Raw genomic sequence first — 85,285 nt, 5'->3', positions numbered from 1 at the left:
CTGAGACATAAAGTGCCCTGAATAAACGTCGGATCGCCAGCCCGCGGCCTGCCGATGGCGCGGCTCACTGCAATGTCCGCAACAGGCCAGAACCTGCCACAGCCCCGTTCCGCCCCAGCCCGCATGTCCGGCTCAAAACCGGCCTCTGACGGTCTCGCATCCAGGATGCAGGGCTCATGCCCCATACACCGCTTTCGTCGGGTATCTTGTGTCAGGTGGCAAACACTGGAGCGCGCCGCGTTCGACCGCAGTCACGCGGGCACGCTCAAACTGCCTGGTTCCGCACGTTCAAGGAGCTCAAAAGCGGGTCCCGCTTTTGAGCAACATGCTCTAGCCGAGCGCGTCCTCGGTGCCTGCGTCCTCTTCGGTGTCGTCGGCGCGGTCGGCGATCCACGCGACCGAGACCACCTCCTCGCCCTTGCCGGTGTCGAACACCCGCACGCCGCCCGCGCTGCGCGAGCGGAAGGAAATACCCATCACAGGCACGCGGATCGATTGCCCGCGCGAGGTGGCGAGCATGATCTGGTCTTCCGCGCTCACCGGGAAGGACGCCACGACCGGACCGCCGCGCATGGCGCGGTCGATGGCCGCCACGCCCATGCCGCCGCGCCCGCGCACGGGGTAGTCGTGGCTCGATGACAGCTTGCCGGTGCCGCGCGCGGTGATCGTCAGGATCAGGTTCTCGGCGGCCTGCATCTCGGAAAAACGGGTGGCGTCAATCGCCGCCCCGGCATCGCCCTCGTCCTCGCCCGTTTCGTCATCGGGGGCCCCGGCCGCGGCGCGGCGCATCTTGAGATAGGCGGCGCGCTGGTCCGCCGTGGCCTCGAAATGGCGGATCACGGACATCGACACGACGCGGTCCTCGCCCATCAGGCGGATGCCGCGCACACCGGTGGATTTGCGGCCCTTGAAGACGCGCACATCGGTGACGGGAAAGCGGATCGCGCGACCGGAATCGGTGACCAGCATCACGTCGTCATCGGGGGTGCAGATGCGCGCGTTGACCATCTCGACGCCCTCGGGCAGGTCCATCGCGATCTTGCCGTTGCGTTTCACGTTGGTGAAATCCGACAGCGCGTTGCGCCGCACGTCGCCCGCCGAGGTGGCGAACACGATTTGCAGGCCGTCCCACTCCTCCTCGGTGCGGTCCACCGGCATGATCGCGGCGATCGAGACGCCGGTGGGGATCGGCAGGATGTTGACGATCGCCTTGCCGCGCGAGGTGCGCTGCCCGAGCGGCAGGCGCCATGTCTTCAGCTTGTAGACCATGCCGTCGGTGGTGAAGACCAGAAGCGGCGTGTGGGTGTTGGCGACAAACAGCGAGGTGACCACGTCCTCGTCCTTGGTGGACATGCTGCTGAGGCCCTTGCCGCCACGCTTCTGGGCGCGGAAATCGGTCAGCGCGGTGCGTTTGACATAGCCGCCCTGGGTGACGGTGACGACCATGTCCTCGCGCTCGATGAGGTCCTCGTCCTCCATGTCGCCGGACCAGTCGACGATCTCGGTGCGGCGGGGCACGGCGAATTGCTCGCGCACCTCGCGCAGCTCGTCCGAGATGATCCGCATGATCCGCTCGCGCGAGGCGAGGATGGCGAGGTAATCCTTGATCTTGCCGGCAAGCTCCTGAAGCTCGTCTGTGACCTCGCGCACGCCGAGCTGCGTCAGGCGTTGCAGGCGCAGGTCGAGGATGGCGCGGGCCTGCGTCTCGGAGAGGTTGTAGGTGCCGTCCTCGTTGGCGCGGTGGCTGGGATCGTCGATCAGCGCGATGTATTCGAGGATGTCGCCGGCGGGCCAGCGCCGCTCCATCAGCTTGTGCCGCGCCTCGGCGGCGTCGGCGGAGGCGCGGATGGTGGCCACCACCTCGTCCACGTTGCTGACGGCGACGGCGAGACCGCAGAGCACATGCGCCCGCTCGCGCGCGCGGCGCAGGTCATGGGCGGTGCGGCGTGCGACCACCTCTTCGCGGAACTGCACGAAGAGCGACAGGAAGCGGTGCAGGGTCAACTGTTCGGGCTTGCCGCCGTTCAATGCCAGCATGTTGCAGCCGAACGAGGTCTGCATCGGCGTGAAGCGGAACAATTGGTTGAGCACCACATCCGGTGTTGCGTCGCGCTTGAGTTCGACCACCACGCGCACGCCGTTGCGGTCGCTTTCGTCCTGCACATGGGCGATGCCCTCGATGCGCTTTTCGCGGGCGGCCTCGGCGATCTTTTCGATCATGCTGGCCTTGTTGACCTGGTAGGGCACCTCGTCGATGACGATGGCGTAACGGTCCTTGCGCAGTTCCTCGGTGCGGGTGCGCGCGCGGATGATGACGCTGCCGCGCCCCTCCAGATACGCCTTGCGCGCGCCCGACCGGCCAAGCATCAGCCCGCCGGTGGGAAAATCCGGGCCGGGGACGTAGCGGATCAGATCCTCGGTCCCGAGATCGGGGTTGTCGATCAGCGCCAGCGTCGCGTCCACCACCTCGCCCAGATTGTGCGGCGGAATGTTGGTGGCCATGCCGACGGCGATGCCGCCCGCGCCGTTGACCAGCATGTTGGGAAAGCGCGCGGGCAGGACGGTGGGCTCGCGGTCCTTGCCGTCGTAATTGTCCTGGAAATCGACAGTCTCTTTCTCGATATCGGCCAGCAGGAAGGATGCGGGCTTGTCCATGCGCACTTCGGTATAGCGCATGGCCGCCGCGTTATCGCCGTCCATCGAGCCGAAATTGCCCTGACCGTCCAGGAGCGGCAGGGACATCGAGAAATCCTGTGCCATGCGCACCAGCGCATCGTAGATCGCGCTGTCGCCGTGCGGGTGATACTTGCCCATGACGTCGCCCACGGCGCGGGCGGACTTGCGATACGGCTTGTCGTGGGTATTGCCGCCCTCGTGCATGGCGTAGAGGATGCGCCGGTGCACAGGTTTCAGGCCGTCGCGCAGATCGGGGATCGCGCGGCTGACGATCACGCTCATCGCGTAATCGAGATAGGAGGTCTTCATCTCGTGCGTGATCGAGACCTGCGGGCCGCCGGGCGCGGGCGCTGTTTCGTCAGGATTTTCAGGGGGTTGAGGCGTATCGCTCACGTTTTTGACCGTCCTGTGACATGCGCAAGATATTGTTGGAGCATCTATATCAGAGCCATGATGTGGGGTGCAATGGGGCAGGAACCGGGCGAGTGGCAGCCGTCGATCACGAGTGATAACATATTGTTTTTATTGAAAAGTAATTCCCCCGTGGCAAACTGGTCCCGTCAGGCAGTGACAGGAGCAGAGACATGGAGATGACCGAGACGGAAATGATGCTGAAGGGTTATGGGCTGACCACGGCGGAATTCTTCTACCGGATGCCCGATTATCGGAATGTGCTCAACAGCTACCTGTGGCAGGAGTACGATCTTGCCCCCGATCACCCGAAACTGTTCGAATTCATCGAGTTCTGGCAGCGCGAGATCGACGGGCCGTTGCATTCGGTGCGCTTCAGCCACCGCAAGCTGATCGCGCCGGGGGAATGGCGCAACGTCACCGGCGAATTCACGCTGCATTGAGGGGCCGGGTCGGGGGCCGGGTTGGGGGCCAGCCCCCAAACCCCCGGAGTATTTTGCCCAAGAAGAAGGTATGAAGAAGGTATCAGGAGTGCGCGGGCGGGCGGCTGCGGGCAATTAGCTGTTGAAATCGGGGGGGTGTCCTGCTGTTACTGCGCGTCAGCCCGCAACCCCGGTGAGGACGACACCCGCCCATGAGCCCCGACCAGATATTCGTCCTGCTCCTGCTGCTCGGGGTCTTCCTGTGTTTTTTCAAGGAGCTGTTCCCGCCCTCGGTGACGGCGCTCGGCGCGTCGGCGGTGCTGCTGGCCACCGGCATCATCGAGACCGAGGCGTTCCTGGGCGTGTTCGGCTCGGAGGCGCCGATCACCATCGCCATGATGTTCGTCATCTCCGCGGCGCTGGAGCGCACCGGTGTGCTCGAGATCATCGGCGGATGGCTGCGCAAGCAGGCGCAGGGCAGCTACCTGCGGGCGCTGTTCCTGATGATGGCGGCGACGATGACGGCCTCGGCCTTCATGAACAACACGCCGGTGGTGATCCTGCTCGCGCCGGTGATGATCTCGGTGGGCGCGTCGATGGGGGTGAGTTCCTCGCGGTTGCTCATCCCGCTGAGCTATGCCGCGATCTTTGGCGGCACGCTGACGCTGGTGGGCACCTCGACCAACATCCTGATGAGCGGGGTGGCGCGCGATGCCGGGCAGCCGGCGCTGACCATGTTCGAGATGACGCTGCCGGGGCTGGTGCTGGCCACGGTGGGGGTGATCTACATGGCGTTTGCCGGGCGGTTCCTGCTGCCCGACCGGGTCTCGCTGGCGGGGATGATGGGGCAGGAGGGCAAGCGCAAGTTCCTCGCCCGGCTGCTGATTCCGCACGAGTCGCGCTATATCGGCAAGAAGCTGGAGGATTTGCCGTTCAACCGCGCCGGGGCGCGCGTCCTCGACGTGGTGCGCGGCGAGGTGTCGATGCGCCGCCACCTGCGCGAGCTGGTTCTGGAATCCGGTGACCGGGTGGTGATCAAGACCGACACGGGCGAAATCCTGGGGCTGAAGGAAAACGGCGAGATCGAGTTCCGCGGCATGGATGACAGCGGCTTCGAGCCGGTCACCGCCGAGCGCACGGTGACGATGGAGGCCAGCGTCGGGCCCCATTCGCACCTGCGGGGGCGGCCCATCAAGGATCTCAAGCTGCGCCGCAAATACGGCGTCTACCTGATGGCTGTCCACCGGCAGGAGCAGAACATCAGCCGCGACCTGCCCGAGGTGCGGCTGCAATTCGCCGACACGGTACTGCTGGAAGGGCCGCCCGAGGGGCTGCGGCGGCTGATGGAGGATGGCGGCATCGTCAACCTCACCGAGCCCGCCGACCAGGCGATGCGCCGCTCCAAGGCGCCCATCGCCATCGCCACCATCGTGGCGGTCATGTTCCTCGCCGCGCTGGGCGTCATGCCCATCGCCGGGCTCGCCGTGATCGGCGCCGTGGTGGTGATGGTGACGGGGTGTGTCGAGGCGGACGAGGCGTTCGACGCCATCGACTGGCCGATCCTGTTCCTGATCTTCGGGATGCTGGGCATGAGTCTGGGGTTACAGGAGACCGGTGCCGCCAAGCTGATCGTCGAGAACATGGTGGGGCTGATGCAGGGCCTGGGGCCGCTGGCGGTGCTGGCGGCGGTCTATGTGCTGACCAACCTGCTGACCGAGATGGTGACCAACAACGCCGTGGCGATCCTCGTCGGGCCCATCGTGATCGCGCTGGCCATCGAGCTGGGTTATGATCCGCGCCCGTTCATCATCGCGGTGATGTTCGCCGCCTCGGCGAGTTTCGCCACACCCATCGGCTATCAGACCAACACCTTCGTCTATGGCGCGGGGGGCTACAAGTTCCGCGACTTCCTGGTGGTGGGCCTGCCGCTCAACCTGCTTTACGCGGTGGTGGCGGTGCTGGTGATCCCGCTGTTCTTTCCGTTCTGAGGAGCGCGCGCGATGATGCCCTCGCCGGTGCCGCTGAGCCGTGACCTGGTCCTTGTGGGGGGCGGGCATGCCCACGCGCTGGTGTTGCGCATGTGGGGGATGGAGCCGCTGCCCGGCGCGCGGTTGACGGTGATCGATCCGAACCCGGTGGCCCCCTATTCGGGGATGCTGCCGGGGATGGTGGCGGGGCATTACCGGCAGCGCGACCTGGAGATCGACCTGGTGCGGCTGGCGCGGTTCGCGGGCGCGCGGCTGATCGTGGGCGCGGCCTGCGGGATCGATGCGGGCGCGCGGCGGATCACGCTGGGGGACGGGCGCGAGATCGGCTATGACGTGGCCTCGGTGGATGTGGGCGTGCACGCGCGGATGCCGGGCCTGCCGGGCTTTGCCGAGCATGGGCTGGCGGTGAAGCCGTTGGGCCCGTTCGCCGCGCGCTGGGAGGCGTTCGTGGCCGAGGTGGCGGCGGGGCGAGAGGCCCCCGGGGCGGCGGTGATCGGCGGCGGCATTGCCGGGGTCGAGGTGGCGCTGGCGATGGCGCACCGGCTGCGGCAGGCGGCCGGCCGGGCGGATGTGAGCCTGATCGAGCGCGCGCCGCAGATCGCGCCCGGGGGACCGGTGCTGCGCCCGCGGCTGATGCGCGCGCTGGCCGATATGGGCGTGCGCGTCCGCACCGGCGCGCGGGTGGCGGAGGTGCGGTCGGATGCGGTGCTGCTTGAGGGGGGCGAGGCGGTGCCCGCGCGGCTGACCGTCGGCGCGGCCGGGGCGCGGGCGCATGAGTGGCTGGCGCAAACCGGCCTGCCGGTGACGCAGGACGGCTTTGTGCGCGTCGCAGCCGACATGCGGGTGGAGGGGCAGGACGCGCTTTTCGCCGTGGGCGACTGCGCGCATCTCGGCCATGCGCCGCGGCCCAAGGCCGGTGTCTTTGCCGTGCGTGTGGCCCCGGTGCTGCGCGACAACCTGCGTGCGGTGCTTTGTGGCGGGCAGACGCGGGCGTTCCGGCCGCAGCGCGACTATCTCAAGCTGGTATCGCTGGGCGAGCGGCGGGCGGTGGCCGAGAAGCTGGGGATCGCCTTTTCCGGGCGGCTGCTGTGGCGCTGGAAGGACCGGATCGACCGCGCCTTCATGGACAAGTTCGACCCGTTGCCGCAGATGCGCGCGGAGCCGCTGCCGCGCCTGCGCGCGCTGTCCGGGGAGGTGGACGACGAGCCGATGTGCGGCGGGTGCGGGGCCAAGGTGGCACCCGAGGTGCTGCGCGGTGCCATCGCCGGGCCGGGCGACGACGCCGCCGTGATCGAGACGGGGGGGGTGCGTCAGGTGCTGAGCACCGATCACCTTCGCGCGTTCACCGAAGATCACGGGCTGATGGCGCGGATCGCGGCGCTGCACGCGCTGGGCGATATCTGGGCGATGGGGGCGCGGCCGCAGGCGGCGCTGGTGTCGGTGACGCTGCCGCGCATGAGCGAGGCATTGCAGGCGCGCAGCATGACCGAGATCATGGCGGGTGCGCGCGCGGCGCTGGCGCCCGCCGGGGCGCAGATTGTCGGCGGCCATTCGAGCATGGGGGCGGAGGCGAGCATCGGGTTCGCCCTGACCGGGATCGTCGAGGGGGAGGCGATCACGCTCGCGGGTGGGCGCCCGGGCGATGCGCTGATCCTGACGCGGCCGATCGGGTCCGGCACGCTGCTGGCCGCCGATATGCGGGGAGTGGCCGAGGGCCGCGACATCGTGGCGCTGTTCAATCGGCTGGTGGAGCCGCAGGGGGATGCGGCGGCACTCCTGTCGGGGGCGCATGCGATGACCGACGTCACCGGGTTCGGGCTGGCCGGGCACCTGCGCAATATGTGCCGCGAGTCCGGCGTGGCGGCGTGGATCGACCCGGAGGCGGTGCCGCCGATGCCGGGGGCGGAGGCGCTGGCCGCGCGCGGCCTGCGTTCGACCATCTGGGCGGCCAACCGCCGCGCGGCGCCGGTGGCGGGGCTGGGCGAGGGGGGGCGCGCGGCGCTCATGCACGATCCGCAGACGGCGGGGGGACTGCTGGCCGCAGTGGCGGCGGGCGAGGCCGATGCGCTGGTGGCGCGACTGCGGGAGGCCGGTCACGGGGCTGCGCGGATCGGCGGGATCGAGGACGGGGTGCCGGGTGCGGTGCGCTGTGGGGCGGTGGCGGGATGAGGTGCGCCGCTTTTGGCCTGGAGGGGACATTGCAGTGAGCCGCGCCATCGCATGTCCGCGGGCAGGCGATCTGACGGTTCTTCAGTGCACTTTATGTCTGCTTTCCCGCAAAACATGCAATCGGCGCGCTGGCTGAGCCACATCGCCTGTCCGTCACGCCAAAGGCGTGCCGACTGTATCGGCGCACCTTTGGTGCGACGGGGCGGACATGCGATGGCGCGGCGGCCTTCGGCCTTGATTCCGCGCCGGAGACAAGCACCCAACGACCGCAACAGGCCATTCGCACCGTCCTGGTCGCCCGTCGCCCCGCCTGCTAGAAATCCCCGCCCGCGCCTTGCTGCCACGGTTTCACGAGGTTGCCGAAGCGGGTGAACTGGTCCTCGAAACTCAGCTCGATCGTGCCGATGGGGCCGTGGCGCTGCTTGCCGATGATGACCTCGGCCTTGCCGGTGAGGCGGCTCATCGCCTCCTGCCACTCGGCCATCTTGTCGAGCTCGTGGTCGCCCGGCTTCTCGCGTTCCTTGTAATAGACCTCGCGGAACACGAACATCACCACGTCGGCGTCCTGCTCGATCGAGCCCGACTCGCGCAGGTCCGACAGTTGCGGGCGCTTGTCCTCGCGGCTCTCCACCTGGCGCGAGAGCTGCGACAGGGCGAGCACGGGGATGTCGAGCTCCTTGGCGATGGCCTTGAGGCCCATGGAAATCTCGCCGATCTCCTGCACGCGGTTGTCGGCGGTGCCGCGCACGAGCTGGAGGTAGTCCACGATCAGCAGGTCGAGCCCGTGGGTGCGCTTTAGCCGGCGGGCGCGCGCCGCGAGTTGCGAGATCGGGATGGCGGCGGTGTCGTCGATGAAGAGCGGACAGGATTCGAGATCCTTGGCCGCGTCGACGAAGCGGCGGAATTCGCCCTCGTCCATATCGCCGCGGCGGATCTTGTGCGAGGGGATTTCCGAGGCCTCCGACAGGATGCGGCTGGCCAGTTGCTCGGCCGACATTTCGAGCGAGAAGAAGCCCACCACGCCGCCATCCACCGCGCCCTGCGTGCCGTCGGGCAGGGTGCCGCGGCGGAACGCGCGGGCGATGTTGAAGGCGATGTTGGTGGCGAGCGAGGTCTTGCCCATCGACGGCCGCCCGGCGAGGATCAAGAGGTCCGAGCGGTGCAGGCCGCCGAGCTTGGTGTCCATGTCGTCGAGCCCGGTGGCAAGCCCGGCAAGCCCGCCGTCGCGCTGATACGCGGCGTTGGCCACGTCCACGGCGTCCTTGACCGCCCGAAGGAAGCTCTGGAAGCCGGTGTCGGACTTGCCCTGTTCGGCCAGGTTGTAGAGCTTCTGCTCGGCCTCGACGATCTGGTCGCCCGGCTCGCTGCCGATCTCGACGCGGGCCGCACGGGCGGCGATGTCGTGGCCCAATCCGATCAGCTCGCGGCGGATGGCGAGATCGTAGATCATCTGCGCGTAGTCGCGCGCGGCATAGGTCGAGATCGCCGCGCCCGCGAGATTCACGAGATAGGCCGGGCCGCCGAGTTCCCTGAGCCCCTCGTCGTCCTCGAGAAAGGCGCGCAGTGTCACCGGCGAGGCCAGCGCGTTGCGCGTGATCCGCGCCGCCGCGGTTTCGAAGACGCGGGCATGGACGGGGTCGTAGAAATGCTGCGGCCCGATGATGGCCGCCACGCGGTCGTAGATATCATTGTTGGTCAGGATCGCGCCGAGAAGCTGCTGCTCGGCCTCGATGGAGTGGGGCACACTGTCGGCGGCCTCGATCCCGGCCCCGGTCGGGTTAAAGACGCTGACCTCGTTCATGCCGATGCTGACCTCGTGTTTCCTGATTTGCGCCCTTGCCGGGTTCTACGCCAAAGCCCGCGCGCGCGCCACATGGACAAGGCTGTGGACGGAGGCGTGGATAACCGGATCGACGCCCCGCCCGCGCGATGCCCGGCCCCGTATCCTGCGTCGGCGTGTGCCGACCCTACCACATCTGGACGCGGTTTTCGATTCGATGGGCGGGTTATCCACCGTTTTCCGGGATGGATTTATTTCTTGTTGTCTTGCTGCCACTTACGCGGATCGCGCAGGAAACCCTCGACCTGATCGAGCGTGGCGGTATCGAACGCGCCTTGCGCGCGCGCCTCTGCCAGCACGTCCCACCACGTGCAGAGGTGGTGCAGCGCGACGCCGTGATCGCCGAGCGTGCGCTCGGTCTCGGGGAAGATGCCGTAGTAGAAGATCACGCCCGTATGCGCGCAGGTGGCCCCCGTTTCGCGGATGGCATCGACGAAGCTGAGTTTCGAGCCGCCATCGGTGGTGAGGTCTTCGACCAGCAGCACGCGCTGCCCCTCGGTCATCGCGCCTTCGATGCGGGCACCCCGCCCGTAGCCCTTGGGTTTCTTGCGCACATAGGTCATCGGCAGGGCCATGCGCTCGGCCACGAACGCGGCAAAGGGAATGCCCGCCGTCTCGCCGCCCGCGATATTGTCGAACGCCTCGAACCCTGCCTCGCGCATCACGGTGACGGTGAGGAAATCCATCAGGGTGCTGCGGATGCGCGGGTAGCTGATCAGTTTGCGGCAGTCGATATAGGTGGGCGAGGGCAGGCCGGAGGCGAGTATGAAGGGCGTGTCCGCGTTGAAATGCACCGCGCCGATTTCGAGCAGCATCCGGGCGGTGAGGCGGGCGATTTCGTCCTTGGGCGGGTAGGTGGCGGGGATCATGGCGTGGTCCTTGGGTCTGGCGGTGCGCCGAAGAGATGCGATGCCTCCGGCGGGGATATTTCGGGCAAGATGAAGATCAGTCCACCCGCCAATGCAGGGGAAAGCCGGGGTCGAACACGGTGACGGGGCCGTCGCCGGTGTCGATCCTGGGCGGGTAGGCGACCGGGTCGCCCCTGGTCAGGGTCATGTGAGCCTCGTTGGGCGGCAGGCCGTAGAAGGCGGGCCCGTGAAGCGAGGTGAAGCCCTCGAGCCTTTTCAGGGCGTTTTCTTCCTCGAAGACATGGGCGAGAATCGACATGGTGTTGGGCGCGGTGAAGCAGCCCGCGCAGCCGCAGGCGCTTTCCTTCAGGGGGTCGATATGCGGTGCGCTGTCGGTGCCGAGGAAAAAGCGCGCGTCGCCCGAGGTGGCGGCCGCGCGCAGGGCAAGGCGGTGCGTCTCGCGCTTGGCCACGGGCAGGCAGTAGTAATGCGGCCTGATCCCGCCGACGAGGATATGGTTGCGGTTGATCACGAGGTGATGGGTGGTGATCGTGGCGGCGAGGTCGCGATCCTGCGAGGTGACATAGTCCACGGCATCGGAGGTGGTCACATGCTCCATCACCACGCGCAGCCCCGGCGTAGCGCGGCGGACGGGGTCGAGCACGCGGTCGATGAACGCGGCCTCGCGGTCGAAGATGTCCACCTCCGGGTCGGTCACCTCGCCATGCACGCAGAGCGGCAGGCCGATCTCGGCCATTTTGTCCAGCACGCCGCGCACGCGGTCGAAATCGCGCACGCCGGAGGCGGAATTGGTGGTGGCACCCGCCGGGTAGAGCTTGACCGCCGAGATGAGGCCCGACGCATGGGCGGCGGTAACGTCGTCCGGGTCGGTCTCTTCGGTCAGGTAGAGCGTCATCAGCGGGGTGAAATCCATCCCCCCGGGCAGGGCGGCCATGATCCGGTCGCGATAGGCGCGGGCGTCAGCGGAGGTGACCACCGGTGGCACGAGGTTGGGCATGACGATGGCGCGGGCAAAGTGACGGGCACTTTGCGGCAGAACGGCGTCGAGCATCGCGCCGTCGCGCAGGTGCAGGTGCCAGTCATCGGGGCGGCGGATGGTGAGGCTCTCGGTCATGGCCAGAGCGCATACACAATCGCGTCCGGCTGCGCCAGTGCTAGCCGTCCTGCACGTCGAGCCGGGCGCGCGCCTTGCTCAGCGCGTTGCGGTAGCGCGGGCCGCCGCGTTTGCGCGCCAGCACGTTCTCGCAGAAGAGCACGGTGAGTGCGTCGCGCTGCTCGCCTGCCAGCCGGCGCAGCAGCGCGAACAGGTAGCCCTGTTCGTCGCGGCGCTTGCGCCAGAGCTGCGCGAGGCTACGGCGGGTGAGCCTGCCCGCGCTGAGCTGTGCCAGCATGCGCTGCAGCAGGCCCATCTGCGCCAGCGTCTCCTCGATGGAATAGCCGAGATGGCGGGTGCGGAAGCGCAACACGTTGGCGCGGTTGAACAGCGCCGAGTGCATCGCGTCGAACTCGACCTCGGGGTCGTAGAGCAGCACGGCCGTGTCGGCGGCGTCGAGCATGTCGGGCGCGTAGCCGTAGCGGTCGGTGAACGAGGTGCGGCGCATGGCAAGGTAGCGGTCGTCCCACTCGGCGACGCGCGGGTCGAGCGTGGCCTGCGGGCGCAGCATCAGCACCTTTGCGCCCGGTGCCGCCACCGAGAACGCGGCGGCGGCGTAGCCGCAGGCCCCCGCGCCGTAGAAGATCACCTGCTCGAACTCGTCGAAGAAGCCGTCGTCGATCAGCCGGTCGAAATAGCCGTAGACGCGGGCGTCGCGGAACCAGGTGTCGCCGCGGCTCAGAAGGCACATATGCGACCAGCCGAGCGCGTCGAGCATCGTCCAGCCGAACGGCTGGCCCTTGTCGGAGATGTCCTCGATCCGGTCGAAGTTTTCGAAGGTGACGAGCAGCACCGGCTTGCGTTCGCAGAACAGCGCCGCGTGGTTCGCACCCAGTGGCTGCATGTAGCCGTCATCGCCCACCGCCGCCTCGGCGCGGTCGAGCCAGCCCTGCCAGTCCTGCCCCAGGAGATCGGCACCGGTGATGTCGCTGTTGTCCTGCATCCGCTTCGACCTTGTCTGTCACTCACTGCCCCGTGGCGGGTCTGCGGCCCGCTTCGAGCCTGGAAAATGCTGGTGGATTGGGGCGAAACTTGGGAAAATCCGCGGGCTTTCTGCGCGGTTGTCCGCGCGTGCGCGCCCTTGACCGCCCGGGCCGCACCATGCAGTCCTGTGGGGCGTGAGACAGTCGGAGGTCAGGCCAGGTGAACATCCCCCCATCCATCGGCGCGGTGCAGGACATGCTGGCGGCGCAGAACTACATCTGCGGGCGCGCGCTCGGCACGGTGACCTATCTCGCGCTCACCCTTGGCCGGCCGCTGTTCCTCGAGGGCGAGGCGGGCACCGGCAAGACCGAGATCGCCAAGGCCATCGCCGCCGGGCTCGGGCGGCGGCTCATTCGGTTGCAATGCTACGAGGGGCTGGATGCGGCGAGCGCTGTCTATGAATGGAATTTCGCCGAACAGATGATCGCCATCCGCACCGCCGAGGCGGCGGGCGGCGTGGATCGCGGGCATCTCAAGGATGAGCTTTTCACCGAGGAATACCTCGTCGAGCGCCCGCTCCTGCAGGCGATGCGCCCGCAATCGGGCGGTGCGCCGGTGCTGCTGATCGACGAGATCGACCGCACCGACGAGCCCTTCGAGGCGTTCCTGCTGGAGGCGCTCTCGGATTTTCAGGTGACGATCCCGGAGCTGGGCACGATCCACGCCCCCGAGCCGCCGATCGTGATCCTGACCTCGAACCGCACCCGCGAGGTGCATGACGCCTTGAAGCGGCGCTGTCTCTATCACTGGGTGGATTACCCCACGTTCGAGCGCGAGATCGAGATATTGCAGGCCCGCGCGCCCGAGGCGGCAGAACAGCTCAGCCGCGAGGTGGTGGCTTTCGTTCAGGCCCTGCGCACCGAGGATCTGTTCAAGAAACCGGGCGTGGCCGAGACCATCGACTGGGCCAAATGCCTGCTGGCGCTCGATGTGATCAGCCTCAGCCCCGAGGTGATCGCCGACACGCTGGGCGCGATCCTGAAATATCAGGACGACATCGCCCGCATGCAGGGCTCCGAGGCCAAGCGCATTCTCGACGAGGTGCGCAGCACGCTGGCACCCGCCTGATGTTTCTTTTTGGTCGAAATACTCCGGGGGTGTGGGGGCAGCGCCCCCACGGGATGCGATGACCGAATATGCCCCGCTCGATCTGCCCGACGACCCCAAGCTGACCCATAACATCACCCATTTCGCGCGGGCGCTGCGGGCGTCGGGGCTGCCCATCGGGCCGGGGCGGGTGATCGACGCGGTGCGCGCGGTGGCCGCCGCCGGGTTCAGCAGCCGCGAGGATTTCTTTTACACGCTGCGCGCGTGCCTCGTGACGCGGCCCGAGCATCTGGCGGTCTTTGCGCAGGTGTTTCGCCTCTACTGGCGCGATCCGCGCTATGTGGAGCACATGATGGCGATGATGCTGCCCGCCATCCGGGGCGTGCAGGAGGATCGCAGCGCGCAGGCCGCCGAGAAGCGCGCGGCGGAGGCGCTGCTTGACGGTGTGGCGCGCGACGCGCCCGAGATCGAGGAGCACGAGGGCGACGAGGTGCAGATCGACATCGACGCCTCGGCCACGATGTCGGGCGAGGAGCGGCTGCGCAAACTCGATTTCGAGCAGATGAGCAATGCGGAAATGGCCGAGGCCAAGCGCATGCTGGCGCGGCTCAGGCTGCCGGTCAAACCCTTCGCCTCGCGCCGGGGCATGGCGAGCCCGCAGGGCGCGCGGCTCGACATGCGGCGCAGCTTGCGCGGGGCGCTGCGCCACGGTGGCGAGATGCGGCGCATTCACCGCAAGAAACCGCGCGAGCGCTGGCCCAATCTGGTGGTGCTTTGCGATATCTCCGGCTCGATGAGCCAATATAGCCGGATGGTCCTGCATTTTCTCCATGCTGTCGCCAATCAGAAGGGGGCGGGCTGGGCGCGGGTGCATGCCTTTACCTTTGGCACGCAACTGACCAATATCACCCGGCAACTGGCGACGCGGGATGTGGATGCGGCGCTTGCCGCCGCCGGCAAACAGGCGCAGGATTGGGAGGGTGGCACGCGCATCGGCGCGTCGCTACACGCGTTCAACCGCGACTGGTCGCGCCGGGTGATGGGGCAGGGCGCGGTGGTCCTGCTGATCACCGACGGTCTGGACCGCGACGCGCCTGAGGCGCTGAGCCACGAGATGGAACGCCTGCACCTGTCGTCGCGGCGGCTTATCTGGCTCAACCCGCTGCTGCGGTGGGAGGGGTTTGCGCCCAAGGCGCAAGGCATCCGCGCGATGCTGCCGCATGTGGACGCGTTTCGCGCGGGCCATTCCATCGCCACGCTGGAGGATCTGGCCGAGGCGATCTCGCGCCGCGACGACGATGGCGAAAAGGCGCGGCTGATGGCGGCGTTGCAGGGGGGATGAAGATGGACCGCTTCGACGACATACCCGAGACCGCGCTCGCGTGGCACCGGGCGGGCAAGCGGGCGGCGCTGGCCACGGTGGTCGAGACCTGGGGCAGCGCGCCGCGCCGGGTGGGCAGTCAACTGGCGGTTTCCGGCGAGGGCGAGATCGCGGGCTCGGTCTCGGGCGGTTGTGTCGAGGGGGCGGTGGTCGCCGAGGCGCTCGACGCCATTGAGGAGGGCCGTCCGGTGATGCTGGAATATGGCGTCAGCGACGGCGATGCCTTTGCCGTGGGCCTCGCCTGTGGCGGCACGATCCGGGTGCTGGTGGAGCCGGTGGGATCGGTCATGCCCGAGGATCTGCTGGCGGATCTGGTGCTGGCGCGGGAGGCGCGCGTGCCGGTGGCCTATGTGACCGGGCCGACGGGCCGCAGGCTGGAGCGAGATGGACATGAGGGCCGCTTTCGGATGGACCGTTCGGGGTTCGAGGAGGATGGCGAGACCTTCGTGGCCATCCACAACCCGCCGCTGCGCCTGATCGTGGTGGGGGCGGTGCATATCGCGCAAGCCCTCGTGCCGATGGCCCGGATCGCGGGCTATGATCCGATCCTGATCGACCCGCGTGAAAGCTTTGCCTCGGAGGCGCGGTTTCCCGGCGAGACGGTGTTGCAGGACTGGCCCGACGAGGGGCTGCGGGCCCTGGGCCTCGATCTGCGCACGGGGCTTGTGCTGCTGACGCATGATCCCAAGCTGGACGATGCCGCACTGACCGAGGCGCTGCGCTCGCAGGTGTTCTATATCGGTGCGTTGGGGTCCACCCGGACGCATGCCAGGCGGGTGGAACGGCTGACCGGGGCCGGGTTTTCCGAGGCGGAAATCGGGCGCATTCACGGGCCCATCGGCCTTGATATCGGGGCGGCGGGGCCGTCGGAGATCGCGGTGAGCATCCTGGCCGAGATGACCCGTGTGCTGAGGAAAGGCGCATGAAATTCGGACCCGTGCCGCTGGCCGGGGCGGAGGGCGCGATTCTGGCACATTCCGAGCGTGTGGCGACGGGGCGGTTGCGCAAGGGAGCTGTGCTGGGGCCGGACGAGATCGCGGCGCTGGCAGAGGCGGGCTATGACTGCGTGACGGTCGCGCGGCTGGAGGCGGGGGATCTGCATGAGGATGCCGCGGCGCAAGCCCTGGCCCGCGCGCTTCATGACGGGGCGGCCGGGGTCGGGTTGGGCCAGCCCTTCACCGGCAGGGTGAACCTGACGGCGGAGCGGCCCGGCGTGGTCTGCCTCGACGCGGCTGCGATCAACGCCGCCAATGCGGTGCATCCGATGATCACCGTGGCCACCGTGCCCGACCACCACCAGATCCGCGCGGGCGGCATGATCGCGACGATCAAGATCATCGCCTATGGTGTGCCGGGCGTGGCGGTGGAGGCCGCAGCAGAGGCCGCGCGCGGCGCGGTGCGGCTGGCCACGGCGTGCTTTGCCACGGTCAGCCTGATCGTGACCGATGTGCCCGGCGGGCCGGGGACCAAGGGCGTGGAGGCGATCACGGCGCGGGTCGCGGGCCTTGGCATGGAGATGGCCGGGACGGTGACGTGCCCCCATGAAGAGGAGGCGCTGGCGCAGGCCATTGCCGAGGCGGAGGGCGAGATCGTGCTGATCCTCACCGCCTCGGCCACGTCGGACCCCTATGATACCGCCCCGCAGGCGCTGCGCCTTGCCGGCGGTCAGGTGGAGCGGTTCGGCATGCCGGTCGATCCGGGCAATATGCTGTTTCTGGGCGATTTACATGGTCGTCCGGTGATCGGCCTGCCGGGCTCGGCGCGCAGTCCGGTGCTGCACGGGGCCGACTGGGTGCTGGCGCGGGTGGCCTGCGGGCTGCCCTGCGGTGCCGCCGAGATCGCGGCGATGGGCGTGGGCGGGCTGCTCAAGGAAATCCCGACGCGCCCGCAGCCGCGGCGCGGCCCGCGTGGCTGAGGCACAAGAAACCGGGTTCTCAAGCGGCGGGAGGCATGCTTTAGTCGCAGTGGACAGTCAGACATACGCGACTAGTGACTGAGTGGAAGCGACATATAATCGAACCGGGAGGAGCCAATGCCAGAGGTCAAGATGACCGTGAACGGCAAGCCAGCGTCGGGCCAGATCGAGGGCCGCACGCTTCTTGTCGATTTCCTGAGAGAGACCCTGAACCTGACGGGCACCCATGTGGGCTGTGATACCAGCCAGTGCGGGGCCTGCGTGGTACATGTGGATGGCAAGGCGGTGAAAGCCTGCACCATGTTCGCCGCCGAGGCCGAGGGCATGGAGGTGAAGACCATCGAGGGGATGGCCGAGCCCGACGGCACCATGCATCCCGTCCAGGCCGCGTTCCAGGATCATCACGGGTTGCAATGCGGGTTCTGCACGCCGGGCATGGTGATGTCGGCGGCGGCGCTTCTGGCCGAGAACCCGACGCCCACGGAGGCGGAGGTGCGCGACTATCTCGAGGGCAATATCTGCCGCTGCACCGGCTATCACAACATCGTGAAGGCGATCATGGCGGCGAGCGGTCAGGATGTGAGCCGGGTCGCGGCGGAGTAAGCGGACAAGAGGGGGCGCTGCCCCCGCGCCTGTGGCGCTGCCCCGGAGTATTTCGGGAAAGATGAACGCGCGGCGGGTGTGTTGGGGGAGACCCCGGACGATTCAGGGAGGTCAAGACATGCCAAAGGACGGAGGCATCGGTGCCAGCAGCAAGCGGCGCGAGGACGTGCGGTTTCTGACCGGCACGGGCAATTATACCGACGACATCAACCTGCGCGGGCAGGGCTATGTGCATTTCCTGCGCTCGGACGTGGCGCATGGGCGGCTGATATCGGTCGATACCAGTGCCGCCGAGGCCATGCCCGGCGTGCTCCGGGTATTCACCGGCAAGGATTTCGAAGGCATCGGCGGGCTGCCCTGCGGCTGGCAGGTGACCGACCGGCACGGCGAGGTGATGCAGGAGCCGGGGCATCCGGTGCTGGCGCAGGGCAAGGTGCGCCATGTCGGCGATCCGATTGCCGCCGTGGTGGCCGAAACCCGCGAACAGGCGCGCGATGCCGCCGAGGCGATCGAGCTCGATATCGAGGAACTGCCCGCCGTCGTGGACATGAAGGCGGCGCTGGAGGATGGCGCGCCGAAGGTGCATGACGATCTGACCTCGAACCTCTGCTATGACTGGGGGTTCGTCGAGGAAAACAAGGCGGCGGTGGACGAGGCGTTCGAGACCGCCGCGCATGTCACGTCGCTGGAACTGGTCAATAACCGGCTGGTTGCCAACCCGATGGAGCCGCGTGTCGCCGTGGGCGACTTCAATCGCTCGACCGGCGATCACACGCTTTATACCACGAGCCAGAACCCGCATGTGATCCGGCTGCTGATGGGCGCCTTTGTGCTGGGCATCCCCGAGCACAAGCTGCGCGTGGTGGCCCCGGATGTGGGTGGCGGCTTCGGTTCCAAGATCTTTCATTATGCCGAAGAGGCGTTCTGCACCTTCGCCGCCAAGGCGCTCAATCGCCCGGTGAAATGGACCTGCTCGCGCTCCGAGGCGTTCATGACCGATGCGCATGGCCGCGACCACGTGACCAGGATCGAATTGGCGCTGGACAAGGAGAACAATTTCACCGCGCTGCGTACCGACACGCATGCCAATATGGGCGCGTATCTGAGCACCTTTGCGCCCTCGGTGCCGACCTGGCTGCATGGCACGCTGATGGCCGGGAACTACAAGACGCCGCTGATATACGTGAACGTCAAGGCGGTCTTTACCAACACCGTGCCGGTCGATGCCTATCGCGGTGCGGGGCGGCCCGAGGCCACGTTCCAGCTCGAGCGCGTGATCGACAAGGCGGCGCGCGAGTTGGGGGTCGATCCGATCGCTCTGCGTCGGCAAAACTTCATCACCGAGTTTCCCTATGCCACGCCGGTGGCGGTGGAATATGACACTGGCGACTATCACGCCACGATGGACAAGCTGGAAGAGATCGCGGATTTCAAGGGTTTTGCCGCGCGCCGCAAGGAGAGCGAGGCCAAGGGCCGCCTGCGCGGTCTGGGCATCAACTGCTATATCGAAGCCTGCGGCATCGCGCCGTCGCACCTTGTCGGGCAGTTGGGGGCGCGCGCGGGCCTCTATGAGAGCGCGACGGTGCGGGTAAATGCCACCGGCGGCCTCGTGGTGATGACCGGCTCGCATTCCCACGGGCAGGGGCACGAGACGTCCTTTGCGCAGGTGGTGGCCGAGATGATCGGCATCGACGCCGATCAGGTCGAGATCGTGCATGGCGACACCGCCAACACACCGATGGGCATGGGCACCTACGGCTCGCGCTCCATCGCCGTGGGCGGCTCTGCCATGGTGCGCGCGACCGAGAAGATCATCAACAAGGCGCGCAAGATCGCGGCCCATCTGATGGAGGCGAGCGAGGCCGATATCGAGCTCAAGGACGGGCAGTTCAGCGTCGCGGGCACGGACAAGTCGGTGGCCTGGGGTGATGTCACGCTGGCCGCCTACGTGCCGCATAACTATCCGCTGGAAGATATCGAGCCGGGGCTGGAGGAGACGGCGTTCTATGATCCGGCCAACTTCACCTACCCGGCGGGGGCCTATGCCTGCGAGGTGGAGGTCGATCCCGACACCGGCCGCGTCACCATCGAGCGGTTTGCCGCCGCCGACGATTTCGGCAATGTCATCAACCCGATGATCGTCTCGGGGCAGGTGCATGGCGGGATCGGTCAGGGCATCGGGCAGGCGCTGCTGGAAGGCTGTGCCTATGACGAGAACGGCCAGCTTCTGACCGGCAGCTACATGGATTACGCCATGCCGCGTGCCGATGATGTGCCGTTCTACCAGGTCGATCATTCCTGCCAGACGCCCTGCACGCACAATCCCCTGGGCGTCAAGGGCTGCGGCGAGGCGGGGGCCATCGGTAGCCCGCCCTCGGTTGTGAACGCGGTGATCGACGCGCTGCAAAGCGCGGGCAAGGATGTCACCCATATCGACATGCCGCTGTCGCCCTCGCGGGTGTGGCAGGCGATGCAGGGCTGAGGGAGGACAAGGACATGTATGCATTCGAGATAAACCGGCCCAAGACGCTGGCCGATGCGGTCACCGCGCTGGGGGCGGAGGAGGCGCAGGCGCTGGGCGGCGGCCAGACGCTCATCCCCGCGCTCAAGGCACGGCTGGCGGCGCCCGCGCGGCTTGTGGCGCTGTCGGGGGTGGCCGAGATCAGGGGCATCTGCACCGCCGACGACGGCGCGCTGTGCATTGGCGGGGGCACCACCCATGCTGACGTGGCCGCAGGCGCGGGGGCCTACCCGGCGCTGGCCGCGCTCGCCGCCAATATCGGCGATCCGGCGGTGCGCAACCGCGGCACCATCGGCGGCAGCCTCGCCAACAACGACCCCTCCGCCTGCTACCCGGCGGCGGTGCTGGGCTCGGGGGCGACGGTGGTGACCACAAACCGGCAGATCGCGGCGGATGATTTCTTCGAGGGGATGTTCACCACCACGCTCGAAGATGGCGAGATCATCACCGAGGTGCGCTTTCCGGTGCCGGAGAAGGCGGCCTACCAGAAGTTCGAGCAGCCCGCCTCGCGCTTTGCGCTGGTGGGGGTGTTCGTGGCGAAATACGCCGATGGCGTGCGCGTGGCGGTCACCGGCGCGTCGGAGGACGGCGTGTTCCGCTGGTCCGAGGCCGAGGCGGCGCTGTCGTCGGATTTCTCCGCTGGTGCCGTGGAGGGGCTGAGCCTGTCGGGCGACGGCATGATCTCCGACCTGCACGGCTCGGGCGATTACCGCGCGCATCTGGCGGGCGTGATGACGCGCCGGGCGGTGGCGGCGGCGGGCTGAGCCCGGCCGCCGATCGCGGAGAGGGCCGCGCCGGGGTGCCGGGCGCGGCCCTTTCGGTGCCTACCTTGCTGTCGGCTCCAGCACCGTCACCCCGACCGCAGCGGCGCGCGCCAGCCCTGCGTCGAGCGACATCGGGATGTATTCGCCGCGCCGCCAGAGCTGGGCGAGATCGTCGTAATGGCGGCTGAGGAAATGGCCGGACTGACCGGTGGAGGTGATGAACACGCTGCTGTCGGGATCGGCGAAATCGTAGACGCCGCGATAGCCCGCCCCGTGGACGTTGTGAAACGGGTCCGGCCCCGCGCCGCCCCGCGTGCGCCCGCGCATCAGCGTGTTGTCACCGCCCGAGGTGGACTGGCGGATGTTGACGAAATAGCGCAAGAGCGGCACCTCGCCCAGCACCTGGTGGTCCTGCGTGGCCTGGTGGGCGTCGCCCCAGCGCAGGCTTTCGAGCGAGCGGCCGTAGCGCTCGGATATCCAGATCAGCGCGTCGTCGAGGGCCATGCGCGCGATGTCGGTGCAGGTCTCGCGCGCGGCGGATTGGCGGATGTCGCACCATTCCGAGGCGCCGTCCACGTCGCGGAACACCCGCTCGATGAACACCGGCTCGGGGTGGTCGAATTTGCGCGCCAGCGGCCCGAGATCGTCCTCGATCAGCCGCGCCATCAGCGCCCGCACCCACGCGGCATAGATCAGCGGCTCGGGCAGGTGCTCGTTCATCTCGCCGTTCCAGTCGGCGAGCAGTTCCAGCGCGCGCTGGCGCAGGCGCTCGGGTGTGCCCTCGGGGGCCGCCTCGCCGGTAAACCACAGATCCGCCCCGATGAGCGGCAGCAGCGAGCGCGCGGTAAAGCTCACCGTGTCGAGCTGCGCCTCGATGAAGCTGTCGCGCGTGTGCACCTCGCGCCGCTGCATGAGCTGACGCCAGCGATGGATGCGCTGCGTGTCGCCCCAGTGATGGCTGACATGCATGGGAAAGGGGCGGTCCACGATCTTGTTGTTGGTGTTGCCGAGGATGCCGCCCGTGGGATCGACGAACTCGGGATTGGCGGTGGCGGGCAGCATCCCCTGCCACCGGTTCTCGGGGATCCAGCCGCGCGAGGGCATGCGGCCTTCGCTTTCGTGGCGGGCGTGGCGGCGTGGCATGGCCCCAATGAGCCGCAGCGCGATGCCGGACTCGTCGGCGAGGGTGAGGTTCTGCGCGGGCGCGACGAAGAGTTGGGTGCTCTCCAGCGCCTCCTCGACCGACCCCGCGCGCATCAGCCGCATGGCGGCGGTCATTGTCGTGTCCTCGCGCGATAGCGCCGTCCACCCCACGGCGGCGACATGCCCTTGCGGCGTCACTTCGCCGAGGTCGTAGTGGCTGCCGGGCAGGACCGGGCCGTTGCCGGTCCAGCGCAGCGTGAGGGTGACGGGATCTGCATCCTTGACCTCGACGATCGAGCGCACGGTGCGGAACGGTTTCCAGCCCTCGGGCGTCAGGTACTGGTTCGGGTCATCAGGGTTGAGCCGCTCGATGAACACGTCCTGATCGTCGAGATAGGACGAGGTCAGCCCCCAGCCCAGCCGCGCGTTGCGCCCGGTGAGGATTGCGGGGATGCCGGGGATGGTGCCGCCGATCACCCCGCCGGTTTCCAGCTCCAGCCGCGCGAGATACCAGATGCCCGGCGCGGAAAAGCCCAGGTGCGGGTCATTCGCCAGCAAGGTGCCGCCCGAGGCCGCGCGCCCGGGCGCGGCGGCCCAGGCATTGGACGCCCCGGCGAAGGCGCGCGCCTTGAAGGGCGAGAGCGGGTGGCCTGTGGGGCCCGCGTCCCCGGCGCTGGCAAATTGCGCGCCGGGGAACAGCGCGGCATAATCCGGCAGCGCCGCGATTCCGCCGCCAGGCGCGTCGGGCAGGATATCGGCGAGACGCGTCTCGTTGTCGAGAGCGAGCGAGGTGCGGGCGCGCAGAACTTCCTCGCCCAGATGCCCCGACAACTGCACCGCCATCAGCTTGATCAGCGCGATGGAATCGGCGGGCTGCCAGGGGGCGACGGGGGCGTTGAACAGGAACTGCTCGGGCGCGCCGCGCCCCAGCGCCTCGCGGTTGATTTCCGTGAGCCGCGCGTTGACCCCGTCGGAATAGGCCTTGAGCGCGGCCAGCGTCGCGGCATCCTGCGCGGCGACCGAGGCGCGCGCGAGGTTATAGAGGTCAAACCGGCGCAGCGTGGTGTCGATCCTGACGGTGCGGGCCCCGAACACCTCCGACAGCCGCCCCTGCGCGGTGCGGCGCATCATCGTCATCTGCCAGAGCCGGTCCTGGGCATGGGCATAGCCGAGGCCGAAGAAGGTGTCGGCGTCGCTCGCCCCGAAGACATGCGGCACGTTGGCATTGTCGCGGACGATCTCGACCGGGGCGGACAGCCCCTCGACCGTGAGCCGCTTGTCGTAATCCGGCAGCGACCGCGCGAGCAGAACGTAGGCGATCAGCACCGCCACCAACGCCAGCGCCGCCAGCCCGCCCGCGGCCCGCAACAGCCATTTCAGGATCACCCGCATGGGCGGCACCTTTCCGAGTTTGGGCTTGCATCCCCGCCGGGGATAGTCAGAAATCCGGGGCGAGACAATGGCAACGCGACAGGACAGGAGGAGAGAGATATGGCCAGACTGGCATTTCTGGGACTGGGCGTCATGGGCTATCCGATGGCAGGGCACCTGTCGGCGGCGGGGCACGACGTCTGCGTCTACAACCGCACCGCGTCGAAGGCCGAAAAATGGGTGGCGCAGCATGGCGGGCGGTCCGCGCCCACCCCGCGCGAAGCGGCGCAGGGGGCCGGGTTCGTGATGGCCTGCGTCGGCAATGATGACGATCTGCGCAGTGTGTGCCTGGGCGAGGACGGCGCCTTCGCCGGCATGGACACGGGCGCGATATTCGTCGATCACACCACCGTGTCCGCCAAGGTGACCCGCGAGCTTTACGAGGCCGCGCAGGCGGGCGGTTTTGGCTTCGTCGATGCGCCGGTTTCCGGCGGGCAGGCGGGGGCCGAGAACGGGCAGCTCTCGATCATGTGCGGCGGCGACGAAGGCGCGTATGCCGCCGCCGAGCCGGTGATGCAGGTCTATGCCAAGCTCTGCCGCCGCATCGGCGAGAGCGGTGCCGGCCAGATGACCAAGATGGCCAATCAGATCGCCATCGCGGGGCTGGTGCAGGGGCTCTCGGAGGCGCTGCACTTTGCCGAGTCCGCCGGGCTTGACGGGCGCGCGGTGGTCGAGGTGATCAGCCAGGGCGCGGCCGGATCGTGGCAGATGTCGAACCGCTACGAGACCATGCTCGATGACAAGTGGAACCATGGCTTCGCGGTGGACTGGATGCGCAAGGATCTGGGCATCTGCCTCGACACCGCCGACGAGGTGGGGGCCAGCCTGCCGGTCACCGCGCTGGTCGATCAGTTCTACAAGGACGTGCAGAAGATGGGCGGCGGGCGCTGGGACACATCCAGCCTGCTCGCGCGTCTGCGCAAGTTGGGCTGAGACCCGGCCGCGGTCAGGCGATCCCCCGGTCGCCTGACAGCCATTTGCGCGTGTCGATGAGGTCGAAAACCAGCGACACCGCATCGACCGCCAGCAGGATCAGCAGGTAGGCGCGATAGGGCGCGGCGATGTCCTGCGCCAGCAGCCAGAGGATCAGCGCCAGCATCGGCGTCCAGATCAGGGCATGCGGCAGGGCCATCGCCTTGGAGAATCCGCGCTCGGCAAGCATCAGGACGCCGTTCACCAGCATCGCCCCCACCGCCATCGCCGCGAGCCATCCGCCCGCGGGCTGCGCCACGTAACCCAGCGACGCGGCGTTCACCGGCACGAGGATCACCGACACCCAAAGCTGCACCCAGAGCGGCAGTCGGCGGTAGCTGTGCCATATCTCGCGGATCATGAGCGCCTCCTCATGGTTTCTGCTTGGTAAAAATACTCAAGGCGCGCCGCCGGAGCCAGCGCCTACGCCGCGCGGGGGCGCATCGCCAGCCAGATGAGCGCGCCGCCCGCCAGCGTCAGGAATGGCACCATCGCCACGTTGACGGCGGTCCAGCCCGCCTCGGGTGTGCCGCCGGAGCAATTCATCAGCCCGCCCGACGCGAGCGAGGCGAAGGTCACGCCGCCGAACACGATCAGGTCGTTCATTCCCTGCACGCGGCCCCGCTCATGCGGTTCGTGCTCGCCCGCGAGCATGGCCGTGGCCCCGATGAAGCCGAAATTCCACCCCAGTCCCAGCAGGACCAGCGCGACGAAGAAATTCTCGAGTCCCACCCCCGAGAGCGCCACCACCCCTGCCCCCGCGAGGATGACGAGGCCCGTCGCCACGATCCGTTCGACCCCGAATCGCGCGATCAGGTGGCCGGTAAAGAACGACGGGATATACATCGCCAGCACATGCGCCGATACGATGTCGGCGGCGTCGCCGGGGGTAAAGCCGCAGCCCACCACGGCAAGCGGTGTCGAGGTCATCACCAGGTTCATCAGCGAATAGGCCACCGTCGCGCAGATCACCGCCACGGCGATGCGGGGGGTGCGCAGCAGCTCAATCCGCGAGCGCCCGCGCGGCGCGTCATGGGCCGGGACCGGCGGCCGGGGGATGTCGAGCAGGAAGAACAGCAGACACCCCAGCAGGTTGACCGCGATCACCGCGAAATAGGTGCCGAGAAAGGGGATCACCATGCTCATGGAGGTGAGCTTGACGAGTTGCGGCCCGACGATGGCGCTCAGGAGACCGCCGGCCATCACGTAGGAGATCGCCTTGGGGCGGAACGCGTCGCTTGCCGTGTCGGAGGCGGCGAAGCGGTAGAAGCCCTGCGCAGACATGTAGGTGCCGGTGAGGAAACTGCCCAGCAGGAACACCGGGAACGAGGCGGTATAGAGCCCCCACGCGCCGACCGCGCCTCCCATCGCGCCGAAGAGTGCACCGAGCAAGAAGCCCGGGCGCCGCCCGAAACGCTGCATCACATGCGCCATCGGCGTGGCCGAGAGCATCGAGCCCAGCACGATGAGCGAGATGGGCAGCGTCGCGAAACAGGGGTTGGACGCGAGCGACTGCCCGGCCAGGCCCCCCACCACGAAGATCATCGGCAATTGCGCGCCAAGCACCGCTTGCGCACCGACCAGCACCATCACGTTGCGGCGGGCACGGCTGTCGTCTCGGGAGAGGGCGGCGTCGGTCATGCACGCAGTGCTAGACCCGCCGGGGGACGGGCGCAAGAGGGGGTGCGCTCAGCCCTGCTGCGGGCGCACGTGGTGGAAATCGCCGCTGAGATAGGTGAGCGGCTTTTCCCCCGCCACCGCCAGCGCGCGGACCGCGCCGATGCAGATGGCGTGGGTGTTGTGCAGCACGTGTTCGGTCAGCGTGCAGGAAAAACTCGTGGCGCGTGGCAACAGCGGACCGTGCGGCCCGGCGGTGACATCGAGGTCGTGGAACCGGTCGGCGGGGTTGTCGGGCGAAGGCCCGGCAAAGGCGCGGGCGACGTCCGCCGCGTCCTCGGGCAGGACGTTGACGCAGAAGGCGCGGTTTTCCAGCACCGTCTGCGCGATCCGGCTATCGGCGCGCAGGCACACCAGCACCGAGGGCGGATCGGCCGAGAGCGAGGTGAAGGCACTGACGGTGGCGCCCGCGCGCCCTGCCGCGCCGTCGGTGGTGACCACGGTGACGGTTGCCGCGACCTGTCGCATGGCGGCAAGGAAAGCCTCGCGTTCCACGATGGCACCGGTCACTGTCACGAGGCTCTCCCTGTCGCGTGTCGGGAATGGGTAGCGGTGAAACATGGCCCGGTAAAGGCCCTGTCGCGTCGCCGTCAGGTAGCGCGGGCCCGTGCGCTTGCCAAGTGGCGGAGCGGCACACCGGCAGAAATTGTCGCGCGGCGGAGGCGATGCCCCCGCCGCGCGCGGTCCCGTCCCGGGAGGCGGGCGGTCGCTATTGCGTGATGATCTCCGGCCCCATGAAGGTGTTGGGCAGGAATGTCGATATCCACGGAATATAGGTGACCATGATCAGGAACACGAAGAGCACGGCGAGGAAGGGCAGCGCGGCGCGCACCACCGCCATCATCGGCATCCCCGCCACGCCCGAGGTGACGAAGAGATTGAGCCCCACCGGCGGCGTGATCATCCCGATCTCCATGTTCACCACCATGATGATACCGAGGTGAATGGGGTCGATCCCCAGCTCGATGGCGATCGGAAAGACCAGGGGTGCCACGATCACCAGCAAGCCGCTCGGCTCCATGAACTGTCCGCCGATCAGAAGGATCACGTTGACCACGACGAGGAACATCACCGGCCCGAACCCTGCCGAGAGCATGGCGCTGGCGATGGATTGCGGGATCTGCTCGTCGGTCAGCACGTGCTTGAGGATCAGCGCGTTGGCGATGACGAACAGCAGCATCACCGTCAGCTTGCCCGCCTCGAAGAGCGTGCGCCGCGTGTCGGCGTGAAAGAACGCGGTCACCAGCGCCTGCGGTTTGCGCAGCAGCGACGTGTTGCGCGCGTCGCCGCCGGTGGCCAATGGCCCCATGTCCTTGTAGACGAAGCAGGCGATGAAGAAGGCGTAGACGGCGGCCACCGCCGCGGCCTCGGTCGGCGTGAAGATGCCGCCATAGATGCCGCCCAGGATGATGACGATCAGGAACAATCCCCAGGCCGCGTCGCGCCCCGAGGCAAATATCTCGGCCCAGCCCTGCCACTCGCCCTTGGGCATGTTGCGCAGGCGCGCCATGATATAGATCGTCGTCATCAGCATCCCGCCGGCCACAAGGCCCGGGATGACGCCCGCGAGGAACATCCGCCCCACCGACACGTCGACGGCCGCGGCATAGACCACCATCACGATCGAGGGTGGGATGAGGATGCCGAGCGTGCCCGCGTTGGCGATCACCCCGGCGGCGAAATCGCGGGTATAGCCCACCTGACGCATCCCCGCGATGACGATCGAGCCGATGGCCACCACCGTCGCGGGCGACGAGCCCGACAGCGCGGCGAACAACATGCAGGCGAACACGCCCGCGATGGCAAGCCCGCCATGCAGGTGGCCGACACAGGCGATGGAGAAACGGATGATCCGTTGCGCCACGCCCCCCGTCGTCATGAAGCTCGAGGCCAGCACGAAGAACGGGATCGCAAGCAGCGTGAAATGCCCCTCGAACGCGGAAAAAAGGGTCTGCGCAACCGAGGCGAGCGAGGAATCGGAGAACCACAGCAGGAACAGTGTCGAGCTGAGCCCCAGCGAGATGGCAATGGGCAGGCCGATCAGCAGCAGGCCGATCACCATGAAGAAGAGAAGTGCGACTTCCATCAGTCCTGTCCCCCGTGTTGCGCGCGGACGGTCTCGAGATCATCCTCGACCTCGTGGCTGGCAACCAGCCGGTCACTGTGGCCCTGCCAGATGGCGACCGCCGCCTGCGCGAAGCGCAGCGTCAGCAGCAGCATCGACAACGGCAACACGACATACGGGACGGCGCGCGGGATTTTCTCGTAGCTTTCGCCGTAATTGAGCATGTCCTCGAGAAAGCGCAGCGGCGCGATCATGGGGATGTCCTGAACCTCGTACCAGCCCTGTCCGCGCGCGCCCCAGTCGAGCCCGGTGGGGAACACGCGCCCGGTGGTGGGCGGCAATTCGGCAAACACCGACCAGTAATCCCACGCCCCCTTGAGCAGCAGCAGCGAGAATATCAGGCACAGGGACACCGAGACGAGCGCGAGCATACGGCGCACCGGCGCCGAGACGAGGTTTATCACCACGTCCACCCCGAGATGGGCGTTTTTCTTGACCGCGTAGGATGCGCCGAGAAGGACCAGCCAGCCGAACATGAACACGGTCAGTTCCAGCGCCCATAGGATATTCGAGTTGAACAGGTAGCGTGCGACGACATTGGCGAAGGTCACCATCGTCATCAGGCCGAGAAGGGCGGCGATCAGCGTCTCCTCGAGCCGGTCCATCATGCTGTGACGGGTCTGCATTTTCCCCTCCTCCCCGGGAGTGCTTGCAAAAAGGGCGGGCCAATCGCTGTCGGCCCGCCCCGGCAGGCTGCGCTCAGGCGCAGCATGCATGCTTACATGCTGGCGTTGATCGCCTGGGCCGCGTCGATGTTCTCCTCGCCGACATCACCCTTGAACTGTTCCCAGACCGGCTTCATCGTCTCGACCCACTTGGCGCGCTGCTCGGTCGTGAGCTGCCGCACCTCGCCGCCGGCGTCGATGATCGCCTGCTTGGCCTCCTGATTGACCTTGGCGGACTCGCTGTTGCGCGTGGTCGTCACCTCGTCAAGGATCGTGAGGAACTGCTCGCGCACATCCGCATCAAGGCCGTTGAGCCAATCGATATTGGTCACCACAAGGTAGTCGATGATGCCGTGATTGGTCTCGGTGATGCCGTCCTGCACCTCGAAGAACTTCTTGCCGTAGATGTTGGACCAGGTGTTCTCCTGTCCGTCCACGACGCCCTGCTGCAGCGCGCCGTAGACCTCGGAAAAGGCCATCTTCTGCGGGCTGCCGCCGATCGCCTCCATCTGTGCCACGAGCACGTCCGAGGATTGCACGCGGAACTTGAGGCCCTCGGCATCCGACGGCTCGATCAGCGGCACGTTGGCCGACATCTGCTTCATGCCGTTGTGCCAGTAGGCCAGCCCCTGCAGGCCACGGCGCTGCATGGAATCGAGCAGCGCCTGACCGTTGTCAGATGCCTGGAACGCGTCCACGGCGTTGATGTCCTTGAACATGAAGGGAAGGTCGAAGAGGCGGAATTTCTTGGTGAACTTCTCGAATTTCGAGAGGCTCGGCGCAGCGAGTTGCACGTCGCCCTGAAGCATCGCCTCGAGCACCTTGTTGTCGTTGTACAGCGTGGAGTTGGGGAACACCTCCATGCACATGGTGCCGTCCATCTCCTCGTTCACGCGCTTTTCGAGCAGCGAGGCGGCGATGCCCTTGGGGTGCTTGTCGGTGTTGGTCACGTGGCTGAACTTGACGACGATCTCGCCGTCGTCGCAGGCGGCCATCGCGGTGGTCGCGCCCGCGGTCAGGGCCAGTGCCGACACGGCAGCGGTCAGGAATTTCATCTCGGGTCTCCTCCCATGAATTCGGTGGTCTTTCACAGCGCCGTTGCGGCGCGGTGCGCATATGGTGGGAGAAACGGAGGCGGCGCTCAAGGCTTTGTGCAGTTTCCGGGCGCGGTGCCCGTTTTTGTCGCGTGTTCAGATTGTTACGCCCGATAATTGCATGGCGGGCTTGCGCTTGCAGCATGGCTTGTGCGGGTTTCCGCACGGGATGACAGGCCATTGTGCGGATTCTCGCACAGTTGAGCCGGGCGGTCAGCGGCGGTAGTCCTCGGGGCGAATCCCGTAGCGCGCCAGCTTGTCGTAGAATGTCTTGCGCGGCAGCTTTAGCGCCTCTGCGGCCTGCGCCGCGCGGCCGTTCTGCCGCCCCAGCGCGGCGATCAGCAAGGAGCGCTCGACGCGTGCCAACTGTTCCGTGAGGCCCAGCTCGGCCACCGCGGCGCTGCTGTCGGGCATCCCCAGCACGAAACGCATCGCCGCAGACATGAGCGAGCGGGCATTGCCCGGCCAGTCCTGTGCCATCAGTGCGGCAAGGTGATCGGGGCCGATTTCCGGCACCGCGAGTCCCGCCTGCTCGGCGGCCTGTGCGACGTAGTGGCGGAACAGCACGGGGATATCCTCGGGCCGCTCCGACAGCGCCGGGATACGCACGCGCAGCACTTCGAGCCGGTAATAGAGATCGGCGTTGAACCGTCCCTCGGCTGCGGCCTGTGCCAGATCTGCGGTGCTGCCCGCGACGAGCCGCGCCTCGCCGCCGGGGTCGAGCCGGTCGAGAAGGGCGTATTGGCTCTCGGTGGGCAGCGTCATCACCTCGTCGAGAAACAGGGTGCCGCCCGCGGCCTGCGCCCAGGCGGTCCCGAGCGTGTCGGGGCCGAGCCCGGCCGCCGCGCGCTTGACGAACGGCCCGCCCGCGCCGGGCGACATGAGGTGGATGACCTCGGCCACCTTGGACACGCCCGCACCGGGCGGGCCGGTGACCAGCACCTCGGTGCCCGCGCGCGCCGCCTGTCGCACGGTGTGGCGCAGCGCCTCGGCCAGTTCGGAGGTGCCGAAGATCATCCGGGCCGCCGGGTCGCCCGTCTCGAGCTGCGCCTTGAGGCGGCGGTTCTCCAGCACGAGGCGGCGGGTGTTGAGCGCGCGGTCGATCACCGCGACGAGCTGATCCGGCGCGCACGGCTTTTCAAGAAAGTCGAAGGCGCCCGCACCCATCGCCTTGACGGCCATCGGGATGTCGCCCTCGCCGGTCAGCAGGATCACCGGCAGCTCGGGGTCGATCCCGTGAGCGTGGTCGAGCAGGTGAAACCCGTCGCGCCCCGGCATCCGGATATCCGACAGGATCACGCCGGGAAACCCGGTGGCGATATGGTCCTTGGCCTCGATGAAGGAACCGGTGACGCGCACCGTGCATTCGGCCAGCTCCAGCGTCTGCGCCAGCGCCTCGCGCACCGGGCGGTCGTCGTCCACCACCAGCACCTCGCGCGTCATGCCGCGTTCTCCGTCTCGTCGCGCCACGGGTCGAGCTCGATGATGAATTCCGCACCGCTCCCGGTGTTGGCCCCGGTGATGCGCCCGCCGAAGCTCTGGACAAGGCCGTAGGAGATCGACAGGCCCAGCCCCATGCCCTCGCCGCCCACGTCCTTGGTGGTGTAGAACGGGTCGAATATCTTGTCGGGCTCCTCGATGCCGGGGCCGGTGTCGCGCAGGCGCAGCCGTACGTGCGCACCATCCTCCAGCGAGATTGCGATGCGGCGTTCGGGGCTCTCGCGCATGGCGTCGGCGGCGTTGGTCATGAGGTTGACCAGCACCTGCCCCAGCCGCACTTCGCCGCCGTGGACGAAAACCGCCTGCGACGGGGGCGTCCAGTCGACGGCAATGTTGTCGCGGCGCAGCCGCTCGGTCGTCATTTCCAGCGCGGCCTCGACCACGGCGCAGATATCGACGCGGCCCATCGGTTCGTTTTCGTTGCGCACGAAGGCGCGCAGGTTGCGGATGATGCGGCTCATGCGGTGGGCCATCTCGTCGATACGCGCGAGGTTCTCGGCGGCGCGGTCGGGGGCGTCGCGGCGCATGAAGGCGGCGGCGTTGCTTGTGAACTGACGGATCGCCATGAGCGGCTGGTTGAGCTCATGGCTGATGCCCGCGCTCATCTTGCCCAGCGCGCTGAGCTTGCCGGCCTGCACCAGCTCGGCCTGTGCGTGGCGAAGGGCGGCCTCGGCCTCTTGCCGTTCGCCGATCTCGCGCTGGAGCTCGCGGTTGGTGCGGCTGAGCGTCTCGGTACGCTCGGCCACGCGGCGCTCGAGATCGGCATTGGCAGCGGCCAGCGCGCGGCGGCGCTCCTGCGCCAGCAGCAGCAGCATCCCGAAGAACAGAAACAAGCCCGCCACCGCACCTGCCTGAAGCGTGGCCAGGCGGCGGGCGGGGGCGGTATCGACGAGCGCCGCGCCGGTCATGCCGATGCGCGGCACGTCCTGCGCCACGCGCAGCGCCTGCCGCGGCAGGTAGCTGCCGAGGTCGATATGCCATATCTCGTGCGGTCCGCCCGCGGCTTGCTCCAGAGGGATGGGCGGGCCGCCCGGCGGGACGAGCTGCGACCGCGCCGATGCCTTGCGCCAACCCAGCAGCTCCGAGCGGTTGGACAGGAACACCGTGCCCGCGTCATCGACGAGGAACACCGCCGTACTCATGCCGCGCCAGCCGAATTCCATCCGCTCTGCCGCCGCGACCGAGATCACCGCGCCGGAGACGCGGCCATCGGGGCCGAAGGTCGGCGCGGCGAATTCGAACACCCGACCGCCAAGCGCGGGCGCGGTGGCGCGTGCGGTGCCGAGCGCGCCGTCCATCGCGCGCCCGAACACCGCCGTGCCGGTGAAGGTCCGGCCCGGCGCATCGGTACCCGCCAGCACGCGGCCCGAGGTGTCGGTGTAATAGAGAGCCGCCGCCCCGGTGCGGTCGGCGGCGGCGGTGAGCAGGCGCTCGGCGCGGGCGCGGGCGCGCGGCCCGGACGGCCCGGTAAGGGTGACCAGCGTCGGATGATCGGCCAGCGTCACCACCTGGTCGCGGTAGCGCTGAAGGTCGGCCACCAGCCCGCTCACCACCAGCGAAAGATCGGCCTCGCCGCGTTGAGCGAGATCGTCGAGCGCCTGCCGGTGGCCATAGTGCCAGACCGTCCCGGTGACCGCCGTCGATACCAGCAGGAACGGGATAACGAGAAGAAAACGGGGGGCGGAGCGCAGCATGGTGCACAGTCTACCCTGCCATCCGCGCCGATGGCCAGTGCCGGGCGTCTCAGGCGTGCCCGGCATCCGACGAAAGCGTCAGCGACGAGATGCCGAGGCGGGCCAGCGCGCCCTCCCATTTGCCGGTGTCCTCGCTGCTGAAGACGAGGTCGGCATCGGCCTCGCAGGTCAGCCAGCCGTTCGCGGCCAGCTCCGACTCGAGCTGATCGGGGCCCCATCCGGCATAGCCCAGCGCCAGGATCGCGCGGCTCGGCCCACGGCCCTGCGCCAGGTCCTCGAGAATGTCGAGCGTCGCAGTCATGCCGAATCCCTGCGCCACGTTGAGTGTCGCGATGTCCGAGCTGTAGCCGTCATCGTGCAGTACGAAGCCGCGGCCATGCTCGACCGGGCCGCCGAAATGTACCGGCATGTCGGGCATGTCGGGCCCGGGCTCGATCGACAGGTGGTCCAGCAGGTCGCGCATCCGCAAATCCTGCGCGGGCTTGTTGACGATCAGGCCCATCGCGCCCTCGGCGCTGTGGGCGCAGAGGTAGACGACCGCGTGGGCAAAGCGTGGATCGCCCATGCCGGGCATCGCGATGAGAATCTTGCCGGTCAGATCGACCGGCGCGGGGGACGGGTCGGGGGAACTCATGCCATGAGAATGGGGAGGCGGGCCGGGCTGTGCAAGCGGTGTGTTGACGCGCGTGCAGGAATTCTCGCCTGTTTGTGAGTTGGCATCCGGCGCGAAATGGCCCATGTCAGCGCCATGTTCGCACGATATCTCCTTCCGCTCCTCATTCTCGCGATGTCATTTGCCGCGCCTTTGACCACGCCAGTCCAGGCGCGCGCATTGCAGGACATGGTCGCGGTCAGCATCCTGCCGGGATGGCGCATGGCGGACGGCTCGCACATGGCGGCGCTGCGCTTCGAGCTGGCCCCGGGGTGGAAGACCTACTGGCGTGCACCGGGCGAGGCGGGGATTCCGCCGCGCTTCGACTGGCGCGGGTCGCGTAATCTCGGCAAGGTCGACGTGCTCTGGCCCACCCCGCAGCAGACCACCACCAACGGGCTGCGGACCATCGGCTATGTGCATGATCTCATCCTGCCGGTGCGCATCACGCCTGAGCAGGCAAACCGGCCCGTCACGCTTGCCGCCGAACTCGAGATCGGGGTGTGCAGCAATATCTGCGTGCCGGTGGAGACCCGGGTGCGCCTCGACCTGCCGCGCAGCGGCGGTGAGCTCGATCCCCGGATCGCGGCGGCGCTGGCGGCGCGGCCCTACACCGCCGCCGAGGCCGGCGTTGGCGACGTGGACTGCCGCGTCGCGCCGGTCGCGGGCGGCGGGATGTCCCTCGCCGTCGAGATCGAGGTGGCGCAGATGGGCGCGCAGGAGATGGTCATCGTCGAGAGCGGCGACCCGGAGCTATGGGTGGCGCAGCCCGAGATGCGCCGCGAGGGGGGGCGCATACGGGCCCGCACGGAGATCCACCATATCGACGGGCGCGGCTTCGTGCTCGACCGCAGCGCGCTGCGCTTTACCGTGCTGAGCACCGGCGACGCCGTCGATATCCGCGGCTGTACCGGGCGCTGAGCCCGGGCCGTGCCCGCGCGGATCAGCCCCGGCGGCGCACCGTCCCGGTATCGGGCAGCGAGATGTTGGCCACCTGCTCGGCGATCGGGTCGTTGACCAGCGGGTGCGCACGGGCGCGGAAGGCATCCGGGTCGCGCACGCGCTGCCAGCGGTCGCCCGCGTAGACCTCCAGCGCCGAGAACCCGGCCTTGTAGCCCATCTTGTCGCTGCCCGGCACCCAGTATCCCAGGTAGACATAGGGCAGCCCGCTCTCGCGCGCGATCTCGACATGGTCGAGGATCAGGTGGGTCCCGAGCGATGCCCTGGGCATGTCCGGTTCGAAGAACGAATAGACCATACTGACCCCGTCATCGAGGATGTCGGTGAGGCTGGTGGCCACGAGCGCGCCGGTCTCGGGGTCGATATATTCCACCACCCGGGTGCGGATCGGCGTCTCCTCGATCATCGCCGCGAATTCGAACGTGTCCATGTCGGCCATGCCGCCGCTGGCGTGGCGGCTCTCGAGATAGCGGCGGAAGAGGGCGTATTGCTCCTCTGTGGCCCAGGGCGAGGCGATCTGCCGTTCCAGGTGGGCGTTGCGCCGCGCGACGCGCCGCTGCGTGCGCGAGGGCGTGAAATCCGCCACGTCGATCCGCGCCGACAGGCACGCCGCGCAATCGGCGCAGGACGGGCGGTAGAGCACGTTCTGCGACCGGCGAAAGCCCTGCTTGGACAGCCCGTCATTGAGCCGCTGCGCCCCTTCGCCCTGGAGCGCGGTGAAGAGCTTTCGTTCCATCCGGCCCGGCAGATAAGGGCAGGGCTGCGGTGCCGTCACATAGAATTGGGGCGCTATGGGAAGCGTGTGTCGCATGCGGGTGTCCAATTGTATTCAACCCGACGTTAACAACGAAACCCGGCTCCGCCAAGCGGAACGTCACCGCGCTGTCACATGGCGGCGCGGCGGTTGAGGGCGACGGTGCCGAGGACCAGATCGCTCAGCCCCTCTCCGCGCGGGCGTGTCAGCATCAGCACGATCGAGGCCACCTGCAACAGCGGCAGCGCAAAGGAGATCGTGAGCCCCAGCGTGTGCGCGACGGCGAGACCGAGATCGAAGCGGCGGCCATCGGCGGTGCGGAATTCGATGGCGGCGAGGCGCATCCCCCAGGTGGCCGAGCCGCGTGCGATGGTCACGACGCGGTAGGCAAACCCGATCACCGCCATCAGGAGCGGGAAGAAAAAAAGCCCGGTAAAGGCGGTGAAGGGCACCACCAGAAGGCTCAGCACGACGATCACGAGGGTGTCTACGACGAACGCCAAAAGCCGCTTGGCCGGGACATCGGCGTAGAATTCGGGCTGTGTGTCGGGGTCGGGCAGAGCCCATGTATCGTGCATCATGATGCGCTATAGCTTGGCGATGGGGCCGTCGATTGCAAGGGGTCAGGCGGTGAAATCCGCGGCCTGCGCGCCGGAAATCTCCAGGAGTTTCCGGGGCGCGATGGCGAACAGGTGGCGCGGCGTGCCCGCCGCCGCCCAGACCTGTTCGAATGTCAGCAAGTGCGGATCGAAGAAGGCGCGCGGCGGTGTCAGGTGGCCCACGGGCGACACGCCGCCGATGGCAAAGCCGGTCTGCGCGCGGATGAGCGCGGCGTCGGCGCGGCCAAGGGGCACGCCCGCCACGGCGCTGGCGGCGGCGGGATCGACCTGCATGACCCCGGAGGTGACAAACAGGATCGCCGCGCCGCCGGCCTCGTCGCGGAACATGATCGACTTGGCGATCTGCGCGACGTCGCAGCCCACGAGGTCCGCAGCCATCTGCGCGGTGGTGGCATTGCCGGTCTCGACCGGCGCGATGTCCAGCCCCGCCGCCGAAAGGGCGCGGCGCACTCGGGCGACACTTTTGCTCATCTGTATCCTGTCGGTATAGCGTCGGTATAGCGTCAGTGTTTCACGCCGCCCGCCCATTGACCAGACCCGCCGCGCCTGTATCACTCGCGCGCATGACCCTCGCAGATCGCCTCAGCCGCTGCCCGCGCCCCTACGCCCCCGACGAGGGGGCCGAGGCGCTGCGCCACGCGCCGGACCTGAGCGGCGCGGTGGCGGATCTGGTTTCCGGGGCGGCGGGGTGCAGCCCGTTCCTGAAATCGCTGGTGGAGGCCGAGGGCGCGTGGCTGACCGGCGCGGTGGACGCCCCCGAGGCGGCGCTGGAGGCGATCCATCACGAGCTTCGCGAGACCGCCCCCGACCGGCTTGGCCCGGACCTGCGCCGCGCCAAGCGGCGGGTGGCGCTGCTGACCGGGCTGGCGGATCTGGGCGGTGCGTGGTCGCTGGACGAGGTGACCGGGCACCTCACCGATTTCGCCGATCTTGCCTGCGACCTGGCGCTGCGCGCCGCCCTCGGCGCGGAGGCCCGGCGCGGCAAGCTGCCCGGGATGAACGAGGCGGACATCGCCACCGGCGCGGGCATGGTCGTGTTCGCGATGGGCAAGATGGGCGCGCGCGAGCTCAATTACAGTTCGGATATCGACCTCATCTGCCTGTTCGACGAGACCCGCTTTGACCGCGACGATTTCCACGAGGCGCGCGCCAGCCTCGTGCGCGCCACGCGCAGGATGTCGGCCATGCTCAACGACCGCACCGCAGAGGGCTATGTCTTTCGCACCGATCTGCGGCTGCGCCCCGATCCCGGCGTCACGCCCGTCTGCATGGCGATGGCGGCGGCGGAGACCTATTACGAGAGCCTCGGACGCACATGGGAGCGCGCGGCCTGGATCAAGGCGCGGCCCTGCGCGGGCGACGCGGAGGCCGGGGCGCGGTTCATTGCCACGCTCAGGCCCTTTGTCTGGCGCAAGCACCTGGATTTCGCGGCGATCGAGGACGCGCACAACATGCGGCTGGCGATTCGCGCGCACAAGGGGCTGGGCGGCGCGTTCTGCCTAGAGGGTCACAACGTCAAGCTGGGGCGCGGCGGCATCCGCGAGATCGAGTTCTTCACGCAGACCCGGCAGCTTATCGCCGGCGGGCGTGACCCGGAGTTGCGGGTGCGCGGCACGGTCGAGGGGCTGGCGCGGCTGGCCAGGAAGGGCTGGGTGCCGCAGGAGGCGGCGGAGACGCTCACCGGGAATTACCGCTTTCACCGGGAGCTGGAGCACCGCGTGCAGATGCTGCGCGACGCGCAGACCCACCTGCTGCCCAATTCGGCCGCCGAATTCGACCGGCTTGCCGCCTTCATGGGGCGCGAGACCGAGGAGTTGCGGGACGAGATCGCGCGCCGTGTGGCGACGGTGGATGACCTGATCGAGGGGTTCTTTCGGCAGGAGGCGCCGGGCGGTGACGCGGCGGATGTGCCGGAGACGGCGTTCGACGAGGAGGTGATCGCGCGCTGGCATGGCTACCCGGCGCTGCGGTCCGAGCGCGCGCAGCAGATTTTCGCGCGGCTGCGCCCGGAGATCCTCGCCCGTCTCGCCCGCGCCGCAAACCCCGAGGAGGCGCTGCTGGCGTTCGACGGATTCCTGCGGGGGCTGCCCGCCGGGGTGCAGGTGTTCGCGCTGTTCGAGGCCAATCCGCAGCTTATCGACCTGCTGGTGGATATCGTCGGCACGGCGCCGTCGCTGGCGCAATACCTGTCGCGCAACGCGGGCGTGTTCGACGCGGTGATCGCCGGCGACTTCTTTGCGCCGTGGCCAGGGCGCGCGGCGCTGGAAGCGGCGCTGGCCGAGCGGCTGGAGGCCGAGCCGGATTACGAGCGCGCGCTCGACCTCGCCCGGCGCTGGCACAAGGAATGGCATTTCCGCGTAGGGGTGCATCACCTGCGCGGTCTGGTCGAGGCGGGCGATGCGGGCAGGCAGTATGCCGATCTTGCCGGCGCCGTGATCGGTGCGCTCTGGCCCCGCGTGGTGGCGCAGTTCGCCCGGCGGCACGGGGCCCCGCCGGGGCGCGGCGCGGCGGTGATCGGCATGGGCTCGCTGGGCGCGGGGCGGCTGCACGCGCGGTCGGACCTCGATCTGATCGTGATCTACGATGCGGGCGATGCCGAGGGCTCGGACGGCAAGCGCCCTCTCTCCGTGAGGCCCTATTATGCGCGGCTGACGCAGGCGCTCATCACCGCGCTGACCGCGCCGATGGCAGAGGGGCGGCTCTACGAGGTGGACATGCGCCTGCGTCCGTCGGGCAACCAGGGGCCGGTGGCGACAAGCTGGCCGAGTTTCCGAAGCTATCAGGCCGACGAGGCCTGGACATGGGAGCACCTGGCGCTGACGCGGGCGCGGGTGATCGCGGGCGAGGCGGGGCTGGCGGAGGATATCGAGGCGTTCCGCACCGCGCTCATTTCCGACAAGGCCGCGTGCGATCCGGTGCGGCAGGCGGTGGCCGGGATGCGCGCGCGTGTGGCCGGGGCCAAGCCGCCCGAAGGCGCGTGGGATGTCAAGCTGGGGCCGGGACGATTGCTGGATCTGGAACTGGTGGCGCAGGCGGGCAACCTGCTGGCGGCGCAGGGCGCGCGCGATGCGGTCTCGGGGCTGCGCGGGGCTGTCGCTTCCGGGTGGCTGGATGCCGCGGGCGGCGCAGCGCTCGAGGCTGCTTATGGGCTTTGCTCGGCCTTGCAGATGGCGGCGCGTCTGTTCGGCGACGGCCCGCTCGATCCAGAGCGGATCGGCCGCGCGGGGGCGGCCTTCGTGCTGCGCGAAACCGGGGAGGAGAGCGTGGAGATGCTCGCGCATCGGCTTGAACGGACATGCGACGAGGCAGCGCGCGTGATCGACGCGGCGCTTGGCACGGGCGCGGAGGGCCGGGGATGAGCCGCGGCGATGCGCTCGATCCCAAGGGCCTCATCCGCGAGGCATACCGGATCGACGGGATCGGTGAGGGCGAATGCCGGTCGATCTTTCTCGACTGGGCGCTGTCGCTGCCCGACGGGCAGGAGGTGGGCGCGGCCCTCGAAGCGTTGGTGGAGCGTTACGCGGCGGACTCGCCCGACCATCCGATGACGTCGGTTCTGCGCGCGGGGCTCGCACAGGCAGAGCGCCCGCGCCGCCGTGGCGGATGGCGCGGGCGCAAGCGGGACTGAGCGCGTCCGTGCCCCCGAAATACGCCGCATTTGTCCAAGATTGGCCGTAATCGGAGGGCAAACCAAGGGCCGTCAAAGAGGTTTTGGACACGGAGACGATCATGCGCCTTGTCGGACTTGCCGCCGCACTGATGCTTGGCCTCGGCCTTTCGGCCTGCGCCAGCGTCGAGACCGCCACGAGAAACGCCCCGCTCGAGGCATTCGCGCTGCAACCCGCCGCGGTGCCGTTCGACGTAAGGGACGTGCGCGTGACCGTACCGCGCAGCCTGCGGGTGTCGGAGGCCAACCGCTACCTGCCCGGCGGCGATATCGTCTGGCGCGAGGACCCGCCCGGCGACCGCCACGCGCAGGTGGCGGCGATCCTCGAAGACGGGTTCGAACGGGGCGTGGACGCGCTGCCCGAAGGCGCGGAGGCGGTGGTGCTCGACGTCGAGCTGTCGAAGTTTCACGCGCTGAGCGAGAAGGCGCGCTATACCGTCGGCGGGGTGCACGCGATCCAGTTCACCTACACGCTGCGCGATCCCGGAACCGGCGCGGCGCTCACCGAACCGAAATTCGTCAAGGCGGATTTCAAGGCGTTCGGCGGGCAGAAGGCGATCGCGGCCGAACGGCGGGGCCTCACGCAAAAGGTGCGCATCACCGATCACCTGGCCCGCGTCATCCGCGACGAGCTGGGACCCGAGCACGGCTATCGCGTGCAGGCGACGGGCCTGATCGGCGTGCTCAACCAACTCTGATCTTTCCGGGCCACGCGAAACGGCTTAAGGGGGCGGCATGACAGCGCCCCCTTATCCCATGATCCGCCTGCGCCCCAAGGCCAATGCCCGCGCCATCCGGCACGGCGCGCCGTGGATCTTCGACAACGAGATCGTCACCGACCGGCGCACCCGCGCGCTGCCGCCCGGCAGCATCGCGGTGCTGGAGGATGAGGCGCGCGCGCCGCTGGGCCTCGTGGCCGTCAACCCCGCCTCGCGGATCATGGCGCGGGTGCTGGATCGCGACGCCGGCGCGCGGATCGACGGCGCGTGGATCGCGGCGCGGCTGGCGCGCGCCCACGAGATGCGCGCACGGCTGTTCGATGCGCCCTTCTACCGGCTTGTCCATGCCGAGGCCGATGGCCTGCCGGGCGTGGTGATCGACCGGTTCGGCGAGATCGCGGTGATCCAGCCCAACGCCGCCTGGGCCGAGGTGCTGCTGCCGGAGATCGGGCAGGCGGTGCAGGAGGTGACCGGCGTGACCTGCGTGCTCAAGAACGCCTCGGGGCGGGCGCGGGTGCTGGAGGGGCTGGATGAGGGCAGCGCCGTTCTGGCGGGGCAGGCACCTGACGCCCCGGTGCCGGTGCCGATGAACGGGGCCACATACATGGCCGATCTGACCGGCGGGCAGAAGACCGGGATATTCTATGACCAGCGGCCCAACCACGCCTTTGCCGCGCGGCTGGCGGATGGCGCGCGGGTGCTTGACGTGTTTTCGCATGTCGGCGGATTCGCACTTGCCGCGCTGGCGGGGGGCGCGGCGCGGGCGCTGGCGGTGGACGGCTCGGCCCCGGCGCTCGATCTGGCGCGCGCGGGGGCGGAGCGGACGGGCGTGGCAGCGCGGTTCGAGGCGCGGCGGGGCGATGCGTTCGCGGTGATGGAGGCGCTGGCCGGGGAGGGCGCGCAATTCGACCTGGTGATCTGCGACCCGCCCGCCTTTGCGCCGACGAAGCAGGCGCTGGACAAGGGGCTGCGCGCCTATGAGAGGGTGGCGCGGCTGGCCGCCGGGCTGGTGGTGCCGGGCGGCTATCTGGGCCTGTGCTCGTGCTCGCACGCCGCCGATCTGGGGCGGTTCCGCACCGCCTGCACGCGCGGCATCGGGCGGGCGGGGCGCGAGGGCGCGCTGATCCACACCGGCTTTGCCGGGCCGGACCATCCGCAGCACCCGAATCTGGCCGAGAGCGGCTATCTCAAGGCGCTGTTCTACCGGCTGTGAGGGTGCTTCTGGATACCTGCGTGATCTATCCCACGGTGATGCGCGAGATGATCCTCGGCGTGGCCTGGGCGGGGGCGTTCGCGCCGCTCTGGTCGGAGCGTATCATCGGCGAATGGCTGCACGCGGCGGCGAAACTGGGCGCCGATGCGCAGGCGCAGGCGGCGGGCGAGGCGGCGCTGATGGCGGCGCGCTGGCCGGAGGCAAGTGTCGCCTGGAAGCCGTCGCTGGAGGCGCGGCTGTGGCTGCCCGATCCGGCCGACACCCACGTTCTGGCCGCCGCGATCGCCGGGTCGGCGGACGGTATCCTGACGCTCAACGCCCGCGATTTCCCGCGTGGCGTGCTGGCTGAGGAGGGGCTGTGGCGGGCCGATCCGGATGGGTTCCTGCACGGCATCTGGACGGCACAGCCGGGGCTGGTGGCGGAGGTGGCGGGTGGTGTTCTGGCCAAGGCGCGGCACCTGTCGCAGGGGGATTGGGAGATGCGCCCGCTGCTGAAGAAGGCGCGGCTGCCGCGACTGGCCAAGGCGTTGTCGAAGGGGTGAGGGGGTGGCCTGGAGGGGACGTTCGCCACCCACCCCGCGCGGAATCAAGGCGTGCTTGCACGCCGCCGCGCGAGCGGTCATGCCAGAGGCATGCCTCCGGCATGACCCGCCCCCCGGGCGCGCGCTTTTATACGCCTCAAGTTATTGATAACGCGGGAGTATATGGCACCATAAAGCGCGCCGTTTCATCGTTGGAACGCCCACCCGCGGTCGGGCCCTCGCGCGGCTCACCCAATGTCCCCTCAAGGCCAGAACCACCCCAACCCCAGAACATGCCCAATCCCGCCCTCAGCGCACCAGCGCCTTCATCCCCGCGTCCAGCCCTTCGAGCGTCATCGGCACCATCCGGTCGTCGAAGATCTCGCGGATCATGCCGATGGAATGGGTATAGTCCCATTCGCGGCGGGGCACCGGGTTGATCCACAGGTGGTCGGGCCATTGCGTGCGGGCGCGGTCGAGCCAGACCTGCCCCGCTTCGGCGTTCCAGTGCTCGTTCGCCCCGCCCGGATAGGCGATCTCGTAGGGCGACATGCTGGCATCGCCCACGAAGATGCACTTGTAATCCGGCCCGTAGGTGTTGAGCACCTCCCATGTCGGGGTCTGCGCGTTCCAGCGCCGGGCGTTGTCGCGCCACACACCCTCGTAGAGGCAGTTGTGGAAATAGTAGTATTCGAGATGCTTGAACTCGGCGCGCGCGGCCGAGAACAGTTCTTCCACCACCCTGATATGCGGGTCCATCGAGCCGCCCACGTCGAGAAACAGCAGCACCTTGACGGCATTGCGCCGCTCGGGCCGCGTCCTGACGTCGAGATAGCCATGCTCGGCGGTGGAGCGGATGGTGCCGTCGAGGTCAAGCTCTTCCTGTGCCCCGTCGCGCGCCCATTGCCGCAGGCGTTTCAGCGCCACCTTGATGTTGCGGGTGCCCAATTCGACGCTGTCGTCGAGATTGCGGAATTCGCGCTTGTCCCAGACCTTGACGGCGCGGCGGTGGCGGCTTTCGTCCTGGCCGATGCGCACGCCCTCGGGGTTGTAGCCATAGGCCCCGAAGGGCGAGGTGCCCGCGGTGCCGATCCATTTTGAGCCGCCCTGATGGCGGCCCTGCTGCTCGTCGAGCCGCTCCCTGAGTGTCTCCATCAGCTTGTCGAAACCGCCGAGCGCCTCGATTTCGGCCTTTTCCTCGGCGCTGAGGTGCTTTTCGGCCATCTTTTCCAGCCAGTCGGCGGGCAGGTCCACGGCGTCGAGCACCGCGTCGGTGCTGATATTTTCCAGCCCCGAAAAGCTGCTGGCGAAGGCGCGGTCGAAGCGGTCTATGTGGCGCTCGTCCTTCAACATCGCGCTGCGGGCTAGGTAGTAGAAACCTTCGATATCGTAGGTGACGAGCCCCGCGCGCACCGCCTCGAGAAAGGTCAGGTATTCGCGCAAGCTGACCGGCACGCCGCCCGCCCTGAGGGTTTCGAAGAAGGGCAGGAACATCGCCGCCTCACACCGAGGCGCGGTGCAGGATCAGCGTGAGGAACAGCCCGGCAAGCGCGAAGATCAGGCCATAGACAAAGGCATAGAGCAGGATGTCGGCCAGCTTGCCCTTGCGCCGCCATGCCAGCACGCCGCCGCCCGCTGCCCCAAGTATCGCGCCGATAATGACGATCATCGCCTATCCGTCCGGTCCCCTGAGAGGGCTGAGCGCCCCCACTTCGCGGAGCCTGGCCTGTACGGCCCGATCCGCGCCGTAGCCGTAGCGCGCCCAGCCCAGACTGTCCAGCCTCACGGCCTGCGCCTCGGCCACGCGGTTCTCGAGTTCGAGCGCCTCGGCGCGGAGCATCTTGAGCGTGGCGACGAGCGCGGCGTTCTCGAACCGTTCGGCCACGGCGACTTGCGGTTCCAGCACCCCGAGCGCCGCCGCACCATCGCCGAGGGCGATGGCGTGGCTGGCAAGCTGCGCGGCCACGTAGGCGCGGTGCAGCCCGGTGCCGGGCACCGTGCGGTAGAAGCGGTCGGCCATCATGAACTGCGCGCGGGCGAAGGCCGGGTCCTCGACCTGCGCGAGACGGCCGAGCGCGAAATGGCTGAAGGCGCGGCGGTGGTCGGTCCAGCCCTCCGCCCGCGCGATTCGCATGGCGTCGCGCGCGGCGGCGCGGCGCCGGGAGGCGCGCGTGCCGGGGCCGAGCGCGGTCTGGATCGCCTCGATCCAGGCGCGCGGCGTCGGCCCGGCAAAGCGCGGCGCGATCCGGTCGCCCGCGGGGTTGAGGCGGCTGAGGATCGCGGGCAGGCGTCGTTCCACCTCGCGCCGCGTCATGCCGGCGCGCAACTCGGGTGCATAATAGGCCCGCAGGATCAGCATGTCGAAGCCGGTGAGCACGGCATGCACGTTGTCGTCGTTGAACACGCTGTCCGACAGCCGGTAGAGGTCGTTGAGCGGCCCGAGCGCCTGCGCCAGTTCCTCGTGCAGGCAATCGCGGGTTTCCTGCGGGCTGGCATCGTTGGGCACGAAGACCGCGATCTTCTCGCGCCGGGTGATGCGCGTCCAGTCGGTGGTGCGGGTGCCGCGGGCGCGGCGGTATCCGGCGAGGCTGTCCACGTTGGGCACGACGAAACACGCCGCGCTCGGCAGGTTGCGGCGGATGTCGTCGCGGCTCACCGCCTCGATGGTGATGTTGGCCGCGCCGATGCCGCCGCCGACGCGGCGGATGTCGATCCTGGCCTCGCTGCGCAGCCGTTGGATGACGCGGTCGAGATCGGCCATCAGCGTGGCGGGCGCATCGCCGGTCACGCGCACCGAGATGGGCCCCTCGAAGCGCGAGAACCGCTCGAGCGCGCGCCCCGATTCCATCTGGAACGCGAGATCGACGAAATCGCGCATGATATCGCGGTTGGCGCGTTGCGGCGGCAACGGGCTGGGGGCCGAAAACGCCTTCATCGGGGGCAGTGTGCTCTCGTGCGGGGGGGCCGCGCGCGAGGCGGTGTCCGGCTGGCGGGCAGCCGGGGCGCAGGCACCGAGGATCAGGCAGAAGGGCAGGACGGCTCGGCGCATGGCTCTCTCGAATTGAAAATCCCCGGTGGTCGCCCACAGTCGATGAGACAGGGAAATCGCCGCACTTCCTGTTGCGGACATGGAACCGCCGAGGTTTTACTGTGGCACAGGCCCCGGCGCGGTTCAAGCGCACCGCCCGGCACCCGTGTTTCCCGATCCGGCGAGGGCGCGGGGGTGCCGCGGGCCGTCACTCCACCAGCAGCCGGGCCTCGTGGCGCTTGAGCGAGCGGCGCGCGGCCTGGTAGGCCTCGATGCCCGCGCTCTCCCGCAGTTCGGGGAACAGGGTGAAGATTTCCTCGCGCGTGGCGTCGCCCATCGCGTCGAGCACCTGCTCGCCGGGCTGGAAGCTCTCGGTCCAGGCCCCGTCGGAGAGCACCACCTCGTGGCGGTCGCACATGAAGTGGATATAGGTGGTGCCGGTGGCGCGGATCTCGTCGATGCCCTCCATGCCGGTGAGGTGCCGCGCCGCCGCCAACACCTCGCGCTCGCCGAAATAGAGCGCGGCGCGCTCGGAGGTGAGCAGCAGGCGGTGCTGCGGGCTGACCGTCATGTCGCGCTCGGGCAGGCCGCGGCCAAGCGCACCGGCGCGGATCAGCACGGGCCGCAGGTGGGGCGCGGCGATCAGGTCCGCCGTGCCCAGCACCCGCGCGCCCGTCCAGCGGATTTCCTGCAAGCCGTTGTCGCGGGTGATGACGCGATCGCCCGTGCGCAGATCCTCGACCGCCACCTCGCCGCGCGGTGTCGCGATCCGCGTGCCGGGGGTGAAGCAGGGGACGATGTTCTCGATCTCGGAATAGCTCAGCGTGCCGGTGACGCTGCCGCCCGGGCTGTCGAGGAAATTGATCGTGCCGCTGGTGGAATTGCCATCCGGGTCGGTGGTCTCGCCCACCGTCACGAACGGCCCGAGGCCGCTGAGGTCCAGCGTGTCGAAATCATCGCCGCCGCTGCCGCCATCGACGATATCGCCATCCGCATCCGCGACCGATCCGACGATGAACGTGTCGCGGTCATCGCCGCCGGACAGGCTGTCGGCCCCGGCCCCGCCGGTGATCGTGTCATTGCCGTCACCGCCCTGGATCGTGTCGGCATCCGCGCCGCCGAACACCTCGTCATCGTCGATGCCCGCGTCGATCGAATCGGCACCGTCGCCGCCGTGGATGGTGTCGTCGTCATCCTGGCCGAAGATGGTGTCGTTGCCGTCGCCGCCGAAGATCAGGTCGCGGCCATTGTCGGGCACCGGATCATCGGGGCCGGACGGGTTGTCATCGGGGATGTTGAGACTGTCGGGGAAGGACGGGTCGAGCCCGCCGTAGATCAGGTCGTCGCCGTCATTGCCCTCGATGGTGTCGGAGCCTTCGCCGCCGATGATCGTGTCATCGCCCGCGCCGCCCGCGACCGCGTCCGCGTCGATCCCGGCGTTGATGGAATCCGCGCCCGCGCCGCCGTCGATGGTGTCGGCGTCATCACCGGTGAGGATGGTGTCGTTGCCATCACCGCCGGACACGAGATCGCGGTCGTCGTCGGGGGTCGGGTCCGGCGGAAACAGCCCCGGAAAGCCGAGATCGGGCAGCGGCGCGCCGGACAGGGGCGTGCCGGTGTCGATGAAGTCACCGCCCGCGCCGCCATCCACGGTGTCGCTGCCGCTGCCGCCGAAGATGGTGTCGCCGCCGTTGCCGCCGGTGATGTCGTCATCGCCGCCGAGACCGTGGATCAGGTCGTCGCCGGTGCCGCCGTCGATCACGTCGTCGCCGTCTTCGGCGGTTTCGGGCAGGTCCGATACGGCCTCGAAATGGGCGTTGTCGAAACCGGTGCCCGAGCTGCCGGGATCGACCGTGACCACGACATCGTTGAAGTCCCCGTCGCCCAGACCGGCCCGGTCCTCGAATCCCAGCGTGACCTCGCCGTCGCCGCCCTGCGCGATGCCGGAGGTATGCACCAGCCCGTCGCTGTTGAGCCCGACATTGTCGCCGTAGCCCGAGGAGAGGAACGTGCCCTCGGGGCTGACGATCCCGACGCCCACCTCGGCGCCGGGCGCGGCGCTGTAGGTAAAGGTCTCGCCGACCGAGTCCGTGGCGTTTGCGGTCAGCGTGCGGATGTTGCTGATCTCGCCGGTTTCGCGGTCGATCGTGTAGGCGAACACCTCGTTCGTGAAACCGGCACTGGTCTGGTCGATGGTGATCCGCACCGGGCCCACCGCGGCATCGCCCGAGATGGTGTCATTCCCGCTTCCGCCGTCGATGGAATCGTCGTCCGCCCCGCCGATCAGCGAGTCATCGCCGCCCTCGCCGAAGATCGCGTCGTCGCCGTCGCCGCCGAGCAGGGTGTCGTCGCCCGCCCCTCCGGTATCCGCGAGCGGCGCGTCGAAATACACGTCGGAGACCCAGATGCCGGAATTGGCGCTGCCTTCGCTGTGGTCGATCTCGATCCGCGAGACCGGCCCGTCGATCTGGACGTGCACGGAGAAATCCGGCTCGTCGGTGTCGTCGAATGTGCCGACATCCGCGGTGGTCACGGTGTTGGCGTCGACCGTGTCCAGTTCGCTGCCGGGCGTCAGGGTGACGGCGATCTCGTTGTCATCCGCGTCAAAGGCGCGCACCGTGACCGTGCCCGACCCGTCGATGTCGTTGATGCGGAAATCGACATCCTCCACCGGTGCCGAAAAGCCGAGCTCATAGCCGGTTTGCCCGTTGCTCGTGCCGGACAGATCGCTGAGCAGGCCGCTCTCGTCGTCGATCGATTCGTCGCCGCTGTCGATGCCGCCGACGAACTGCGTTTGATCCGAGAACGTGTGGCTGATCGCCGGGGACGACTCGCTGGTCACCCGGAAGCTGACGTCGACATTGCCGGTGTTCTGCGTGAAGTCGGAGAGCGGGTCGCCATTGTCCACGACGCCATCGCCCGAGTCGTCATCGTCGTCTCCCGATGCCGGTGCCTTGTCCCACTCGAAGCTCTCGCGCACGACCGCGCCGCCATCGAAGGTGCCGTCCGGCGCTTTGGAATCGCCGAAGATGACATCGTCGCCCGCCTCGCCATCGACCGAGTCGTTGCCGGACCCGCCATAGACGATGTCGTTGCCCTCGCCCGAGCGCACGGTATCGTCGCCGCCGCCGGCATCGACCACGTCATCATCGGAGCCGTCGGGCGCATCGTTGTTGTCGATCCGGTCGTCTTCGGGATCGCCGGTATAGGCGAGGTCGATCTCGTTGGCGGTGTTGTCGCCATCGACGATGCCGTCGATGCCCACTGGCACGCCGCTGCCCGAGGTGATGCCGATCTGCTCGTAGTGGTGCAGTTTCAACTCGAAGTCGTCGGACCCGTCGCCATCGAGATCCATCTTGAAGTCGATATGACCGACATCGCTCTTGCCGTCGCCATCCGGGTCGGGCGCGAAAAAGCCGCCTGAGCCGTCGGCCACGTAGCCTGCATCGAGCACTTCCTGTTCGAACGCCGCGCGTTCCGCATCGGTCATCCATCCCAGATCGAGGCTGATCCCGTCGGTCGGGATGACGTTGTCGTGGCCGCCATTGCCGTCGAATTCCAGCTTTTCGAGCTTTTCGAGCTCGTCGCGGTCCAGCGTGCCGATCATGGTCACGTCACGACCGTCCTCGGACGCTTCGAGCTTGCCGATGATCACATCGTCACCAGTGGTGATCGCGGAACCGGAGGCATCCTTGAGATCGAATTCGGTCTCATGGCCGATGTAGCCGTCGGCGATCGAGATATTGGGGTGGAGGTCGTTGTGCCCCTTGATGTCTATCTTGATGTCCTTGTCGTGGGTCGGGCTGTCGTTCAGTTCGATATTGAAATCGACTGGCGAGGACGCGCCATCCGCGGCTTCGAACCTGACATCGCCCTCGACGCCAGGGCCGATAATGAACGTATCGCCCGCATTTACCGTATACGTACCCGCAGAGGTGATCGTGATGACGGCCATTTGTCTTCTCCACTTCTCGGGAACGGCCGGGGCGACCATATGTTCCGTCGTTCAACGCACCTGCCCCGAACTGTTCATGACGTCGCAGGAACAAGACGACCGTCGAACCCGCGAATGTGGAGGAGATAGCCCATCGCCACGGTCGTGCCGTGTGCATTGACATCCGGCCCGACGACCGGATGACAGGCGCTCACGCCTCCGGATGCGCGACGGATCGCGCAGCGGATCAGAGCGGTCGCCCCCGTGACCTATGAACATGACCCCCCAGTCAGGCTGTCGATGTTTTACGCCAGTGCGGCCCCGTGCCCAAGAAGAATCTTGTCAGGAATGTGCCCGGATTGCCGGGCGCTGCCCGATTTCCGCCATTATTGCCCTCCCCGCGCCATGATTGTCCGGCGGATTGTTTCGCGAAACCGATCTGCGAATGGCGTTCTGCGCGCGAAAAATACTGTATCGACAGGGGCGGAGCCCGAATCCCGGTGCGATCGGGACGCGATTGTTTCCGAGGTCCGGCCATGCGACGTTTTCGCGACTGCCCGGCGTGATGCGGAGTCGATGACTCGGCTTGTCGTTCGGGAAGCGTGGTCAATTCCGATATTGGCGGGCAATTGTTGCGTCATCGACGCCAATCAATTCGACATGGCGCCGATTCGCGGCGCAGTGTCATCACGTTCGCGTCATGCCCCTCCCCGCGCCTCGGCGCGCGCCCGCGCCGCGGCGCTGTCGGCCTCTCCCAGCCCCATCGCGTCGCGTGCAAGGTCGAGTACGGCGACCTCCTCGGGCGCGCAATCGCCGTCGGACAGCACCACCTCCCACAGCGCCTCGAGCGCCGCCGCGCGCGCGTCGATGCTGACGCGGTCGCGAATCATGTGGCCGAACCGGTCGGTGCCGGGCGCGGCGCGTTCGAGACGCTCGCAGGTCGCGCGCATCCGCGCCGCCTCGACCGGTCCGATGCCGTTCAGGGCGGCGAGCAGACGGTCGATCCGCTTGATCTCGGCCAGCGCATAGTCGCGGTCGGACTTGGCGATGCGCACCATGAGCGCGCCCAGAGCGAGCCGCTCGTCAGGCTCGGGCAGGGGGGCCGTTTTCGGCGCGGAGAGCGCGTGGAGGATGCGGGCCAACATAAGGTGAGCTTAACGGGACGCGCCGCCCGGACCAAAGCGGAAATCGACCGGGGACACCGCGCCGTGAACACTGTGTTCACGCGTCGTGACCTCTTGCCGCATCGTTGCCACGTTTGTTTCAAAGAAATCCCCTGATGCGGCCAGAGTCTGGACCGGACTCTTGATTTCACGGGACGACATAAATGACAGGACCATCGCCGACCGGCGCTCAGGGCGCGGACAAAACATCCGGGTCCGGCGCGCTGGACCGTCTGTCGGGCGATGCGCTGGCCGCCGCGCTTGCCGCGACGGACTGGTCGGAGGCCCCCCTTGCGGGGCTGGGGCGGGCGATGGCGCGCCGCGATCTCGACCTTGCGACCGCGCTGTGCGTGTTCTTTCGCGGCGCGCCGGAGCGGTTCAATTACCTGCCCAAGCCGGATGTCCCGGACCGGCTTCGCCCGGTCGCGCGCCAGCTCGACAATATCTGCCTGCGCATCAACAGCGGCTTTTACCTGCCCGCGCCGGGCGCGCGGTTGGCCTGCCGGGCCCCGCTTGACCGCTGGCTCGGCTATCAGCGTGCCGACCGGCACGAGGGGCGATGCGGCCGCTGGGTGCTGGACGAGGCGCGGCTCGCACCGCTGTTCGACACCGCATGGTGTCAGGCCCCGCCCGCGCCGCACCCCGAGCGGGAGATGCAAAGCCTCTGGCGCGCGGTTCTGGCCCCGTTTTTCGGGATGCGGGCGCCGCGCGCCTTTGGACGCCCGCGAAAGTGACCGGTGCGCCGCCCCCCTTGATCTGGGGGCGGGAAATCCCCCCTACCCAAAACCTTGCGGCTGTCCTATAGTGCCTGTGGATATCCGGGCGGCAGACCCACGATCCGAGAGGCAGAGACAAGAAGGGGGACGGGGGATGCGCTGTCCGTTTTGCGGAAATATCGACACGCAGGTCAAGGATTCGCGCCCCGCGGAAGAGCATGTCTCGATCCGCAGACGCCGGTTCTGCCCGGGCTGCGGCGGGCGGTTCACCACCTATGAGCGCGTGCAGTTGCGCGACCTCGTGGTGATCAAGACCAACGGGCGGCGCGAGGATTTCGACCGCGACAAGCTCGAACGCTCGATCCGCATCGCCATGCAGAAACGCCCGATCGAGCCCGAGCGCGTCGAACAGATGATCTCGGGCATCGTACGCAGGCTCGAGAGCATGGGCGATACCGACATTCCCTCCAAGACCATCGGCGAGATCGTGATGGAGACGCTCGCCCGGATCGACACGGTGGCCTATGTCCGCTTTGCCAGCGTCTACAAGAATTTCCAGGCCGCCGACGATTTCGACCGGTTCGTGAGCGAACTGCGCCCCGACGAGGCCGCGCAGGCCCCGGCGCAAGACTGACCGCGTGCCCGAGCCGGACGCCCGTTTCATGGCGCTGGCCCTGTCACTCGGGCGGCGGGGGATGGGGCGATGCGCACCCAATCCGGCGGTGGGCTGCGTCATCACGCGTGCGGGCCGGATCGTCGGACGCGGAGTGACGGGGGCGGGCGGTCGGCCCCATGCCGAGACGATCGCGCTGGCGCAGGCGGGCAAGGCCGCGCGTGGCGCCACCGCCTATGTCACGCTGGAGCCCTGCGCGCATCACGGCGTCACCCCGCCCTGCACCGGGGCGCTGATCGCGGCGGGGGTGGCGCGGGTGGTCGCCCCCTTCGACGACACCGATCCGCGCGTGGCCGGGCAGGGCTTTGCCGCGCTGCGCGCCGCCGGGATCGAGGTCACGACCGGCGTCCTGGCCGACGCGGCGGCGCGTGATCACGCGGGGTTCCTGCTGCGCAATGCCGAAGGGCGGCCCCGTGTGACGCTCAAGCTTGCGGCGAGCTTTGACGGGCGGATCGCCACCGCCTCGGGGCACAGCCGGTGGATCACCGGCGCGCAGGCGCGGCGCGCGGTGCACGCCATGCGCGCGCGCCACGACGCGGTGATGGTGGGGGCGGGCACGGCGCGCGCCGACGATCCTGTGCTCACGGTGCGCGGCATGGGCGCGCGATATCAGCCGGTGCGCGTGGTGGTGTCGCGCAGGCTCGATCTGCCGCTGACCTCCCGGATGGCGCAGAGCGCCGGCGAGGTGCCGCTTTGGCTGTGCCACGGCGACGGGATCGAGCCGGCGCTTGCCGCCGCCTGGCAGGGGCTGGGCGCGCGGCTGCTGCCCTGCGCGGTGGTGGCGGGGCAGGTTGAGCCGGGCACGGTGCTGCGCGCGCTGGGCGCGGCTGGGCTCACCCGGGTGCTGTGCGAGGGCGGCGGCGCGCTGGCCGCGTCGCTGATCGGCGCGGGGCTCGTTGACGAGCTGGTGGGTTTCACCGCCGGGCTCGCCATCGGTGCCGAGGGCCTGCCCGGGCTGGGCGCGCTGGGCCTGTCGCGGCTCGACGAGGCGCCGCGGTTCGATCTGGTCGAGACCCGGCCCCTGGGCGGCGACGTCATGCACCGCTGGGTGCGGGCCGGGTAGCGCGGCGCGGGCATCCGCCCCCGCCAGGGCACCGGTCGCGTGACCGGGCTTTGGCACGGCAAAGACCTGCCACGGGAACATGCCCCGGGTCCGCCTCGGATCCACCTGCCGTTGACGCTGCCCCCGGCAATCGATTGAGAATGGAACAATTTCAGGGAAATGGCAGCCCGTAGGGGAATCGAACCCCTCTTTCCAGGTTGAAAACCTGGCGTCCTAACCGATAGACGAACGGGCCGTGCTTGGCGTCACGGGTGAGTATGAAAAACCGCTGCGTTGCGCAAGAGGTATTTCGCAAAAAAATCCGGTGGTGACAGAGGAAAAACCGGTGCGGCTCAGCCTGCGGGCGCGGCATCCTCGAGCCGGAGCTGCACGCTCTGCCGCCCGCCCCAATGGTTGATGTCGAGTCGTCCGGCGAGGTGAAAGCGCGCGCCGCCATGCGCCAGCAGGGCAGGGCCCAGCGGGCCGTCGAATGCGCCGAAAGCGATGCCGTCGAGCCGACCGCCCAGCCCGTCGTCGAGCCGCAGCTTCAGGTGAGTCTCGCCCACCGCGCGGGCATGGCCGATGGCGCAGTCGGGAAACACGAAGCGCGGCCCCGGCGCGCCTGCGCCGAACGGTCCCGCCGCCTCCAGCCGCTCGACGAGATCCGGCGTCGCGGCCCCGGGCATGAGCACGCCGTCGAGCCGCAGGTCGGCCGGGCCGGACGTGCCCGCGCCCTGCCGCGCCAGCAGCTCCGACAGCCGCGCCATCGCCGCCTCCAGCCGGTCGCGCGCTACGGTGAGCCCCGCGGCCATCCTGTGCCCGCCGCCCTTGAGCAAGAGCCCCTCGCGCGCCAGCCGCTGCACCGCCGCGCCGAGATCCACCCCCGAGACCGATCGGCCGGAGCCCTTGCCCTCGGCCCCGTCCAGCCCGATCACCACGGCGGGACGGTTGGTCAGCTCCTTGAGGCGGCTCGCGACGATGCCCACGACGCCCGGGTGCCAGCCCTCGCCCGCGGCCCAGACCAGCGGTGCCTCGACGCCCCGCGTTTCGGCCTGCGCCAGCGCCGCGCCGCGCACCGCGGCCTCGATCTCGCGGCGCTCCTCGTTGAGCCGCTCCAGCCGCTCGGCCAGCGCGCACGCCTCGGCCGAATCCTGCGTCGCCAGCAGCCGTGCACCCAGATCGGCCTGCCCGACACGGCCCCCGGCGTTGATCCGTGGCCCCAGAACGAAGCCGAGGTGATAGGCGGCGGGCGGCCGGTCGAGCCGCACGGCATCGCCGAGCGCCACAAGCCCGGGGCGCGCGCGCCGGGCCATCACCGTCAACCCCTGCCGCACGAACGCGCGGTTGACGCCCTTGAGCGGCGCGACATCGGCCACCGTCGCCAGCGCCACGAGGTCGAGCAGCGCCATCAGGTCGGGGCCTTGCCCGCCACCCTCGCGCAGGTGCCGGCCGGCTTCGACCAGCACGAGGAACACCACCGCCGCGGCGCACAGATGCGCCAGATCGCCGCTCTCGTCCTGCCGGTTGGGGTTGACCACGGCGAGCGCGGGCGGCAGCGTTTCGGCCCCGAGGTGGTGGTCGAGGACCACCACGTCCGTTCCGTCTGCCGCGGCCAGCGCGTCATGGCTCAGCGTTCCGCAATCCACGCAGATGATGAGGTCATGATCGGCGGCCAGTGCGGTCATCGCGGGCGCGTTGGGGCCGTATCCCTCGTCGATGCGGTCGGGGATGTAGAGCGTGGGGGACGGGGCCTGCATCCGCCGCAGCCAGTCGATCAGCAGCGCCGCCGAGGCGCCGCCATCGACATCGTAATCGGCAAAGATCGCGATCCTCTCGCGCCCGCGCACCGCCGCCAGCAGCCGCGCCGCCGCCGTCTGCATGTCGCGCAGGCTCCGCGGGTCGGGGAGCAGGTCGCGCAGGGTGGGGCTCAGATATCCCTCGGCCGCGTCCGGCGCGACCCCGAGCCGTGCCAGCACCGCGCACAGCGCCGGCGGCAGGCCGGTCTCCTGCGCCATCGCCTCTGCGTGGCGCGCGACCTGCGGCCCCGGTCCGATCCAGCGCCGCCCCGTAAGGGATGCCTCGATGTCGAGAAACGCGCCCCCCGTCATGGAGCAGTATCGAGCAGCTCTTCGACGTCCACGGCACGGGCGAATTCGCCGTGCAGGTGCGACACCGCGCTGTCGTGGATCGCCTGCGCGTCCATCGGGGCGGTCCCGACCTTCCACCCCGTATCGGCGTTGGTGGCGAAGGCGGCGCAGGCGTCATGCGCGAGCGTCACGTCAAAGCCCAGATTGGCCGCCATGCGCACCGTGGTCGAGACGCAATGCGGCGTGGTCAGCCCGCAGATCACCAGTGCGCCCAGACCGGCCTCGTGCAGATGCGCCTCGAGCGCGGTGCCGATGAAGGTACTGTTGACGCGTTTCCCGAACACGGGTTCGCCGTCCTGCGGCCCGAGGCCCGGCTTGAACGCGGTTCCGCCCGTTTCCGGGGTCAGCGGGCTTCCCTGTTCGCGGGACAGGTGTCGCACATGGATCACGGGCGCGCGGGCACCGCGCCAATGTCCGGGTAGCCGGGCCGCCCGCGCCTCGGCTTGCGGGTTGTTGCGGGCACCCCAGCCCGGCGCGTCAAAGCCGCTCTGAAAGTCGATCAGCAGAAGGGCGGCACGCATCATCGCGCGCTCAATCCCGCTTGTTGCGATAGACCATGCGCCGCACCGACCCGGTGCGCGAGCGCATCAGCACCGTCTCGGTCTCGACGAAGCCGGGCCGCCGGTGCACGCCCCTGAGGATCGAGCCGTCGGTGACGCCGGTGGCGGCGAAGATGACCTGATCGGTCACCATCTCGTCGCGGGTATAGACGCGGTCGAAATCGGTGATTCCGGCCTTTTGAGCGCGCCCGCGCTCGTCGTCGTTGCGAAACACGAGCCGTCCCCACATCTGCCCGCCCATGCACTTGAGCGCCGCCGCCGCCAGCACCCCCTCGGGCGCGCCGCCGGTGCCCATGTACATGTCGATGCCGGTGCGCTCGGATTCCGCGCAGTGGATCACGCCCGCGACGTCGCCGTCGGTGATGAGATGCACCGCCGCGCCGGTACCGCGCAACTCGGCGATCATGTCCTCGTGGCGAGGGCGTTCGAGCACGCAGACCGTGATCTCGGAGGGGCGGCAGCCGCGCGCGGCTGCCAGCGCCTCGACCCGTTCGCGCGGCGACATGGCGAGCGATACCACGCCCTCGGGGTATCCCGGCCCGACGGCGAGCTTGTCCATGTAGGTGTCGGGCGCGTGCAGCAGCGTGCCGCGCGGGGCCATGGCGATCACGGTGAGGGCATTGGGCATCGCCTTTGCGGTCAGCGTCGTGCCTTCCAGCGGGTCGAGCGCGATATCGACGCCGGGACCGTCGCCGGTGCCGACCTCTTCGCCGATGAACAGCATCGGTGCCTCGTCGCGCTCGCCCTCGCCGATGACCACCACGCCCTTCATGACCAGCATGTTGAGCTGTTCGCGCATGGCGTTGACGGCGGCCTGGTCGGCGGCCTTCTCGTCGCCGCGGCCGATCAGGTCCGCGCAGGCCAGGGCCGCCTGTTCGGCCACACGCGCCAGCCCGAGCGAGAGCATGCGGTCATTGAAAGCGATTTCGGAGGTCATGGGGCGGTCCTTGGTCAATGAACTTTGGCAACAGTAGTCAGGGCGGAGCACGCGCACAAGCGGCGGCTCAGACCGCCTCGATGCGGAGCGCGACCGGGTCGGCGGCCAGCACGTCGAGCCGGGATATGCCGGTGAGCGCGGTGTCGAGCGCGTCGCGGTTGGTCTTGTGGGTGACGATCAGCACCGGCGCGGTGCTGTCGTCGTGGTGATACTGGCGCATCCGGTCGATCGAGACGCCCGCCTCGCCCAGGCAGGTGGCCACCCTGGCCAGCGCGCCGGGCTTGTCGCGCAGCGCCATGCGCAGGTAGTAGGGCGCGGGTGTGGCGGTGCCCGCGCGGGTGCAGTTTCCGAGGCGTCCGGCGGGCTGCCCGAAGGTCGAGATCCGCGCACCGCGCGCGATGTCGAGCACGTCCCCCATGACCGCGCTCGCCGTCGGCCCCATGCCCGCGCCGGGGCCGCGCAGCACGATCTGTTCGACCTGGTCGCCTTCCAGCACCACCATGTTGGTGCCGCCTTCCAGTTGTCCCAGCGGGCTTTGTGCCGGGACGAGGCAGGGCGACATGCGCTGTTCCAGCCCCCGCCCGGTCATCTGCGCGACGCCCAGCAGCTTGATCCGGTAGCCCATGTCGGCGGCATGGCGGATGTCGTCGAGGGTGATGTCCTGGATACCCTCCAGCGTCACCCCGTCGAAATCCACCCGGCAGCCGAAGGCGATGGACGCGAGCAGCGCCAGCTTGTGGCCCGCGTCGATGCCGCCCACGTCGAGATTGGGATCGGCCTCCAGAAAGCCCAGCTTGTCGGCTTCCTCGAAGAGCGCGTTGTAGCCCTGGCCCGTGGTCTCCATCCGCGTCAGGATATAGTTGCAGGTGCCGTTCATCACCCCCATCACGCGGGTGATCTCGTTGGCCGCAAGCCCCTCGGTCAGCGCCTTGACCACCGGGATGCCGCCGGCCACCGCCGCCTCGAAACGGATCACGCAGCCCGCCTCCTCGGCGGCCAGCGCCAGCGCCTGCCCGTGATGGGCGAGCATCGCCTTGTTGGCGGTGACCACGTCCTTGCCGGCGGCGATGGCGGCCTCGGTCGCGGCCTTGGCGGGCCCGTCCGAGCCGCCCATCAGCTCGACGAACACGTCCACGTCGTCGCGCCGCGCCAGCGCCACCGGGTCATCCTCCCACGCGTAGCCCGACAGGCTGACGCCGCGGTCGCGGTCACGGGTGCGCGCCGAGACGGCGCTGATGGTGATCGGGCGCCCGGCGCGGCGGGCGAGGAGTTCGGCCTTCTGGCGAACGATGCGCACCACGCCGGTGCCGACTGTGCCAAGCCCGGCAATGCCGAGACGCAGGGGGGGGCTCATGGAGGTCTCCGATACTCAAGGACGCGGGGTTTGCGGCGCGATGTAACCGGTTCGCCCGGGGCTTGCAACGCGCCTCACTCCGCCACGCCCCGGCGCATGCGGGTTTCGGTGTCGGGGTCGATGACCGGGCCGCTCAGGCGGTCGGCGCGGGCGCGCAGGCGGGCGGCGCGGCTGCCGATGGTCTCGGCGGGCGAGGGGGCGGCGGTGTCGGACGGACCGGGGGGCAGGTCGGGCGGTACCTGCGCGGCGATGCGCTCTGCCGGGACCAGGTCGGGGTAGGGCGCGGCGGCACCCGAGGCGACGAGATCGGGGGCCACCGGGTAGGGCTCGGTACAGGCGGCGAGCGCGATCATCGCGGCAAGACAGGCGGGCAGGGGGCGCATCACGGCCTCGTGGCTAACGGACACCCTTTCTTGCCATTCCGGGGGGGCGGGGGCAAGCGGGGCCTTGATCTGAACGGATGTTCAGATAAACCTGTCGCATGGCACGAACCCAGGGATCGCATTCCGGCATCACCGGCCCAAGGGTGCGCGAGGCGGCGCTGCACCTCTTCGCGCAGCACGGCTATGCTGCTGTTTCCATGCGAAAAATCGCATCCGAGGTCGGGGTGCAGGCGGGCGCGCTCTACAATTACACGCCCGACAAGCAGACCCTGCTCTTTGACCTCATGCGCACCCACATGGAGGAGTTGCTGGCCGCCTGGGATGCCGCCGCACCGCCGACCGGGGCGGGCGCGCCGACCGCGCTGGAGGCGTTCACCCGGTTCCACATCCGGTTCAACACCCGCCGCGCCGACGCGGTCTTTGTCTCTTACATGGAGCTGCGCAACCTGGAGCCGGAAAACTTCAGTATTATCGAGGGGTTACGCCGCGATTACGAAACCAGGGCCGAGGCGATCCTGCGCCGGGGCGTGGCCGAGGGCCGCTTTGCCGTGGCCGAACCGCGGATCGCGGCGATGGCGCTGATCGCCATGCTGACGGGGGTCAACACCTGGTTCCGCGAGCGCGGACGGCTGTCGCTGGCCGAGGTCGAGACGGTGTATTGGGACATGGTCCGCCGGATGGTGGCGAATCAGGGTTAACGCACGGAAAAGGCGGAAAAACCGCTGTCGGTATCGCGTCGGTATCCTGTCGGTATCGCGGCGGTGCCGGGCGCGGCGCTGCGCGGGGTTAACGGGGCGCGCGGTGAGGGGGACGTCATTCCCCGGTTTGACCGGAGGATCCGTTGGCGGGGAGATCCTCGGGTCGGGCCCGAGGATGACGGGGCGAGAGGAGGGCGCGGCGCGCAGGGGTCAGTCGTCGGGGAGGGCTTTGAGGCGGCGCTGCGTCTCGGCGATATGTGGATGATCCAACGGCAGGGCGGCGCGGAAGATGGCCAGCGCCTGTTCCAGCATTGCGCGGCCCTCGATTGGGCGTCCGGTCTGCCCCAGCAGCCTGCCAAGGTTGCCAAGTCTTATGGCATATTCCGGATGCCCCCCGCCGATTGTTGCGAGGTCGATCTCCTGCGCTTCGCGGTAGAGCGCCTCGGCCTCTTCGTACCGCCATTGCGTCTCCACCACGGCTGCGAGGTTATTGAGGTGGGTGGCATAATTCGGATGCCCCTCGCCGATGGTTGCGCGGTCGAGCTCCACTGCCTCGCGGCAGAGCGCCTCGGCCTCCACATACCGCCCCTGCACCCGCACTACGTCCGCGAGGTTGGTGAGGCGGATGGCATAGGCCGGATGCTCCTTGCCAATCGTCGTAAGACCGATTTTCAGTGCCACGCGGTAGAGTCTCTCGGCCTCTTCAAAATGCCCCTGCGCCTGTATAACGTGCGCGAGGTTGTTGAGGCGGGTGGCATATCCCGGATGCCCCTCGCCGATTGTCGCGTGGTCGATCTCCAGCGCCGTGCAGTAGAGTCTCTCGGCCTCTTCATATCGCCCTTGCGCCTGCACCAAGCCCGCGAGGTTGTTGAGTTGAGTGGCATATTCGGCGCTATCATCGCCATGTTCTGACTTGGCCCAGTCAACCAGTTGTTCTTGGACTGAGATCGCCTCCGCCCCCTTGGCGAGCCGCCATGTCATGCGTGCGTAGGCCGTTAGGTGATCAAAGGTCTCATGCAATTCACTGGCGCGCTTGTAGTGGGTGTAGGCGTCGTGCCAGCGGACCTCGGCCTCAGCCACCTCGCCGCGGCCATGGGCGGCGCGGGCGGTTTCCTGAACGGCCAGTTCGTTGCGGGCCTCGATCTCGGCGAAGATGTCGTCGGCGAGGGAGTAGTCGCCCTGTTCCAGCGCCGCCTTGGCCCGCGCGATGCGGTCGCCGCCGATATGGTTGGCCTCGCGGTCGAGGAGCCGCTCAAGGTCGGCGATGCGTTTGCGGGCTTCGGCGAGGGATTTTTCCGGGTTGACGATCTGGGATTCGAGTTCGGCGATGCGGGCGCGAAGCTGGGCCTTCTCGGCGTCGTCGGCCTCGGCCAGTTCCTGTTCGAGATCGGCCTTGAGTTCGCGGCGCACACGGATGAATTCGGGGGTCGTGAGGGCGGGGCCATCCCTGGCCTGCGGTGGTTTGATTTGGTCGATGGTCTCGGGGGCGAGTTGGGTGGGCTTGTCGCGTTTGAAGGGCCATTTGGCCCAGCCAATTACAACGGCCAAAGCCGCTATGATTGCCGTAAGCGGGATGACCCAAGCCGCCTCGGCGACCAGCCACTCCTTTACGGCAATCCACAATTCCAACATCACCGACCCGCCCGATTACCCTCAACCCCACAATACCCGTTTGAGGCGATACGGGAAGGGGTGCAGCCCCCGCGCGGAATCGAGGCGTGCTTGCACGCCGCCGCGCATCGGTCATGCCGGAGGCATGCTTTCAGCATGACCCGCCCCCCCGGCCCGGCGATATGATTGCCATCAACGCGCCGCTCGGGTCTTTTTCGGAATTGGTTGGAATAAAGCAAGGTAGCACGACCGTTGGATCGCCGCGCCGCGGCCCGCCGATGCGCGGCTTGCCCGACCGTCCCTTTCGGGCCTGAAACGCCCCCTACCGCAATTTCAGCGTCGCCAGCCCGATCATCGCGAGGATCAGCGCAATGATCCAGAAGCGGATGACGATCTGCGGCTCGGCCCAGCCCTTCTTCTCGTAATGGTGGTGGATGGGGCCATGAGGAAGACGCGCTTGCCGGTGCGCTTGAAATAGATCACCTGCACGATCACCGAGAGTGCCTCGGCCAGGAACAGCCCACCAACGATGGCCAGCACCAGCTCGTGCTTGGTGGCCACCGTGACCGCGCCCGGCGCGCCGCCCAAATCCACCGGTTGATCCGGCAAAACCGTGCCCCGCCCGTCGCGTCACGACTGTGACCTTGCCCGGCACACGCAAGACGGGGCGGGGGCGAGAGGGGCGGTCCGGCTCAGCCCCGCTGCGCGGCGCGCGCCGCGATGGCCTGTCCCGCCGCGTGGCCCGACGCCCAGGCCCACTGGAAATTGTAGCCGCCCAGCCAGCCGGTCACGTCCACCGCCTCGCCGATGGCATAGAGCCCCGGCAGATGGCGCGATTCCATCGTGGCGGAGCTGAGCCCGGCGGTGTCGATGCCGCCCAGCATCACCTCGGCGGTGCGGTAGCCCTCGCTGCCCGTCGGTTTGAGACGCCAGTCGCGCAGGGCCCCGACGATCTGCCCAAGCCGCGCGTCGGACTGATCGGCGAGGTTGCCCGAGAGGTCGAGCGCGGGCGCGAGGTTGGTCACGAGCCGCGCGGGCAGGTGCTGCGACAGCGCGGTGGTGAAGTTGCGCCGGCCGTGGCGCTGCCGTTCGGCGCGCAGATCGTCGTAGAGCGTGCCGCCGGGGTCCAGATCGAGCGCGATCCCGTCCCCCTCGCGCCAGTAGGACGAGATTTGCAGGATCGCCGGGCCCGACAGCCCGCGATGGGTAAAGAGCGCCGCCTCCTCGAACGCGGCCCCGCCGCAGGACGCGCGCACCGGCAGGGCGGTGCCCGAGAGGGCCGCGAAGGGCGCGTCGGAAAAGGTGAGCGGCACCAGCGCGGGGCGCGTTTCGGTCAGCGCGTGCCCGAAGCGTTGGGCGATGTCGCAGGCCATCCCCGTCGCGCCCATCCCGGGGATCGACTTGCCCCCGGTGGCCAGCACGAGGTTGCGGGCGGTGATGGCCTGCTGCGCGCCCTCGCGTTCGAGCGTGGCATGGAAGCGGTCGCCGTCATGGGAGAGGTCGGCGAGTTGCGTCGAGAGCCACAGCTCTGCCCCCGCGCGGCGCATCTCGTCCACGAGCATCCCGACGATCTGCGTGGAGCGCCCGTCGCAAAACAACTGCCCAAGCGTCTTTTCGTGCCAGGCGATGCCGTGCCGCCCGACGAGGTCGATGACATCCCATTGCGTATAGCGCGCCAGCGCCGATTTGCAGAAATGCGGGTTGCGCGACAGGAAATTTTCCGGTGCGGTGTGGAGGTTGGTGAAATTGCACCGCCCGCCGCCGGAGATGCGGATCTTCTCGCCCGGGGCGCGTGCGTGGTCGATGACGAGCGTGCGCCCGCCGGAATGGGCGGCACACATCATGCCCGCCGCGCCGGCCCCGAGGATGAGCGTGTCGACCGCCTGTGTCATGGCGGGCCTCAGACGCGAAAACCCGCGCAAAGGCAAGGGGGTTCTCTCTGGTCTCGGGCGGCGATTCCGGCTAGAGTGTTGCGCAGACCCCGCAAAGGGGCGCGGATATCGAGGCGGCAGGCAGATGACGGAAATGGTCTATGGGGCGGTGCCCCTGCGGGACGAGGATCCCGTTCTCCCGAAATGGTGGCGCACGATCGACCGCTGGTCGTTCTTTTCGGTGCTGATGCTGTTTGCCATCGGCATCCTGCTGGGGCTGGCGGCCTCGGTGCCGCTGGCCGAGGACAACGGCTTTGCGCCGTTCCACTACGTGCAGCGTCAGATGGTGTTCGGCGGGGTCGCGCTGATGGCGATGATGGCGGTGTCGATGATGCGCCCCGAGACGGTGCGGCGGCTGGCCGTTCTGGGCTTTCTCGCCGCATTGGCGGCGGTGATGCTGCTGCCGCTGTTCGGCACCGGTTTCGGCAAGGGGGCGGTGCGCTGGTACAGCCTCGGTTTTGCGTCGGTGCAACCCTCGGAATTTCTCAAGCCGACCTTTGTCGTGGCGGCGGCGTGGATGATCGCCGCGAGCCGGGAGGCCGGCGGCCCGCCGGGGCGGCTGTGGTCGTTCGGGCTGCTGATGGTGATCCTCGGCTTTCTCGCCATGCAGCCCGATTTCGGGCAGGCGGCGCTGGTGCTGTTCGGCTGGGGGGTCGTGTGGTTCGTCAGCGGCGCGCCGGTGATGCTGCTGATTGCGATGGCGGCGGCGGTGGTGGCCGCGGGCAGCCTGGCCTATTCCCATTCCGAGCATTTCGCCCGCCGCATCGACGGCTTTCTCAGCGCCGAGGTCGATCCGACCACGCAGATCGGGTTTGCCACCAACGCGATCCGCGAGGGCGGCTTTTTCGGTGTCGGCGTCGGCGAGGGGCAGGTGAAGTGGAGCCTGCCGGACGCGCATACCGATTTCATCATCGCCGTGGCGGCGGAGGAATACGGGCTGGTCCTGGTGCTGACGATCATCGCGCTTTACGCGATCATCGTGCTACGGTCGTTCATCCGGCTGATCCGCGAGCGCGACCCGTTCATCCGGCTGGCCGGGACCGGGCTGGTGGCGCTCCTGGGGGCGCAGGCCATGATCAACATGGGCGTGGCCGTGCGGCTCCTGCCCGCCAAGGGCATGACGCTGCCTTTCGTGAGTTATGGCGGCTCGTCCATCGTGGCGGCGGGGCTGGCGATGGGGATGTTGCTGGCGCTCACCCGGTCGCGGCCGCAGGGGCAGATCGGCGATATCCTGTGGGGGCGGCGGTGAGCGGCGGCAAGCCCCTGCTCGTGATCGCCGCGGGCGGCACCGGCGGGCACATGTTCCCCGCACAGGCGCTGGCCGAGGTGATGCTGCGGCGCGGCTGGCGGGTGCGGCTCTCGACGGATGCGCGCGGCGCGCGCTACGTCGGCGGCTTTCCGCATTCGGTGGAGATCGAGCAGGTGGCGAGCGCCACCTTCGCGCGCGGCACGCTGTTCAACAGGCTGTTGGCCCCGCTGCATATCGCGGGCGGCGTGCTCGGAGCCACTTTGCGGATGATGCGCGACAAGCCCGACGCGGTGGCGGGCTTTGGCGGTTATCCGACGATCCCGGCGCTGGCGGCGGCGTGGATATTGCGCCGCCCGCGCATGGTGCACGAGCAGAACGGCGTGCCGGGCCGGGTGAACCGGCTGTTCGCGCGGCGTGTGGACGTGGTCGCCTGCGGCATATGGCCCGCCGAGCTGCCCGCGGGCACGCGCGCCGAGCATGTCGGCAACCCGGTGCGCACGGCGGTGATGGAGCGCGCGGGCGCGCCCTATATCCCGCCGGGCGACTACCCGATGTCGGTGCTGGTGATCGGCGGCTCTCAGGGTGCGCGTATCCTCAGCGACGTGGTGCCCGGCGCGATCGCGGCGCTGCCCGACGAGATGCTGCGCAACATCCGCGTCGGCCATCAGGCGCGCGAGGAGGATGTCGAGCGCGTGGCCCGCGCCTATGCGGGGGCGGGGGTGGATGCCGATGTGCAGCCGTTCTTTCGCGACGTGCCGGCGCGGATGTCCGAGGCGCAACTGGTCATCAGCCGCGCGGGCGCGTCGAGCATCGCTGACATTTCGGTGATCGGGCGGCCCGCCATCCTGATCCCCTACGCCGCCGCCGCCGCCGACCATCAGACCGCCAATGCGCGCGGCCTGGTCGAGGCCGGGGGCGCGATCCGCATTCCCGAGAAGTGGCTTGACGAGGCGAGCCTGGGCGCGCAGATCGCCGCCGTGCTGGGCGACCCGCGGGGCGCGCAACTGATGGCGCAGGCGGCGCTGTCGCAGGGGGTGCCGGACGCGGCGCAGCGGCTGGCCGACATGGTCGAGGCGCTGGCAGGCAAGGGGCAGGACAGATGAACGCAGCCACCAAGCTTCCGATCGATGTCGGCCCCATTCATTTCGTCGGGATCGGCGGCATCGGCATGTCGGGGATCGCCGAGGTGCTGCTCAACCTCGGCTACGCGGTGCAGGGATCGGACCTTCGGTCCTCCGACATCACCGCGCGGCTGGCGGGCATGGGCGCGCGCGTCTTCGAGGGGCAGCGCGCGGGCAATCTCGACGGCGCGGAGGTGGTGGTGATCTCCTCGGCGATCAAGCCGGGCAACCCGGAACTGGACGAGGCGCGCAGGCGCGGCCTGCCGGTGGTGCGCCGCGCCGAGATGCTGGCCGAGCTGATGCGGCTCAAGTCCAACATCGCGGTGGCGGGCACCCATGGCAAGACCACCACCACGACGCTGGTGGCCGAGCTGCTGGTCGCGGGCGGTATCGACCCGACGGTGATCAACGGCGGCATCATCCACGCCTACGGCTCGAATGCGCGGATGGGGCAGGGCGAATGGATGGTGGTGGAGGCCGACGAGAGCGACGGCACCTTCAACCGGCTGCCCGCCACCATCGCCATCGTCACCAATATCGACCCCGAGCACATGGAGCACTGGGGCGATTTCGACCGATTGCGGCAGGGATTTCACGATTTCGTAAGCAATATCCCGTTCTATGGTCTCGCGGTGTGCTGCACCGACCACCCGGAGGTGCAGGCGCTGGTCGGCCGGATCACCGACCGGCGGGTGCTGACCTACGGGTTCAACGCGCAGGCGGATGTGCGCGCGGTCAACCTGCGCTACGATAAGGGCGCGGCGCAGTTCGACGTGGCCCTGCAGGCCGAGGGGCGGATGATCGAGGGCTGTCGCCTGCCGATGCCGGGCGACCACAATGTCAACAACGCACTGGCGGCGGTGGCGGTGGCGCGGCATCTGGGCATGACGCGCGGCGCGATCCGCGATGCGCTCGCCGGTTTCGGCGGCGTCAACCGCCGCTTTACCCGGGTGGGCGAGGTGGGGGGCGTGACCGTGATCGACGATTACGGCCACCACCCGGTCGAGATCGCGGCGGTGCTGCGCGCCGCGCGGCAAGCCTGCGAGGGGCGCATCATCGCCGTGCATCAGCCGCACCGGTATTCGCGGCTCTCGTCCCTGTTCGACGATTTCTGCGGCTGCTTCAACGAGGCCGACGTGGTCGGCATCGCCGATGTCTACGCCGCCGGGGAGGAGCCGATCCCCGGCGCCACGCGCGACGATCTGGTGGCGGGGCTCATCCGGCACGGCCACCGCCACGCGGTGGCCATCGGCTCGGAGGACGACCTGGAACGCCTGGTGCGGGCAGAGGCGCGGCCCGGCGACATGGTGGTGTGCCTCGGTGCGGGCACGATCAGCGCGTGGGCGGGCGGGCTGCCCGCGCGGCTGGCGCGGTAGCGGGCCATGGCCGAGACCCTGAATCGCCGGATCGGTCTGGGCCTCCTGACCGCCTATGGCGTGGGGGTCATGGTCGGCGCGGGAATCTACGTGCTGGTCGGCGCGGTGGCGGCGGAGGCCGGGATCTGGGCACCGCTGGCCTTTGTTCTGGCGGGTGTGATCGCGGCCCCCACGGCGCTCAGCTATGCCGAGTTTTCCACGCGTTTGCCGGAAGCGGCGGGAGAGGCCATCTTTGTCGCAAAGGGGCTCAACCTGCCCTGGCTGGGCACATGCGTGGGGCTTGCCATCGTGGCGGCCGGAACCGTGTCGGCCGCCGCCGTCCTGCGTGGCGGCGTGGGCTATCTGGGGGCGGTGACGGGGCTGCCATTCACCCCGTCCGTGGTGGTCCTCGGGTTGGGGCTGATGGCGGTGGCAATCGCGGGCGTGCTCGAAAGCCTTGCGCTTGCGGCGCTCTTCACCGTGATCGAAGTGGCAGGGCTGGCGATGGTGGTATTCGCAGGCTTTACCGCCGTGCCCGCGCCCGACTGGCAGGCGGGCGGCGATCTGGTCTGGTCGGGCGTGATGGCGGGCGCGGTGCTGGCCTTCTTCGCCTTCATCGGCTTCGAGGATATCGTCAACATGGCCGAGGAGGTGCGCGAGCCCGAACGCATCCTGCCGCGTGCGATCCTCTTGTCACTGGTGATCACGAGCGCGCTCTATGCGCTGGTCAGCGTGGCGGCGGTGCGCGCGGTGCCGCTCGCCGCGCTGGCGGGCAGCGAACAGCCGCTGGCGCTGGTCTGGCAGGCGGGGCGCGGCGGCAGTGCGGCGTTCCTGTCGCTCATTGCCGTGGCGGCGGCGCTCAACGGCGTGCTGGCGCAGATGGTGATGGCGAGCCGGGTGCTCTTTGGCCTCGGGCGGCGCAGCGCGGCGCTCTCGGGTTTTCACCATGCGCATCCCCGCTTTGGCACGCCCTTGCGCGCGACGTGGCTGGTTGGCGTGGCGGTGATCGCGGGGGCGCTCCTGTTGCCGGTGGCCGATCTGGCCGGGCTGACCTCGACGCTGCTACTGGGCGTGTTCGTATTGGTCAACGCGGCGCTGATCGCGATGAAGCGCGCCAGCCCCGAGGCCACCTTCAGGGTGCCGATGGCGGTGCCGGTCTTTGGCCTGCTCGCGGCCCTCGCCGCGCTGAGCGCGAGCCTCGCGGGAGGCGCGTCATGACGGCCTCGCTGACCCTCGCCTGCCTGTGGGCGCTGGCGGCCAACGTTCTGGCGATGCTGCCAAGCCGCGACAATCACTGGCGGCGGGCCTGGGCGCTCATCGCGCTGGGGGTGCCGGTGCTGGGGCTGGTCACCTGGCAGCACGGGCCGTGGCTGGGCCTCATCGTGCTGGCGGCGGGGATGAGCGTGCTGCGCTGGCCGCTCGTCTACCTCGCGCGCTGGCTGCGGCGGCAGTTGGGCTGACCGCGCGGTGCCGCGGTGCCGCTCTTGAGCGACATGCTTCAGCGCAGCTTCAGCGTCGCCAGCCCGATCATCGCCAGGATCAGGGCGATGATCCAGAAGCGGATGACGATCTGCGGTTCGGCCCAGCCCTTCTTTTCGTAGTGGTGATGGATCGGGGCCATCAGGAACACGCGTTTGCCGGTGCGCTTGAAGTAGATCACCTGCACGATCACGCTGAGCGCCTCGGCCACGAAGAGGCCGCCGACGATGGCGAGCACCAGTTCGTGCTTGGTGGCCACGGCGATGGCACCCAGCGCGCCGCCCAGCGCGAGCGAGCCGGTATCGCCCATGAACACCGCCGCCGGCGGCGCGTTATACCACAGAAAGCCCAGCCCGCCCCCGGCGAGCCCGGCGACGAAGATCAGGATCTCGCCGGTGCCGGGCACGTAGTGCAGGCCGAGATACTCGGTGAAGTCGGTGCGCCCTACCGTGTAGGCGATGATGCCGAGCGCCCCGGAGGCGATCATCACCGGCATGATCGCCAGCCCGTCGAGCCCGTCGGTGAGGTTGACCGCGTTGGCCGAGCCCACGATCACGATCATCGCGAAGGGGATGAAGACCCAGCCGAGGTTCACCAGCACGTCCTTGAACACCGGCAGCGCCAGTTGAAGCTGCAATTCGGCGGGGTGGTGCCAGGTGGCCCAGCCCGCGGCGGCGAGCGCGATCAGAAAGCCGAGCGCGAGGCGCACGCGGCCCGGCACGCCCTTGACGTTGCCTTGCGAGACCTTGGCGTAATCGTCGGCGAAGCCGATCAGCCCGAAGGCCAGCGTGACGAACAGCACCAGCCAGACATAGGGGTTGTCGAGCCGCGCCCAGAGCAGGGTGGAGGTAACGAGCGCGCCGACGATCAGCAACCCGCCCATCGTCGGCGTGCCGGCCTTGGAGAAATGGGTCTGGGGGCCGTCCGCGCGAATCGGCTGTCCCTTGCCCTGGCGTCGGCGCAGCGACATGATCAGCGGCGGGCCGAACAGGAAGCCGAAGGTGAGCGCGGTGAGGAACGCGCCGCCCGCGCGGAAGGTGATGTAGCGAAACAGGTTGAAGATGTCGCCGCCATCCGACAGGAGGGTGAGCCAGTAGAGCATCAATCTTGGTCCTTTTCCTGGTGGCGGTCCGCGCGGCGCAGCGCGTCGGCGATACGGGCGACGCGGCTGCCCTTCGAGCCCTTGACGAGCACGACATCGCCCGCGTCCACCAGCCGGTGGGCCCGGGCGGCGAGGTCTTCGGCGGTGGCGGCCCGTTCGCCGCGCCTGGCGTCGGGGAGGGCCTCCCACAGCGCGCGCATGCGGGGGCCGACGCAATGCACCTCGTCCACCGCCTGCATCGCGGGCAGGTCGGCGAGGGCGGCGTGGAGCGCGGCCTCGGTCGGGCCCAGTTCCAGCATGTCGCCGAGGATGGCGATGCGCCGCCCGCGCGCCACCCGGCCCACATCGTCCTGCGGGCGGCTGGCGGCGAGGATGTCGAGCGCGGCCGCCATCGAGGCGGGGTTGGCGTTGAAGGCGTCGTCGATGAGGTCGATGCTCATGCCGTCGGCGGCGAGGTCGAGCACCAGCCGCTCGCGGGTGCCGCGCCCCTCGGGCGGGGCCCAGGCGGCGAGATCGGCGATCGCCACCGCGCGGTCGAGGCCGAGCACGTGGACGCAGGCCAGCACCGCCAGCCCGTTCATCGCGAAATGCCGCCCCGGCGTGCCGATCTTGTAGAGCAGCGGCGTGCGCCAGGCGCGGGCGCGCGCCACGGTGGAGGTGGCGTGCAGTTCCGTTGAGAGCAGCCGGTGATGCGCGCTGCGCGCGCATCCGAAGCCGATCACGCGGGCGGCGTGGCGGGCGGCCGCGTCGCGCAGGATGGGGGCGGTGTCGATATCGGTGTGATAGAGCGCGGTGCCGTCCGGCTCCAACCCCCGATAGATCGACGCCTTTTCGCGGGCGATGCCGTCAATGTCGTCGAACGCCTCGAGATGCGCGGCGGCGACGGTGGTGATCAGCGCGATATGAGGCCGCGCGATGCGCGACAGCGGCGCGATCTCTCCGGGTGCGTTCATGCCGATCTCGATCACCGCGAAGTCGGTGTCGGCGGGCATCCGCGCCAGCGTCAGCGGCACGCCCCAGTGGTTGTTGTAGCTCGCCTCGGCGGCGTGGGTGCGGCCCTGATGCGCGAGCACCGCGCGCAGCATTTCCTTGGTCGAGGTCTTGCCCACGGAGCCGGTGACGGCGATGACGCGGGCCGATGTGCGCGCGCGCCCGGCGCGGCCCAGCGCCTCCAGCGCCGCCTGCACGTCCTCAACGATCAAGAGCGGCGCGTCGGCGGCGAGGCCCTCGGGGATGCGGCTGACCAGCGCCGCCGCCGCCCCCTTGTCAAGCGCCTGCGCCACGAACTCGTGGCCGTCGCGCGCGGCACTGAGCGCCACGAAGAGATCGCCGGGCCTGAGCGTGCGGGTGTCGATGGAGACGCCGGTGGCGGCCCAGTCGCCGGTGACGCGCCCGGCGGTGGCGGCGGCGGCATCCGATGCGGTCCAGAGCGTCATGCGACGCCCCCGTCGAGCGCCGAGACCGCGAGGCTCGCCTGTTCGGCATCGTCGAAGGGCAGCACGTCGGTGCCCACCACCTGCCCGGTCTCGTGCCCCTTGCCGCAAATCAGCAGCGCGTCGCCGGGGCCCAATGTATCGACCCCGCGCAGGATCGCCTCGGCGCGGTCGGCCACCTCCGCCGCGCCCGGACAGCCCGTGCGCACGGCGGCGCGGATCGTGGCGGGATCCTCGGTGCGGGGGTTGTCGTCGGTGACGATGACTGCGTCGGCGAATTGTGCGGCGGCCTGTCCCATCAGGGGCCGCTTGCCGCGGTCGCGGTCGCCGCCGGCGCCGATGATGGCGGTGAGCCGGCCCATGACATGCGGGCGCAGCGCCTTCAATGCCGTGGCCACGGCGTCGGGGGTGTGGGCATAATCGACGAACACCGCGGCGCCGTTATGCCGCGTGGCGGCGAGCTGCATCCGCCCGCGCACGGTGGCGAGGCCGGGCAGGGCGGCGATCACCCGGCCCGCATCGGCCCCCGCGCCGATGGCGAGCCCGGCGGCGAGCGCCGCGTTCTCGGCCTGGAAGCCGCCGATCAGGTCGAGCCGGACCTGATGGCTGCGGTCCTCCCAGTCGAAGCGCAGCACCTGGCCGGTGGGATCGAACCGCTGGCCGGTGATGTGCAGGTCGGCCCCCGGACGGCGGCCCACGGTGATGAGGTCCTGCCCGCGCGCGGCGGCGATCTCGGCCATGCGGGTGCCGTGCGGGTCGTCGATATTGACCACGGCCACCCCGTCCTCGGGCAGCACCCGGTCGAACAGCGCGGCCTTGGCCGCGAGGTAGGCGGCAAAATCCGGGTGATAGTCGAGATGGTCCTGGGTGATGTTGGTAAAGCCCGCCGCCGCGAGGCGCACCCCGTCGAGGCGGCGCTGGTCGAGCCCGTGCGACGACGCCTCCATCGCCGCGTGGGTCACGCCCTCGGCGGCGCAGCGCGCCAGGAGGCGATGGAGCGTGATCGGCTCGGGGGTGGTGTGGGCCAGCGGCGCACGCACCGCGCCCTCGACGCCGGTGGTGCCGAGATTGGCGGCGGTGAGGCCCAGCCCCTCCCATATCTGGCGGGTGAAGCTGGCGACCGAGGTCTTGCCGTTGGTGCCGGTGACGGCGACCATCGTCTCGGGCTGCGCGCCGAACCACAGCGCGGCGGTGTAGGCGAGCGTCTGGCGCGGGTCCTCGGCGATGACGAGCGCGGCGTCGGTGCCCGCCAGCGCATCGGCGGCGAGGCGTGCGCCCGCGGCATCGGTGAGGATGGCGGAGGCACCGCGTTCGAGCGCGGTGGCGATGAAGCGCGCGCCGTGGGTCTGCACGCCGGGCAGGGCGGCAAAGAGCGCGCCGTCGGCCACCGCGCGGCTGTCGGTGGCCAGTCCGGTCACGCGCGCCTGCCGCCCGCCCTGCGCGGTCAGCCCCAGTTCTGCCAGTGTTCGGATCTGCGCCACGCGCCTGCCACCCCGGTTGTCATCTCAGTTCGATGTCCGCCTTATAGCAGCCGCCCCGGCCTGTTCAATCGCGGGTCTGAGGCCCAGCAGCGGCGCGGTCCGGCGGATGATCTCGGCGGCCACCGGAACGGCCGTCCAGCCGGCGGTGCGGCGCGGTTTTTCGCCCGAGGTCTCGACCGGCTCGTCGAGGGTGACGACGATCACGTAACGCGGATCATGGGCCGGGAACATGCCCGCGAAGGTGGCGATCACGCGGTCCTCGTAATAGCCGCCGCCGGGTTTGGGCTTGTCGGCGGTGCCGGTCTTGCCGCCAACGGCGTAGCCGGGCACCTCGGCGAGGCTCGCCGTGCCCTCGGTCACGACGCGGCGCAGCAGGTCGCGCATGGTGGCCGATGTCGTCTCGGACAGGACGCGCGGCCCCGGCGCGCGGTCCGCGTTGCGCAACAGCGTGGGCGTCACCCGCCGCCCGCCGTTGACCACGGTGGCATAGGCGGCGGCGAGGTGCAGCGGGCTGATGGCGAGGCCGTGGCCGTAGGAAATGGTCATGGTCGATATCTCCGACCAGTTGGGCGGCAGGAGCGGCTGGCTGCCGCCCGCCTCGGTGATTTCGAGCGGCACCGGATCGAGCAGGCCCAGCGTGCGCAAGAACGCCTGTTGCCGCTCGGCCCCGATCTCGGTGGCGATGCGCGCGGTGCCCACATTGGAGGATTTCACCAGCACCTTGGTCACGCTCATCTCGCGCCCGTAATCGTGGAAGTCGCGGATCCTGTACTTGCCCCAGGTCAGCGGGCTTTCGGTGTTGATCATCGTCTCGGGCGTGACCTGTCCGCGTTCCAGCGCCTGCGCGATGGTGAAGGTCTTGAAGGTCGAGCCAAGCTCGTAGACGCCCTGCACCGCGCGGTTGAACAGCGGGCTGTCGTCGGGGCTGCCCTGCGTGGGCGGCGCGGGGCGGGTATTGGGGTCGAAATCGGGCAGCGAGGCAAGGGCCACGATCTCGCCGCTGGCCGCATCCATCAGGATGCCCGCGGCGCCCTTGGCGTTCATGATGTGCAGGCCGCCCGAGAGCACCTTTTCCATCGCCGCCTGCACGCTGAGATCGAGCGACAGCCGGAGCGGCTCGTGGGCCCGGGCCGGATCGCGCAGGCGCGCGTCGAGCGCCTTTTCGAGCCCCGCCACGCCGATCACCTCGGCGGCGGACACGCCCTCGTCGCCAAAGCCCGCCCCGCCCAGCACATGCGCGGCCAGCCGCCCGCCCGGGTAGAGCCGCATCTCGCGCGGGCCAAAGAGCAGCCCCGGCTCGCCGATATCGTGCACGGCCTGTTTCTGCTCGGGGCTGAGCGTGCGGCGGATCCACAGGAACTTGCGCTTGCCGGTAAAGTCGCGCGTGAGGCGCCCGGCGTCGAGGTCGGGGAAGATCTCGGCCAGTTTCGCGGCCGCGCCCGCGGGGTCGATCATCCGGTGCGGCTGGGCATAGAGGCTGTGGGTGTCGAAATTGGTGGCCAGCACGCGGCCCTGGCGGTCGGTGATATCGGCGCGCTGGGTGAGGATGCGCGCGCCGGTGGCCCCGGTGCGCGGCTCTGACGGCTCGGACCGGGCCAGCACCGCCATCTGCCCGCCGATCACCGTAAACCCGGCGAGAAACAGCCCCGCCAGCACCAAAAGCCGCCCTTCGGCGCGGCGGCGGTCGCGGTCGCGCATCTCCTCGCGGCGCAGGCGCAGGTTCTCGCGCTCGATGGCGTCGGGGTTCTCGCCCCGGCGGCGGGCATCGAGGATACGCGCGAGCGGGCGCAGCGGCGTGCGGATCATGGGCGCGCTCCGTCATTCATGACATCGACGGGGTTGGTTATGGTCAGCTCCGGTTCGTCCGGCGGGTAGGCGACCTGGTCGATCCGCCCGAACTGGTGCGGTTGCAGCGGCATCAGCCCGAGCCTGTCGTAATTCATCTCGACCAGTGCCATCAGCCGGTCGGGGCGGTTGAGATAGGCCCATTCCGCGCTCAGCATCCGCAGCCGCTGGCGGGCCCCGGCCACGTCGGATTGCAGCCGGTCGGCGCGGGCGAGCGCCTCCTGCGTGCGGTAGTTCTCGCGGTAGGCCCAGAAGGCGAGACCGATCACGGCGAGCGCGGTGAGGACATGAACCAGGCTGCGCATCAGCGCTCTCCCGCGGGCCGGGGCATGCCCAGCGCCGTGCGGTCGCTCCGGCCCGGGGGCGCGTCGGTGCGGACGCCCACCCGCAGCCGCGCCGAGCGGGCGCGCGGATTGGCGGCGGTTTCGTCGTTGTCGGCGGCGATGGGCTTGCGCGAGGGCAGGGTGAACTGCGCCGGCTTGGGGGCCGCTTCGGGGGCGTGGCGGCTGCCGCCGCCGCCGTGCCCGGCACGGTCCTGAAGGAAGCGCTTGACGATCCGGTCCTCGATGGAATGGAAGGTGACCACCGCGAGCCGCCCGCCGGGCACGAGCACGCGCTCTGCCGCCTCGAGCCCGTCCACGAGGGCGCGATACTCGTCGTTGACGGCGATGCGGATGGCCTGGAAGCTGCGGGTGGCGGGGTGCACCTGCCCCGGCTTGGGGCGCGGCAGGCAGCGCTCGACGATGCTGGCGAGGTGCAGCGTGGTCTCGATGCGCGCCTCGGCGCGGGCGCGCACGATGGCCCGCGCGATCCGGCGGCTGGCGCGCTCCTCGCCGTAGAGGTAGAGGATATCGGCCAGCGCGGCCTCGGGGGTGTCGTTCACGAGATCGGCGGCGGTGGCACCCTCCTGGCTCATCCGCATGTCGAGCGGGCCGTCCTTTTGAAAGGAAAAGCCGCGCTCGGGGCGGTCAAGCTGCATCGACGACACGCCGAGATCGAGCACGACGCCGTCGAGCGCATCGGCATAATCGTCCATCTGCGCGAAATTGCCCTGCACGAGGCTGAGCCGGTCGCCATACTCCGCGCCCCAGCCCCGCGCCATGTCGATGGCCAGCGGGTCCTGGTCGACGCCGATGACATGGTCCGCCCCCGCGTCGAGCAGGCCGCGCGCATAGCCGCCCGCGCCCAGCGTGCCGTCGAGCCAGGTACCGCGCACCGGCGCCACCGCCGCCAGCAGCGGGCGCAGCAGGACGGGGATGTGCGGGGCAGCGGATGTGGCGGCGGCGGCGGCCATCGCTCAGGCCCCTTCGGGGCTGTCGAGCAGGATGAGCGGGTCGAAATCCTCGGGGAATTCGTCGAGCCATTCCTCGGTTCTGGCCAGTTCCTCGGCCTCGTAGGTCTCGGGCTTCCAGATCTGGAAGGTGTCGCCCGCGGCGCAGAACAGCGCCTCGCCGCCGAGGTCGATCTTGCGGCGCAGCTTGGCGGGCAGCACCAGCCGTCCGGTCTCGTCGATGCTGGTGGGGTGGCTCTGGGCGTGGAACAGCCGTTGCAGGTGTTTGCGCGCGTTCGAGCCGCGCGGCAGGGCGGCGATCTTGTCGTCCACCTCCTGCATCGCCTCGACCGTGTAGCATTCGAGGAAATGGCGCCGGTGGTCGCCGTAAACGATGATCAGCTCGGGGTTGAGGCCGTCGGTCCAGTTCGGGTCGGAGGCCTCGATCACACGGCGATAGAGGGCCGGGATCGACACCCTGCCCTTTCCATCCACCTTGTGGAGGCTCTCGCCCCTGAATATCCGGCCCACTGTTCCGTTGGTCCCCTGCTGCGCCCCCGCGTTGCGAAACCCGCCCCCCGGATACGAAACGGCGGGCTGATCTGCTGCCACTGATCAACCCGCCGCCCTCGTCCCGCATGAGCGGGGGATCCGACTGCGCGCGCCACCTGGGGGGATGTCTGCTCGCCCGCGCGCCGGAACTCTTCGTTCGATGAAGCCGGGTGCCTGTATGAAACCTGACTTGGGAGTTGTCCGGGGGTCTTGCTGCCCCTCTATGATCCCGTCCTCATCGTGTTTCCAATTAATATGGGAATTCGTCCCATGGCAATCATTTTTTGCCGAATTGACGCGATGTATCCGGTCTTCTGACCCTGATGGCGTGAATGTTAATGTGGAAATACCGGGATATCGTCGCCTATATAGGGGGGTAATCGTATCTAATCGCAATATATATCTCGCCCGGCCAATGCCCCGTCATTTCCCATGATTTCCAAAAAATTTCCGGAAAGTTGCCCGAAGATGCCCGGAAAGAGCCGGTTTCCGGTACGGCGACCGCCCGATCGCCGCCGGGATCGCCCGAATCATCCGGAAAGTGATTCGAAATACCGGCAGGGGCTGCGTCCCGGCCCAGTGCGTGCCCATGATTTCCCATTGCCGGCCCGGGGCGCGGCATCGCGCGCGTCAGTCGCCGAGCCACTTGTACATCACGCGCGCATCCACCAGCCCGCGGGCGGGATGCCGGAAGGCGCGCGGCAGGTGGCCCACCGTGTCGAAGCCGAGCGTCTCCCACAGCGCGATGGCACCCCGGTTGGTCTCGACCACGAAGTTGAACTGCATGGCGAGATAGCCCATCGCGCGCGCCTCGCGTTGCGAATGCAGGCACATCGCGCGGGCGATCCCGCGCCCGCGCGCCGCCGGGGCGACCATGTAGCCGCAATTGCAGACATGGGCACCGCCGCCGGGCTGATTGGTCTTGATGTAATAGGTGCCCAGCACCTCGCCCGCGATCTCGGCCACGCAGGTGGCGCGCGGGGCCTCCATCCACAACCCGCGGACCGCCTCGCGGGTTAGGCCCGGCTCGATCGTGTAGGTGTCTCCGGCGCGGATCACGTCGCGCAGGATCGGCCACAGGACGGGGAAATCATCCTCGCGTGCGTACCGGATCGTGATGTCCGCGCCCGTGCCCATCGCGCCTGTGTCCATGACGTGCCGCGCCCCCCGCTCGCTCCATGGCTAGCGGGGGGCGCGGGGCTTGGCAAGGCTCAGGTATTGACGTCGACCACGACGCGGCCCTTGACCTGGCCCTTGAGGATGTCGCGCCCGTGGTCGGGCAGATCGCCGAGGCAGGCGGGCTGCACCATCGCCTCGAGCTTGTCCATCGGCAGGTCGCGCGCGATGCGGTCCCAGGCGCGGAGGCGGTTGTCATAGGGCTGCATGACGCTGTCGATGCCCAGCAGGTTGACGCCGCGCAGGATGAAGGGGGTGATCAGCGCGCCTTCGATGGCGGCCCCGCCGGCAAGACCGATGGCCGCAACGGAGGTGCCGTATTTCATCTGCTTGAGCACCCGGCCCAGCATCGCGCCCGCCACCGCATCGACGCCGCCGGCCCATCGCTCGGCCTCGAGCGGCTTCTTGGTCACATCGGTCAGCTCGTCGCGGGCGACGATCTGCGTGGCGCCGAGGCCGCGCAGATAGTCCTCCTGATCGGGGCGGCCGGTGACGGCGGCCACCTCGTGCCCCAGATGCGCCAGGATCGCGGTCGCGACCGAGCCGACGCCGCCTGCCGCCCCGGTGACCAGCACCGGGCCGTGCCCCGGTGCAAGCCCGTGATCCTCGAGCGCCATCACGGCCAGCATGGCGGTAAAGCCTGCGGTGCCCACGGCCATCGCCTGACGCGTGTCCAGCCCCCCGGGCAGCGGCACCAGCCAGTCGGCCTTGACCCGCGCCTTTTGCGCGTAGCCGCCCCAATGCGCCTCGCCGACGCGCCAGCCGGTGAGCACGACCTTGTCGCCCGGTTTGTAACGGTCGTCGCTGCTCTCCTCGACGGTCCCGGCGAAATCAATACCCGGCACATGCGGGTAGTTGCGCACAAGGCCACCCCCCGGCCCGACGCAGAGCCCGTCCTTGTAATTCACAGTGGAATATTCGACCGCGACCAATACCTCGCCATGCGGCAAGTCATCGACCGTGATCTGCCTGACCGCGGCGGAGGTCTTGCCGCTGTCCTCGTCCTTCTCGACGACCAATGCGTTGAACATATCGCTCTCCTTTTCCATCGCAGGACCAGCCCCCTGCTTCATCTTGCCAGAAATATCCCGGGGAGTGTGAGGGGCTGGCCCCTCACTCCCACGCTCAGGCCCAGAACCCGTCCTGCACCACGCCGCGCCGCTCGCCGTCGGGGGCGGTGATGCGCAATTCGGTGCCCGCGTCCCAATGGGTCATGCGCACCATGCCGATGGCCACGTTGGTGTCAAAATCCGGCGACCATGCGGCGGAACTGATCCGGCCGACGCGCTTGCCCTTTTCCGACAGCACCGACCACCATTCGCGGCAGGGCGGCACCGCGCCACCCTCGATTGCGATGGCACAGATCTGCTGCACCGGGCCTTCCTTGGCCACCCTTAGCAGCGCATCGCGGCCGATGCACCCGATCGCCGTGTGGGTGTTGCAGAACCGGCCCAGCCCGCATTCGTGCGGCGTGTTGTCGTCGGTCATGTCGTTGCCGTAGCTCAAGAGGCCCCCCTCGATCCGCTCGATCAGGTTGGGGCAGCCGGCATGCACGTCCATGTCCTTGCCGGCCTCCATCAGCGCATTCCACAGCGGCATCCCGATATCGCCGCCCTCGACATAGATCTCGAAGCCGCCCTGCTTGGAATAGCCCGAGCGCGCGATCACCATGTCGCGGCCCTGAAAGTCGAACACCCCGAAGCGGAAGAAGCGGATATCGCGCACCGCGTCGCCAAAGACCGCCGCCATCAGGTCATCGGCGCGCGGGCCCTGGATGGCCAGCGGCGAGACGTCCGGCTCATCGACCAGCACGTCGAGCCGCCAGCCATGCGCGGTGGCGCGCACCCAGTAGAGCAGGTCCGAATCGGCAATCGAAATCCACCAGCGATCCTCGGCCAGCTTCACGGCGACAGGGTCGTTGAGCATGCCGCCCGTCTCATCGACGATGGGCACGTAATAGCACTGCCCCGGCGTCATGCCGCGCAGGTCGCGGGGCGTCAGCATCTGCATCAGGCGGCCCGCATCGGGGCCGCGCAACTCCACCTGCCGCTCGCAGGCCACGTCCCAGATCTGCACCGCGTCCTTGAGGTGGCGGTAATCCTCATCGATGGAGCGGAACACCGTGGGCAGCAGCATGTGGTTGTAGACCGTATAGGCGCGGACGCCCGCCGCCTCGACCCCGTCGGAAAAGGGCGTGCGGCGCAACCGGCGCGACAGGGACAGCAAGGGTGCGTTCATTGTGTCTCCTCGGGCATGAAGGGGATATCGGTCACCGGGGCGGGCAGCCCGGCGCGCGTCAGCATCGCGTGGACCTGCCCGCGGTGATGGGTCTGGTGGTTGAAGAGATGGGCGACGCAGGCGGCCATGGGTGTGGTGATCTCGGCCCCGAGCGCGCCCGAGTAGAACGTCAGATCGCCGGTCAGGTCGATGCTGTGCACGCGGCTCGCCCAGGCATTGATCCGGCCATCGGTGGTGAAACGCTCGGCGCTCCAGGCGGGCGCGGTGGGGGTGAGCGTGGTGCTCTCGGCGATGCCGCCCTCGGGGCGGGTGTCCTCCACGCCAAACCGGTGCAGCCACATGCGGTCGGCCCAGAGGATATGGTTGAGCGTGCCGAGGATCGACGAGAAATGCGCCCCGTGATCCTCGGTCAAGACCTTGAGGCTCACCCCGTCTATGGCGCGCGTGATCTGCGCGTTCTGCCACGCATTATAGCGCGCCATCAGCGCGACATAATCCGCCGTCAGCATCATCAGCGCGGGCCCTTCCAGTCGATCTGGCAGATTTCCGCGCTGCGCCCGTCGAAATCCCAGACCCGGCCAAAGGCGCGCACGCGGCCCTTGGTGGCGGTGGCGACGGTGATGTCGGGGCCCATCCAGTATTCGGTGTTGGTGACGACGATATCCTCGCCCTTGTGGCCCTCGACCGGGACCACCTCGCCCTGGATCTTCTTGCCGACCATCAGGCGGCGGGCCTTGCCTTCGGTCTCGAAGATGACCGGCGCGCGTTCAGCCCCCAGAAATTCGCTGACCAGCACGCCGAAGAGGCCGGTGGTGCCGCGCGCCTTGCCGGAGAATATGTTGACCAGCGCCTCATAGGCGTCGTCGCTGGCGCGTTCGTCGATATAGGCGGCGGCCTTCCAGTTGCCGCGCGCCATCAGGCCGGGGATTTCCAGCATCAGGCCGACGTTGAGCCCGCTGAGGTCGGTATCGCCATATTGCCCCTCGTCGATGCGCACGCCCGACCATGCCTGGCAGTAGCCTTCGGTGGGCGCGTGCTTGCCGAGGCTGACCACGCAGGGGCAGAACACCGTGCAGTTGCAGTTGAGGATCAACTCCCCCTTGATCGTCCAGGGCACCGTGCCCACGCTTGCGTCGTCCAATGCCATGTCGTGGCCTCCTCTGTCATATTGTCGCGAATAGAACCCAGACCGATGCGGCCAGCAGCACGACGCCCAGGGGGCGGGTGAGCCAGGCACCGATCTGCGGCAGTTTTTCCAGCACCATGATCACCGTGGCCAGCCCCATGAAGGCGAGGTTCATCACCCCGCCCACGAAGGCCAGCAGCATCAGCGCCCAGCAGCAGCCCAGGCAGACAAGGCCAAGGCGGACGCCGTTACGCGCCGCGCCCTCGTCCCAGTGCTGCATGAAGAACGCCAGCGGGCGGCGGCATTTCGACAGGCACGCGTCCTTGGCGGGGCTGAACTGGTACAGTCCTGCGAGCGCCAGCAGCGCCGCCGAGAGACCGCCCGAGCGGCTGTCGCCGAAGGCGGTCAGAAGACCCGCCTGAAAGAGCGCCATCTGCGCGGCTGCGGCCAACACCGAAAAGCCCAGCCAGACCGACAGATACCCGGTGACCAGCGCGCCGAAGCGGGTCTCGCCGGTATGGCTCAGCTCTTCATAGGTGGCGAAGGCCGGGAGCGCGGTGGGGGCCATCATCGCCGCCGACATCAGCGCCCACATGAGGATGATGCGGCCAAACCCGGCGGCATCGGGTGTGACGATGCACAGGCTTTGCAGGAAATCCGCGCCGTAGATCACCGCGCCGTCGCGCAGGTCCGCAGGCAGCGCCATGGCATAGAGCAGCCCCCAGGCCCCCAGAATGAGGCCGAACAGCACCAGCCAGTGCCCGCCGCCCATTCGCCTGACCTGTGCCGCGATCATCGCGCTCTCCCTCACGACTCATCTCTTGCGTTTAAATTGTCAGACATTTAAATGTAAGACAAATGAAAATTGATCCCGATAACAAGGCCGACCTTTCGGCACAGATCGCCGAGGCCATCCGCGAGGAGATCATGACCGGGCGGCTGATCGTGGACGAGCGCCTGCCGTCCGAGGCGGAACTCGCCGATCACTTCGAGGTGTCGCGCCCGACGGTGCGCGAGGCGCTGAAGCGGCTGGCGGCGCAATCTCTCATTCGCACGGCACGGGGGGCGTTCGGCGGGGCCTTTGTCAACCGGCTGAGTTACCCGGAGGCCTATGGCCAGCATATCACCACCTCGACGCTGCTGCTGTCGATGAACGCGATCAGCTTTGATGTGGCCTGCGAGGCGCGCTATGCGCTGGAACGCGCCTGCACGCCGCTGGCCGCCGCGCGCCGCACGCCTGACACGCTGGCCACGATGCGGGCCGAGATTCACCGGCAGGGGCAGCCGGGGCTGACGGATGAGAGCTTTTGCGCCTCGGATGTCACGTATCACCGGGCCTTGGTGGACAGCGCGGACAATCCGGTGCTGTCGTATCAACTGGCGGGGGCGGTCGAGGCGATGCAGCCGCTGATGAACATGATCACCTTCACCGCGCGGTCGCGCGAGGCGATCGTCGGCTTTCACACCCGCATCGCCGACGCGCTGGAGCGCCACGAGGACGGGGCGGCGCAGGCGGCGCTGTCGGAACTGGAAGCCTACACGCTGACGCTGGGGCGCGACGTGATGGCGGCGAGAGCGCGGCCGAAGGGGTAGGCGCAGGGGCCGGCCCGGTGCCGCCGCGGCGGCGATTACCCGTGCATTTGCAGCGCGAGCGCCACCTTGTCGGCGTGCTCGCGCAGGTCGCGGCCGATTTCGGCGCGGCGTTTTTCGGTGAAGCGGCGCACTGGGCCGGTCGCGCCGATGCTGAAGGTGGCACCGATATTGCCGATGCGGATGGGGGCTGCGACCGACGAGACGCCGACCTCGATCTCCTCGACGCATTCGGCATAGCCGGTCATGCGGACCGTCTCGAACTCGGCGCGCAGCGCCTCCGGGTCGTGCTTGGTCTGCGGCGTGTAGCGGCGCATCGGGCCGTTGAGAATGTCCTCGCGAAAGCCGTCCTCGGCAAAGGCGGCGATCACCTTGGAGCACGAGCAGGCATGCATCGGCCGGAACCCGAGACCGGGGTGCACGAAAGAGCGCGTGGCGTCCTGCGGTGTCTCGACATGGATGATCTCCACGCCGCGATTGCGAAACCGCGACAGGAACACCGCCTCGCCGAAGCGGTCGGCGGCCTCGCGCAGGGTGGGCGCGGCGGCGGCGCTCGCGTCCACATCCGTCTGACCCAGCAGCGCCAGCCGCACCAGCCGTTCGCCGATCAGGAAGCGCCCCGGCTCGGGCTCGTCGAGCAGGCGGTGCTCGGCCAGCGATTGCAGCAGGCGGTAGCAGGTGGGACGCGGCAGGCCGGTGGCCTGCTGGATCTCGGGCGTGGTGACGGCGCGGCCCGCGACGGCCACGGCCTCAAGCAGGCTGGTCAATCTTTCGAGATGCATGGTTGTCTCATAAAATGAACGTTTGTCTCATCATTTGAAATTTGCTACGGGAAGTCAAGGTGGAGGAGGAGGAGATTCTCATGGAGTGTTGCGGACCGGGCTATGCAAGCCCCGCCGAGGCGATCAAGGCCCCGCGCGAAAAGCTGCTGTATACGATCGCGATCTACACGGGCACCGGTATTCAAAAGCCGGATTACCTCGCCACCGTGGACGTGGACCCCGAGAGCCCGACCTATTCCGAGGTGATTCACCGGCTGGAAATGCCCGGCATCGGCGACGAGCTGCACCATATGGGCTGGAACGCCTGCTCAAGCTGCCATGACGATGCCGGCATGTCGCGCAAATACCTGCTGCTGCCCGGCGTGCGCTCCAACAACATCCATGTCGTCGATACCGCCACCGACCCGCGCGCGCCGCGCCTGCACAAGGTGATCGACGGGGCCGAGATCAAGGCCAAGGCCGATCTGTCGGGGCCGCACACGGTGCATTGTCTGGGCTCCGAGATCATCATCTCGTTTCTGGGCGACGCCAAGGGCGAGGCCCCCGGCGGCTACCTGCATCTCAACAAGGAGTTCGAGATCGTGGGCCGGTGGGAAAATTCCATGGGCGACATCAAGTTCGGCTACGATTTCTGGTATCAGCCGCGCCACAACATCATGGTGTCGTCGGAATGGGCCGCGCCCAACACCTTCATGCCGGGCTTTGATCTGGAAGAGGTGGGCCACCTGAAATACGGGCGCGAGCTGCATTTCTGGGATTTCGAGAAGCGCGAGCCGATTCAGTCCATGTATCTGGGCGAGGACGGGCTCATCCCGCTGGAGGTGAAGTTTCACCACGACCCCGACAGCACGCACGGCTTTTGCTGCGCCGCGCTCAGCACGAATGTCATACATTGGTGGCGCGACGAGGCGGGCGAGTGGCGATGGGAAAAGATCATCGACGTGGCCAACGAGCCGCATCCCGAATGGCCCATTCCCGTGCCGGGGGTGATGTCAGCGCTGCTGGTGTCGATGGATGACAAGTATATCTACATCAACAATTGGCTGCACGGCGACATGCGGCAGTATGACATCAGCGATCCGCACAATCCGAAACTGACCGGGCAGGTCTGGATGGGCGGCCTTCTGGGCCGTGCGCCGGTCGTGAACGGGGTCGAGATGGCGGGCGGGCCGCAGATGTTCCAGCTCTCATTGGACGGGCGGCGGCTCTACGTCACCACCTCTCTGTTCTCGACATGGGACAACCAGTTCTACCCCTCGATCCGCGAAAAGGGCGGGGTGATGGTGATGATCGACTGCGACCCGGAGAACGGCGGCATGACCCTCAACCCCGATTTCATCGTCGATTTCGGGCAGGAGCCCAACGGGCCGAGCCGCTGTCACGAGGCGCGCTATCCCGGCGGCGACTGCACCAGCGATATCTGGCTATGACCACGCGGACCGTGACAATCGCCAATCGCGGCAATGCCACCTACGAGGTCGAGGCGCGCCGCCCGCTGCTCGATACCCTGCGCGAGCAGGGGGTCGATCTGCCCTATGGCTGCAAATACGGCGGCTGCATCACCTGCGCGGCCCGGCTCACGGGTGGCGAGGTCGATCAGCGGCGGCAGGTCGCGCTCAACAACCGGCAGATCGCCAATGGCTATGTCATCCTCTGCGTGGCGCGCCCCGTCACCGACATCACGCTGGAAATCGGCGTCGAGAGCCATGGGCAGCTTTACCGCAACCCGTTTCTCGACCCGCTTCAATCGCATGAATTGAAGGCCGATATCGCCACCCCCAAGGAGCCCTGAGATGGATCACACCCAGCCCTATACCGACGCCTATCTGCAAGGCATCCTCAAATCGGTCAAGACCATCGCCATGGTGGGCGCCAGCCCCGACAAGACCAAATTCAGCTACGGTGTGCTGCGCGTGCTGCATGAGACCGGCTATGACATGATCCCGGTCAATCCGCGCCCCGGGCTGGACGAGATCCGCGGCATCAAGGTCTACCCCTCGCTCGACAGCATCGACCGGCCCGTCGACATGGTGCAGGTGTTTCGCCGCGCCGAGGATCTGGCGGAGGTGGCCGAGGAGGCCATTGCCATCGGGGCGCGCGTGCTCTGGGGGCAGATCGGCGTGGTCGATCACGAGGCCGCGCGCCGTGCCGAGGCGGCGGGGATGCAGGTGGTGATGGACCGCTGCCCCAAGATCGAGCTGTTCCGGCCATTCTGGAAGCCGAAGCTGCATCTCGGGATATGACCGGGCGCGCCATGCACGCCTGCTGCTGTCCGGGGGCCGTGGCGTTCGACTGGCCGCTGGGCGCGCTGATGCGTAAATTCGGGTGGACCGCTACGGAAAAGGAGCCGCACATGGCACAGACAATCACGAAAAGCGCCAAGGAGATCGTCAAGGCGGCACGGGACGCGGTGCCGGAGATGAGCGTCGAGGAGGCGCTGCCGCTGGTGGGCAGCGACACCCATGTCTTTGTCGATCTGCGCGACGGGGACGAGCAGGCCAAGACCGGGATCATCCCCGGTGCCGTCGCCTCGTCGCGGGGGATGATGGAGTTTCACATCGACCCCGAAAGCCCGGCGCACAAGCCCGCATTCAACCAGGACAAGACCTATGTCTTCTACTGCGCCAGCGGCGGGCGATCGGCGCTGGCCGCGCAGGTGGCGATGGATATGGGGCTCAAGCCGGTGGTCAACCTGCGCGGCGGCATCGGCGCGTGGACAAAGGCGGACGGCCCCATCGAATGATGACGACCCGAAGGGAGGGGATCATGACGGATTATCAGGTGAATATGGAGGTGGAGCCGCTTGTCGAGGGGTTCTTCGACGCGGCCAGCAATACCGTCTCCTATCTGGTGACGGACCCTGAAAGCCGCGCCTGCGCGATCATCGACAGCGTGCTCGACCTCGATTACGCGGCGGGACGCATCGCCACCGACAGCGCCGACAGGCTGATCGCGGCGGTGGAGGGCAGGGGCCTGCGCCTCGAATGGATCATCGAGACGCATGTTCACGCCGATCACCTGAGCGCGGCCCCCTACATCCAGGAGAAGCTGGGCGGCAAGGTCGGCGTCGGCGCGGGCATCATCGCGGTGCAGGACACGTTCGGCAAGATTTTCAACGAGGGCACCGAGTTTCAGCGCGACGGCAGCCAGTTCGACGCG

The 85,285-nt window shown here is 68.7% G+C and carries 76 protein-coding genes, 1 tRNA gene and 1 pseudogene (1 of these 78 only partly in view); 32 read left to right on the top strand and 46 right to left on the bottom strand.

Features of this window, described 5'->3' with window-relative positions; translation table 11 throughout:
* Positions 1-330: 330 nt before the first annotated feature.
* The gene (gene gyrA, locus ACFFU4_RS07000) at positions 331-3,069 is read right to left on the bottom strand and encodes a DNA gyrase subunit A (RefSeq protein WP_377068469.1); all 2,739 of its coding nucleotides are present in this window, start codon (positions 3,067-3,069) and stop codon (positions 331-333) included.
* A 191-nt stretch (positions 3,070-3,260) separates the two neighbouring features.
* Between gyrA and ACFFU4_RS06995 the strand changes: the two genes are divergently transcribed.
* From ACFFU4_RS06995 to ACFFU4_RS06985, 3 genes are all read left to right on the top strand, one after another.
* Positions 3,261-3,530: an usg protein gene (locus tag ACFFU4_RS06995; RefSeq protein WP_377068467.1), complete on the top strand. Its 270-nt coding sequence runs from the start codon at positions 3,261-3,263 to the stop codon at positions 3,528-3,530.
* Between the two features lie 191 nt (positions 3,531-3,721).
* Positions 3,722-5,497 (top strand): SLC13 family permease, encoded by a 1,776-nt coding sequence (locus ACFFU4_RS06990; RefSeq protein ID WP_377068465.1) that lies wholly within the window; start codon positions 3,722-3,724, stop codon positions 5,495-5,497.
* Between the two features lie 12 nt (positions 5,498-5,509).
* Positions 5,510-7,666, top strand: coding sequence for a slr1591 family oxidoreductase (locus ACFFU4_RS06985; protein WP_377068463.1), 2,157 nt, complete (start codon positions 5,510-5,512; stop codon positions 7,664-7,666).
* A 313-nt stretch (positions 7,667-7,979) separates the two neighbouring features.
* On the opposite strand, the gene ACFFU4_RS06980 is transcribed toward ACFFU4_RS06985, so the two are convergent.
* The 4 genes from ACFFU4_RS06980 to ACFFU4_RS06965 form a co-directional block, all read right to left on the bottom strand.
* The gene (locus ACFFU4_RS06980; RefSeq protein WP_377068461.1) at positions 7,980-9,467 is read right to left on the bottom strand and encodes a replicative DNA helicase; all 1,488 of its coding nucleotides are present in this window, start codon (positions 9,465-9,467) and stop codon (positions 7,980-7,982) included.
* Positions 9,468-9,697: 230 nt separating this feature from the next.
* A complete protein-coding gene (locus tag ACFFU4_RS06975) occupies positions 9,698-10,375 on the bottom strand; it encodes an orotate phosphoribosyltransferase (protein WP_377068459.1) in 678 nt (225 codons plus the stop codon).
* Between the two features lie 76 nt (positions 10,376-10,451).
* Positions 10,452-11,489 carry a dihydroorotase gene (gene pyrC / locus ACFFU4_RS06970; RefSeq protein ID WP_377068457.1) on the bottom strand — a complete coding sequence of 346 codons (1,038 nt, stop codon included), beginning with the start codon at positions 11,487-11,489 and terminating at the stop codon, positions 10,452-10,454.
* A gap of 40 nt (positions 11,490-11,529) precedes the next feature.
* A complete protein-coding gene (locus ACFFU4_RS06965) occupies positions 11,530-12,471 on the bottom strand; it encodes a P-loop NTPase family protein (RefSeq protein WP_377068455.1) in 942 nt (313 codons plus the stop codon).
* A gap of 200 nt (positions 12,472-12,671) precedes the next feature.
* Here ACFFU4_RS06965 and ACFFU4_RS06960 point away from each other — a divergent pair, with 200 nt between their 5' ends.
* The 7 genes from ACFFU4_RS06960 to ACFFU4_RS06930 all read left to right on the top strand — a co-directional run bounded on the left by ACFFU4_RS06960 (position 12,672) and on the right by ACFFU4_RS06930 (position 20,743).
* Complete coding sequence (locus ACFFU4_RS06960) at positions 12,672-13,580, top strand: AAA family ATPase (protein WP_377068453.1); 909 nt, start codon at positions 12,672-12,674, stop codon at positions 13,578-13,580.
* 58 nt (positions 13,581-13,638) lie between these two features.
* Entirely contained in the window at positions 13,639-14,901 is a 1,263-nt protein-coding gene (locus ACFFU4_RS06955) for a vWA domain-containing protein (RefSeq protein WP_377068451.1), read from the top strand.
* Between the two features lie 2 nt (positions 14,902-14,903).
* Complete coding sequence (locus ACFFU4_RS06950) at positions 14,904-15,866, top strand: XdhC family protein (RefSeq protein WP_377068449.1); 963 nt, start codon at positions 14,904-14,906, stop codon at positions 15,864-15,866.
* Positions 15,863-16,855 (top strand): molybdopterin-binding protein, encoded by a 993-nt coding sequence (locus tag ACFFU4_RS06945; protein ID WP_377068447.1) that lies wholly within the window; start codon positions 15,863-15,865, stop codon positions 16,853-16,855. The genes ACFFU4_RS06950 and ACFFU4_RS06945 overlap by 4 nt, the downstream gene beginning before the upstream one ends.
* Before the next feature lie 117 nt (positions 16,856-16,972).
* Entirely contained in the window at positions 16,973-17,458 is a 486-nt protein-coding gene (locus tag ACFFU4_RS06940; RefSeq protein WP_377068445.1) for a (2Fe-2S)-binding protein, read from the top strand.
* A 118-nt stretch (positions 17,459-17,576) separates the two neighbouring features.
* Positions 17,577-19,940: a xanthine dehydrogenase family protein molybdopterin-binding subunit gene (locus ACFFU4_RS06935; RefSeq protein ID WP_377068443.1), complete on the top strand. Its 2,364-nt coding sequence runs from the start codon at positions 17,577-17,579 to the stop codon at positions 19,938-19,940.
* 14 nt (positions 19,941-19,954) lie between these two features.
* Positions 19,955-20,743, top strand: coding sequence for an FAD binding domain-containing protein (locus tag ACFFU4_RS06930; protein ID WP_377068441.1), 789 nt, complete (start codon positions 19,955-19,957; stop codon positions 20,741-20,743).
* Positions 20,744-20,803: 60 nt separating this feature from the next.
* Here ACFFU4_RS06930 and ACFFU4_RS06925 read toward each other — a convergent pair whose 3' ends face one another.
* Positions 20,804-23,278, bottom strand: coding sequence for a penicillin acylase family protein (locus tag ACFFU4_RS06925; RefSeq protein ID WP_377068439.1), 2,475 nt, complete (start codon positions 23,276-23,278; stop codon positions 20,804-20,806).
* 99 nt (positions 23,279-23,377) lie between these two features.
* On the opposite strand from ACFFU4_RS06925, the gene ACFFU4_RS06920 reads away from it, so the two are divergent.
* Positions 23,378-24,250, top strand: a complete 873-nt coding sequence (locus ACFFU4_RS06920; RefSeq protein WP_377068437.1) for an NAD(P)-dependent oxidoreductase — start codon at positions 23,378-23,380, stop codon at positions 24,248-24,250.
* A gap of 13 nt (positions 24,251-24,263) precedes the next feature.
* Here ACFFU4_RS06920 and ACFFU4_RS06915 read toward each other — a convergent pair whose 3' ends face one another.
* From ACFFU4_RS06915 to ACFFU4_RS06875, 9 genes are all read right to left on the bottom strand, one after another.
* Positions 24,264-24,650, bottom strand: a complete 387-nt coding sequence (locus ACFFU4_RS06915; protein ID WP_377068435.1) for a hypothetical protein — start codon at positions 24,648-24,650, stop codon at positions 24,264-24,266.
* A 62-nt stretch (positions 24,651-24,712) separates the two neighbouring features.
* On the bottom strand, positions 24,713-25,930 hold the full coding sequence (locus tag ACFFU4_RS06910; RefSeq protein WP_377068433.1) for an MFS transporter: 1,218 nt from the start codon (positions 25,928-25,930) through the stop codon (positions 24,713-24,715).
* 48 nt (positions 25,931-25,978) lie between these two features.
* Positions 25,979-26,482: a flavin reductase family protein gene (locus ACFFU4_RS06905; RefSeq protein WP_377068431.1), complete on the bottom strand. Its 504-nt coding sequence runs from the start codon at positions 26,480-26,482 to the stop codon at positions 25,979-25,981.
* A 193-nt stretch (positions 26,483-26,675) separates the two neighbouring features.
* Complete coding sequence (locus ACFFU4_RS06900; RefSeq protein WP_377068429.1) at positions 26,676-28,052, bottom strand: TRAP transporter large permease; 1,377 nt, start codon at positions 28,050-28,052, stop codon at positions 26,676-26,678.
* Positions 28,052-28,717: a TRAP transporter small permease gene (locus ACFFU4_RS06895; protein WP_377068427.1), complete on the bottom strand. Its 666-nt coding sequence runs from the start codon at positions 28,715-28,717 to the stop codon at positions 28,052-28,054. The genes ACFFU4_RS06900 and ACFFU4_RS06895 overlap by 1 nt, the downstream gene beginning before the upstream one ends.
* A gap of 92 nt (positions 28,718-28,809) precedes the next feature.
* Positions 28,810-29,811 carry a DctP family TRAP transporter solute-binding subunit gene (locus ACFFU4_RS06890; RefSeq protein WP_377068425.1) on the bottom strand — a complete coding sequence of 334 codons (1,002 nt, stop codon included), beginning with the start codon at positions 29,809-29,811 and terminating at the stop codon, positions 28,810-28,812.
* A 252-nt stretch (positions 29,812-30,063) separates the two neighbouring features.
* Positions 30,064-31,293, bottom strand: a complete 1,230-nt coding sequence (locus ACFFU4_RS06885) for a sigma-54-dependent transcriptional regulator (RefSeq protein ID WP_377068423.1) — start codon at positions 31,291-31,293, stop codon at positions 30,064-30,066.
* Positions 31,290-33,044, bottom strand: coding sequence for a sensor histidine kinase (locus tag ACFFU4_RS06880; protein ID WP_377068421.1), 1,755 nt, complete (start codon positions 33,042-33,044; stop codon positions 31,290-31,292). The genes ACFFU4_RS06885 and ACFFU4_RS06880 overlap by 4 nt, the downstream gene beginning before the upstream one ends.
* Before the next feature lie 49 nt (positions 33,045-33,093).
* A complete protein-coding gene (locus ACFFU4_RS06875) occupies positions 33,094-33,678 on the bottom strand; it encodes a YqgE/AlgH family protein (RefSeq protein WP_377068419.1) in 585 nt (194 codons plus the stop codon).
* 171 nt (positions 33,679-33,849) lie between these two features.
* Between ACFFU4_RS06875 and ACFFU4_RS06870 the strand changes: the two genes are divergently transcribed.
* The gene (locus ACFFU4_RS06870) at positions 33,850-34,617 is read left to right on the top strand and encodes a protein-disulfide reductase DsbD domain-containing protein (protein ID WP_377068417.1); all 768 of its coding nucleotides are present in this window, start codon (positions 33,850-33,852) and stop codon (positions 34,615-34,617) included.
* 22 nt (positions 34,618-34,639) lie between these two features.
* On the opposite strand, the gene ACFFU4_RS06865 is transcribed toward ACFFU4_RS06870, so the two are convergent.
* The 3 genes from ACFFU4_RS06865 to ACFFU4_RS06855 all read right to left on the bottom strand — a co-directional run bounded on the left by ACFFU4_RS06865 (position 34,640) and on the right by ACFFU4_RS06855 (position 36,501).
* The gene (locus tag ACFFU4_RS06865; RefSeq protein WP_377068415.1) at positions 34,640-35,467 is read right to left on the bottom strand and encodes an arginyltransferase; all 828 of its coding nucleotides are present in this window, start codon (positions 35,465-35,467) and stop codon (positions 34,640-34,642) included.
* Between the two features lie 74 nt (positions 35,468-35,541).
* The gene (locus ACFFU4_RS06860; RefSeq protein ID WP_377068413.1) at positions 35,542-35,988 is read right to left on the bottom strand and encodes an RDD family protein; all 447 of its coding nucleotides are present in this window, start codon (positions 35,986-35,988) and stop codon (positions 35,542-35,544) included.
* Between the two features lie 45 nt (positions 35,989-36,033).
* On the bottom strand, positions 36,034-36,501 hold the full coding sequence (locus ACFFU4_RS06855; protein ID WP_377068411.1) for a YbaK/EbsC family protein: 468 nt from the start codon (positions 36,499-36,501) through the stop codon (positions 36,034-36,036).
* Positions 36,502-36,593: 92 nt separating this feature from the next.
* Here ACFFU4_RS06855 and ACFFU4_RS06850 point away from each other — a divergent pair, with 92 nt between their 5' ends.
* The 5 genes from ACFFU4_RS06850 to ACFFU4_RS06830 all read left to right on the top strand — a co-directional run bounded on the left by ACFFU4_RS06850 (position 36,594) and on the right by ACFFU4_RS06830 (position 42,171).
* Positions 36,594-39,389, top strand: coding sequence for a [protein-PII] uridylyltransferase family protein (locus ACFFU4_RS06850; protein WP_377068409.1), 2,796 nt, complete (start codon positions 36,594-36,596; stop codon positions 39,387-39,389).
* Positions 39,386-39,658 (top strand): hypothetical protein, encoded by a 273-nt coding sequence (locus ACFFU4_RS06845; RefSeq protein WP_377068407.1) that lies wholly within the window; start codon positions 39,386-39,388, stop codon positions 39,656-39,658. Before ACFFU4_RS06850 ends, ACFFU4_RS06845 begins: the two co-directional genes overlap by 4 nt.
* 101 nt (positions 39,659-39,759) lie before the next feature.
* Positions 39,760-40,395, top strand: a complete 636-nt coding sequence (locus ACFFU4_RS06840; RefSeq protein ID WP_377068405.1) for a DUF6778 family protein — start codon at positions 39,760-39,762, stop codon at positions 40,393-40,395.
* Between the two features lie 37 nt (positions 40,396-40,432).
* The gene (locus ACFFU4_RS06835) at positions 40,433-41,629 is read left to right on the top strand and encodes an RSP_2647 family RNA methyltransferase (protein ID WP_377068403.1); all 1,197 of its coding nucleotides are present in this window, start codon (positions 40,433-40,435) and stop codon (positions 41,627-41,629) included.
* On the top strand, positions 41,626-42,171 hold the full coding sequence (locus ACFFU4_RS06830) for an RSP_2648 family PIN domain-containing protein (RefSeq protein ID WP_377068401.1): 546 nt from the start codon (positions 41,626-41,628) through the stop codon (positions 42,169-42,171). The genes ACFFU4_RS06835 and ACFFU4_RS06830 overlap by 4 nt, the downstream gene beginning before the upstream one ends.
* Before the next feature lie 288 nt (positions 42,172-42,459).
* Here ACFFU4_RS06830 and ACFFU4_RS06825 read toward each other — a convergent pair whose 3' ends face one another.
* The 5 genes from ACFFU4_RS06825 to ACFFU4_RS06805 form a co-directional block, all read right to left on the bottom strand.
* A complete protein-coding gene (locus ACFFU4_RS06825) occupies positions 42,460-43,644 on the bottom strand; it encodes a vWA domain-containing protein (protein ID WP_377068399.1) in 1,185 nt (394 codons plus the stop codon).
* Between the two features lie 7 nt (positions 43,645-43,651).
* A complete protein-coding gene (locus tag ACFFU4_RS06820) occupies positions 43,652-43,819 on the bottom strand; it encodes a hypothetical protein (protein WP_377068397.1) in 168 nt (55 codons plus the stop codon).
* 3 nt (positions 43,820-43,822) lie between these two features.
* Entirely contained in the window at positions 43,823-45,199 is a 1,377-nt protein-coding gene (locus tag ACFFU4_RS06815; protein ID WP_377068395.1) for a DUF2927 domain-containing protein, read from the bottom strand.
* A 187-nt stretch (positions 45,200-45,386) separates the two neighbouring features.
* Entirely contained in the window at positions 45,387-49,133 is a 3,747-nt protein-coding gene (locus ACFFU4_RS06810; RefSeq protein ID WP_377068393.1) for a Hint domain-containing protein, read from the bottom strand.
* Positions 49,134-49,810: 677 nt separating this feature from the next.
* On the bottom strand, positions 49,811-50,257 hold the full coding sequence (locus tag ACFFU4_RS06805; RefSeq protein WP_377068391.1) for a tellurite resistance TerB family protein: 447 nt from the start codon (positions 50,255-50,257) through the stop codon (positions 49,811-49,813).
* 182 nt (positions 50,258-50,439) lie between these two features.
* Here ACFFU4_RS06805 and ACFFU4_RS06800 point away from each other — a divergent pair, with 182 nt between their 5' ends.
* From ACFFU4_RS06800 to ribD, 3 genes are all read left to right on the top strand, one after another.
* Positions 50,440-51,009: a hypothetical protein gene (locus ACFFU4_RS06800; RefSeq protein WP_377068389.1), complete on the top strand. Its 570-nt coding sequence runs from the start codon at positions 50,440-50,442 to the stop codon at positions 51,007-51,009.
* A 136-nt stretch (positions 51,010-51,145) separates the two neighbouring features.
* A complete protein-coding gene (gene nrdR, locus ACFFU4_RS06795) occupies positions 51,146-51,625 on the top strand; it encodes a transcriptional regulator NrdR (RefSeq protein WP_377068387.1) in 480 nt (159 codons plus the stop codon).
* A 4-nt stretch (positions 51,626-51,629) separates the two neighbouring features.
* Entirely contained in the window at positions 51,630-52,727 is a 1,098-nt protein-coding gene (ribD, locus tag ACFFU4_RS06790) for a bifunctional diaminohydroxyphosphoribosylaminopyrimidine deaminase/5-amino-6-(5-phosphoribosylamino)uracil reductase RibD (protein ID WP_377068385.1), read from the top strand.
* Positions 52,728-52,887: 160 nt separating this feature from the next.
* Here ribD and ACFFU4_RS06785 read toward each other — a convergent pair.
* The 6 genes from ACFFU4_RS06785 to ACFFU4_RS06760 all read right to left on the bottom strand — a co-directional run bounded on the left by ACFFU4_RS06785 (position 52,888) and on the right by ACFFU4_RS06760 (position 58,087).
* Positions 52,888-52,962 (bottom strand) — tRNA-Glu (locus tag ACFFU4_RS06785).
* Positions 52,963-53,059: 97 nt separating this feature from the next.
* Positions 53,060-54,814, bottom strand: coding sequence for a single-stranded-DNA-specific exonuclease RecJ (gene recJ, locus ACFFU4_RS06780; RefSeq protein ID WP_377068383.1), 1,755 nt, complete (start codon positions 54,812-54,814; stop codon positions 53,060-53,062).
* A complete protein-coding gene (locus ACFFU4_RS06775) occupies positions 54,811-55,377 on the bottom strand; it encodes a cysteine hydrolase family protein (RefSeq protein WP_377068381.1) in 567 nt (188 codons plus the stop codon). The genes recJ and ACFFU4_RS06775 overlap by 4 nt, the downstream gene beginning before the upstream one ends.
* Before the next feature lie 7 nt (positions 55,378-55,384).
* Positions 55,385-56,350 (bottom strand): class II fructose-bisphosphatase, encoded by a 966-nt coding sequence (gene glpX / locus ACFFU4_RS06770; protein WP_377068379.1) that lies wholly within the window; start codon positions 56,348-56,350, stop codon positions 55,385-55,387.
* A 67-nt stretch (positions 56,351-56,417) separates the two neighbouring features.
* Positions 56,418-57,704 carry a homoserine dehydrogenase gene (locus ACFFU4_RS06765; protein WP_377068377.1) on the bottom strand — a complete coding sequence of 429 codons (1,287 nt, stop codon included), beginning with the start codon at positions 57,702-57,704 and terminating at the stop codon, positions 56,418-56,420.
* Between the two features lie 74 nt (positions 57,705-57,778).
* Entirely contained in the window at positions 57,779-58,087 is a 309-nt protein-coding gene (locus ACFFU4_RS06760; protein ID WP_377068375.1) for a hypothetical protein, read from the bottom strand.
* 98 nt (positions 58,088-58,185) lie between these two features.
* On the opposite strand from ACFFU4_RS06760, the gene ACFFU4_RS06755 reads away from it, so the two are divergent.
* Positions 58,186-58,785: a TetR/AcrR family transcriptional regulator gene (locus ACFFU4_RS06755; protein ID WP_377068373.1), complete on the top strand. Its 600-nt coding sequence runs from the start codon at positions 58,186-58,188 to the stop codon at positions 58,783-58,785.
* Positions 58,786-58,995: 210 nt separating this feature from the next.
* Here the strand turns inward: ACFFU4_RS06755 and ACFFU4_RS06750 are convergent, their stop codons facing one another.
* The 3 genes and pseudogenes from ACFFU4_RS06750 to ACFFU4_RS06740 form a co-directional block, all read right to left on the bottom strand.
* Positions 58,996-60,417: a tetratricopeptide repeat protein gene (locus ACFFU4_RS06750; RefSeq protein WP_377068371.1), complete on the bottom strand. Its 1,422-nt coding sequence runs from the start codon at positions 60,415-60,417 to the stop codon at positions 58,996-58,998.
* Between the two features lie 301 nt (positions 60,418-60,718).
* A pseudogene (gene mraY / locus ACFFU4_RS06745) lies at positions 60,719-60,984 on the bottom strand (phospho-N-acetylmuramoyl-pentapeptide-transferase); the annotation flags it as partial.
* 104 nt (positions 60,985-61,088) lie between these two features.
* Positions 61,089-62,288 carry a BaiN/RdsA family NAD(P)/FAD-dependent oxidoreductase gene (locus ACFFU4_RS06740; RefSeq protein ID WP_377068369.1) on the bottom strand — a complete coding sequence of 400 codons (1,200 nt, stop codon included), beginning with the start codon at positions 62,286-62,288 and terminating at the stop codon, positions 61,089-61,091.
* Between the two features lie 124 nt (positions 62,289-62,412).
* Here ACFFU4_RS06740 and ACFFU4_RS06735 point away from each other — a divergent pair, with 124 nt between their 5' ends.
* The 5 genes from ACFFU4_RS06735 to ACFFU4_RS06715 are packed head-to-tail and all read left to right on the top strand — an operon-like array spanning position 62,413 to position 67,512.
* Positions 62,413-63,576, top strand: coding sequence for a peptidoglycan glycosyltransferase FtsW (locus tag ACFFU4_RS06735; RefSeq protein ID WP_377068367.1), 1,164 nt, complete (start codon positions 62,413-62,415; stop codon positions 63,574-63,576).
* Positions 63,573-64,679, top strand: coding sequence for a UDP-N-acetylglucosamine--N-acetylmuramyl-(pentapeptide) pyrophosphoryl-undecaprenol N-acetylglucosamine transferase (locus ACFFU4_RS06730; protein ID WP_377068365.1), 1,107 nt, complete (start codon positions 63,573-63,575; stop codon positions 64,677-64,679). The genes ACFFU4_RS06735 and ACFFU4_RS06730 overlap by 4 nt, the downstream gene beginning before the upstream one ends.
* Positions 64,676-66,073, top strand: a complete 1,398-nt coding sequence (gene murC, locus ACFFU4_RS06725) for a UDP-N-acetylmuramate--L-alanine ligase (RefSeq protein WP_377068363.1) — start codon at positions 64,676-64,678, stop codon at positions 66,071-66,073. Before ACFFU4_RS06730 ends, murC begins: the two co-directional genes overlap by 4 nt.
* A 6-nt stretch (positions 66,074-66,079) precedes the next feature.
* The gene (locus tag ACFFU4_RS06720; protein WP_377068361.1) at positions 66,080-67,270 is read left to right on the top strand and encodes an APC family permease; all 1,191 of its coding nucleotides are present in this window, start codon (positions 66,080-66,082) and stop codon (positions 67,268-67,270) included.
* Positions 67,267-67,512 (top strand): DUF2484 family protein, encoded by a 246-nt coding sequence (locus tag ACFFU4_RS06715; protein WP_377068359.1) that lies wholly within the window; start codon positions 67,267-67,269, stop codon positions 67,510-67,512. Before ACFFU4_RS06720 ends, ACFFU4_RS06715 begins: the two co-directional genes overlap by 4 nt.
* A 38-nt stretch (positions 67,513-67,550) precedes the next feature.
* Here ACFFU4_RS06715 and mraY (ACFFU4_RS06710) read toward each other — a convergent pair whose 3' ends face one another.
* The 13 genes from mraY (ACFFU4_RS06710) to ACFFU4_RS06650 all read right to left on the bottom strand — a co-directional run bounded on the left by mraY (ACFFU4_RS06710) (position 67,551) and on the right by ACFFU4_RS06650 (position 80,526).
* Positions 67,551-68,633 (bottom strand): phospho-N-acetylmuramoyl-pentapeptide-transferase, encoded by a 1,083-nt coding sequence (gene mraY / locus ACFFU4_RS06710; RefSeq protein WP_377068357.1) that lies wholly within the window; start codon positions 68,631-68,633, stop codon positions 67,551-67,553.
* Positions 68,633-70,069 carry a UDP-N-acetylmuramoyl-tripeptide--D-alanyl-D-alanine ligase gene (locus ACFFU4_RS06705; RefSeq protein ID WP_377068355.1) on the bottom strand — a complete coding sequence of 479 codons (1,437 nt, stop codon included), beginning with the start codon at positions 70,067-70,069 and terminating at the stop codon, positions 68,633-68,635. The genes mraY (ACFFU4_RS06710) and ACFFU4_RS06705 overlap by 1 nt, the downstream gene beginning before the upstream one ends.
* Positions 70,066-71,547: a UDP-N-acetylmuramoyl-L-alanyl-D-glutamate--2,6-diaminopimelate ligase gene (locus tag ACFFU4_RS06700; RefSeq protein WP_377068353.1), complete on the bottom strand. Its 1,482-nt coding sequence runs from the start codon at positions 71,545-71,547 to the stop codon at positions 70,066-70,068. The genes ACFFU4_RS06705 and ACFFU4_RS06700 overlap by 4 nt, the downstream gene beginning before the upstream one ends.
* Positions 71,548-71,571: 24 nt before the next feature.
* Positions 71,572-73,353 carry a peptidoglycan D,D-transpeptidase FtsI family protein gene (locus ACFFU4_RS06695; RefSeq protein ID WP_377068351.1) on the bottom strand — a complete coding sequence of 594 codons (1,782 nt, stop codon included), beginning with the start codon at positions 73,351-73,353 and terminating at the stop codon, positions 71,572-71,574.
* Positions 73,350-73,697, bottom strand: coding sequence for a cell division protein FtsL (gene ftsL / locus ACFFU4_RS06690; protein ID WP_377068349.1), 348 nt, complete (start codon positions 73,695-73,697; stop codon positions 73,350-73,352). Before ftsL ends, ACFFU4_RS06695 begins: the two co-directional genes overlap by 4 nt.
* On the bottom strand, positions 73,697-74,686 hold the full coding sequence (gene rsmH / locus ACFFU4_RS06685; protein ID WP_377068347.1) for a 16S rRNA (cytosine(1402)-N(4))-methyltransferase RsmH: 990 nt from the start codon (positions 74,684-74,686) through the stop codon (positions 73,697-73,699). Before rsmH ends, ftsL begins: the two co-directional genes overlap by 1 nt.
* A gap of 3 nt (positions 74,687-74,689) precedes the next feature.
* Positions 74,690-75,193, bottom strand: a complete 504-nt coding sequence (gene mraZ / locus ACFFU4_RS06680; protein WP_377068477.1) for a division/cell wall cluster transcriptional repressor MraZ — start codon at positions 75,191-75,193, stop codon at positions 74,690-74,692.
* 651 nt (positions 75,194-75,844) lie between these two features.
* Positions 75,845-76,366, bottom strand: a complete 522-nt coding sequence (locus ACFFU4_RS06675; RefSeq protein WP_377068345.1) for a GNAT family N-acetyltransferase — start codon at positions 76,364-76,366, stop codon at positions 75,845-75,847.
* Between the two features lie 59 nt (positions 76,367-76,425).
* The gene (gene acuI / locus ACFFU4_RS06670) at positions 76,426-77,421 is read right to left on the bottom strand and encodes an acryloyl-CoA reductase (RefSeq protein ID WP_377068343.1); all 996 of its coding nucleotides are present in this window, start codon (positions 77,419-77,421) and stop codon (positions 76,426-76,428) included.
* 94 nt (positions 77,422-77,515) lie between these two features.
* Positions 77,516-78,628: a dimethylsulfoniopropionate demethylase gene (locus tag ACFFU4_RS06665; RefSeq protein WP_377068341.1), complete on the bottom strand. Its 1,113-nt coding sequence runs from the start codon at positions 78,626-78,628 to the stop codon at positions 77,516-77,518.
* The gene (locus tag ACFFU4_RS06660; protein ID WP_377068339.1) at positions 78,625-79,140 is read right to left on the bottom strand and encodes a DinB family protein; all 516 of its coding nucleotides are present in this window, start codon (positions 79,138-79,140) and stop codon (positions 78,625-78,627) included. The genes ACFFU4_RS06665 and ACFFU4_RS06660 overlap by 4 nt, the downstream gene beginning before the upstream one ends.
* Positions 79,140-79,775 carry a DUF1326 domain-containing protein gene (locus ACFFU4_RS06655; protein ID WP_377068337.1) on the bottom strand — a complete coding sequence of 212 codons (636 nt, stop codon included), beginning with the start codon at positions 79,773-79,775 and terminating at the stop codon, positions 79,140-79,142. Before ACFFU4_RS06655 ends, ACFFU4_RS06660 begins: the two co-directional genes overlap by 1 nt.
* Positions 79,776-79,791: 16 nt before the next feature.
* Positions 79,792-80,526: a DUF2182 domain-containing protein gene (locus ACFFU4_RS06650; protein ID WP_377068475.1), complete on the bottom strand. Its 735-nt coding sequence runs from the start codon at positions 80,524-80,526 to the stop codon at positions 79,792-79,794.
* Positions 80,527-80,612: 86 nt separating this feature from the next.
* On the opposite strand from ACFFU4_RS06650, the gene ACFFU4_RS06645 reads away from it, so the two are divergent.
* The gene (locus ACFFU4_RS06645; protein ID WP_377068335.1) at positions 80,613-81,347 is read left to right on the top strand and encodes a FadR/GntR family transcriptional regulator; all 735 of its coding nucleotides are present in this window, start codon (positions 80,613-80,615) and stop codon (positions 81,345-81,347) included.
* A gap of 35 nt (positions 81,348-81,382) precedes the next feature.
* On the opposite strand, the gene ACFFU4_RS06640 is transcribed toward ACFFU4_RS06645, so the two are convergent.
* Positions 81,383-82,126, bottom strand: a complete 744-nt coding sequence (locus ACFFU4_RS06640; protein ID WP_377068333.1) for an IclR family transcriptional regulator — start codon at positions 82,124-82,126, stop codon at positions 81,383-81,385.
* Between the two features lie 80 nt (positions 82,127-82,206).
* Between ACFFU4_RS06640 and ACFFU4_RS06635 the strand changes: the two genes are divergently transcribed.
* The 5 genes from ACFFU4_RS06635 to ACFFU4_RS06615 form a co-directional block, all read left to right on the top strand.
* Positions 82,207-83,556 (top strand): selenium-binding family protein, encoded by a 1,350-nt coding sequence (locus tag ACFFU4_RS06635; RefSeq protein WP_377068331.1) that lies wholly within the window; start codon positions 82,207-82,209, stop codon positions 83,554-83,556.
* Positions 83,553-83,918, top strand: a complete 366-nt coding sequence (locus ACFFU4_RS06630; protein ID WP_377068329.1) for a 2Fe-2S iron-sulfur cluster-binding protein — start codon at positions 83,553-83,555, stop codon at positions 83,916-83,918. The genes ACFFU4_RS06635 and ACFFU4_RS06630 overlap by 4 nt, the downstream gene beginning before the upstream one ends.
* A 1-nt stretch (position 83,919) precedes the next feature.
* Positions 83,920-84,369 carry a CoA-binding protein gene (locus tag ACFFU4_RS06625; protein ID WP_377068327.1) on the top strand — a complete coding sequence of 150 codons (450 nt, stop codon included), beginning with the start codon at positions 83,920-83,922 and terminating at the stop codon, positions 84,367-84,369.
* 110 nt (positions 84,370-84,479) lie between these two features.
* Positions 84,480-84,869 carry a rhodanese-like domain-containing protein gene (locus ACFFU4_RS06620; RefSeq protein WP_377068325.1) on the top strand — a complete coding sequence of 130 codons (390 nt, stop codon included), beginning with the start codon at positions 84,480-84,482 and terminating at the stop codon, positions 84,867-84,869.
* 23 nt (positions 84,870-84,892) lie between these two features.
* Positions 84,893-85,285, top strand: the 5' end (the start) of a protein-coding gene (locus ACFFU4_RS06615) for an MBL fold metallo-hydrolase (protein WP_377068323.1). Its footprint extends 495 nt past the window's final position; the window shows 393 of its 888 coding nt (coding positions 1-393); the start codon lies at positions 84,893-84,895; its stop codon lies off the right edge, out of view.

Origin of the sequence: Roseovarius ramblicola (genome assembly GCF_042430665.1) — a bacterium.
In the GTDB taxonomy this organism is placed as follows: Bacteria; Pseudomonadota; Alphaproteobacteria; order Rhodobacterales; family Rhodobacteraceae; genus Roseovarius; species Roseovarius ramblicola.
Note: the sequence above shows the minus strand (reverse complement) of the source record. Positions and strands in the feature narration are given on the sequence as shown.

Coding starts and splice junctions, on each gene's coding strand:
- ACFFU4_RS06975 (WP_377068459.1), bottom strand. CDS start 10,375: ATGATCCCCGCCACCTACCCGCCCAAGGACGAAATCGCCCGCCTCACC.
- ACFFU4_RS06660 (WP_377068339.1), bottom strand. CDS start 79,140: ATGATGCTGACGGCGGATTATGTCGCGCTGATGGCGCGCTATAATGCG.
- ACFFU4_RS06900 (WP_377068429.1), bottom strand. CDS start 28,052: ATGGAAGTCGCACTTCTCTTCTTCATGGTGATCGGCCTGCTGCTGATC.
- recJ (WP_377068383.1), bottom strand. CDS start 54,814: ATGACGGGGGGCGCGTTTCTCGACATCGAGGCATCCCTTACGGGGCGG.
- ACFFU4_RS06720 (WP_377068361.1), top strand. CDS start 66,080: ATGGCCGAGACCCTGAATCGCCGGATCGGTCTGGGCCTCCTGACCGCC.
- glpX (WP_377068379.1), bottom strand. CDS start 56,350: ATGACCTCCGAAATCGCTTTCAATGACCGCATGCTCTCGCTCGGGCTG.
- pyrC (WP_377068457.1), bottom strand. CDS start 11,489: ATGACCGAGAGCCTCACCATCCGCCGCCCCGATGACTGGCACCTGCAC.
- ACFFU4_RS06955 (WP_377068451.1), top strand. CDS start 13,639: ATGACCGAATATGCCCCGCTCGATCTGCCCGACGACCCCAAGCTGACC.
- ACFFU4_RS06800 (WP_377068389.1), top strand. CDS start 50,440: ATGACAGGACCATCGCCGACCGGCGCTCAGGGCGCGGACAAAACATCC.
- ACFFU4_RS06650 (WP_377068475.1), bottom strand. CDS start 80,526: ATGGGCGGCGGGCACTGGCTGGTGCTGTTCGGCCTCATTCTGGGGGCC.
- ACFFU4_RS06715 (WP_377068359.1), top strand. CDS start 67,267: ATGACGGCCTCGCTGACCCTCGCCTGCCTGTGGGCGCTGGCGGCCAAC.
- ACFFU4_RS06775 (WP_377068381.1), bottom strand. CDS start 55,377: ATGATGCGTGCCGCCCTTCTGCTGATCGACTTTCAGAGCGGCTTTGAC.
- ACFFU4_RS06950 (WP_377068449.1), top strand. CDS start 14,904: ATGGACCGCTTCGACGACATACCCGAGACCGCGCTCGCGTGGCACCGG.
- ACFFU4_RS06820 (WP_377068397.1), bottom strand. CDS start 43,819: ATGATCGTCATTATCGGCGCGATACTTGGGGCAGCGGGCGGCGGCGTG.
- ACFFU4_RS06865 (WP_377068415.1), bottom strand. CDS start 35,467: ATGCGACACACGCTTCCCATAGCGCCCCAATTCTATGTGACGGCACCG.
- ACFFU4_RS06920 (WP_377068437.1), top strand. CDS start 23,378: ATGGCCAGACTGGCATTTCTGGGACTGGGCGTCATGGGCTATCCGATG.
- ACFFU4_RS06655 (WP_377068337.1), bottom strand. CDS start 79,775: ATGGCATTGGACGACGCAAGCGTGGGCACGGTGCCCTGGACGATCAAG.
- ACFFU4_RS06675 (WP_377068345.1), bottom strand. CDS start 76,366: ATGGACACAGGCGCGATGGGCACGGGCGCGGACATCACGATCCGGTAC.
- ACFFU4_RS06965 (WP_377068455.1), bottom strand. CDS start 12,471: ATGCAGGACAACAGCGACATCACCGGTGCCGATCTCCTGGGGCAGGAC.
- ACFFU4_RS06875 (WP_377068419.1), bottom strand. CDS start 33,678: ATGAGTTCCCCCGACCCGTCCCCCGCGCCGGTCGATCTGACCGGCAAG.
- ACFFU4_RS06885 (WP_377068423.1), bottom strand. CDS start 31,293: ATGACGCGCGAGGTGCTGGTGGTGGACGACGACCGCCCGGTGCGCGAG.
- ACFFU4_RS06835 (WP_377068403.1), top strand. CDS start 40,433: ATGACAGCGCCCCCTTATCCCATGATCCGCCTGCGCCCCAAGGCCAAT.
- ACFFU4_RS06825 (WP_377068399.1), bottom strand. CDS start 43,644: ATGTTCCTGCCCTTCTTCGAAACCCTCAGGGCGGGCGGCGTGCCGGTC.
- acuI (WP_377068343.1), bottom strand. CDS start 77,421: ATGTTCAACGCATTGGTCGTCGAGAAGGACGAGGACAGCGGCAAGACC.
- ACFFU4_RS06645 (WP_377068335.1), top strand. CDS start 80,613: ATGAAAATTGATCCCGATAACAAGGCCGACCTTTCGGCACAGATCGCC.
- ACFFU4_RS06980 (WP_377068461.1), bottom strand. CDS start 9,467: ATGAACGAGGTCAGCGTCTTTAACCCGACCGGGGCCGGGATCGAGGCC.
- ACFFU4_RS06945 (WP_377068447.1), top strand. CDS start 15,863: ATGAAATTCGGACCCGTGCCGCTGGCCGGGGCGGAGGGCGCGATTCTG.
- ACFFU4_RS06760 (WP_377068375.1), bottom strand. CDS start 58,087: ATGCGCCCCCTGCCCGCCTGTCTTGCCGCGATGATCGCGCTCGCCGCC.
- ACFFU4_RS06860 (WP_377068413.1), bottom strand. CDS start 35,988: ATGCACGATACATGGGCTCTGCCCGACCCCGACACACAGCCCGAATTC.
- ACFFU4_RS06915 (WP_377068435.1), bottom strand. CDS start 24,650: ATGATCCGCGAGATATGGCACAGCTACCGCCGACTGCCGCTCTGGGTG.
- rsmH (WP_377068347.1), bottom strand. CDS start 74,686: ATGGCCGCCGCCGCCGCCACATCCGCTGCCCCGCACATCCCCGTCCTG.
- ACFFU4_RS06930 (WP_377068441.1), top strand. CDS start 19,955: ATGTATGCATTCGAGATAAACCGGCCCAAGACGCTGGCCGATGCGGTC.
- ACFFU4_RS06815 (WP_377068395.1), bottom strand. CDS start 45,199: ATGCGCCGAGCCGTCCTGCCCTTCTGCCTGATCCTCGGTGCCTGCGCC.
- ACFFU4_RS06750 (WP_377068371.1), bottom strand. CDS start 60,417: ATGTTGGAATTGTGGATTGCCGTAAAGGAGTGGCTGGTCGCCGAGGCG.
- ACFFU4_RS06990 (WP_377068465.1), top strand. CDS start 3,722: ATGAGCCCCGACCAGATATTCGTCCTGCTCCTGCTGCTCGGGGTCTTC.
- ACFFU4_RS06640 (WP_377068333.1), bottom strand. CDS start 82,126: ATGCATCTCGAAAGATTGACCAGCCTGCTTGAGGCCGTGGCCGTCGCG.
- nrdR (WP_377068387.1), top strand. CDS start 51,146: ATGCGCTGTCCGTTTTGCGGAAATATCGACACGCAGGTCAAGGATTCG.
- ACFFU4_RS06895 (WP_377068427.1), bottom strand. CDS start 28,717: ATGCAGACCCGTCACAGCATGATGGACCGGCTCGAGGAGACGCTGATC.
- ACFFU4_RS06810 (WP_377068393.1), bottom strand. CDS start 49,133: ATGGCCGTCATCACGATCACCTCTGCGGGTACGTATACGGTAAATGCG.
- ACFFU4_RS06995 (WP_377068467.1), top strand. CDS start 3,261: ATGGAGATGACCGAGACGGAAATGATGCTGAAGGGTTATGGGCTGACC.
- murC (WP_377068363.1), top strand. CDS start 64,676: ATGAACGCAGCCACCAAGCTTCCGATCGATGTCGGCCCCATTCATTTC.
- ACFFU4_RS06620 (WP_377068325.1), top strand. CDS start 84,480: ATGGCACAGACAATCACGAAAAGCGCCAAGGAGATCGTCAAGGCGGCA.
- ftsL (WP_377068349.1), bottom strand. CDS start 73,697: ATGCGCAGCCTGGTTCATGTCCTCACCGCGCTCGCCGTGATCGGTCTC.
- ACFFU4_RS06935 (WP_377068443.1), top strand. CDS start 17,577: ATGCCAAAGGACGGAGGCATCGGTGCCAGCAGCAAGCGGCGCGAGGAC.
- ACFFU4_RS06665 (WP_377068341.1), bottom strand. CDS start 78,628: ATGAACGCACCCTTGCTGTCCCTGTCGCGCCGGTTGCGCCGCACGCCC.
- ACFFU4_RS06840 (WP_377068405.1), top strand. CDS start 39,760: ATGCGCCTTGTCGGACTTGCCGCCGCACTGATGCTTGGCCTCGGCCTT.
- ACFFU4_RS06910 (WP_377068433.1), bottom strand. CDS start 25,930: ATGACCGACGCCGCCCTCTCCCGAGACGACAGCCGTGCCCGCCGCAAC.
- ACFFU4_RS06625 (WP_377068327.1), top strand. CDS start 83,920: ATGGATCACACCCAGCCCTATACCGACGCCTATCTGCAAGGCATCCTC.
- ACFFU4_RS06695 (WP_377068351.1), bottom strand. CDS start 73,353: ATGATCCGCACGCCGCTGCGCCCGCTCGCGCGTATCCTCGATGCCCGC.
- ACFFU4_RS06940 (WP_377068445.1), top strand. CDS start 16,973: ATGCCAGAGGTCAAGATGACCGTGAACGGCAAGCCAGCGTCGGGCCAG.
- ACFFU4_RS06985 (WP_377068463.1), top strand. CDS start 5,510: ATGATGCCCTCGCCGGTGCCGCTGAGCCGTGACCTGGTCCTTGTGGGG.
- ACFFU4_RS06735 (WP_377068367.1), top strand. CDS start 62,413: ATGACGGAAATGGTCTATGGGGCGGTGCCCCTGCGGGACGAGGATCCC.
- ACFFU4_RS06850 (WP_377068409.1), top strand. CDS start 36,594: ATGACCCTCGCAGATCGCCTCAGCCGCTGCCCGCGCCCCTACGCCCCC.
- ACFFU4_RS06925 (WP_377068439.1), bottom strand. CDS start 23,278: ATGCGGGTGATCCTGAAATGGCTGTTGCGGGCCGCGGGCGGGCTGGCG.
- ACFFU4_RS06880 (WP_377068421.1), bottom strand. CDS start 33,044: ATGCTGCGCTCCGCCCCCCGTTTTCTTCTCGTTATCCCGTTCCTGCTG.
- ACFFU4_RS06705 (WP_377068355.1), bottom strand. CDS start 70,069: ATGACGCTCTGGACCGCATCGGATGCCGCCGCCGCCACCGCCGGGCGC.
- ACFFU4_RS06845 (WP_377068407.1), top strand. CDS start 39,386: ATGAGCCGCGGCGATGCGCTCGATCCCAAGGGCCTCATCCGCGAGGCA.
- ACFFU4_RS06755 (WP_377068373.1), top strand. CDS start 58,186: ATGGCACGAACCCAGGGATCGCATTCCGGCATCACCGGCCCAAGGGTG.
- ACFFU4_RS06630 (WP_377068329.1), top strand. CDS start 83,553: ATGACCACGCGGACCGTGACAATCGCCAATCGCGGCAATGCCACCTAC.
- ACFFU4_RS06765 (WP_377068377.1), bottom strand. CDS start 57,704: ATGAGCCCCCCCCTGCGTCTCGGCATTGCCGGGCTTGGCACAGTCGGC.
- ACFFU4_RS06805 (WP_377068391.1), bottom strand. CDS start 50,257: ATGTTGGCCCGCATCCTCCACGCGCTCTCCGCGCCGAAAACGGCCCCC.
- ACFFU4_RS06855 (WP_377068411.1), bottom strand. CDS start 36,501: ATGAGCAAAAGTGTCGCCCGAGTGCGCCGCGCCCTTTCGGCGGCGGGG.
- ACFFU4_RS06740 (WP_377068369.1), bottom strand. CDS start 62,288: ATGACACAGGCGGTCGACACGCTCATCCTCGGGGCCGGCGCGGCGGGC.
- mraY (WP_377068357.1), bottom strand. CDS start 68,633: ATGCTCTACTGGCTCACCCTCCTGTCGGATGGCGGCGACATCTTCAAC.
- ACFFU4_RS06890 (WP_377068425.1), bottom strand. CDS start 29,811: ATGAAATTCCTGACCGCTGCCGTGTCGGCACTGGCCCTGACCGCGGGC.
- ACFFU4_RS06635 (WP_377068331.1), top strand. CDS start 82,207: ATGGAGTGTTGCGGACCGGGCTATGCAAGCCCCGCCGAGGCGATCAAG.